The organism is Nitrincola nitratireducens, assembly GCF_000585235.1.
GTDB lineage: Bacteria > Pseudomonadota > Gammaproteobacteria > Pseudomonadales > Balneatricaceae > Nitrincola > Nitrincola alkalisediminis.
Genome location: NZ_AONB01000011.1, coordinates 1 through 115,343, shown reverse-complemented (window position 1 = coordinate 115,343; position 115,343 = coordinate 1). Strand labels below are relative to the sequence as shown.

The 115,343-nt window shown below is 46.6% G+C and carries 103 protein-coding genes, 2 tRNA genes and 4 pseudogenes (1 of these 109 running past the window's edge); 42 read left to right on the top strand and 67 right to left on the bottom strand.

Annotated features, from left to right (window positions below):
- The 3 genes in view from D791_RS18990 to D791_RS10895 are tightly spaced (at most 51 nt apart) and all read right to left on the bottom strand, a layout consistent with a single transcriptional unit that may run on beyond the window.
- A protein-coding gene (locus D791_RS18990; RefSeq protein WP_337588633.1) for a diguanylate cyclase domain-containing protein crosses the window boundary here: on the bottom strand, positions 1 to 608 show its 5' portion. It extends 265 nt beyond the left edge of the window; the window shows 608 of its 873 coding nt (coding positions 1-608); its start codon is at positions 606 to 608; its stop codon lies beyond the left edge, outside the window.
- Positions 512 to 1,033, bottom strand: coding sequence for a hypothetical protein (locus D791_RS10900; protein WP_036511477.1), 522 nt, complete (start codon positions 1,031 to 1,033; stop codon positions 512 to 514). Before D791_RS10900 ends, D791_RS18990 begins: the two co-directional genes overlap by 97 nt.
- Before the next feature lie 51 nt (positions 1,034 to 1,084).
- Entirely contained in the window at positions 1,085 to 1,897 is an 813-nt protein-coding gene (locus D791_RS10895; RefSeq protein WP_051514430.1) for a hypothetical protein, read from the bottom strand.
- 89 nt (positions 1,898 to 1,986) lie between these two features.
- Between D791_RS10895 and D791_RS10890 the strand changes: the two genes are divergently transcribed.
- The gene (locus tag D791_RS10890) at positions 1,987 to 3,207 is read left to right on the top strand and encodes a methyltransferase (protein WP_036511474.1); all 1,221 of its coding nucleotides are present in this window, start codon (positions 1,987 to 1,989) and stop codon (positions 3,205 to 3,207) included.
- A gap of 22 nt (positions 3,208 to 3,229) precedes the next feature.
- Here D791_RS10890 and D791_RS10885 read toward each other — a convergent pair whose 3' ends face one another.
- Together D791_RS10885 and recQ are read right to left on the bottom strand one after the other, a co-directional pair.
- Positions 3,230 to 3,646: a YqaA family protein gene (locus D791_RS10885; protein WP_089503631.1), complete on the bottom strand. Its 417-nt coding sequence runs from the start codon at positions 3,644 to 3,646 to the stop codon at positions 3,230 to 3,232.
- A gap of 13 nt (positions 3,647 to 3,659) precedes the next feature.
- A complete protein-coding gene (gene recQ / locus D791_RS10880; protein ID WP_036511468.1) occupies positions 3,660 to 5,543 on the bottom strand; it encodes a DNA helicase RecQ in 1,884 nt (627 codons plus the stop codon).
- A 220-nt stretch (positions 5,544 to 5,763) separates the two neighbouring features.
- Here recQ and D791_RS18985 point away from each other — a divergent pair, with 220 nt between their 5' ends.
- Positions 5,764 to 6,396 (top strand): bactofilin family protein, encoded by a 633-nt coding sequence (locus D791_RS18985; protein ID WP_051514429.1) that lies wholly within the window; start codon positions 5,764 to 5,766, stop codon positions 6,394 to 6,396.
- 246 nt (positions 6,397 to 6,642) lie between these two features.
- Positions 6,643 to 7,233 carry a YecA/YgfB family protein gene (locus tag D791_RS10870; protein WP_051514428.1) on the top strand — a complete coding sequence of 197 codons (591 nt, stop codon included), beginning with the start codon at positions 6,643 to 6,645 and terminating at the stop codon, positions 7,231 to 7,233.
- 62 nt (positions 7,234 to 7,295) lie between these two features.
- On the opposite strand, the gene D791_RS10865 is transcribed toward D791_RS10870, so the two are convergent.
- Positions 7,296 to 7,763, bottom strand: a complete 468-nt coding sequence (locus D791_RS10865; RefSeq protein ID WP_036511465.1) for an outer membrane lipoprotein — start codon at positions 7,761 to 7,763, stop codon at positions 7,296 to 7,298.
- A gap of 102 nt (positions 7,764 to 7,865) precedes the next feature.
- A complete protein-coding gene (locus D791_RS10860; RefSeq protein WP_051514427.1) occupies positions 7,866 to 9,686 on the bottom strand; it encodes an ABC transporter ATP-binding protein in 1,821 nt (606 codons plus the stop codon).
- A 91-nt stretch (positions 9,687 to 9,777) separates the two neighbouring features.
- Here D791_RS10860 and aroA point away from each other — a divergent pair.
- Positions 9,778 to 11,066 (top strand): annotated as a pseudogene (gene aroA, locus D791_RS10855) (3-phosphoshikimate 1-carboxyvinyltransferase).
- A gap of 44 nt (positions 11,067 to 11,110) precedes the next feature.
- Here the strand turns inward: aroA and D791_RS10850 are convergent.
- Genes D791_RS10850 through D791_RS10840 form a run of 3 tightly spaced genes read right to left on the bottom strand, consistent with a single transcriptional unit; the run spans position 11,111 to position 13,263 of the window.
- Positions 11,111 to 11,422: a BolA family protein gene (locus D791_RS10850; RefSeq protein WP_036511459.1), complete on the bottom strand. Its 312-nt coding sequence runs from the start codon at positions 11,420 to 11,422 to the stop codon at positions 11,111 to 11,113.
- Positions 11,419 to 12,741 (bottom strand): DUF3422 family protein, encoded by a 1,323-nt coding sequence (locus tag D791_RS10845; protein WP_036511456.1) that lies wholly within the window; start codon positions 12,739 to 12,741, stop codon positions 11,419 to 11,421. Before D791_RS10845 ends, D791_RS10850 begins: the two co-directional genes overlap by 4 nt.
- 18 nt (positions 12,742 to 12,759) lie before the next feature.
- Complete coding sequence (locus D791_RS10840) at positions 12,760 to 13,263, bottom strand: hypothetical protein (protein ID WP_237748610.1); 504 nt, start codon at positions 13,261 to 13,263, stop codon at positions 12,760 to 12,762.
- Between the two features lie 232 nt (positions 13,264 to 13,495).
- Here D791_RS10840 and D791_RS10835 point away from each other — a divergent pair, with 232 nt between their 5' ends.
- Positions 13,496 to 14,155, top strand: coding sequence for a hypothetical protein (locus D791_RS10835; protein WP_036511452.1), 660 nt, complete (start codon positions 13,496 to 13,498; stop codon positions 14,153 to 14,155).
- Positions 14,156 to 14,160: 5 nt separating this feature from the next.
- Here D791_RS10835 and D791_RS10830 read toward each other — a convergent pair whose 3' ends face one another.
- From D791_RS10830 to ycaO, 4 genes are all read right to left on the bottom strand, one after another.
- The gene (locus tag D791_RS10830) at positions 14,161 to 17,586 is read right to left on the bottom strand and encodes an SbcC/MukB-like Walker B domain-containing protein (protein WP_036511450.1); all 3,426 of its coding nucleotides are present in this window, start codon (positions 17,584 to 17,586) and stop codon (positions 14,161 to 14,163) included.
- Positions 17,573 to 18,262: a DUF4194 domain-containing protein gene (locus D791_RS10825; RefSeq protein WP_036511447.1), complete on the bottom strand. Its 690-nt coding sequence runs from the start codon at positions 18,260 to 18,262 to the stop codon at positions 17,573 to 17,575. Before D791_RS10825 ends, D791_RS10830 begins: the two co-directional genes overlap by 14 nt.
- Entirely contained in the window at positions 18,262 to 19,656 is a 1,395-nt protein-coding gene (locus tag D791_RS10820) for a Wadjet anti-phage system protein JetA family protein (protein WP_036511444.1), read from the bottom strand. Before D791_RS10820 ends, D791_RS10825 begins: the two co-directional genes overlap by 1 nt.
- 103 nt (positions 19,657 to 19,759) lie before the next feature.
- On the bottom strand, positions 19,760 to 21,499 hold the full coding sequence (gene ycaO / locus D791_RS10815; protein ID WP_036511441.1) for a 30S ribosomal protein S12 methylthiotransferase accessory factor YcaO: 1,740 nt from the start codon (positions 21,497 to 21,499) through the stop codon (positions 19,760 to 19,762).
- A gap of 316 nt (positions 21,500 to 21,815) precedes the next feature.
- Here ycaO and D791_RS10810 point away from each other — a divergent pair.
- Together D791_RS10810 and D791_RS10805 are read left to right on the top strand one after the other, a co-directional pair.
- Positions 21,816 to 21,891 (top strand) — tRNA-Asn (locus D791_RS10810).
- A gap of 13 nt (positions 21,892 to 21,904) precedes the next feature.
- A tRNA-Pro gene (locus D791_RS10805) sits at positions 21,905 to 21,981 on the top strand.
- A gap of 412 nt (positions 21,982 to 22,393) precedes the next feature.
- On the opposite strand, the gene D791_RS10800 is transcribed toward D791_RS10805, so the two are convergent.
- Positions 22,394 to 23,170, bottom strand: a complete 777-nt coding sequence (locus D791_RS10800) for a DUF3750 domain-containing protein (protein ID WP_036511439.1) — start codon at positions 23,168 to 23,170, stop codon at positions 22,394 to 22,396.
- A 113-nt stretch (positions 23,171 to 23,283) separates the two neighbouring features.
- Here D791_RS10800 and D791_RS10795 point away from each other — a divergent pair, with 113 nt between their 5' ends.
- The 4 genes from D791_RS10795 to D791_RS10780 all read left to right on the top strand — a co-directional run bounded on the left by D791_RS10795 (position 23,284) and on the right by D791_RS10780 (position 27,304).
- A complete protein-coding gene (locus D791_RS10795; RefSeq protein ID WP_051514426.1) occupies positions 23,284 to 25,878 on the top strand; it encodes a bifunctional diguanylate cyclase/phosphodiesterase in 2,595 nt (864 codons plus the stop codon).
- A 102-nt stretch (positions 25,879 to 25,980) separates the two neighbouring features.
- Positions 25,981 to 26,418, top strand: a complete 438-nt coding sequence (locus D791_RS10790; RefSeq protein WP_036511436.1) for an OsmC family protein — start codon at positions 25,981 to 25,983, stop codon at positions 26,416 to 26,418.
- A gap of 17 nt (positions 26,419 to 26,435) precedes the next feature.
- Positions 26,436 to 26,876 (top strand): YeeE/YedE family protein, encoded by a 441-nt coding sequence (locus tag D791_RS10785; RefSeq protein ID WP_036511433.1) that lies wholly within the window; start codon positions 26,436 to 26,438, stop codon positions 26,874 to 26,876.
- A 2-nt stretch (positions 26,877 to 26,878) separates the two neighbouring features.
- Positions 26,879 to 27,304, top strand: a complete 426-nt coding sequence (locus D791_RS10780; RefSeq protein WP_036511430.1) for a DUF6691 family protein — start codon at positions 26,879 to 26,881, stop codon at positions 27,302 to 27,304.
- 103 nt (positions 27,305 to 27,407) lie between these two features.
- Here the strand turns inward: D791_RS10780 and D791_RS10775 are convergent, their stop codons facing one another.
- The gene (locus D791_RS10775; protein WP_051514425.1) at positions 27,408 to 28,748 is read right to left on the bottom strand and encodes a sigma-54 interaction domain-containing protein; all 1,341 of its coding nucleotides are present in this window, start codon (positions 28,746 to 28,748) and stop codon (positions 27,408 to 27,410) included.
- 224 nt (positions 28,749 to 28,972) lie between these two features.
- Between D791_RS10775 and D791_RS10770 the strand changes: the two genes are divergently transcribed.
- The 5 genes and pseudogenes from D791_RS10770 to D791_RS10755 all read left to right on the top strand — a co-directional run bounded on the left by D791_RS10770 (position 28,973) and on the right by D791_RS10755 (position 34,673).
- Complete coding sequence (locus D791_RS10770) at positions 28,973 to 30,556, top strand: cytochrome ubiquinol oxidase subunit I (protein WP_036511427.1); 1,584 nt, start codon at positions 28,973 to 28,975, stop codon at positions 30,554 to 30,556.
- Between the two features lie 20 nt (positions 30,557 to 30,576).
- Positions 30,577 to 31,719: a cytochrome d ubiquinol oxidase subunit II gene (cydB, locus tag D791_RS10765; RefSeq protein WP_036511424.1), complete on the top strand. Its 1,143-nt coding sequence runs from the start codon at positions 30,577 to 30,579 to the stop codon at positions 31,717 to 31,719.
- Positions 31,720 to 31,741: 22 nt separating this feature from the next.
- Positions 31,742 to 31,840: a cytochrome bd-I oxidase subunit CydX gene (cydX, locus tag D791_RS19675; protein ID WP_081763831.1), complete on the top strand. Its 99-nt coding sequence runs from the start codon at positions 31,742 to 31,744 to the stop codon at positions 31,838 to 31,840.
- 194 nt (positions 31,841 to 32,034) lie between these two features.
- Positions 32,035 to 32,918, top strand: a pseudogene (locus D791_RS10760) (MBL fold metallo-hydrolase).
- Between the two features lie 48 nt (positions 32,919 to 32,966).
- Complete coding sequence (locus tag D791_RS10755; RefSeq protein ID WP_036511422.1) at positions 32,967 to 34,673, top strand: SulP family inorganic anion transporter; 1,707 nt, start codon at positions 32,967 to 32,969, stop codon at positions 34,671 to 34,673.
- Between the two features lie 126 nt (positions 34,674 to 34,799).
- On the opposite strand, the gene D791_RS21460 is transcribed toward D791_RS10755, so the two are convergent.
- Complete coding sequence (locus D791_RS21460) at positions 34,800 to 34,925, bottom strand: hypothetical protein (protein ID WP_272944835.1); 126 nt, start codon at positions 34,923 to 34,925, stop codon at positions 34,800 to 34,802.
- Between the two features lie 361 nt (positions 34,926 to 35,286).
- Here D791_RS21460 and D791_RS10750 point away from each other — a divergent pair, with 361 nt between their 5' ends.
- Positions 35,287 to 36,348, top strand: a complete 1,062-nt coding sequence (locus tag D791_RS10750) for a sulfate ABC transporter substrate-binding protein (RefSeq protein ID WP_237748609.1) — start codon at positions 35,287 to 35,289, stop codon at positions 36,346 to 36,348.
- Between the two features lie 35 nt (positions 36,349 to 36,383).
- On the opposite strand, the gene D791_RS10745 is transcribed toward D791_RS10750, so the two are convergent.
- The 13 genes from D791_RS10745 to D791_RS10690 all read right to left on the bottom strand — a co-directional run bounded on the left by D791_RS10745 (position 36,384) and on the right by D791_RS10690 (position 50,172).
- A complete protein-coding gene (locus D791_RS10745; RefSeq protein ID WP_237748608.1) occupies positions 36,384 to 37,184 on the bottom strand; it encodes an alpha/beta hydrolase in 801 nt (266 codons plus the stop codon).
- A gap of 34 nt (positions 37,185 to 37,218) precedes the next feature.
- Complete coding sequence (locus tag D791_RS10740; RefSeq protein WP_036511419.1) at positions 37,219 to 37,581, bottom strand: MerR family transcriptional regulator; 363 nt, start codon at positions 37,579 to 37,581, stop codon at positions 37,219 to 37,221.
- Positions 37,553 to 37,864, bottom strand: coding sequence for an integration host factor subunit alpha (ihfA, locus tag D791_RS10735; RefSeq protein WP_036511417.1), 312 nt, complete (start codon positions 37,862 to 37,864; stop codon positions 37,553 to 37,555). The genes D791_RS10740 and ihfA overlap by 29 nt, the downstream gene beginning before the upstream one ends.
- Positions 37,865 to 37,880: 16 nt before the next feature.
- Positions 37,881 to 39,785, bottom strand: coding sequence for a phenylalanine--tRNA ligase subunit beta (pheT, locus tag D791_RS10730; RefSeq protein WP_337588632.1), 1,905 nt, complete (start codon positions 39,783 to 39,785; stop codon positions 37,881 to 37,883).
- A gap of 41 nt (positions 39,786 to 39,826) precedes the next feature.
- Positions 39,827 to 40,258 (bottom strand): YtpR family tRNA-binding protein, encoded by a 432-nt coding sequence (ytpR, locus tag D791_RS21770; protein WP_337588631.1) that lies wholly within the window; start codon positions 40,256 to 40,258, stop codon positions 39,827 to 39,829.
- A gap of 48 nt (positions 40,259 to 40,306) precedes the next feature.
- The gene (pheS, locus tag D791_RS10725) at positions 40,307 to 41,290 is read right to left on the bottom strand and encodes a phenylalanine--tRNA ligase subunit alpha (RefSeq protein ID WP_036511413.1); all 984 of its coding nucleotides are present in this window, start codon (positions 41,288 to 41,290) and stop codon (positions 40,307 to 40,309) included.
- Positions 41,291 to 41,382: 92 nt separating this feature from the next.
- Positions 41,383 to 41,739: a 50S ribosomal protein L20 gene (gene rplT / locus D791_RS10720; RefSeq protein ID WP_036511410.1), complete on the bottom strand. Its 357-nt coding sequence runs from the start codon at positions 41,737 to 41,739 to the stop codon at positions 41,383 to 41,385.
- A gap of 45 nt (positions 41,740 to 41,784) precedes the next feature.
- Entirely contained in the window at positions 41,785 to 41,979 is a 195-nt protein-coding gene (rpmI, locus tag D791_RS10715; RefSeq protein WP_036511408.1) for a 50S ribosomal protein L35, read from the bottom strand.
- Between the two features lie 103 nt (positions 41,980 to 42,082).
- Entirely contained in the window at positions 42,083 to 42,574 is a 492-nt protein-coding gene (gene infC, locus D791_RS10710; RefSeq protein WP_202806860.1) for a translation initiation factor IF-3, read from the bottom strand.
- 68 nt (positions 42,575 to 42,642) lie between these two features.
- A complete protein-coding gene (gene thrS, locus D791_RS10705; protein WP_036511402.1) occupies positions 42,643 to 44,559 on the bottom strand; it encodes a threonine--tRNA ligase in 1,917 nt (638 codons plus the stop codon).
- A gap of 184 nt (positions 44,560 to 44,743) precedes the next feature.
- Positions 44,744 to 45,733 carry a 2-hydroxyacid dehydrogenase gene (locus D791_RS10700; protein ID WP_036511399.1) on the bottom strand — a complete coding sequence of 330 codons (990 nt, stop codon included), beginning with the start codon at positions 45,731 to 45,733 and terminating at the stop codon, positions 44,744 to 44,746.
- Between the two features lie 98 nt (positions 45,734 to 45,831).
- Positions 45,832 to 48,912 carry an efflux RND transporter permease subunit gene (locus D791_RS10695; protein ID WP_036511396.1) on the bottom strand — a complete coding sequence of 1,027 codons (3,081 nt, stop codon included), beginning with the start codon at positions 48,910 to 48,912 and terminating at the stop codon, positions 45,832 to 45,834.
- A 9-nt stretch (positions 48,913 to 48,921) separates the two neighbouring features.
- Positions 48,922 to 50,172 (bottom strand): efflux RND transporter periplasmic adaptor subunit, encoded by a 1,251-nt coding sequence (locus D791_RS10690; protein ID WP_036511392.1) that lies wholly within the window; start codon positions 50,170 to 50,172, stop codon positions 48,922 to 48,924.
- Positions 50,173 to 50,306: 134 nt separating this feature from the next.
- Between D791_RS10690 and D791_RS10685 the strand changes: the two genes are divergently transcribed.
- Positions 50,307 to 50,879, top strand: a complete 573-nt coding sequence (locus D791_RS10685; RefSeq protein WP_036511390.1) for a glutathione S-transferase family protein — start codon at positions 50,307 to 50,309, stop codon at positions 50,877 to 50,879.
- Positions 50,880 to 50,912: 33 nt separating this feature from the next.
- On the opposite strand, the gene D791_RS10680 is transcribed toward D791_RS10685, so the two are convergent.
- Positions 50,913 to 51,395, bottom strand: a complete 483-nt coding sequence (locus D791_RS10680; protein ID WP_036511388.1) for an Lrp/AsnC family transcriptional regulator — start codon at positions 51,393 to 51,395, stop codon at positions 50,913 to 50,915.
- Positions 51,396 to 51,562: 167 nt separating this feature from the next.
- Here D791_RS10680 and leuA point away from each other — a divergent pair, with 167 nt between their 5' ends.
- Positions 51,563 to 53,239: a 2-isopropylmalate synthase gene (gene leuA, locus D791_RS10675; protein WP_036511386.1), complete on the top strand. Its 1,677-nt coding sequence runs from the start codon at positions 51,563 to 51,565 to the stop codon at positions 53,237 to 53,239.
- A gap of 52 nt (positions 53,240 to 53,291) precedes the next feature.
- Here leuA and D791_RS10670 read toward each other — a convergent pair whose 3' ends face one another.
- Positions 53,292 to 54,014 (bottom strand): FadR/GntR family transcriptional regulator, encoded by a 723-nt coding sequence (locus D791_RS10670; protein WP_081763830.1) that lies wholly within the window; start codon positions 54,012 to 54,014, stop codon positions 53,292 to 53,294.
- Positions 54,015 to 54,126: 112 nt separating this feature from the next.
- Here D791_RS10670 and D791_RS10665 point away from each other — a divergent pair, with 112 nt between their 5' ends.
- The 4 genes from D791_RS10665 to D791_RS10655 all read left to right on the top strand — a co-directional run bounded on the left by D791_RS10665 (position 54,127) and on the right by D791_RS10655 (position 56,999).
- Positions 54,127 to 54,915 (top strand): (Fe-S)-binding protein, encoded by a 789-nt coding sequence (locus D791_RS10665; protein ID WP_036511383.1) that lies wholly within the window; start codon positions 54,127 to 54,129, stop codon positions 54,913 to 54,915.
- A gap of 9 nt (positions 54,916 to 54,924) precedes the next feature.
- Complete coding sequence (locus tag D791_RS20970; protein ID WP_237748607.1) at positions 54,925 to 55,791, top strand: LUD domain-containing protein; 867 nt, start codon at positions 54,925 to 54,927, stop codon at positions 55,789 to 55,791.
- Positions 55,792 to 55,871: 80 nt separating this feature from the next.
- On the top strand, positions 55,872 to 56,336 hold the full coding sequence (locus D791_RS20965; RefSeq protein WP_237748606.1) for a lactate utilisation protein LutB domain-containing protein: 465 nt from the start codon (positions 55,872 to 55,874) through the stop codon (positions 56,334 to 56,336).
- Entirely contained in the window at positions 56,337 to 56,999 is a 663-nt protein-coding gene (locus D791_RS10655; protein ID WP_036511380.1) for a LutC/YkgG family protein, read from the top strand. It abuts the gene before it with no gap.
- Between the two features lie 114 nt (positions 57,000 to 57,113).
- On the opposite strand, the gene D791_RS10650 is transcribed toward D791_RS10655, so the two are convergent.
- The 13 genes from D791_RS10650 to D791_RS10600 form a co-directional block, all read right to left on the bottom strand.
- Positions 57,114 to 58,181 (bottom strand): succinylglutamate desuccinylase/aspartoacylase family protein, encoded by a 1,068-nt coding sequence (locus D791_RS10650; RefSeq protein WP_051514424.1) that lies wholly within the window; start codon positions 58,179 to 58,181, stop codon positions 57,114 to 57,116.
- Positions 58,181 to 59,086 carry a 30S ribosomal protein S6--L-glutamate ligase gene (gene rimK / locus D791_RS10645; RefSeq protein WP_036511377.1) on the bottom strand — a complete coding sequence of 302 codons (906 nt, stop codon included), beginning with the start codon at positions 59,084 to 59,086 and terminating at the stop codon, positions 58,181 to 58,183. The genes D791_RS10650 and rimK overlap by 1 nt, the downstream gene beginning before the upstream one ends.
- 204 nt (positions 59,087 to 59,290) lie before the next feature.
- Positions 59,291 to 61,627, bottom strand: coding sequence for a DNA polymerase II (locus D791_RS10640; protein ID WP_036511374.1), 2,337 nt, complete (start codon positions 61,625 to 61,627; stop codon positions 59,291 to 59,293).
- A gap of 2 nt (positions 61,628 to 61,629) precedes the next feature.
- Positions 61,630 to 61,794, bottom strand: coding sequence for a hypothetical protein (locus D791_RS20960; RefSeq protein ID WP_237748605.1), 165 nt, complete (start codon positions 61,792 to 61,794; stop codon positions 61,630 to 61,632).
- A 23-nt stretch (positions 61,795 to 61,817) separates the two neighbouring features.
- Positions 61,818 to 62,627, bottom strand: coding sequence for a diphosphomevalonate decarboxylase (gene mvaD, locus D791_RS10635; protein WP_237748604.1), 810 nt, complete (start codon positions 62,625 to 62,627; stop codon positions 61,818 to 61,820).
- A 9-nt stretch (positions 62,628 to 62,636) separates the two neighbouring features.
- Positions 62,637 to 63,599, bottom strand: coding sequence for a mevalonate kinase family protein (locus tag D791_RS10630; RefSeq protein WP_162149942.1), 963 nt, complete (start codon positions 63,597 to 63,599; stop codon positions 62,637 to 62,639).
- Complete coding sequence (locus tag D791_RS10625; protein WP_036511371.1) at positions 63,571 to 64,563, bottom strand: mevalonate kinase family protein; 993 nt, start codon at positions 64,561 to 64,563, stop codon at positions 63,571 to 63,573. The genes D791_RS10630 and D791_RS10625 overlap by 29 nt, the downstream gene beginning before the upstream one ends.
- Positions 64,564 to 64,588: 25 nt before the next feature.
- Positions 64,589 to 65,755 (bottom strand): hydroxymethylglutaryl-CoA synthase, encoded by a 1,167-nt coding sequence (locus D791_RS10620; protein WP_036511368.1) that lies wholly within the window; start codon positions 65,753 to 65,755, stop codon positions 64,589 to 64,591.
- A 15-nt stretch (positions 65,756 to 65,770) separates the two neighbouring features.
- Entirely contained in the window at positions 65,771 to 66,250 is a 480-nt protein-coding gene (locus D791_RS20955) for an alpha-hydroxy-acid oxidizing protein (RefSeq protein WP_237748603.1), read from the bottom strand.
- Positions 66,247 to 66,801: an alpha-hydroxy-acid oxidizing protein gene (locus D791_RS20950; RefSeq protein ID WP_237748602.1), complete on the bottom strand. Its 555-nt coding sequence runs from the start codon at positions 66,799 to 66,801 to the stop codon at positions 66,247 to 66,249. Before D791_RS20950 ends, D791_RS20955 begins: the two co-directional genes overlap by 4 nt.
- Complete coding sequence (locus D791_RS10610; protein WP_036511365.1) at positions 66,798 to 67,835, bottom strand: hydroxymethylglutaryl-CoA reductase; 1,038 nt, start codon at positions 67,833 to 67,835, stop codon at positions 66,798 to 66,800. The genes D791_RS20950 and D791_RS10610 overlap by 4 nt, the downstream gene beginning before the upstream one ends.
- A gap of 141 nt (positions 67,836 to 67,976) precedes the next feature.
- Positions 67,977 to 69,200 (bottom strand): argininosuccinate synthase, encoded by a 1,224-nt coding sequence (locus D791_RS10605; protein WP_036511363.1) that lies wholly within the window; start codon positions 69,198 to 69,200, stop codon positions 67,977 to 67,979.
- A 108-nt stretch (positions 69,201 to 69,308) separates the two neighbouring features.
- Positions 69,309 to 70,145: a flagellar protein MotY gene (locus tag D791_RS10600; RefSeq protein WP_237748601.1), complete on the bottom strand. Its 837-nt coding sequence runs from the start codon at positions 70,143 to 70,145 to the stop codon at positions 69,309 to 69,311.
- A gap of 180 nt (positions 70,146 to 70,325) precedes the next feature.
- Here D791_RS10600 and rnt point away from each other — a divergent pair, with 180 nt between their 5' ends.
- Positions 70,326 to 70,943, top strand: coding sequence for a ribonuclease T (gene rnt / locus D791_RS10595; RefSeq protein ID WP_036511509.1), 618 nt, complete (start codon positions 70,326 to 70,328; stop codon positions 70,941 to 70,943).
- 64 nt (positions 70,944 to 71,007) lie between these two features.
- Here the strand turns inward: rnt and grxD are convergent, their stop codons facing one another.
- Positions 71,008 to 71,352: a Grx4 family monothiol glutaredoxin gene (gene grxD / locus D791_RS10590; protein WP_036511360.1), complete on the bottom strand. Its 345-nt coding sequence runs from the start codon at positions 71,350 to 71,352 to the stop codon at positions 71,008 to 71,010.
- A gap of 272 nt (positions 71,353 to 71,624) precedes the next feature.
- On the opposite strand from grxD, the gene D791_RS10585 reads away from it, so the two are divergent.
- The 5 genes and pseudogenes from D791_RS10585 (at position 71,625) to D791_RS10565 (ending at position 77,281) form a co-directional block, all read left to right on the top strand.
- Positions 71,625 to 72,818, top strand: coding sequence for an aspartate aminotransferase family protein (locus D791_RS10585; RefSeq protein ID WP_036511357.1), 1,194 nt, complete (start codon positions 71,625 to 71,627; stop codon positions 72,816 to 72,818).
- A 64-nt stretch (positions 72,819 to 72,882) separates the two neighbouring features.
- Positions 72,883 to 73,794, top strand: coding sequence for an ornithine carbamoyltransferase (argF, locus tag D791_RS10580; protein ID WP_036511354.1), 912 nt, complete (start codon positions 72,883 to 72,885; stop codon positions 73,792 to 73,794).
- Positions 73,795 to 73,907: 113 nt separating this feature from the next.
- Positions 73,908 to 74,822, top strand: a complete 915-nt coding sequence (locus D791_RS10575; RefSeq protein ID WP_036511351.1) for a LysR family transcriptional regulator — start codon at positions 73,908 to 73,910, stop codon at positions 74,820 to 74,822.
- A 65-nt stretch (positions 74,823 to 74,887) separates the two neighbouring features.
- Positions 74,888 to 76,236 (top strand): annotated as a pseudogene (locus tag D791_RS10570) (class II 3-deoxy-7-phosphoheptulonate synthase).
- Between the two features lies 1 nt (position 76,237).
- Positions 76,238 to 77,281, top strand: coding sequence for a DUF3549 family protein (locus tag D791_RS10565; RefSeq protein ID WP_036511348.1), 1,044 nt, complete (start codon positions 76,238 to 76,240; stop codon positions 77,279 to 77,281).
- 90 nt (positions 77,282 to 77,371) lie between these two features.
- On the opposite strand, the gene D791_RS10560 is transcribed toward D791_RS10565, so the two are convergent.
- From D791_RS10560 to purU, 4 genes are all read right to left on the bottom strand, one after another.
- Entirely contained in the window at positions 77,372 to 78,172 is an 801-nt protein-coding gene (locus D791_RS10560) for a replication protein P (RefSeq protein ID WP_237748600.1), read from the bottom strand.
- Complete coding sequence (locus D791_RS10555) at positions 78,090 to 78,953, bottom strand: DnaT-like ssDNA-binding domain-containing protein (RefSeq protein WP_036511341.1); 864 nt, start codon at positions 78,951 to 78,953, stop codon at positions 78,090 to 78,092. Before D791_RS10555 ends, D791_RS10560 begins: the two co-directional genes overlap by 83 nt.
- Before the next feature lie 28 nt (positions 78,954 to 78,981).
- Positions 78,982 to 79,395 (bottom strand): CBS domain-containing protein, encoded by a 414-nt coding sequence (locus tag D791_RS10550; RefSeq protein ID WP_036511338.1) that lies wholly within the window; start codon positions 79,393 to 79,395, stop codon positions 78,982 to 78,984.
- A gap of 138 nt (positions 79,396 to 79,533) precedes the next feature.
- Positions 79,534 to 80,388 (bottom strand): formyltetrahydrofolate deformylase, encoded by an 855-nt coding sequence (purU, locus tag D791_RS10545; RefSeq protein ID WP_036511335.1) that lies wholly within the window; start codon positions 80,386 to 80,388, stop codon positions 79,534 to 79,536.
- A 231-nt stretch (positions 80,389 to 80,619) separates the two neighbouring features.
- Here purU and D791_RS10540 point away from each other — a divergent pair, with 231 nt between their 5' ends.
- Genes D791_RS10540 through nfsA form a run of 3 tightly spaced genes read left to right on the top strand, consistent with a single transcriptional unit; the run spans position 80,620 to position 83,802 of the window.
- Entirely contained in the window at positions 80,620 to 82,167 is a 1,548-nt protein-coding gene (locus tag D791_RS10540; protein ID WP_036511331.1) for a thymidine phosphorylase family protein, read from the top strand.
- Complete coding sequence (locus D791_RS10535) at positions 82,164 to 83,051, top strand: ribose-phosphate diphosphokinase (protein ID WP_036511329.1); 888 nt, start codon at positions 82,164 to 82,166, stop codon at positions 83,049 to 83,051. The genes D791_RS10540 and D791_RS10535 overlap by 4 nt, the downstream gene beginning before the upstream one ends.
- A 13-nt stretch (positions 83,052 to 83,064) precedes the next feature.
- The gene (nfsA, locus tag D791_RS10530) at positions 83,065 to 83,802 is read left to right on the top strand and encodes an oxygen-insensitive NADPH nitroreductase (protein ID WP_036511326.1); all 738 of its coding nucleotides are present in this window, start codon (positions 83,065 to 83,067) and stop codon (positions 83,800 to 83,802) included.
- 48 nt (positions 83,803 to 83,850) lie between these two features.
- Here the strand turns inward: nfsA and D791_RS10525 are convergent, their stop codons facing one another.
- Positions 83,851 to 84,300, bottom strand: a complete 450-nt coding sequence (locus D791_RS10525) for a flavodoxin (protein ID WP_036511323.1) — start codon at positions 84,298 to 84,300, stop codon at positions 83,851 to 83,853.
- A 203-nt stretch (positions 84,301 to 84,503) separates the two neighbouring features.
- On the opposite strand from D791_RS10525, the gene D791_RS10520 reads away from it, so the two are divergent.
- On the top strand, positions 84,504 to 85,550 hold the full coding sequence (locus D791_RS10520) for a CobW family GTP-binding protein (protein ID WP_036511322.1): 1,047 nt from the start codon (positions 84,504 to 84,506) through the stop codon (positions 85,548 to 85,550).
- A gap of 6 nt (positions 85,551 to 85,556) precedes the next feature.
- On the opposite strand, the gene D791_RS21455 is transcribed toward D791_RS10520, so the two are convergent.
- The 4 genes from D791_RS21455 to D791_RS10500 form a co-directional block, all read right to left on the bottom strand.
- Entirely contained in the window at positions 85,557 to 87,080 is a 1,524-nt protein-coding gene (locus D791_RS21455; RefSeq protein ID WP_157682322.1) for a diguanylate cyclase, read from the bottom strand.
- Positions 87,047 to 87,592: an ABC transporter substrate-binding protein gene (locus D791_RS21450; RefSeq protein ID WP_157682320.1), complete on the bottom strand. Its 546-nt coding sequence runs from the start codon at positions 87,590 to 87,592 to the stop codon at positions 87,047 to 87,049. Before D791_RS21450 ends, D791_RS21455 begins: the two co-directional genes overlap by 34 nt.
- A gap of 178 nt (positions 87,593 to 87,770) precedes the next feature.
- Positions 87,771 to 87,980: a cold-shock protein gene (locus tag D791_RS10505; protein ID WP_036511316.1), complete on the bottom strand. Its 210-nt coding sequence runs from the start codon at positions 87,978 to 87,980 to the stop codon at positions 87,771 to 87,773.
- Positions 87,981 to 88,514: 534 nt separating this feature from the next.
- The gene (locus tag D791_RS10500) at positions 88,515 to 90,737 is read right to left on the bottom strand and encodes a YgiQ family radical SAM protein (protein ID WP_337588630.1); all 2,223 of its coding nucleotides are present in this window, start codon (positions 90,735 to 90,737) and stop codon (positions 88,515 to 88,517) included.
- A gap of 239 nt (positions 90,738 to 90,976) precedes the next feature.
- Here D791_RS10500 and D791_RS10495 point away from each other — a divergent pair, with 239 nt between their 5' ends.
- The 3 genes and pseudogenes from D791_RS10495 (at position 90,977) to D791_RS10485 (ending at position 95,505) form a co-directional block, all read left to right on the top strand.
- Positions 90,977 to 91,198 (top strand): DUF2061 domain-containing protein, encoded by a 222-nt coding sequence (locus D791_RS10495; protein WP_036511314.1) that lies wholly within the window; start codon positions 90,977 to 90,979, stop codon positions 91,196 to 91,198.
- A 134-nt stretch (positions 91,199 to 91,332) separates the two neighbouring features.
- Positions 91,333 to 92,448: an efflux RND transporter periplasmic adaptor subunit gene (locus D791_RS10490; RefSeq protein ID WP_051514423.1), complete on the top strand. Its 1,116-nt coding sequence runs from the start codon at positions 91,333 to 91,335 to the stop codon at positions 92,446 to 92,448.
- Positions 92,448 to 95,505 (top strand): annotated as a pseudogene (locus tag D791_RS10485) (efflux RND transporter permease subunit). The gene D791_RS10490 and the pseudogene D791_RS10485 overlap by 1 nt, the downstream one beginning before the upstream one ends.
- Here the strand turns inward: D791_RS10485 and D791_RS18980 are convergent.
- Entirely contained in the window at positions 95,502 to 98,267 is a 2,766-nt protein-coding gene (locus D791_RS18980) for an EAL domain-containing protein (protein ID WP_051514422.1), read from the bottom strand. The pseudogene D791_RS10485 and the gene D791_RS18980 sit on opposite strands and share 4 nt — an antisense overlap.
- 70 nt (positions 98,268 to 98,337) lie before the next feature.
- The gene (locus D791_RS10475) at positions 98,338 to 99,264 is read right to left on the bottom strand and encodes a tripartite tricarboxylate transporter substrate-binding protein (protein ID WP_089503627.1); all 927 of its coding nucleotides are present in this window, start codon (positions 99,262 to 99,264) and stop codon (positions 98,338 to 98,340) included.
- A gap of 208 nt (positions 99,265 to 99,472) precedes the next feature.
- Between D791_RS10475 and D791_RS10470 the strand changes: the two genes are divergently transcribed.
- Complete coding sequence (locus tag D791_RS10470; protein WP_036511312.1) at positions 99,473 to 100,306, top strand: ion transporter; 834 nt, start codon at positions 99,473 to 99,475, stop codon at positions 100,304 to 100,306.
- A gap of 48 nt (positions 100,307 to 100,354) precedes the next feature.
- Here the strand turns inward: D791_RS10470 and D791_RS10465 are convergent, their stop codons facing one another.
- From D791_RS10465 to D791_RS10440, 6 genes are all read right to left on the bottom strand, one after another.
- Positions 100,355 to 102,697: a methyl-accepting chemotaxis protein gene (locus D791_RS10465; RefSeq protein WP_036511309.1), complete on the bottom strand. Its 2,343-nt coding sequence runs from the start codon at positions 102,695 to 102,697 to the stop codon at positions 100,355 to 100,357.
- A 225-nt stretch (positions 102,698 to 102,922) separates the two neighbouring features.
- Positions 102,923 to 104,284: a TRAP transporter large permease gene (locus D791_RS10460; RefSeq protein ID WP_237748599.1), complete on the bottom strand. Its 1,362-nt coding sequence runs from the start codon at positions 104,282 to 104,284 to the stop codon at positions 102,923 to 102,925.
- 63 nt (positions 104,285 to 104,347) lie between these two features.
- Positions 104,348 to 104,941, bottom strand: a complete 594-nt coding sequence (locus D791_RS10455; protein WP_036511306.1) for a TRAP transporter small permease subunit — start codon at positions 104,939 to 104,941, stop codon at positions 104,348 to 104,350.
- Positions 104,942 to 104,978: 37 nt separating this feature from the next.
- Positions 104,979 to 106,043 (bottom strand): TRAP transporter substrate-binding protein, encoded by a 1,065-nt coding sequence (locus tag D791_RS10450; protein ID WP_036511303.1) that lies wholly within the window; start codon positions 106,041 to 106,043, stop codon positions 104,979 to 104,981.
- 121 nt (positions 106,044 to 106,164) lie between these two features.
- Positions 106,165 to 106,947 carry a 3-hydroxybutyrate dehydrogenase gene (locus D791_RS10445; RefSeq protein WP_036511300.1) on the bottom strand — a complete coding sequence of 261 codons (783 nt, stop codon included), beginning with the start codon at positions 106,945 to 106,947 and terminating at the stop codon, positions 106,165 to 106,167.
- 118 nt (positions 106,948 to 107,065) lie between these two features.
- A complete protein-coding gene (locus D791_RS10440) occupies positions 107,066 to 109,015 on the bottom strand; it encodes an acetoacetate--CoA ligase (RefSeq protein WP_036511297.1) in 1,950 nt (649 codons plus the stop codon).
- A 206-nt stretch (positions 109,016 to 109,221) separates the two neighbouring features.
- On the opposite strand from D791_RS10440, the gene D791_RS10435 reads away from it, so the two are divergent.
- Entirely contained in the window at positions 109,222 to 110,655 is a 1,434-nt protein-coding gene (locus tag D791_RS10435) for a sigma-54 interaction domain-containing protein (RefSeq protein ID WP_051514421.1), read from the top strand.
- A gap of 14 nt (positions 110,656 to 110,669) precedes the next feature.
- Here D791_RS10435 and D791_RS21445 read toward each other — a convergent pair whose 3' ends face one another.
- The 4 genes from D791_RS21445 to msrA are packed head-to-tail and all read right to left on the bottom strand — an operon-like array spanning position 110,670 to position 111,904.
- Positions 110,670 to 110,756 carry a hypothetical protein gene (locus D791_RS21445; RefSeq protein WP_272944837.1) on the bottom strand — a complete coding sequence of 29 codons (87 nt, stop codon included), beginning with the start codon at positions 110,754 to 110,756 and terminating at the stop codon, positions 110,670 to 110,672.
- Complete coding sequence (locus D791_RS10430) at positions 110,753 to 111,391, bottom strand: RsmE family RNA methyltransferase (protein WP_272944834.1); 639 nt, start codon at positions 111,389 to 111,391, stop codon at positions 110,753 to 110,755. Before D791_RS10430 ends, D791_RS21445 begins: the two co-directional genes overlap by 4 nt.
- 40 nt (positions 111,392 to 111,431) lie before the next feature.
- Entirely contained in the window at positions 111,432 to 111,518 is an 87-nt protein-coding gene (locus D791_RS21440; RefSeq protein ID WP_272944836.1) for a peptide-methionine (S)-S-oxide reductase, read from the bottom strand.
- Positions 111,519 to 111,556: 38 nt separating this feature from the next.
- Complete coding sequence (gene msrA / locus D791_RS10425; protein ID WP_272944833.1) at positions 111,557 to 111,904, bottom strand: peptide-methionine (S)-S-oxide reductase MsrA; 348 nt, start codon at positions 111,902 to 111,904, stop codon at positions 111,557 to 111,559.
- Positions 111,905 to 112,024: 120 nt separating this feature from the next.
- Here msrA and D791_RS10420 point away from each other — a divergent pair, with 120 nt between their 5' ends.
- The 4 genes from D791_RS10420 to D791_RS10405 all read left to right on the top strand — a co-directional run.
- Positions 112,025 to 112,852: a symmetrical bis(5'-nucleosyl)-tetraphosphatase gene (locus tag D791_RS10420; RefSeq protein WP_036511294.1), complete on the top strand. Its 828-nt coding sequence runs from the start codon at positions 112,025 to 112,027 to the stop codon at positions 112,850 to 112,852.
- Positions 112,853 to 112,859: 7 nt separating this feature from the next.
- The gene (gene glpE / locus D791_RS10415; protein WP_036511291.1) at positions 112,860 to 113,177 is read left to right on the top strand and encodes a thiosulfate sulfurtransferase GlpE; all 318 of its coding nucleotides are present in this window, start codon (positions 112,860 to 112,862) and stop codon (positions 113,175 to 113,177) included.
- On the top strand, positions 113,177 to 114,304 hold the full coding sequence (locus D791_RS10410) for a tRNA nucleotidyltransferase/poly(A) polymerase-related protein (RefSeq protein WP_036511288.1): 1,128 nt from the start codon (positions 113,177 to 113,179) through the stop codon (positions 114,302 to 114,304). Before glpE ends, D791_RS10410 begins: the two co-directional genes overlap by 1 nt.
- A gap of 64 nt (positions 114,305 to 114,368) precedes the next feature.
- Positions 114,369 to 115,343, top strand: a 975-nt coding sequence (locus tag D791_RS10405) for a patatin-like phospholipase family protein (protein WP_036511285.1), incomplete at its 3' end; no start/stop codon positions are given.

Here is a 115,343-nt window from a genome sequence, read left to right as displayed (position 1 = left end):
ATGCGGGCCACGATATCCGACTCTCGAACAATTGCTTTCAAGCGTGTAGCGATGATGATTAACAACTCATCTCCCACGTCATGTCCGTAGGTATCGTTAACAGGTTTAAAACCATCCAAATCGATGAATAAAACGCTTAAGCCCGCTCCCATTGCTTGAGACTTTTGCAGTGCGGCTTCCGCAGAGCGTTCCATACCTGATCGGTTCAGCAAACGCGTCAGTGGATCAAAACTCGCTTCTTGTTCAAAAAATGCTGAGGTTTCTTTTTCCTTTTGCAAATCACGCCAAATAATTAATCCTACCAGCAACACACCGCCAGCGGAGGCAATCAATACCAACAACAAGGTCAGTTTAGATTGGCTCGATGCGAGCGCTTCTATTTTGTCCACCGACACTTGTATCTCTAAAGCCCCCATTAATTGGTACTGCTGCCACTGTTTACCGGGTTCCACACCGGCTCCGACTCGTCTATCAATGATATCTTTACGCTGCTCATAGGCATTATGACAACTCACACAGCTTTCTGAATTCGCGCCATCAGCCACCATGTAACGCAAGGTTTTAACACCATCAATTCGCTCAAAGCGCTTGACTGGCTGCCAATCGATAGGCGCTGTAGGGTTATCCTGATCTTGTGTTTTAAGCTGTTCCCAAGCCCAATACTGAAAATCATCAGATAAGCCTGATTTGAGTCTAAATTCCAGAGACTCAACGGAGTATAGCTATAAGAAGCCATATTATTGGCACTGACATCGCGGGCCACTAATTTTAAAAACTCCGAAGGGATGGGGAGTTCAGAAAAATGCATGGGCACTTCAGATAATTGAGTGGAGTACACACTGCGCGCACTGAGCGCGTGACTGGTCACCACTTCTGCAACCCTCGTTGCTTCATGCTCAATAATTCGAGCTTGCGACCAAACCAATATACTGTAGTTGGCGATGCCCACTAACAAAATAATGACGGCCAACAAAACGAGCACAAATGAGGATGTTCCTTTGCAAAACCGCTTTTGTTTAAGATCAGTGATCATGCTGTACTCTTTTTATTGACTAAACGCATCTTCAACTCATGCTTAAATTGATTACCGTTGCTCATGATCAGCCTCATGATGAGGCGCTAACCAGCCAATTTCGATTGCGGTTGCAGCTCCAATCATAGCGTATTCTAGACTGGGCGGTAGCATCAGCCAGCCAGGCGCTAACTGCAGACGACCGCTCATAATCTCGGCTCGTGTCTGCGGGTATAAAGGATACTGTGTTGGATCTGCATAGCCGTCCGGCCAGACGGGGGCCAGGGTATCCATGTCATATTTATCCGTCGCCCCTAAGCTATGCAACAACTCATGGGCTGCCACCAACTGATTGCGACCTAAGTGTTCTTGACCCGCATAGCCGTTCACGACTCCAATCATCCCTTTCTGCAATCCCAGCGAGTGTTGCATAGGCCTAGGATTTTCTGGGGAGTAAAAGCGAATAAAAATGCGTATAGTATCGGACTCTCGCTCACTGTCATCATACTTCCAAGCCCAGTAACGCATGCGTAGCGCCCAAATAACCCCCTCTAAAATACTCGGCTCTTGCGGAATATCCGGTGGAACCGCATGAATTTGGTCAACCAATTGCAGTTGAATGGGGCGCTCTAAAGGCAAGCGATAACGACGGGCTTCCCGATTAAAAAAACGCTCCATCTCATCAAAGGCATCAAGTGTTAAACCATCAATCCAATCTTGCGTTAACTCAGATCCATCGGCATTAATGGGATAAATCCAAGCGATTACGGGTTGCCGCCACCCCTCTTCCCTAACCCTAGAGAACCAAACATTTAACAGAACAATCAATAACAGCGTTAACAACAGCAACGACCGAGCGTAACGCATCATTGCAGGGCGATTCATGGTATATTTCCTTTGTTTTAAGCAAACAAACCCGTTTAATACCTGATGTTATTTTTAGCTAAGCATACTCTTTTTACGCGCAGGACACGATGCAGACATTCCCTCATTCTTTTAAAGGCCTTTTTGAGCACTGGCAAACGCTCGATACATGGCTTGTTGCTCATCGTGAACTCTGGCATCAAGCACCCTTTTACCAACCTCAACCTGACTGGGCGCTTAAGCACCTTGAGTTATCCAGTGCACTGCAAGAATTAACCGATCAGCAATGCACCTTCTTCGAAACCCACCCTATCGAGCTAACACAACACATACAGCATGCCCTGCCATCTCTCGGTGAAGCAATATGGCTGTCACAAACACCTGTATTAGAGGGGCCATCAATGGCTCTACCTGAAGTAAAGGCGAGTGGAATGCCCGGTCGCAAACGACTCCAAGCCGGTGCGTTTACAGGTGCGCTTCTCCCGCTACCCCATTCAATTGTTGACTGGTGCTGCGGTTGCGGCCATCTTGCCAGAACATTGGCGCCGCACGTGTGTCACGTTGTCGGATTGGAGTGGAATCCTACGCTCGTCGAAAAAGGTAACAAGACAGCTAAGAAATATCGTGATGCTGTTGAGTTACGTCACCAAGATGTCATGAGCCCTTCACTGCATTTACCCATTGATGCCCATGTCGTAGCCTTACATGCCTGCGGCGACTTGCACCGCCACTTACTCAGCCATGCTGCTAATATCAAGTCCAAGCGCATCAGCCTATCCCCCTGCTGCTATCACTTAAGTCAACATAAACAATGGCAGCCCCTATCACAACGAGCACGAACAAGCTCGCTCATACCTGTTGAGTTCTCCACACTCCGTTTAGCGGTTCAAGAAACCGTTACAGCCCCCCAACGGGTTACACTTCAACGCCTTCAGATGACCGATTGGAGGCTCGGTTTTGACGAGCTACGACGACACCTTTGGCCGTTGGAACCGATCTCCCCTCTCCCGTCTGCACCTAACCATCTGGTTCAGGGTGATTTTGAGGGATTTTGTCGTTGGGCTTTAGACACAATTCAGCGTCCGCTAACCAATCCGTGTCATTGGAAAACTTGGGAAGAAAGAGGGAAAGCCAGAGCAAAGACTTTACGGCGATACGAACTGCTACGCCATCTTTTTAGGCGTCCACTCGAAATTTGGCTGGTTCTGGATTATGTGCTGTTGCTGGAGGAACAAGGGTATGAGGTTCAATGGGGGACCTTCTGCGAACGACAGCTCACCCCTCGTAATTTACTCATTGATGCACGACTAGGAAAGAGTGAAACTGAGTGATCACTTTGTGACTGGTGACGGCTTAAAGAAACAACCCGGCAATCACACTATAACGCACGGCTTTGCCAATACTGATTGTCAACAAACTCCATCGCCAGTTCACACCTAACCAACCTGCGACAAAGCACAAGGGATCACCTACAATAGGCAACCACGCCAGCAACAAGGCAAACGCGCCATAGCGCTCGATCCAATAGCGCGCACGTTGTTGATTTGGTTTGTCTAATTGTTTTAAGGGATAACGTGTTTTTAACCATGCTCCCATGCCAAATGTCACCATGCTACCCAGCACATTACCCAAGGTCGCGCTCAACAATAACAGTATCAACGATTGCTGACCTTGCGACACCAACCACGCCAGCAAAGCTTCTGAGCCGCCAGGCAAGAGCGTTGCCGAAAGAAACGCGCTTACAAATAGACCAACCAACTCAAAATTCATCGCTACCGCCATCTCACACAGGTCGCATCCATTGACTTGTGGGGGCTGTGCGATGGTCTTCAATCACATCCAAAAATGCCTCGCCGTAAAGTGCAAACTTACGTTCACCTATTCCGCTTAAGCTGCGCATTTGCTGTTCTGTCTGGGGCCTGTAGAGCACCATTTCCATCAAGGTTGCATCGTGGAAAATGACATACGGAGGCACATCTTGCTCTTGCGCCAAACGTTTACGCAATGCACGAAGGTCTTCCCACAAACGCTCTTCAGCAGGGTCTAAGCGACGCATCGCCGGATTGCTGCGTTCTCGACGTGCAGCGGTTCGGTAATCTGTTTTTGCCTTGCCGGAAGGTGTTCGAGGATCTTTTCTAAGCTGCAAGGTTTCTTCACCTTTTAAAACAGCACGGCATTTATCATTTAGGAGCAGCACACCATGCCCTTCGGCATCCACCTTAAGATAGCCTCTAGCCACTAGCTGCCGAAACACCGACCGCCACTGATTACGATCAAGGTCTTTACCAATTCCCCAAGTACTGATTTTATGATGATTGTTTTGTATGACTTTTTCAGTCTCTTGCCCTAACAGGATATCAACAACATGGTTAACGCCAAAGCGCTGACCACTTCGATACACGGCAGATAAGGCTTTGCGAGCCGCATCGGTTCCATCCCAGACGGGCACAGGCTCTAAACAGGTATCGCAGTTTCCACAAGGAGGATGATGTGACTCTCCAAAATAGCTCAAAAGCACTTGACGACGACAGGTGGTAATTTCACACAGTCCCAGCATTGCTTCCAACTTTTGTCTTTCAACCTGTTTGTATCGATCTTCTGCTTGAGAGGCCTCTAGCATTTGCCGCAAAAACAAAACATCCTGAAGACCATACACCATCCAGGCATTAGCAGGGAGACCATCACGTCCAGCCCGGCCTGTTTCTTGGTAATAGGCTTCGATTGACTTAGGAAGATCCAGATGGGCAACAAAGCGAACATTGGGTTTATCGATGCCCATTCCAAAGGCGATCGTTGCCACCATGATGATACTGTCTTCGGTTAGAAATCTGTGTTGATGATGCTGACGCATATCGGCACTGAGCCCTGCATGATATGGCAATGCATTAAAGCCCTTCTCGCACAACCAAGCGGCTGTTTCCTCCACACGCTTTCTGGACATGCAGTAGACAACACCAACATCCTGTTCATGCTCAGAGCGAATAAACGTTAGCAGTTGCTCTCGGGCTCTCTCTTTCTGCCCAATTCGATATCGAATATTGGGTCGATCAAAACCTTGAATGAAATGCTTTGCATTGGACAAGGCCAAACGCGTGACAATCTCAGTTTGCGTCCGTGTATCCGCTGTTGCTGTTAGCGCAATTCTGGGAACATTAGGAAACAACTGGCCTAACTGGCCGAGCTGCATATACTCAGGCCTAAAATCATGCCCCCATTGAGACACACAATGGGCTTCATCTATTGCAAATAACGCGATCTCCATTCTCTGCAATAACGCCAGCGTTCTTGGCTGTAACAAGCGCTCGGGTGCCACATAGAGTAAGTCTAACTCACCCAGTAACAACTGTTGTTCCGTCTGCTGTAACTGCTCAAATGGAATAGAGGAGTTAAGACAGCCCGCTCGTATACCCAACTGAGACAGGGCACTGACTTGATCTTGCATTAGTGCAATAAGCGGCGACACAACAACCCCAGTGCCTGAACGCACCAAGGACGGCAATTGATAACAGAGGGATTTACCACCCCCCGTTGGCATTACAACCAGCACATCACGCCCTTCAAGCAGGGTATTCACGACGTCATCTTGTGGCGGCCTGAATTGACTAAAGCCAAAGACTTCGGCGAGCTGTCGGCGTGCGGAATTAAAAAGTGGGGAGTCATCTGTCATAGGGCGATATTATCCGCGAAGCCGTCGAGATTGTCATCCTAAAGGTCAGGAATCCTTGCATCGATCCTCACACCCTATATTTCATCGTCTACTTTTTGGAAAATTCATACATCCACGCGGATGTCTCTTGTTTATGGATAGCCATTCATATTACAGTTGAAGTCAACGTTGCTAAGGCTCCGACAACTGAAAGAGCGATGATCAATATAGGGATTTGACAATGTATACCAACAAAAGTGAAGCGACCACACCCGCGTCAACCAACCCAAGCCAGACAAACGTACAAAAGCCATCGGCTGACAAACCTACGGCCGTTGCTCAGTCTCAGCCTGCACCGCAGCAGACGCCCCCTCAACCCAGCCCCGCGCAACCGGCTGCAGTCGCCCAAACGGCCTCCTCTCAGCCAGCGGCTCGCGTGGTGGTTAGACACGAGCCCGTTCCACCGACAATCAGACCTGAAAACAACGCCTCTATTGGTTCCAGTATCGAGGTCGAAGGCACCGTCAAGGGTCAGGAAGACTTGTTGATCGAAGGCAGAGTCAAAGGCACAATCGAAATCAAAGATCATTGCGTCACGATTGGTACACAAGGCAATGTGTCTGCCGATGTTTATGCACGTATTATTTATATTGATGGCACGGTGACTGGCAATTTAATCGCGTCGGAAAAAATCATCATTCGCAAGAGTGCTGATATTCAAGGCAGCATTGTCTCCCCACGCATCAGCCTTGAAGACGGTGCGCAGCTCAACGGCTCAATCGATATGAACCCCCAGTCTGAAGTGCTGAACAAAGCCTTTGGTAAAGCGAACTCATCGTCGTCAAACACTTCAACCAGTAAAACAGACGCTTAAGCATCAATACTTCTCCCTGTACCTCACCCCCTATGCGACTCAACACATGTATGGGGTGAGGAGTAAGTTTTAGATGACGACAATAACGACACTTACAACCTGAGCTGTTTTTATTTGAAGGTCATGTCAGACTGAGTGAAAACAGAGCAAGATACTCAATTGATCAGCTGATATACAGATTATAAACGTATCAGATTAACGCATTACAGGTTAGAATAAGCCGTCATGCTAATGGGGATTACACAGATGAGCTCTGCAACAACCGGTTTAATTACTGAAGCTGAACTTGACCAACTCGAAACATTTCTTTTTTCTTCCGCCGTATCTGAAGATGCATTGGATCTTATTGGAACGCACGGACTTTTGTGTGCCATCAATATCAGTCCTGTTAAGATCCCTGAACAAGAATGGCTTGATTTACTGTTCGACACTGAACCACAGTGGGAATCCAATGCTCAAAAAGACCACATTCTTGGCCTGCTACGTAAACTTCATTACACCATTGGTAATGACCTTTACAACGATCAAGAAACACTTCTGCCTTGCGAGTTAACACTCGATTTGGACGATGAAGACGAGGATGAAGATTTAGCCGAACTCACCATTTGGGCTCAGTCTTTCATGGAAGGTGTTTTTCTTCGTGAAGAAGATTGGTTTGGTGATGATGAAGAAACCGTTGCTGGATTGCTTCTACCCATCATGGTTGCCTCCGACTTATTCGAAGACAAAGAAGTGCTTGAAATTCGTCAAGATCGTGCGCTAAGCGAAGAAATGGCTGAGCAAATCCCTGAACTCTTAGTCGACTTATACCTGCATTACCACGCTCCAGAAAAATAGATCGCAGTGGGTGGATGCCTATCATACAAAGAGACAGACATCCACCTAAACGCCTCAACGGCTTAGTAGCTCACACGCATTGTGCTGCCTTGACCTAGGACACGCACACGCTGACCAGGACTAAACTGTTGGTTGTTATCCGCTTCTTGCACCACAGACACTAAACTACCGTTATCTAAACGCACAGTAATTTCATAGCCTTGACGACGACTTGTCGCTTCTTCAATGCGCTGCCCTGCAATACCACCTGCAACCGCACCGATGACTGTAGCAATAGTACTGCCACTGCCACCACCGACATTACTGCCTGCGATACCACCAATCACCGCACCTGTACCTGCACCGACGACACCATCTGTACGTCCTTCGATGATAACAGGCACAATTGTTTCGATCCGTCCCATCTGAACGGATTGCGCTTGACGTGCTTCACCACGGCTATAGCTAGTGCCCGTTAAACTTGATTGAGCGCACCCCGTTAACACTGCACCGCTTAACACTAGGGCGATGATCATTGCTGATCGTTTCATTGCTTTTCTCCTTACCCAACTGAAATGTTGGCTATTATGCCTAATGAATCCATCCTACTAGAATCAAGATGAATGCTAGCTGACCCAACTCCTCTTTTGAAGTCAGCTTCGTTGATACTTACCATACAGACGTGAATAAAGCCCATTTTGTTCCATCAACTGATCATGATTTCCTTCTTCTGCAACCTTTCCATCTTCAAACACAAACACGCGGTCAGCCTGTTTTACTGCACTCAACCGATGTGCCACGATTAGAGTTGTACGCCCTGCTAAAAAGGTTTTCATCGCTTTATGCAGAGCATACTCTGTTTCAGTATCCAGCGCAGAGGTTGCCTCATCCAAAATCACCACTTTAGGATCTGCCAGCACCATTCGAGCAATCGCTAAACGCTGACGCTGACCTCCTGATAAGCGCACCCCTTGTCGTCCAACAAGCGTATCTAAACCATCGGGCAGCTCATGCTCAACAAAATAGTCCAACTGCGCCACCCCTAAGGCTTTCCATAGCCTTTCATCATTATAGCTGCGCCCCATGCATAAATTATCTCGGACGGTACCATTAAACAATGCGGGCTGCTGCAACACGGTCACAACATGCTCACGAACACATTCAAGGCCTATTTCGGTGACAGGCACCCCATTAAACGCGATTTGACCTTGCTGTGGTGTATAGAGTCCCAACAACACTTGTATCAGGGTAGACTTACCCCCACCACTGGCTCCTACCAACGCAATCTTCTCACCCGGTTGAATCCGCAGGCTAATTCCTTTTAAAACCTCCTGACCCGGCACATAACTAAAGTGGATATTGTCTAATTCCACTCCAACACTCACCCCCTCCATAAAAGGGTTCTGATTAGCCGGGTAATGCGGCTCCAAACGCAAATCCAAGAGTTTATTCACTCGCTGCAGTGCCGCTTTTGCCCCAAACCACGAATATTGAATGCTTAACACCTCTTGCACCGGCCCCATCATGAACCACAAATAACCAAACACAGCCATCATTTGTCCAACGGATAGGTCTGAAAAAACAACCATCAGCATGGTGACCGAACGAAATAAATCAAAGCCTATTAAAAACACCATAAAACTGAAACGACTGGCTGCATCAGACTGCCACTCGAAGCGTGAAGAATGATCTCTTACACCTTTTGCTTTATCGATCAAGCGCATTAGATAATGCCGCTCACGATTACTTGCACGAATTTGCGTAATCGCATCGAGGGTTTCGGTTAATGCCCCCTGAAAGACTTCATAGGCTTGGTTTTCCTGTTTTTTGAGATGCTTGACCCGCTTACCAATCAGCATCGTTAGCCAAATGACAAAGGGATTCAGAAAAAGAATAAAGAGTGCAAGCTGCCAGTGCATCCAAAGTAAAATCACCGCTGTTCCAATAATGGACAGGAGTGCAACCAATAACTTGCTAATTGAACCACCCACAAACCGGTCCACTGTTTCCAGATCGGTTATAAAGTGAGAAGCAACGCGACCACTTCCCAGAGTTTCGTACTCAGCCATTGATATTCGATTCAACCGATTTAATAAAGATGCTCGAATACGAAAAATAAGATCCTTTGAAATAATGGTAAATTGACGCGCTTGCCACACGTTCAGGACAATGGACACAACTCTTAACAGAACCGTGATAACAAAGACGGCCATAATGTATAAAACAGGCCCTTGCCAAGCATCGGGAAAGATGCGATCCACTTGCGCAACAATAAACCCAGGCTGCTCCAACAACACCTCATCAACCAATAAAGGCATCAGCAAGGGTAAGGGTACAGAGGCAATAGCCGCCAAAAATGCAATAATATTGGCTCGAATCAACTCTTTTTTGTGCAGTAAGGCAATTTTCCAGATGTAATTCCAATCGTAAGGGGATTGCTCAGGCTGACTCACTAAAAACTCCTTAGACGACATTTATGCTCCAAACCTTTACTGCGACTCGCGCTAAAAACGAATTAATGGTAGTTTATGTTAACTTTAATTCTAATAATTTGATGACTGACCCATGGACAGCTTAACACTCAATCCTCTTGCCTTCGTGAACGGTGAAGTACAACTTCCAGGCTCAAAAAGCCTATCTAACCGATTACTACTCCTCGCTGCACTCGCTGAGGGCGAAACACGTATTACAAACTTGCTTGATAGCGATGATGTCAAACATATGCTGAATGCTCTGGCATTGCTGGGTGTTCAATATGAATTATCGACGGATCGTCGTACGTGCTTGGTTCAAGGTACGGGCGGCCCCTTTAATACAGATCAAGCATTGGACCTTTTTCTTGGCAATGCCGGAACGGCCATGCGTCCATTATGTGCAGCCTTATGCTTAGGGCATGGTGAGTTCACCCTAACGGGCGAACCACGAATGTATGAACGCCCCATTCGCGACTTAGTCGATGCGCTTATCCCACTCGGCGCTGAGGTCACCTACCTCAAAGAGGAAGGCTTTCCCCCTTTAACGCTGCACTCTCGTGGCCTCAAAGGAGGACACGTCAGCATTAGGGGCAATATCTCCAGTCAATTCCTAACGGCGCTTCTTATGTCAGCCCCAATGGCCGAAGAAGACCTCATCATTCAGGTTGACGGAGAATTAGTCTCCAAACCCTATATCGACATCACCCTGCACAGTATGCAACTCTTCGGCGTTATTGTCGAGAATGATAATTATCAGCGTTTTGTCATTAAGGCAGGTCAACGCTACCGCTCCCCCGGCGAAGTCATGGTAGAGGGGGATGCCTCTTCAGCATCTTACTTCTTAGCCGCGGCGGCTATTGCGGGCGGGACGGTTCGAGTCTATGGCGTGGGTTCAGACAGTGTTCAGGGCGACAAAGCATTCGCAGACGTGCTCGCCAAAATGGGTGCCGATGTTACCTATGGCCCAACATGGATCGAAGTCAGCAAAACAGGTCCCCTGCAGGCCGTGGATTTGGATTTAAACGCCATTCCCGATGCCGCGATGACCATTGCGACCACCGCTTTATTTGCCTCAGGCACCACCTGTATCCGCAATGTTTATAATTGGCGCGTTAAAGAAACAGATCGCTTATATGCGATGGCAACTGAATTACGTAAAGTCGGTGCAGAGGTTGTAGAGGGGGATGATTTTATCGAAATTACACCGCCTAAGCAGATCAGGCCTGCCAGCATTGACACCTACGATGACCATCGTATGGCTATGTGCTTTTCTCTAGCGGCGTTCGGTACAGCCCTATCACCATTAACGACCCTGGCTGCACACGCAAAACCTTTCCAGAGTATTTCGATCTGTTTAGATCGATCACCGTCAGCCGATAAGGCAAACGCCTGATTCAAGATCAGGCCGTCAACCTACACGTACATTAGGCCTTAGAGCCTCCCATACAATTTGGCGACAGCGGAACCTGACCTTCTTGAGCGGCCCACTCATCGGGTGTGTATAGATGCATCGCCAGCGCATGAATAGGGTTTTGCATAAGCTCTGCAACCAAGCCATAAATTTTTTGATGGCGGCGCACTTTACTTAAACCTTCAAAGTCAGGACTCACCACAGCCAATTTAAAATGACTCTCACTTGCCGGTCCAGAGTGCATATGGCTTTCATTTTCCAACACGAAACCTTCAACGCTCAGACCGCTCTTAACCAATGTTTCTATTCGCTGCTCAACACTCATGATTCGTTGCCTTGCTTATCTGCTAAATGTATAAAATGATGATGAATTCGACGAATACTAAACCATACCGTAAACAAAACAACGGGAATCATCACACCGATTACTAAAGATTTATCAAACTCTACGCCTGAGTTGTACAAGGCATCCACGAGATACTTCAATAAACCAACAAGATAGTAACTGATGGCAACCACCGAAAAGCCTTCAACCGTATGCTGCATCATCAACTGTACTTGAGAGCGTTTATCCATTGAACTCAAGAGTTCTTGATTCTGATGCTGAATCGACAGCTCGACTCGGGTTCGCATCATATCTGACGCACGATCAACGCGACGCGACAAATCCTCTAATCGGTAACCTACCGACTCACAAGTTTTAACCGCTGGTGTTAAACGACGGGTCATAAACTCACGTATCGTCAAGTGTCCAGACAGTTCATCTTCGCGCAATTCATCAAGCCGTGTCAGCACCAACTGATGGTAAGCACGCGTCGCCGAAAAGCGAAAGGTTGAATGCGCGCGGTAGGCTTCAATGCGTGCTGCCATATGCGTTAATTCAGCTAGAATTTGCTTCTCATCTACTTGTTCATTGTCTGCCAACCTCTGCGTCAACTCTGCAAGCGTTTGATCCATATCCGCAAGTGAAGGCGAAATACTGCGCGCCATCGGCAAAGCTAACAATGACATAAGACGGTAAATTTCAATCTCGATGAGTCTTTGAGTTAAACGCCCCACCTGACTGTCTGACATGTCTCGATTCAAAATGGTAAAACGACCAAAACCATCACTGTGCAAACGAAAGCTACTCCAGACTCGAGCACTCCCCTGCTGAGGACTGCTACCGACAAGACGCATCCCTTCAAACCACGGTCGGATCAATTGCAAGTCTTGCTCGGCTGAATCTGTCATAGGCTCTAAGGCAATATGAAAAGCCCCCACTACCTGCCCCTCTAGAGCTTCAATCCAACCCGTCGGTAATAATGAAAGGCCTGTCTGTGTAAAATCCGGGGCACCTGTTTCTCGATTCAAATTAATAAAGGTGTAAGAGGTAAACTCCATATGCATTTCACGGCGGACACGCAAATCACCACACACCAACTCATAACAACTGTGTTCGTGCTCGGGGACCGCACAGCCTAACAGCTGATGCAACACCTGTAAGTGACGAAACTGAGATTGCTTTTGTTCAGCATTGGCTAACAACGCGATATGCGTGATTCGCGCAGGACAAGGAATCACCTGAAAAGGACGCGAATGCAGTTCTTCGTAAATTTCATCTCTCAGCGGGTGTAAATCCAACTGATCCAGCTGACAACTCATCCATTCATACCTATCAATTTAACGAAAATAATAGCCGACGTTCACCATGAAGCCCGCCGTTCCAAACGGAATCATTTCCAAATTCATCCGATTATACTCAACACCAAAGGCAGGCAGTATCGAAGGCGCCACCCCAAATCGATTGAACGGAATTTTATCGCGGTACTCACCTCGGTAACCATGAATTAAACCCGCTGTCAGCTTGCCATAGGTTTTTAAGTCACCAGAGTCATGAAAATTGTAGCGTCCTCCCGTATAGAGAGAGGTTGTGCGCTGATCAAAGGAGTTGAGGAAACTTGCTCCCCCGATTAACCATTGCACCTCATCACGCCAATCTCGACCCGAAGGCCGCGGGAGCGCATCAACATTCGTTTCAGGAAAATACCACTCAAGGTTAATCAGTTTCTGATGATTATTGTGATCTGGTTCAGGATCATAGTGAGTCGTCCAAACTGAGGTTTGGATGAGGATCTGATCACCCTCCTTAAAAATCCCAGCCGAGACAACTTGACTGCACATCATCCCTGCACACATACATAATGCTATCAATCGCTTAAACACCGTTGAATCCTCTTTAGGTTTCCTATCTTAAGGTCATTATAATGAATTATGTTGCAAAATAATGCCTTTAACGACAGACATCGACTCTGCACCCTAGACTACACATCCAGCCTAGGCTAAGAGCCCTTAAAAAAGAGTCCACTCAACTGATGACATCCATTATACTTTTGCAGGACATCAATGTGGGGATTGTATGCTAATCAGGGTATTGCCAAGTTTAGAAACGCGCAAAGACTGGCTCAGTTTTTTACGAAGGGAAGTCCCCTACTGCCTCGTCGAAACACCAGAGGTGCTGGTTGACTTCCAAAGCACGTTTCTTCAATTAACGCTGTTTAAAGAACCCTCGCTCGACCCTGTTCGCTACACCCTAGGCTCGCGTCAACGCATGGAGCCCGCGTGGCAACTGATTAAAGGCTGCCAATGGCGTTTAAGTTTTTTAATTGAAGGATTGGAAAGCCTAGACTTTAATACACACGTCCGCGATAAACCCTCTTTTAAAATACCAACGGATCTATCTGTACGTAAAAGCTTTACACGTGAACGGCGTTTAATCTCACCATCTCAATCCGGTATCATCACGCCATTAAATGAAGGGGGTGCATGCTGGACACTCAAAAACATTCAAGCTTTGCTGGCCTATGACCAACTACAAGAGTGGACCTGCTTAACCGACCGCTTTGTCAGCCCTAAAGCCGCATTAACGTCTATTACGTTAGAGCCTCAGCGCTGGGGTGTCGATACAGATGCACGGGGAGTGAGATTAAGCTTGGATGGAGAGCCCTACATTCAGTTTAGTCATAGGATTCGGCCCGCCACCAGACGTTTGATGACGAACCAGAACCCACTGATATAAACCGATTAAAGACTCTCGTCCGCTGTCTCCAACGCATCAGCCGCCATGATTTTGTAAGGGTGATCAGACGCTAACAATTCCTTTCCTTTTTCAGTCGGAAATTCAACATCAATATCAACCACTCGCCCATCACGACACACGTTGATGATCGTATCCATGCAAGAACTCAACAATGAATACTTTTCATCGGGTGCAGCAATAATTGTTTGCAGACCTAAGTCCGTCATAAAGCCTAAGGATGTGACCGTATTTTCTGAGTCCAGTTTGTTAAATGCCTCGTCAAACACCGACAAACTCAAGCCCCCAACAGGTTGCCCATCACTGCCTTCTTTCAAACGATAGGTTGCGCCTAACGCAGCAGCCATGGCCACGTAAAACGGCACTTGGTGCTCACCACCAGACCCCGTCTTAATACGTTGGGTTAAGGTAGTTTTACGGTTGCCGTCTAAATCCTTAACCACTAGCTCAAAGTTATAAAAATTCCGGTAATCTTGCAGTAACTCGCTTTCACCTTCATTCTTTAGAACTTCATGGATTTTTGCCAAGGCATCCCGGTGCCCTGTGTCCGTTTCGTGATGAATATCGAACAAAGACCCCACATTGGCTTGATCCATACGTGTATAGGCTTCAACCAGTTCAAGGATATCGCGCAACTCAGGGTTAGGCATCATTTCAAAACTGTACATTTCTTTGTGGAATGGACGATTTTTCAAATGGCTATTAAGTTCACGAATCAAATCCTTAATTTTATTGATCTGATCGTTTAGATGCGCAACGAAATCCGATCTAAACGCAGTTTCCGCCTCTAAGCGTGCACGCTCTGCTTTTTGGGTATACTGCGCCAACTCAGACTCTTGTAAGGTGACAACCGTTTCATTAACGTAACCTTCCAAATCCTCATGACTAGAGTCAGGGCTTATATTATCCAATCCTTGATGGCTTAAGCCGCCAGCGTGATAACGTGCCTTGTATTGTGCAACGGCGTCACGTACTCCATTTTTCTTTTTCTCATGCAGCTGAAGTTCCGTCTGAGCTTTTTTCGCCGCTTCAAAAATAATGCGTTCAAGGTCTGAATCACAGCTATCATCTAGGTAGTCACGTTTTTCTTGGGCAGACTGCGCATCGAACTCGGGTTTCTCCTGACAACGACCACGCGCCATAGCGTGCTCAGTCAGTTCTCGCTCAAGCACTTCAAGCGACGCGTTGTCTTTGATCATCCCAGTTCGTGTTTTTTGCAGCTTATCCATCAAGGCTTTTTGGCGAACTTCTAATGACTTTTGTTGCTCAGCATACTCAGCAATACGTTGCTGAATACCCGAATCATCATGATTGCGAAGATCCGTAATGCCCTGCTGGTAGCCTTCAATTTCAGACGCAAGCTGCTCTCGCTGATTCACAAGATCAAAAACGCGCTCATTCACCTGCAACAAACCAGATGCCATTTGGATTAAGCCATCACGCAGCTTTTCCAGTGACTCATGTTGCTTGCCCAGTGTCGTAAACTCAGCTATCAGCTCATCCACCTGCTTGCCCTGCAAGGCCAACTGATCACCCCGACGCCGAATCCCCATAATCGGGCTCAGCTCATTAATAGAAGTGGTCGAACCTTCGCTCTGTAACATGCAATCATAGGTTAATGCACGTTCATGGCGCAGCAATTCGGTTTCAGTTTCCACAGCCATCACCGCCCCTAAAGCTCGGTTCATATAGGCTTGAGCATGCTCATTGTCACTGTCAACAAACTGAGCCAAGCTTCCGGCTTTCGTTCGCGTCAACCACTCACCAGACTTGGTCGTATTGATAATACGGCAGCCTTTTAAGTGACGCCCTTTGCGACGATAGAGCGTAATCGCTTCCTTGACTCGATCCGGTGCGACCACAAGCGCTTCTCTGCGAGCGCCTAAGAACGACTCAATGGCAATTCGCCACTTATCATCGTTGATATCAACCAACTCACAAATCGGTGTAGAGTCGATGCCATATTCTTTTAACAAGTCGATGAGTTCACGGGTCGCGTGCCGGACAGGCGCTCGCCCCTGCTGCAATTGCTCTACGGCACTTTTTTGACTTTGAATCTGGGTACGCAGCTCATTAATCCGTATCACGGACTCTTCGTAACGCTTGGCAATCGCTTTACGCACGGGGTCAATCTGCGCACGTAGCTGTGTCAGCGCGTTATCCACTTCAACAGGCGCTTCCGGCCATTGGCCTGCCAAGGTGTTTTCGCCTGAGCGCCAGAGTGCAACCGACTGTTCAACAACGGGTCTAAAAGCGTCCGGCAATAGATCCGGGTTGGCGGCAAAACCCACCGTGGTTCGCATCAGGTTGTACACCTGTTGTATCTTTTCTTTCACCACAGAGGCTTCATGCTGTCGAGCCGAAATACGTGATTCGAGTGCACTCACCTTGTGCGCGGAATCGGTGTTATTGAGCTCTGCGCGAGTATTCGCCAAGCGCTGCATCGCTTCATTCAGCTGTTCACTGTTTTTTTCTAAATCCGCTTGTAACAACTGCTCTTGTTCAGTAAAGGTTTCTAGGCGCTCGGCTGCCGCTTCCTTTTTTAAATCGGTGTGCTCAAAGCGTGCTTCATGCACCACCCATTCGTATTCAATGGCATTCTTGAGGTTTCTCGAGATTCCTTTACACATTTCCTGAACCTTTTCGAGCTCAGCAATGCGGTTTGCCACTTCACGTGTTTTTTGCTCCATTGCCCGGTATTCGTCAAGCGACTTTCTGAACGCACCGACATGAACAATATTTTCGTCCAAAACGAATTCTCGAATAAAACGTGTTGGGCTATCGATGGGAACGAACTTCAAGGCGTTTTTAAAGTTCTTGATGAATTTTTCATCATCATTGGGCATTTGCGGATCGTGACTCAGGTGTGTAACCATTTCCCGGATAAAGCGTGTCGCCCGCTTTTCAAGGATCATATCCGGGCACTGCTTTAATAAACTGTCACGAACTTCAGCCCACGGACGCGGCAAACGTCCTGCACCTTGCTTTACTGAAAAATCGTCAAGAGTGACGGAAAAATCAGGGAGGATAAAACGCCCTAAAATGTCCTCTTCCGCATTCGCTGTCGACGCACTAATTGCAATGCCGACACAGCTTTCTTTTGCGGTTTCAGTGTCAAAAAAGCTTAATGCCATATAGGTCAGAGAGTCTTCTCGGGCATTCACTTTTTTACCAAGGTCATCCAAAAAACCTAAGCAATAGGTCCGCAAAGAACGTTCTGACTTTTCACCGGCAGAGGCATTGAAACTCAAGTGGCGCTTATGTCCTCCCATCAGAATGGTTTGAATCGCATCCAGTAACGATGACTTTCCCGAGCCATTCGGACCGACGATCGCCACATTGCCTTTGATGGGAATCTCGATTGCACCTAGAACATACCAATTGACCAGAACGATACGATTAAGCTGTTTCATTGGTGTTCTCTCCGTCTTCTGCTTGAGCCTTTTCTTGGCTTACAGCGCTAGCCTCGTCGGCTTCATCCGCATCTTGCGTTGACGAACGGCTCGACTCAATATCACACAAGGCCTCTAGCTGACCAATATAGTCCTCAACAACCACATGACGAATAGTCGGGTTAATTCGTAGAGGTAGGTTTTTGGGATCGGTTTCGTCCGCTTTTCCTCTTTCAATCACCCCATGGCGGCTAAACAATGAAACAATCTCTTTTAAGCGGGTTTCATTCGGGATTTCTTTCGCCGTTAAGTTACTGTACAGACGCAGCAAAGCATCCGTGGTGGTAATGGCTTTGCCATTTTCAACCTCGAAGTTTTCCAACTTTTGCTCATAGATCTGACGTAAACACAGCAGAAGCAACGACTCATCCAACTTGAGCTTGAGCACCCGCTCTTCTCCCTGAGGAAGCACACCCAAATACGCCTCGTCAGGCTGATACACTAACGTCCAACCAATGGCGGCAAACAAGTTGCGATAGTAGTCGATGTTGGCCGCAATCAGAAAATAGCTATCGCGATGGATAGGGCGATCAGCGTACAAAAACTGGCTGACAAGAAGTAAATTGGCAGCATGAATAAAGTCTTCGGCCTGGTGGTGTTCAGTCCGGGATACGATTTTTTGCAGATCACCTAACATTATGCGTTCCTGTGTATCACAAAACCACGACACTCAACTACATCAGCAACGCAGACATAGGTATCGTCAAATTCAATACGGTATTTTTCAGTGGTTTTACGTGCCTTTTTACCCAACGAAGGCAAATGGCGCACGTAACTGAAACAAATATAATCCTCAACTGATTCAATCGTGAACTCAGTTGCACTCATGCGGGTACGATCAAGAAAATGACGGTCTAGATACTGCTCAATTCGATCAACACGCACCTCACGTCGCTCTTTATACTCTTTAAATAAACGACGCAATTCTAACACACGGGGATCTATCTCACTTTGAGTAATCACACGTGGTTTCGCTTCCACTCGCTTACGTATCGGCGAACGAATACTCATGGGTGAAATAAACCCAGTTTCGTCCAAGGTGGTCAGCGTTGGAATCTCGTCATCTTTCTTTTTCGCCAGCTCAGCAATCAAACGCGACAAGCGAGCTGCCATTCCCGGCGTGGTTTTATCCATGTAACGAACCGTATCCGCCACACGTTTTTCCAACTGGTAACGGAAGTCATCAATCGCGGCTAAACGCTGATCCACTGACTCAAAAATACGAATAATTCGATTAATGTGCTGATGCACTAGCGCTTCCGCCGCATCAAAATCCAACTCATACTGAAGTTGATAGTGCTGCGTCAGTTGCTCTAACTTTAATAAATCAAATTGCAAATCACGGAGCATCGATAAAATCTGGCGACGGTACCGGAAGGGGTTGTTTCGCGTCTTGAGCGTTTTGTAGTCTGAAACCAAAATATGCTCAACAAATCGATCAAAAAACCCCCTCACTATATCCTGCGGGTTATTGATTTCCGATAGGGAGATTTTGATTTCACGAAGCCCCAGCAGCATATCCGTTAAATGCGCACTAAAATCAGCGGCCGTTTGCGATGCCTCTGACAGAGTAATGCCTCGTCCCACAGGATCATTGACGGCAGCTTCTAACGAGCTAAGCACGTTCAGTACCGCACCACCATAGCTTCGCTTTTCAAGCTTAGCGATTGACACCAATGACCGGAGCAAATACGAAACAGACGGCGACAAAAGAACATAGGTTCGATACACCTTTTGCTCTTCCTCCAGCCAACCACACTGCACCAAGCGCCGATAGATACGATTAGTATAGTCCACACTTGAACGTGGAGGGTCTCCGTCCTCGTCGGCTTCAGTGACCCAACGACGGACCCCAAGCCGAACAACGGCGTTTTCGATGGTAGAGCGCACCAGATCCTTGGCAATGAAAGGATCGATAAGATCCTCATCAAAGAATAAATCGGCCAATTCAAGAAGAACCGCTTGATAGACTTGGCGGTTCTGTCCCGATAAAGGCAGAAAAATATCATCCGGTAGTTTATTGAAGAGCATGCGTTTCCCTGATCTCTCACCCGATATGCATTACACTGCATGAACAATCTTGAGCGCAGATTCTAGCGGAAATAGAGACATCTTCCCAACTTTTATGCGCAGATTAATTGATCCGCTGGCTTTGCTTAACTTGATGTAAGCGTTCGTAGGCTTTTAACAATTGCTGATGGCGACTAAACGTACTGAGACTTTCATCATGAATGCCCATATCATCAAACACCTGCACGCCGTCCATCATAGAACGCACGTGAGACAAGAGCTCTGTACCATAAATACGCTCAATCACAGGCACAAAGTCATCAACCTTACGAGACTCATCAAGCGTTAGTGCCAATAACTGATGCAGGCAACGGTACTTCATCAGCACTTTTTCGGGCAAGCCACCAAAATTCAGCAGCCAATCGGACAATTCCAATGCCAGCTCTTGCTCACCTAAGGCTAAGGCTAAGCGCAACTTAAGCTCACCAACACGTAACCAAGACCAAACGGTATCTGGATTCGGCAAGAGACCGATAAGCTCTGCAACCGGGTGCTGCTCATCAAAGCCGCCCTCATCCAAGGCCTCAAGAAGATCCGCATAGGCTTCGTTATCAAGGTCAGGCAACGCCAATATTGCCGCCCTAAGCGGAGCCGCCGCATTATTATTGCGCCAAATCAACTCATCAACCGGATAGATTTCGGACATCCCAGGAACAATGATTCGGCAGGTGTACACGCCCAAGTGCTCATAATCCGCAATATAGATATCCATATCCACGCGATGAATTTTAAAACAAAGCTCTTCAAATTCGGCTTGTGTATTGCCTTCGATATTCCATCTTGCGAAGGGATAATCCGTGGTGGAGGACATTAAATCCCACGCCACGACCCCACTCGAATCAATAAAATGTGTTTCAAGATTATGCGGATCTGCCGCTTCTTCAATATCCAGCGTTGGTTCTGGGAAATCATGCAACTCATCCAACTCACGGCCTTGAAGCAACTCAGTTAGCGTGCGCTCCAGTGCGACCGCAAACTTAGGGTGCGCACCAAAGGATGCAAAACAACCACCATCCACCGGATTGATCAAAACAACGTTCACTAACGGAAACTTTCCGCCTAATGATGCATCCCTGACTTCAACAACAAACCCTTTGCTCCGCAGGGTCCTAAGCGCTGCTTTTACTCTCGGGTGCTTGGCTATTTCCGACTCAGGAATGAGCGGTAAACTAATACCCGACGAGATAATCGTATTTTTGATATGACGTTCAAAAATCTCTGACAAAGCCTGAACACGTGCTTCATAGACACTGTTACCAGCAGCCATGCCGTTACTGACGTACAGGTTACCGAGGATGTTAACGGGGAACCAAACAGTTTCACCCGTTCTTTGCTTCACAAACGGCAAAGCGCAGATCCCGCGATGAGCATTGCCTGAGTTGAGATCGATGAGGGCCCCAGGTGATATTTCATTGTGCAGATCGTAGTGATTACGTGTGGCCTCATCAAGCAACCCTTCTGGCCAAACCGTTGATTTCACCGGAAACCAGCGCTCTTGAGGGTAATGAACAAAGGCTCTTTCAGCAAACTTTGAGCCTAAGTAATAATCGGCCCAAAAGAAGTTGCAACTTAAGCGCTCAAAAAACTCCCCTAGCGCGCTGGCCAAAGCGGCCTCACGCGTTGCGCCCTTACCATTCGTAAACAGCATCGTACACACACGATCACGAATATGAACAGACCAAACATGCGGAACGGGATTCAACCAGCGAACTTCTTCAATATCGAAGCCTAGCGCCTTCAAACCAGCACTCATTCGTTCGATGGTTTCTTCCAGCGGCGCATCTTTTCCTAAAATCTGTGTCATGGGTTACTCCTGCCCTATTCGCTGGATGCATCTTTCAGCGGAGGACTCAACATCTCTTTAATTGTTCAAAGATTATACGTGAATACGATCCCACCTTACACTCCTTGAGACGGACCCAATACGGCTAAATGCATATCATTTGCGGCAACACCTAGATTGACAAAATCAAAAATCCATATAGGGCGAACAATATCGGTTGCTTTTTAATCAATTATTTTCAACAACCTACCCAAAACTAAAAAAATGATCATTTTTAAAAAATAGTGTTGACGACCTCCGTCTGGATCATTAATATTTGCGGCCTGAGTTGAGCAGTTCCCTGATAGCTCAGTCGGTAGAGCAGTAGACTGTTAATCTATTGGTCGCAGGTTCGAGTCCTGCTCGGGGAGCCAACTCAATGTTTTTCGGAGTGTAGCGCAGTTTGGTAGCGCATCTGGTTTGGGACCAGAGGGTCGGGGGTTCGAATCCCTCCACTCCGACCATCTTGATTTATCCTCGATATATAGTCTGCTTAGTTCTTATTTTTCATTGTATAGGCTCTAAACCGTCTAACTCTAAACTGTATAACTAGACAGACCTAAACACATAGCACTTAAATCCTGCTGAATGCCACACAGCCTTTTAAAGAGGCCATCATAAGCCTAATAAACTCAAGGGTATAATGCCTTTTGATAGCTGGATTCAACAAAGAATACCCAGCCAATCATTTTCCCTCTCTAACTATATAAAACCACGCTTGAATTTTTCGTGATTTACAATATTGCTGCCGACATCCGCCTCATCCCAAATTTGCAACTCCCACGGGAAGTAAAAATTACTCTTGTTTTTGAAATACACATGCAAGCCACGATAACCCCCCTCCCTATCGCGCAAATACCAGTTTTTCAAACCCTATCAACGCCCAGCCTCCACTGGCATACCCAAGCGCCCCACCCCAGGTAAATTAAGTGCAATTGGCCAAAAATCGATTCCCGCGCTCAAGCCAAGCAAATTAACCTCCAAACCTTCCTCAGGTGCTGCAATTAAACCCAGCAAGCCCGACATAGAGACTTGAACGCCCGTACCACTCGGTGCCGTTGCGATGAAACGTCCTTCAGGTAAGTAATCTTTTCCAATCGCCGTCGAAGGTAAATTTAAGCGCAACTCAGGCACTTCTCGTCCTAAATAGGCAATAAACGTATTGCTGTTCGGCCCCGGCCAAAGACGATATTCCCCCCTATGCGGATACACCTCTGCAGCTTGGTACAGCCGCTCAATCAACTGATCAACCTCATCAGTACCTCGTATATCCCGCAGCAAAACAGGATAGCTGCCATACCAATAGCCATCGGCAATTCCTCTTGCAACACGAACAGCATCCCCTCCACGCCCGCGCACGACATTAAAACCTATGACCTCAAGGCGCGTAAAATAGTCTTGGTTTTGTGGCTTGACCGCAATCCACGTATGCACACCCAAAGCACCCCGCCAACGAAACGCACGCGCCGCGTACACCTGAATAATCGCTTCGGACGTAGCTGCAGGATCTGGCGCAATGCCCGCACTGTCACGACGTGCTGTTTGCCAATCTTTCGCACGCTCATCATTGGCATTGTGCGAGACAAGCGCACACCCGACAGGGACAATAAAAATTAACACGATCCACAGTACCACCCTAAGAAGTCGTTTCATTTGTGATATCCTTGCACAGTTTTATAATTGAGAACATTAAGGCTGATTGCATCATCAAATCGACTCAACTTGGATCAGAATAACAAGAGTCAAGCGATTGAGCAGCAACCAACATGGATAGGCAGACCAAGTCAATTGTGATTAAAGACAGATCCACGGGTACCCCATACAGCGTTATTGTCGTTTTTATTGTTACGGCAATCGTTTCGATGCTGATCATCTGGCAGGTTGAATCGCGCAACCAAGACTCAAGACGAAGCGATCTTGCCCTCCATGCACACAATCATGCCAGTTTACTTGAAACGCTTCTAAACCAATCATTATCTGCCAACTATGCCCTCGCTTCTTTAGTGAGAGCAGGTGACGGAGAGGTTCAACATTTTTCTGCAATTGCTGCAAAGTTACACCAACACTATCCGATTGTGTCCCATTTTACACTTTCACCCAATGGCATTGTCTCAGAGGTCTATCCCCTTGAAGGTAATGAGGTGTCATTGGGCTTTAACCAATTAGAAGACTCTATTCAAAACGCAGAAGCTCTACTCGCTAAAGAAAGTGGACTCATGACCTTAGCAGGCCCCGTTGCATTGGTTCAAGGAGGAACGGGTGTCATCGGCCGTTTACCCGTTTTTATGGATCACAATCAAGAGGAAAGATTCTGGGGTTTTACAAATGTCACACTTCGCCTTGAAGAACTGCTACGAATAGCAAACCTCGACACTCTATCTAATCAGAACATGGCATATGCTCTCTGGAAGCTCTCCAAGGATGGAGCCCCATCACAACTGATCAGCAGTAACTCCGAACGCATAAGGTCTGACTCAGTCGATGTTATCATTAATGTCCCAAATGGTGCTTGGCTTTTAAAGGTTGCTCCGATTCACCTAATCTTTGAAAGTGGGGCATTAGCACTTAAGTTACTTTTAGGCTTATTTATCAGCTCATTAGCCGCTCTTCAAACCTGGTTGATTATAAGTCTACGCCATGATCGCGCTTTTCTCGAAGATCGTGTTACAGAGCGAACAAATGAAATTTATCAAGCCGAATCCCAGCTAAGAGCTACGCTTGATGCTATTCCTGATCTATTATTTGAAGTCGATATTAAAGGCACAATACATCTTTTCCATTCGCCTAAGAAGGAGCTGCTTTTAGCAAAGCCAGAAGACTTTATCGGACACACATTCGATGATTTTTTGCCGGATGAAGCAAGGGTAATCTGCTATAGTGCACTTAATGAGGCGAATGAAAAGGGCTTTTCTAGCGGTAAATGCTATTCACTTGAAATAGACAATCAATGCCATTGGTTTGAATTATCCGTTTCTAAAAAAGCGGCCTCACCTGACAACTTACCTAGATTCATTTTAATATCAAGAGACATAACGGAACGTAAAACAAACGCATCCAGTATCGAGCGCTTAGCCTTTTACGACCCTTTAACGGGCTTACCCAATCGACGCTTGCTACTTGATCGACTACAACAAGCTCTTGCATGGAATGAACGTCATGAGACCAAAGGCGCTTTACTCTTTATTGACCTTGATAACTTTAAAGTTATCAATGACTCACTTGGGCATGCCGTTGGTGATCTTTTATTGGAAAAAGTCGCCATTCGCCTGAACGCGGCTATACGCAAGGTTGACACGGCAGCTCGCATCGGCGGCGATGAGTTTGTGATTTTATTGTCGGATTTACCAGAAGATACCCATCTTACAGCACTTCATGCCGAACGAGTCGCTTCCAAAATAGCGCAACTGCTACGTAACCCCTTTACACTGCTGGATAATGAATACGTCGTTACCTCAAGTATTGGTATTACCCTCTTCACGTCAGGCCAAGCCTCATTAGATGAAGTGTTACAGCGAGCTGATTTGGCTATGTACCAGGCTAAAAATGCCGGTAAAAATACTATTTGTTTCTTTGACCCAGCGCTGCAAGAACAAATCGACCACAACTTGGAGCTATCAAGAGGACTGAGGCTCGCGTTAGATTACAATCAGTTTTTCTTAGAGTTTCAACCCCAGGTTAACCGAGAAGGTGCTCTTGTGGGTGCGGAAGCACTGATTCGCTGGTGTCACCCTGAGCTGGGTCTTATCCCTCCCAATCGTTTTATCCCTGTTGCTGAAGAGACAGGCTTGATCATTCCAATCGGCGACTGGGTACTAAAAAATGCATGTAAGCAATTGCACATCTGGAAATCCCACAGCAAAGCCAAGCACCTAACTCTATCCATTAATGTCAGTTCGCGCCAATTTTCCCAATCGAATTTTGTTGAACAGATCAAAGCGTGCCTGAATCAATACGAAATTGATCCAAAATGCCTTGAACTTGAACTCACAGAGAGCATGCTAGTGAAAGACCAAAACGATGTGATCACTAAGATGCTCGAACTCAGCAAACTCGGTATTCAAATTTCGTTGGATGATTTTGGCACAGGCTACTCTTCACTGACCTATCTCAAACGTATGCCGATTAAACAGCTCAAAATTGACCAATCCTTTGTCAAAGACATTAACATGGATTTAGACAGTGCAAATCTATGCGATGCGATTATTTCACTTGGCCACAGTCTATCGCTGGAGGTCATCGCCGAAGGCGTTGAAACCCTAGATCAATTTGAGTACCTCGCTCAACGTAACTGCGACCTGTTTCAAGGGTATTATTTTGGAAAACCAAGCTCAGCAGACCAACTTCTTAAGCTGATTTTTTAAGCTTTACTAGTCTATATTGCAAAGACTTTTTACGGATATGTCTTTTAATATCAGTCTCAAACCTATATATTAGGCAAAGTTAATAAAGAATTGAGGCATAAAATGAGTCAAACTAAAACCATCAATGTTGAAGCTAGTTTAGATCAAGGATTTACGGTACGAGGCGCCATTGGCGAACACTCGTTAGTGATAGATCAACCCGTCTCTGCGAAAGGAGCTGGCTTAGGCCCTACCCCTTTGGAAATGTTCTTGTTTTCACTTGCGGGTTGCATTGGCACCATTGGACGGATTGCCGCTTTTCAAAAAAAGATCAATCTAAAAGGCATGCATATCACAGTCGAAGGTGACTACAACCCAGCTGGGTTACTTGGCAAACCAACGGATGATCGAATGGGCTTTCAGGAGATTCGAATTCGTGCCGTCATTGATGCCGACATGTCGGATGCGGAAAAAGAGGCCTTTCTTGATGAAGTATGCCACCGCTGCCCTTTGCATGACAATACTCGACTTGAAACCCAAGTCGTCCACTCAATCGCGTAATCAGGTCAAGTAGACGGATGGAAATTATTAACTTTACCCCCATCTCCTCATTAATTGGAGGTGGACTCATTGGTCTTGCGGCTGCTTTGTTACTCGTCGCTAAAGGGCGTATCGCCGGTATTTCGGGTATTGCAGGCGGTATCATTTACCCTGAAAGCAAAGGAGATATGGCGTGGCGAATTGCCTTTGTTGCAGGGCTAATTTTAGGCGGACTCATCTATCAGTGGAGCAACATTGGCGTCGGGGTTGAGCATATCCAAGCCATGGCAAGCACTCCCACGTTAATTGTTGCAGGACTTCTGGTCGGTATTGGCACACAAATTGGAACGGGCTGCACCAGCGGCCATGGGATTTGCGGTTTAGCACGACGCAGCCCAAGATCACTGGTGGCGACTCTAAGTTTCATGGGCAGCGCGTTAGTGACCGTGTTTATTGTCCGGCATCTAGTAGGAGGTTAATTATGGCTGCTTTACCTTGGATTGCGGCATTGCTAGCCGGGACACTTTTTGGCTTAGGACTGTCAGTCGCACAAATGATTGATCCTGCTAAAGTCATTAACTTCCTGGATCTTTTTGGCACTTGGGACCCGTCTTTGGCGCTTGTTATGTTCGGCGGCCTAGTGGTGAATGCCATCATGACGCCCTTGATTCTTAAACGTAAACGCCCGATATTGGCCGAACACTTTCGTCTGCCCACAAAGATTGAAATTGATGCAAGACTCATCATCGGTGGCATTATTTTTGGGATAGGTTGGGGGTTGGCGGGCTACTGCCCAGGCCCGATTATCACCTCGATAAGCTTTATCAATATGGATATTTTAACGGTATTACTTGCCTTTATTGTTGGGACAGCGGCCACTCGCTGGGTGCTTAACAAAATGAATTAATGCTTTTTTATCTTGTCACTTGTTACGGTTAACCCTACAAATATTTGTAGTAATTTAGACCTTACTCTCCAAGTTAAGCGCGCAACGCTGCCAGCGTTGCGCGTTACTTCAAACGGCTCAATTTGCGATACAAGGTCCTCTCACTGATACCCAGCTGATCCGCCAACTGCTTGTTATCCCCCTTAAAGACCTTCACCAAATGATTCAAATAGCGTTGTTCAAACACATCCAAGGGTAAAATATGCTCAATGCTATCTTGACTGTTAAAAACTGACACTTGCACGTCTTCTTCCATTACCAGACACTCTTTTGGCAAGTGCTGAAGATCAATGCGTCCATCGTCGGCCAACAAGACTCCTCGCTCAAGTATATTGCGCAATTCCCGAATATTCCCCGGAAACGCGTAGCGCTTAAGGACAGATAAAGCAGATTCTGTGATTTGCACAGAATCACCACCCGCAATTCGCTTCAAAAGCACATCAATGAGCAGAGGCAAATCCTCAGGACGCTCACGCAATGAAGGCAAATCGATAGGAAACGCAGATATACGATAATAAAGATCTTGACGAAAGAGACCTTCTTCAACTTGCCGTTTGAGATTGCGGTGAGTTGCACAGACTAAACGAAAATCAGCATGCATAGGCTCAATTCCACCCACTGTTCGATAGGTACCGGTTTCAATTAGCCGCAACAATTTCACTTGCTGAGGAAGCGGTATCTCACCGATTTCATCTAAAAAAAGTGTCCCCCCTCGTGCAGCCTCGATCAGACCTTTTTTACGACCAACAGCGCCGGTAAATGCCCCCCGCTCATGCCCAAACAGTTCGCTTTCGAACAGGGACTCTGTCAAGCCAGAACACTCCACCGTCACAAAAGGGCCACGGCTTCGCAAACTCGCATCATGCAATGCCCGAGCCGCCAACTCTTTTCCCGTTCCAGACTCGCCGAGCAACAAGACAGTGATTGTAGAAGGAGCCGCACGCCTTAGCATCTCCAACATCCGGCTAAATGCAGCCGAACGCCCCACCATTCCCGCCCCTTCTCCGGGTGTCGCTCTCGCCTCCTTTACCAAATGCATGATTTCCAGATAACAAATCACGTCATTTTCGGAATTGCGAACGGGCGTCAGTTCAACATCAACATGTTCCTGCCCTTGGTCGGTGTTGTGCAAATGAAGCACGCGTTGTTTCTGCCCCGTTTCCTGGCAACGTTTTAGTGGGCAGGATTCACCCGCTTGATCGCAAGGCACACTGTAACCATGCGACACTTGATAGCAGGTTTTATCCGCCCCTTGTATCTCACCATAAATGGCTTGATAGGCTTGGTTATACGCCAGAATACGATAATCCAGCGACAAAAGAGTTGCAGGCTCCTTAATCACATCCAATATCGAACTCATTTCAGCTAGAGACGTTGCCGTTAAATCCAAGCCTTTGACTGCCATACTCAAAACACCTAACTGTCATTTTTGGCAGTCATTGTCGTACAAGTGTGACAATTTGTCACTTATTCTGGCATATCAATCCGACTAAAATAACGAAACACTGCCTTAAATGGCATGTATTTCAAAAAGAAATAAGCTTATTACTGTTTTTAAAGAATATGGCACGCTTTCTGCCTAAGACTCTTTTGAGTCATCAATCTTAGCTTACCCTTGAGGACACTTGCATGATTACTGAAGAGGTCGTTGACCTTTCGCGTCTGCAATTTGCATTAACCGCGATGTACCACTTTTTGTTCGTTCCACTCACCATAGGCCTCGCCTTTATGCTGGCCATAATGGAGTCCGTCTATGTGATGACGGGTAAACAAATCTATAAGGACATGACCAAATTTTGGGGAAAACTATTCGGTATTAATTTTGCGCTCGGCGTAACCACCGGACTTACAATGGAGTTCCAATTCGGCACCAACTGGTCTTATTACTCTCACTATGTTGGCGATGTGTTTGGTGCAGCGCTTGCTATAGAAGGTTTGATGGCCTTCTTTCTGGAGTCCACATTTGTGGGCCTCTTTTTCTTTGGCTGGGATCGACTTAGCAAAGTGAAGCATCTAATGGTGACTTGGCTTGTCGCCTTGGGATCAAACTTCTCGGCACTCTGGATTTTGGTCGCTAATGGCTGGATGCAGCACCCAGTCGGCGCTGAGTTTAATTACGAAACCATGCGAATGGAAATGACCAGCTTTATGGATCTTGTCATGAACCCGGTTGCACAAGTTAAATTCGTACACACGGTTTCAGCTGGCTATGTAACCGCCGCTATATTTGTCTTATCCATCAGCGCCTACTTTATGCTCAGAGGACGAGATCTCGCCTTTGCACGTCGCTCTTTTGCCATTGCCAGCGCCTTTGGATTGGCCGCCTCACTATCGGTCATCCTACTTGGCGATGAATCTGGCTACGAACTCGGGGATGTACAAAAAACCAAACTAGCCGCCATTGAAGCAGAATGGGAAACACATCCAGCTCCTGCATCGTTCACACTGTTTGGGATTCCTAACAGCGAAACGATGACCACAGATTATGCAATCAAGATCCCCTACGCACTGGGACTGATTGCAACCCGCTCAACAACCGAGGAGGTTAAGGGCATCAAAGATCTGATCGATGAGCATGAAATCCGCATTCGCAATGGCATGAAAGCCTATGAACTGTTACAAACCTTACGGTCAGGCCAAACAGATGCGTTTACTCGCGCTGAATTTGACCGCTATAAGCAGGATTTAGGCTATGGCTTACTCTTGAAGCGATACACTGAGAAGGTCATTGATGCAACCGATGCGCAGATCCAACAAGCGGCTAGAGACACCATCCCACCTGTTGGACCTTTGTTCTGGGCATTCCGCATCATGGTAGCTGCAGGCTTTTGGATGCTACTTCTATTTGCTGTGTGTTTTTACTACACCGCAAAACGCACTGCTTGGCAGAAGCCATGGTTACTGAAAGCAGCACTCTTCACACTTCCTGTTCCTTGGATTGCCTCTGAAGCAGGGTGGTTTGTAGCCGAATTTGGCCGTCAACCTTGGGCCGTCGGTGAAATTCTACCGACGTTTACCGCCGTATCTGTCCTAACCGCCAATCAGATCTTGTCGAGCCTAATCTTATTTCTCGTGTTTTATACCGTCTTAGCCATCATCGAGATTTATTTGATGCAACGGTTCATTCGGATTGGACCCAGCAGCTTACATACTGGTCGCTATCATTTTGAGCAAGCGGGCGCCACTTCTTCAAGCACAAGGGTCCGAGCTTAACACTCGAAGGAGCAACATACATGATTTTTGATTATGAAACCTTAAAGCTTGCCTGGTGGATACTCATAGGTGTCTTACTCATCGGCTTTGCGATCACAGATGGCTTCGATATGGGGGCATGCGCCCTACTCCCCTTGGTTGCAAAAACCGATGATGAACGCCGAGTCGTTATCAACACCATGGCTCCGCATTGGGATGGTAACCAAGTGTGGTTTATCACAGCTGGGGGAGCTCTTTTCGCAGCATGGCCTTTGGTGTATGCCGCGGCCTTCTCTGGGCTTTACTGGGCCATGATGCTGGTGCTTTTTGCTCTCTTTATGCGCCCTGTAGGCTTTGACTATCGCTCAAAAATGGATGATCCACGCTGGCGAAATGCATGGGACTGGGCGCTCGTCGTCGGTGGAGCCGTCCCTGCCCTTGTATTCGGCATTGCATTTGGAAATCTGCTGCAAGGCGTTCCTTTCCAATACGATGAATTGTTACGCCCATCCTATCATGGCAGCTTTTTTTCGCTGTTGAATCCATTTGCGTTGCTGTGCGGCATCATCAGCTTAACCATGCTAGCCTTGCATGGCGCAACCTGGATACAAATGCGCACTCAGGATAAGGTCGAAGAAAGAGCAAGATCCCTAGCAAAACGCCTAGCCGTTTTACTGGTGGCTACTTTTGCAATCGCGGGTATTTGGCTGGCTTGGAGCATTGAAGGCTACATGATCATCAGCCTGCCTGAAAAAGGCGGAGCTGCCAACCCCTTACTCAAGGAAGCCATCAAAGCCTCTGGCGCATGGTTGCACAACTATGCGGTACAACCTGCGACACTTATTGCCCCCATTTTGGCGTTTGTGGGTGCTATCGCTGCAGGTATCTTCAGCCATGTCCGCTATACAGGCCTTAGCTTTATTAGCAGTGCAACCGCTGTAACGGGTGTTATTTTAACGGCCGGATTCTCAATGTTTCCTTTCGTTATGCCTTCTAGCCTTATCCCAAGCCACAGTCTAACACTCTGGGATGCGGCCTCCAGCGCCGGAACACTGATGGTCATGACATGGGCTGCGATTATCTTTGTCCCCATCATACTGGGCTATACATTTTGGTGTTATCGCGCTATGTGGCAAAAAATTGGGGTTAGATTCATTAAAGAGAACCCTCACTCCCTCTATTAAATTGACACATGAGGTGTTAACTATGTGGTATTTCGCGTGGATATTGGGCGTTCTACTCGCCTGTGCATTCGGCATCATCAATGTAATGTGGTTAGAAGCCGAAGAAATCGATAAGGATTAACTCGTCCATCTCAAGGCAGGCATCACAAGATCCCTGCCTTTTTTATCTTCATTCACATCCTACAGCTTCATTTATTTTAATATTAGACTTCATTAATATCTTTTATTGGCAAAATAGACACAAAAGGAATAAGCTTATAACAAACATAGAGATCAAGCAGACTCTATCCGTTACCCAATTTGAAGAGGTGCATGATGAGCTTAACAGATGTAACACAAAAACCGATTGTCACCACGTTCTTTGATGAACCCACCAATACCTTCAGCTACGTTGTAAAAGACCCAAACTCTAATGCCTGTGCCATTATCGACTCCGTACTCGACTTCGATTATGCATCGGGTCGTACAGATGTCCGCTCGGCAGATGCCATTATTGAACACATACGCCATGAAGCTTAAACGTTGAGTGGATTTTGGAAACACACGTTCATGCCGACCACCTATCAGCAGCGCCTTATCTGCATGAGCATCTAGGCGGTAAAACGGGCATAGGGGGTAAAATCGTCGACGTGCAAACGATCTTTGGCAAAGCCTTTAATGCCGGAACCGAATTTGCTCGCGATGGCAGTCAATTCGACCAACTTTTTGAGGAAGGTGACCGATTTACTATTGGCAAAATAGAAGGCTATGTACTGCATACTCCAGGCCATACGCCTGCCTGCTTAACCTATGTCATTGGTGATAGTGCCTTTGTTGGGGATACACTTTTCATGCCTGATTACGGAACAGCACGCTGCGATTTTCCGGGTGGAGATGCACGTACTTTGTTTCGTTCGATCCAAAAGGTTTTAAGCCTTCCCCAAGACACTCGTTTATTTTTATGTCATGACTACAAGGCACCTGGACGTGATCACTATGAACATGAAACCACTGTAGCCGCTCAACTCGCAGCGAACATTCATGTTCATCAGGGGGTTTCTGAAGACGAGTTCGTCACCATGCGGACCACTCGCGATGCACAACTTGAGATGCCAAGACTTATATTACCTTCGGTACAGGTCAATATGCGTGGAGGCAAAATGCCGCCAGCAGAAGACAACGGGCAAACTTACTTAAAAATACCGATTAATCTTTTCTAATTTGCAGGAGTTTTTTTCTATCCCTGATCGTCACACTAGGATGACACCATGAACCTTAAACGCTTTTTTCCCATTACTGAATGGCTGCCTCAGTATCGGCTGGACACCCTAAATCAAGACATATTGGCAGCCGTTATTGTGACGATCATGCTCATTCCTCAATCACTGGCCTATGCCATGCTAGCAGGCCTACCCCCAGAGGTAGGCCTCTATGCCAGCATTGCTCCTTTGATTTTATACGCTGTATTTGGCAGCAGCCGAACACTGGCCGTCGGCCCCGTTGCTGTCATTTCGCTGATGACTGCTGTTGCAGCCGGGCAATTAGCACAGCAAGGCACACCCGAATACATAGGCGCGGTCTTAATCCTCACACTGCTTTCAGGTCTGATGCTAACACTCATGGGACTTCTTAGACTTGGATTTTTAGCCAACTTTTTGAGTCACCCCGTTATTTCTGGGTTTATCACAGCCTCAGGCATTATTATTGCAGCCAGTCAGCTAAAGCACTTATTTGGCGTTCAGATTTCAGGCCATCATCTACCCGAAATACTGATGTCACTCATACACGAAATCCAGCACACCAATACCCCCACGCTGTTACTCGGTCTGGGTAGTTTGCTCTTTTTGTATGCCACCCGAGTAGGACTTCAATCGCTTCTCGTTAAAATAGGACTGAGTGATTACCTCGCTGGCATGCTCAGTAAAACAGCGCCCATTTTAGCGGTGGTGATCACAACTGGGATCACCTTTCATTACCGTTTGGATCTACAGGGGGTTGCTGTTGTTGGCCAAATTCCATCCGGACTTCCATCACTGAGCTTGCCCTCAATTGACCTAGAAATGTGGCAGTCACTTTGGATGGGAGCACTGTTGATCAGTTTAGTTGGATTTGTCGAGTCAGTATCCGTTGGACAAACCTTAGCGGCAAAGCGACGTCAACGAATTGATCCGGACCAAGAGCTAATTGGATTAGGAGCGTCAAACCTAGGAGCCGCGATCAGCTCAGGAATGCCTGTCACGGGTGGTTTTTCACGCTCCGTGGTTAACTTCGATGCGGGTGCCCAAACACCTGCAGCGGGGGCATTTACCGCCTTGGGAATTATTTTTGCGACCCTTTGGTTAACACCGCTGATTGCCTATCTACCCTTGGCGACGTTAGCAGCGACGATTATTGTTGCTGTTTTGTCCTTAGTCGATTTCAAAGCGATTTTTCACACCTACCATTACTCAGGCAGCGACTTTTCCGCTATGCTCGCCACCATCCTTGTCACCTTGGGAGCTGGCGTTGAAGCGGGGATTATTGTCGGCGTTTTACTCTCAATTCTCATTCATTTATACCGTACCAGCCGCCCTCATAGCGCGATTATTGGTCGCGTGACTGGAACAGAACACTTCAGAAACATTGATCGTCATAGTGTCGAAACCAACCCTGACATCGCAATTCTAAGAGTCGATGAAAGCCTGTATTTTGCCAATGCTCGCTACCTTGAGGATAGGGTTGCGGCACTGGTTAAGCATCAATCGGAACTCAAGCATCTGGTTTTAGCCTGCCAAGCAATTAACTATATTGATGCCTCTGCTTTAGAGAGCTTAGAAACGATTAATGAGCGACTCAAGGAAGCTGATATTTGCTTACACTTTGCTGAAATTAAAGGCCCCGTCATGGACAGGTTAAACAATGTTAACTTTTTTGATCATATTAGCGGCCGAGTTTTCTTAAGCACATTTGATGCATGGAAATACCTCACCCCATAAGTTCGCCATCAACGACCTAAACTCAAAATCCTAGCCATGCTCAACTCTACAAAAAAAAGCCCACAAGATGAGATGTGGGCGCTGCAAAATGGGTGAGATAACAAGAGCTGAAGCAAACAGGTTAGATCATGTCAGTAACACACTGATTTGAACAATCAGAGGTAAAATAGCGACCAAGAACCCACCTACAATTAACGTAATTGAGGGGTAGAGTCCAAGTGTTTCATAGGCTTCTTGAGTGATGTTAGCCATCGCCTCTCTCCTTTAAATAATGAGTACTTACTTATATACTGCATAATAGATGCCAAGTTTTTACTCGAACAATAAAACTTATAATCAATTGATTTATATATACATTTCTAAAAATAGCTTTTATTTTTAAAAAATTGAGCAAAGGCCTTAAGCTTTCCATGACACAAATGACATAGCATTTACAAAATTTGTCATCGAATGTCATACAGTGCAATCCACACTCTTCTAACCTGCGCGATAATCTGTATAAAAACCATCCTTTATATTCAAAAAAGAAATTAACATTTAACTTTTAATTCTTTTTAAATATAAAAACAATGCCGTATGCTTGCCACTGTCTGCAATCAAGGAAATTACGGCAATGAACTCTATTCAAAAACACGGGTTGATTCGGCTGCTCATCAGCCTGACAATTTTTTTCTCGACAACACTCCTGGCAAAAGATCTTGAAATTCTGAACGTGTCCTACGATCCAACACGAGAGTTCTATCAAGACTTTAATCATGCATTTAAAGAACACTGGGAAGCCGAGCACGGACAGACCGTCAATATCCGTATGTCTCACGGAGGGTCGGGACGTCAGGCACTATCCGTCATGCAAGGCTTGGCTGCAGATATCGTGACCTTAGCTCTCGCCTACGACATTGATATGATTGCTGAACGAACGTCTCGCATAGAAACAGATTGGCAGGACAAGCTCCCCCTTGCTTCATCACCTTATACCTCAACGATTGTTTTTCTAGTCAGACAGGGTAACCCTAAGAACATTCAGGATTGGTCTGATCTCGTGCGCGAAGATGTGGCGGTGATTTCACCTAATCCGAAAACATCGGGTGGCGCACGCTGGAATTATTTAGCAGCTTGGGGATTTGCCTATATTGATGCGCTGCAGGGCTTAGACAAAATATCCAGTGCTGACGCATCCGAACAGGCCGAAGCGCACGCAAAAGCACAAAGCTTTGTGCAACAGCTATTCCGAAATGTTACAGTCATGGATACAGGTGCTAGAGCATCCAGCAATAGCTTTATTGAGCGTGGTATGGGCGATGTATTAATTGCATGGGAAAACGAAGCACTCATGGCGCTCAAGGCTTTTGAAAGCCATGGCTTTGAACTGATCGTACCTTCCGTATCCATTCAGGCAGAACCCCCAGTTGCTGCGGTGACGGCCAATAATGAACGGAAAGGGAATCATCAGGTCGTTAACGAATACTTAAACTACCTTTACTCACCGGTTGGGCAATCTATTGCTGCAAAATACTTTTTTCGTCCACAGCACCCAGAGCATGCAGATGAAAACGATTTGGCAGCCTTCCAAACCATCACACTCTTTAGACTCGATGATATTTTCGGCAACTGGAAAGAAGTGCAAAACACACATTTCAGTAATGGCGGTATTTTTGACCAAATCACTCGACGCTAATACACATCTAAGGCGAGTCGGCTAGGACTCGCCTTTCAATTCATCTTGTAAAATCTGAGTAAGGCAATGGCGTGTGACATCGGGATGTTCGAGTGGGAACATATGCCTCCTGGCACATGATAGCAGTCAAATCCCCTCTTCTTAAGTTTAGCGATACGGGCATCCGTCATTAGATCGCTGTCTTCACCTCGTATAATCGCAACAGGCACCTGGATCTTCCTATGACTGCGGCTCAAGTGGTCTGCAAGATGGCGAAATATCTCGATTTCAACCTTCGGTTCGAACCTAAGGCGTATACCTCCCTTTGGATCTGGCTCAGTACCCGACACAACATAATCTTTTAACGCTTGAGGATGAAAATTCTTAAAAAGACGCTTTTGACCAAAATAGGCCTCAGCAGACGCCACATCCGGCCAATGACTGCGACGCCCTCGTGTAATGCCTGCGGGTGTCACCTTATCAATAAACCCTAAGCGTTTAGCGAGTTTTAAGCCCAGACTATCCCAGCCCATCATTAAAGGAGGATCGAGTAACACCACCCGCGTAAAGCGATGAGGTGCTTTTAGTGCGGCCATATACGTCACAACTGAACCCAAGGAATGACCAACACCAATGACCGGTTGATCACCAAAGGTTTCATGTAGGTGCAACAACAACTCATCCACGAGGTTTTGCCAATTATGATTCACTGGAAAATCTGGATGATGGCCTAATTTATCAAGTACGTGAATATCCCAATCCGAACGCATCGGATCGAGGAGTACGCGATACGAGCCTCCGGGGAAACCATTTGCATGAGCAAAATGAAGAGGGGGACGCTTCAAAATCGAATTCATAGCAGTCTCAACCTTGAGTCGATGAAAAGATCACCTATTTATGCGATTTAAGAATTTTGAGAATATCATCCAACTCATTAATGGTTTGACGAATGAGCTGCTGATAGCGTGCTGAGTCATCACCAGCGACTTCACCCGTTAACCACTGACGAGCGCCCGTGATGGTAAAACCCTGTTCATACAACAAACTGCGTATTTGGCGGATAAGCAATAAATCCTGACGTTGGTAATAACGACGGTTATTGCGCTTTATGGGCTGTATCTGCTTAAACTCCTGCTCCCAATAACGCAATACATGTGGCTTGAGGTCGCAGAGTTCTGCGGCCTCGCCAATGGTAAAATAGCGTTTACTCGGGATAGGGTCCAGATCAGGACTCTTCTCTCCGTGCTCCTGCATAGGTATCCACACGCTCCTTTAATTTCTGACCTGGACGGAACGTCACTACCCGCCGTGCAGAGATCGGGACCTCCTCTCCTGTTTTTGGATTACGGCCGGGTCGCTGACGCTTATCCCGTAAGTCAAAATTTCCGAAGCCAGAGAGCTTAACTTGCTCATTTGACGCCAGACATTCACGGATTTCATTAAAAAAAGATTCGACCATCTCTTTTGCTTCGCGCTTATTGAGACCCAGTTCTTCAAATAACCTTTCGGCCATTTCAGCTTTTGTCAAAGAGCCCATGACGTTCACCCTGTCTTTAATCTCTTAACGAGGCTCCGCATTCTTGACTGAGTGCAGAGACAACGGCATTAACACTGTTGTTTATTTCTTCATCAGTAAGAGTGCGCGAAGGATGCTGCCAGGTCAAGCCCAAAGCAAGACTTTTTCTTCCTGCTTCAATACCTTGGCCCTGATACATGTCAAAAAGTCGCATATTTTTAAGAAATTCACCAGCTGTTTTCGCAACAATCGCTTTAACCGTTGAAAAGCTGACTGCTTGATCAACAACAAGAGATAAATCACGTCGCATTTCAGGGAACTTCGATAAAGCCACATAACGCGACAAACGCCCGCTCAAAGCGGCATCTAAGTCTATTTCGAATAAAAATGCAGCAGAGGATACATCAAGCTCATGCACCAACTGTGGATGAAGTGCGCCGATATACCCAACCACTTGCCCCTGAAGCTCAATCGCCGCTGTTTGGCCTGGATGCAATGCCGGATGCTGAGATGCTACAAATGAGAACTGTGCACCCTGCCCGCCTAATCCCAGCAAAGATTCAACATCGCCTTTTAAATCAAAAAAGTCGACCTTGTCTTTACCTGCTGTCCATCCTTCCGCGTCACGATTACCAACAATCACCCCAGCCACCACATTCTGCTGCGTTAAGCCGGCGTCTGATGAAATAAACCTTTGACCTGTCTCAAACAAACGGATCCGCGTTTGCTGACGGTTTTGATTATAGAGTACAGCTTTCATCAAGCCGGGCCATAGGGTTGTGCGCATCACCGCCATTTCAGCCGAAATAGGATTTGCCAACGCCAAAGGCTCATGCTCAGGATCGAACTGCTTGGCAAGCCCTATTTCAATAAAGCTATAGGTAATGGCTTCTTGGTATCCGCGGCTGATTAAGTGTTGACGCAAGCGACTCACGGCTACTTTCGCTTCAGGAATCGGTGGCAAAGGCAACTGCGCCATCGGCGTTCTGACAGGTAGGTTATCGTAGCCATACACGCGCGCGATTTCTTCGATCAAGTCCACTTCGAGCGTAATATCAAAGCGGTACGAAGGAACGCTGACACTCCACTCACGCTCGACATCGGATGTTAACGTCATGCCCAAGCGCGCTAGAATATCTTCAATCACATCAGCAGGCATTGCCATCGCTAACATTGCGTCCACCCGGTCATGTCGCAGGCGAACCACTGGCTGTAGCGGCAAGTGCTCAACAGACACAGCTTCGATCACAGGACCTGGCTGGCCGCCAACGATATCGAGCAGCAATTGCGTTGCACGCTCAATTGCTCTCACCTGCTGCTGCCAGTCTACCCCACGCTCAAAGCGGTGAGAGGAGTCGGTATGCAGCCCGTAATTACGCGCCCGTCCCACGATTGACAAAGGTTGAAAAAATGCACTTTCCAAGAAAATATCCGTGGTGGTTTCTGTAACACTGCTCGACTCACCGCCCATGATACCGGCAATTGCAAGTGCACCTTTATCATCCGCAATCACTAAGGTATCGTCATTGAGAGTGGCATCAGAACCATCCAGCAACCGAATTGTTTCGCCTTGCTCTGCTTTTTTAACCAGAATACGCCCTTCCAACTTACTCAAGTCAAAGGCATGCATAGGCTGCCCTAACTCTAACAAGACATAGTTGGTAACATCGACCACAGGGTCAATACAGCGAATGCCAGAACGGGCTAACTTGGACGCCATCCAAGCGGGAGTCGTGGCTTGCGGATTAATCCCACGCAACACTCGCCCTACATAACGAGGACAGTCCTCTGGCGACACCAGCTCAACTGGAAAGACTTCATTTGATTGTGCAGGAATCGCGGGGATGTCTAGCGTCTTAACGGGCAACTGATTTAACACACCGACTTCGCGTGCCATCCCCACAAGGCTTAAACAGTCACCACGGTTTGGCGTTAAATCCACATCAATGATCTGATCGTCCAGATTTAAGTAATCTCTTAAATTCAGCCTAAAGGGGCATCCTCTGGCAACTCCATGATACCTGCGTGATCGTCTGAAAGACCCAGCTCATCCTCGGCACATAGCATTCCGAAAGATTCAACTTGACGCAATTTAGCCGCTTTGATTTTGAAATCACCCGGCAGGCAGGCACCTACACGTGCCAAGGCTGTTTTAAGCCCAGCTCGTGCATTGGCTGCACCACAGACGATCTGGAAAGTGTCTGTACCGTCCGACACTTGGCAGACTTGCAACTTGTCAGCATTCGGATGTGGCTGGGCATCAATAATTTGCGCAACAACCACGCCCGAAAAATCACCAGCCACGCCAATAACATCGTCGACTTCTAAACCAGCCAAACTAAGTTGATCTGAAAGTGCCTGAGTATCCAAACTTGGATTAACCCACTCACGTAACCACTGTTCACTAAATTTCATGCGGATGTCCTGAATAATTCTGTGTAAATGACTAAGGTGTTAGGGTGATCAGCTAAACTGCTTTAAAAAGCGCAGATCGTTTTCAAAAAACAACCTTAGATCATTAACGCCGTAGCGAAGCATCGCTAAACGCTCAACCCCCATTCCAAATGCAAAGCCTGTGTACTCTTCAGGATCAATACCTGAGTATTCGAACACTTTTGGATGCACCATTCCACAGCCTAAGACTTCAAGCCATTTGCCATCGCCACGGTCGATATCCACCTCGATTGAGGGCTCAGTAAACGGGAAATAGGAAGGACGAAATCTCACTTTAACGTCTTCTTCAAAGAACTCGCGTAAAAACTGCTCAAGCGTCCCTTTCAAGTCGGCAAAGCTGATGTTTTTATCGATCAATAAGCCTTCTACCTGATGAAACATGGGTGAATGCGTTTGATCATAATCGCAACGGTAAACACGCCCAGGGCAGATAATCCGAATTGGCGGCGCTTTGCTTTCCATCGTACGCACCTGCACAGGTGAGGTATGGGTACGCAGTAGAGTATGAGCATCAAAATAAAAAGTATCGTGCATTGCACGAGCAGGATGATGCGCTGGAATATTCAAGGCTTCGAAGTTGTGATAATCATCTTCAATTTCCGGCCCTTCGGCTACTGTGTATCCAATGCTTCCGAAGAATGCTTCAATACGCTGCATCGTTTTGGTGACAGGATGAAGACCACCGAGTTCATCGCGACGACCCGGAAGAGTGACATCCAGCGTCTCGGATGCCAATTTAGCACTCAAAGCGGCCGCCTCAAGTGCTGACTTACGAGTATCAAGCGCAAATTGTAAGGCGTCTTTTGCTTCGTTAATTAAGGCACCGGCTGCAGGGCGTTCCTCAGCTGACAATTTACCCAAGCCCTTCAGCAACTGGGTAAGCTCACCTTTCTTACCGAGATACTGAACACGAACATCGTCCAGTGCTTTGACATCGACAGCAGTCTCAACCGCCTGTTTGCCTTGTTCCAGGAGGTTTTTCAGATTTTCCATTTAGGAGTGCTCCAGTTACATAAAAAAAGGGAAGAGCATGCGCCCTTCCCCTATCTGAATCAGTCAGTTACCACCAATAGGCGGGTCTTGGCTTATGCCAATGCTGCTTTAGCTTTCTCAACAACAGCTGCAAACGCAACCTGTTGGTGAACGGCTAAATCAGCCAAGACTTTACGGTCAATTTCAACGTTGGCTTTTTTCAAGCCAGAGATGAAACGGCTGTAAGACAGACCATTGATACGGGCAGCCGCATTGATACGCGCAATCCACAACGCACGGAATTGACGCTTACGTTGACGACGGTCACGGTAAGCATATTGACCGGCTTTGATGACCGCTTGCTTAGCAACACGGAATACACGGCTACGAGCACCGTAGTAACCCTTGGCCAGTTTCAGAATTTTTTTATGACGACGACGCGCCACAACACCACGTTTTACGCGAGGCATAACATTTCCTTCCTAATAAATAGCTATTTCTTAACCAATGAACGCTTAGAGCGTAGGCAACATACGTTTAACTAACTTCACATCAGAAGCATGGACTTGCATCATAGGACGCAATTGACGCTTACGCTTAGTTGACTTTTTGGTCAAAATATGACTTTTATAGGCCTGCTTATGCTTGATACCATTAGCAGTCTTTTTGAAACGCTTTGCCGCACCGCGGACAGTTTTAATCTTAGGCATTAATCTTCTCCACGCATTCGTTTGTTAGTCAGCCAAAACAACATACAACAAAACCCACTTGCTGAAATGATTCATGACAGCCAGCGGGTTTTATGTCATTTGACTATTTCTTTTTCGGAGCCACGACCATGATCATTTGACGGCCTTCCATCTTAGGGCGCTGTTCTACAGTGCCTGCATCAGCCAGATCTTGTTCGATCCGCTCAAGCAACTGCATACCTAGCTCCTGATGGGCCATTTCACGACCACGGAATCTAAGCGTAACCTTAGCCTTGTCTCCGCTTTCAAGGAAACGTATCAGGTTGCGTAGTTTTACCTGATAATCCCCTTCTTCCGTACCCGGACGGAATTTTATTTCCTTGACCTGCATCTGAGTCTGTTTTTTCTTAGCCTCATTTGCTTTTTTCTTCAGTTCGTACTGATGCTTACCATAGTCCATTATTTTACAGACAATGGGGTCAGCTTCAGAAATCTGAACTAGGTCAAGTTCAGCTTCTTGAGCCATCTCAAGCGCTTGATTGATAGCGACTACACCAACCTGCGAACCGTCAGCTCCGATCAAACGAACCTGGGTTGCACGAATATTCTCATTTATGGGTGGCAGCGGACCACGGCTACCACGTTTAGTTTCACGCCTGATAATTCTATCTCCTGACGAATTTTTTATTGTTGGTCAGACTTGTTGCTGATGTCCTGAAGCAAATGCTCAGTCAATTCGGCAAGTGTCAATGTACCAAGATCTGAGCCGGAGCGCGTACGCACTGCAACGGAGCCAGATTCAACCTCTTTGTCACCTACCACAAGAAGGTAAGGAACTTTTTGTAAAGTATGCTCGCGGATTTTAAAGCCGATCTTCTCGTTTCTCAAGTCTAGATTCGATCGAATTCCAGCTTTTTCGAGTGTTTCGTGTACTTTTTTACAAAAATCCGCTTGTTTATCCGTAATATTCAGCACGACCGCTTGTACAGGCGACAACCAAGTTGGCAACGCCCCCGCGTAATGCTCAATCAAAATACCAATAAAGCGCTCAAAAGAACCCAAAATCGCTCTATGAAGCATCACAGGAACTTCACGTTCACCGGCTTCATTGACAAACTGAGCACCAAGACGGCCCGGCATTGAAAAATCAACCTGTATAGTACCACACTGCCACACGCGACCGAGACAATCTTTTAACGAAAACTCAATTTTAGGGCCATAAAAAGCACCTTCACCAGGCAGCTCTTGCCAATCAAGGTTAGCCGTGTTCAAGGCATCAGCCAAGGCTTTTTCGGCTTTATCCCAGCTTTCATCAGAGCCCACGCGCTTTTCAGGGCGAGTCGAGAGCTTGTAAATAATGTCTTTGAAGCCGAAGTCTCGATAAACCTCATGAAGAAACTCAATAAAATCTGCCACCTCTTGCTGAATAGACTGCTCAGAACAAAAGATATGCGCATCGTCTTGAACAAAACCACGAACACGCATAATACCGTGCAGCGCACCGGAAGGCTCATTTCGATGGCACGAGCCAAACTCAGCCAAACGCAAAGGCAAGTCACGGTATGAACGCAAGCCTTGATTGAACACCTGTATATGACACGGGCAGTTCATTGGCTTAATAGCGAAATCTCGGCTCTCTGAATTTGTGGTAAACATTTCCTCATGGAACTTGTCCCAGTGCCCTGACTTTTCCCAAAGCGTGCGTTCCACCACCTGCGGCGTTTTAATCTCTTGATATCCGTGTTCACGCTGCTTTCTGCGCATGTATTGTTCAATTTGTTGATAAATCGTCCAACCATTTGGATGCCAAAACACCATGCCAGGCGCTTCTTCCTGCATATGGAACAAATGTAGAGCTTTACCAAGCTTACGATGATCGCGTTTTTCGGCTTCTTCTAAGCGAAATAGATACTCTTTTAGATCTTTTTTATCGCCCCAAGCTGTGCCGTATATGCGTTGCAGCATTTCATTATTGGAATCACCTCTCCAATAGGCACCTGCAACCTTCATAAGTTTGAATACTTTTATATGGCCCGTGGACGGTACGTGAGGCCCACGACAGAGGTCGATAAAATCACCTTGCTTATAAAAGGATAACGGCTGATCGCTAGGGATATCATTGATGATTTCAACCTTATACGACTCACCCATTTCTTCAAACAGAGCGACTGCCTCTTCCCGGCTCATTAATGAACGCGACACCGCCAGATTCTGCTTTGACAGCTCGTTCATACGCGCTTCAATTTTTTCAAGGTCTTCTGGCGTAAACGAACGCTCATACGCAAAGTCGTAATAAAAACCGTTGTCAATGACGGGGCCAATAGTGACTTGAGCGCCCGGAAATAGATCCTGAACCGCCATCGCCATTAAATGCGCACACGAGTGGCGAATAATATCGACGCCCTCATCGTCACGTGCCGTCACAATTGCCAAGTGCACATCTTCAGTGATGGTATAGCTTGTATCGACGAGTTGACCGTTGATTTTACCGGCTAGAGCCGCTTTTGCTAAACCTGTTCCGATATTTGCAGCGACATCAAAAACAGAAACGGGATGATCAAAGCTACGCGAGCTTCCATCAGGAAGAGTAATTACAGGCATGACAATATCCTTACCTTAGTGGTGGCCCCTACGACAGGCCACATAAGCAATTAAATGCTGGAAAATAAAAGCCGTACAAACCAAGTACAGCGTGTAGAAGTATATCAAACCCCGTCGCATTAACCAACCAAGCCTTCTACTTGAGATGACCCTAACCTATCATCGGAGACTTGGGTTCAACTCATCACGCAACTTGATGACAACAGGCACCCGTCGTATTTAACTCACGTAAATTGCTTAAGGTAATTTCAGCTATTTGGGTCAATGCTTCTTCCGTAAAAAACCCTTGATGTCCCGTAATGAGCACATTTGGAAAAGTCATTAAACGAGACAAGTCATCATCCGTTAATATTTCATCGGAAAGATCCCGAAAAAAGAACTCACTTTCCTGCTCATACACGTCCAAGGCTAAATACCCTATTTGCCCCGATTTAAGTGCTAAAATAGCTGCTCGAGTATCAACCAACCCTCCTCGGCTCGTGTTGACTAGCATCACACCGCGTTTCATGTCGGCAATAGCAGGCCCATTAATTAAGTGATGATTTTCAGGGGTCAAAGGACAATGCAAACTAATAATATCAGCGCGTGAATAAAGCTCATCTAAGCGAACGTAGGTTCCACCGATGGCTAAAAAAGCATCACTTGGATAGGGATCATATCCCAACACTTGGCAACCGAACCCCTTTAGGATGCGTGCAGTCGCAAGCCCTATCTGTCCCGTGCCGATAACCCCTACGGTTTTTTGATGCAGATTAAAGCCCAGCAAGCCATTTAATTGGAAATTACTTTCACGAACCCGGTTATACGCTCGATGCGTATGCCGATTGAGCGTTAATATCAAAGCCAAGGTGTGTTCGGCGACCGCCTCTGGCGAATAACCTGGCACTCGAACCACTTTAATCCCTAGCGCCTTAGCGGAGTCAAGATCAACTTGATTAAATCCAGCGCAGCGTAGCGCAATCCACTTAACGCCGTGACGATGCAGTGCATGTAAGCATGCACTGTCTAATTGGTCGTTAACAAAGGCACACACGGCTTCAGCACCTGCCGCTAAGCGTGCGGTTTGCACATTCAACGGAGCCTCAAGATACTCCAACTCAAAACCAAAGTGTTGATTGGCCTTATCAAAAAAAGTTTTGTCGTAGGCTTGTGCACTAAAAAATTTTACGTTCATCCTAAAGACTCCATATTTAGTCTGCAGACATAAGGTACGCCTGCGCTTCGCTCAAGCATAGCCAGAACCCCCTTACTCATTCTAGCAAAAACAAGCAATTAACGTATGACGACTCGCATTAAGGCCGGAATCACCAACAAAACCAATAGCGTTGCAACCGCTAAGCCGAACATAATTGAAACCGCCATTGGAATCAGAAACTGCGCCTGCACGGAGGTCTCAAAGAGCAACGGCACCAGCCCGACTATAGTTGTGATTGATGTGATTAAAACAGCCCTTAATCTTTGGCAGGACGCCTCGATAATCGCCGTTTCTATATCAAGTCCTTGCTGGCGTAACTCTTGGTAAAAGCTGACCAATATAATTGAGTTATTGACCACTATTCCAGTCAAACCAAAAATGCCAAAGAAGGATAAAAGCGTAAGCTCTAAGCCTAATAACCAGTGTCCTGCCACAGCACCTAAAAGACCAAATGGGATGATCGCCATCACCACCAAGGGCAATAGGTAGCTGGCGAACATCCAAGCCAACACGATGTATATCGCCAGTAAAGCAAACACGAGCCCCATTTGCATGTCAGCCATGGTCTCACGTTGGTCGACTGCTCGCCCTTGAAATGACCAATCAATGCCATAGTCATCCACCAAGCGTGGCATGACCTCATTGGCTAAACGCTCTCGAATCAACCCCGCATTGCCTTGCGCAGAGTCCAACTCCGCTGACACTTGAATGGCAAGTCGCGCATCGGCATGACGCAGCGTTTCAAACCCCGGCTGGTACCGTATTTCAACCAATTGATCCAAAGCGAGCCAATCTAGATTGGGAACTGGGAGATACAGCCGCTCAAGCACGAGCGCGTTGTAGCGCTCGGAGTCAGGCAAGCGCACCCTGACTTCAACTTCATCCAACCCATCTTGGTACAATTGCACCAATGCCCCCTCCAGGAACCCTCTCAACTCAGAAGCTATGTCTCTGGGTGTTAATCCCAAGGACTCCGCCAAAGGGGTTAAGGTCAACAACAGCTGTTCACGCCCGTAAGGCGTATCATCTTCAACTGCATACAAGCCGGGTATTTCCTGCATTTGTGCCGCTAATGTCTCTGCCGCTGCTTTAAGACGCAGAGGGTCGCTTGCGGATAAACGCACATCGATATCTCGACCGGGTGGCCCACCCGTTACCGCCGTTATCGTCAGCATATCCAGTCCTGCTGCTGGCGCCAACTCGGCTTGCCAACGTTGAATGAGTTCTCGATTGCTGATTGAGCGGCTGTCAGGTGAAGTAAGCTCAACTAGCATCGAGGCAAATTGATCCCCTCTTGGAGCCGAACCATCTGAGCTAACCCCCTGCCCTAACCGTGTCACTTTCACCCGAACCACCGCTTGCTCGAGTGATTCAGTCACTCGGTCCAAAGCCGCTTCAACTTCACTCATGTAGGCCTCAACTTTTTGAGGAGGCGTTCCCGATACAAAAGCTACATTGGCTCGTAAGGTCGTGCCATCAGGGCTTGGAAAAAACGTAAACCCAACACGACCACCTGCGAGCAAACCAACAGCCAAAATCAACAACGCCACCGCACTTGTTAAGGTCACCCCTCGAGCCCGAATTGCCGCTGTAACGCTGCGCCGGAAAGGCCCCTCTCGAAATCGATGTAACCCTCGCTCAAAGCGACCTCGAAAACCCTGCTCCTCTTGTTTTAACTGGGCTCTCGAAACAGCCAATCCCTTCGACAGCTGATGGGGTAAAATCAGAAAACTGATGATCAAGGTTGCTAAAATCACACAAATCACAACCAACGGAATCTCGAAGAGAATTTTTCCCATAATGCCACCAATCAGCATTAAGGGAAAAAAAGCCGCCACGGTTGTTAAAGATGATGCAATCACAGGCCCCAACATTCTCTGTGCACCCAGCCGTGCAGACTCCTCGGCAGATTTTCCTTGAGTGCGCAATGTGTAAGCGTGCTCACTGACCACAATGGCATTGTCGACAATAATCCCCAAGGACATAATAAAGCCAAAAAGTGATAGCATATTGATGCTACCCCCCGCGAGATACAACGCGATAAATGCAGTGGTAAATGCAATCGGAATCCCCAATGCAACACGCAAGGCTAAGCGTCCACTTAAAAACAAAAACAAAATGGCTAAGACTAGAATCAGCCCACCGACACCATTTTTAAGCAATAGATGAATCCGCTCGCTGATAAGTTGCCATAACTGATCATAGACTTTGAGTTCCACTCCGCTGGGCAGTTGTGGCTCAGTGAATGCCAACCACTGATTAAACCGTCGAGCAGCTTCTAACGCATCCGTACTTTCCGTTCGCTGCAGCAAGAGTTCGAGGGCAGGCTTGCCCTGATAACGAACGCGCGTTTCACTGTCGCGTGAGCGCCGCTCAATATGGGCAATATCCCCTAACTGAATCCGCCCTTGCTCCGTTGAGTGCGTGATAGGCAAACGAGCAAAACTTGTCTCATCTCTCGCCTGCTCTAAAAATCGTAATTGACGCCCTCCTTGATCACGTCCAAATTGGCCCGCGGGCTGATCGGAGGTGTAACGTGCAATCGTTTCGGCAATTTGGCGCGGCGATTGATTTAACGTCATCAAGGCCGAACTGGGAATTTCAATGGACACAACCTCTTCGGGCAGTCCAATAAAGTCAACTTTTTCAATGCCGATATCCAACAACTCTCGTTCAAACTGGCGCGCTAACCCACGAAGTTCTGACATGGAGCCAGGGCCTGACAAAAGCATCCGAACAATGGGCTCATAGCGAAGGATACGACTGACAATGGGTGTCTCTGCATTGGCTGGCAAATTCCTTTGTTGGCCCACGCGATCCTCAACCTGTGCTAAGGCTTGCGTCATATCCGTTCCGTCACGGAACTCTAAGGTAATCGCTGAAATTCCAAGGCTTGAGGTTGAAGTCATGGACTTTAAACCATCTACACTACGAAGCGATTGCTCTAGAGGAAGCGTTAATCCGGCCTCAACATCCTCAGCACTGGCCCCTGTCCAAACGACTCTGACACTGACAATATCGAGATTGAAGGTCGGAAAGAACTGTGTATTTAACTTTGACAAAGCCCAAATACCCGACATCAGCATCAGCATAATCAATAAAGGACTTGCTAAGGGGTGTCGAATAAATAAACTGATAAATCCCTGCTTAGGTAACATGCTAACTCCCTAGTTACGCTCAAACCGTTCAACTGTCTCAACGGCCAACCCCTGCATCGCCTGAGGGAGACGGTTCGCAAGCACTTGATCCCCCTCTTTGAGAAGGTCCGCAACCACTAAAAATCCTGCCTGGCCTTCTCGTACCCATTCACCTAGAACGTGTACTTTAACCGGATCTAGACGTTGCTCAACCACTCGGTAAACTTGATCACGCCCATACAATGACGCCGCGGGTATCCAGACACGAGGTTCGTTAACAGGAAGGGCCAACCAAGCTTCGACGAATCGCCCAATCGGTAAGTGTTCAGCGTCACCCGTGTCTATTTTAAAGTAGGCTTGCAAGGTGCCTGAGGCATGTGTTTGGGAGTCAAACCGATCCAGTACAAACTGATACTCACGGCCTTCAATCTGAGCCTTAGCCATTAGAGCAACCCCCTCTCGATAGGCCGTTTGAATCAAATTCAACGTACTCAGGGGTAAGGAGGCAACAAACTCAATCCGCTCAGGTACAACGAGCGTGAGCAACGGCGAACTCTGATTAACATACTCACCAGGTGCGACCTGAATCGAAATAATCCTTGAGGTTTCGGGTGCCACCACTTGAGTGGCTTCAAAATTACGCTGGGCTAATTGAAGCTGCCCTTCCGCCTGCTGTAATGAGGCATCAAGCTGTTGTAAGCGCGAGGGGTGTTGCTCTACAGCCAACTCTCGAGTCAATAGCGCCAGACGCTGTTGACGTAAGGCTTGTTCGGCCAATTCAGCCTCACGCTCAGCCACACGATTTCCCTCGACTAAACGCCTGACACGGCTCAATTGCCGCTCAGCTAACATCACCAACTCACGCTCTTGCACCAACGCACGTTGATCGGCTTCATATTGTGCCAAACGCTGCGCACGCTGAGACTTCACATCCTCTAATTCAGCTTGACGCTGACCTAATGCAACCTGTGCATCCAGCGGATTTAATTCCAGCAATACTTGCCCGGCATCAACACGCTCACCGACCTGTACATACACAGCATTCACATCCCCCGCTGTTCGAGCCATCAGGTGTGTCAAAGCTGGCGTTTGTAAACGACCAAACAGCCTCAACTGAGGTGAAGCCTCTGACAATTCAAGTTGAATCGTACTCACGGGCCAACGCCGTTCTTCATTCACAACGGGTGGAGCCTGCGGACGTGTTGACTTTAAATACATAAAACTGATGATGGCTAACACGATCAGCAGAAGGGGTAACCCATAACGGAAAATTCGGTTCATATACCGCCCAGTTCATTAATCTACTCGACAGGAGCAGGATCTAAAGGATACTCTTGGTTCATTTGAAATTAAGGATTTCGCATCTGTCAATTTCACTCGACGAACATTATGAAAGCCTAAATCAGGAAATACCAATGAAACTATACGGATCCTCAACGTCTCCCTTTGTTAGACGCTTAAGAGTCTTCTTATCAGGTCTTGATCATGAGTTCATCAATATCAACATTTATGAGGAAGAAGGCCGTTCAATCCTTAAATCCATTAACCCAGCTTTAAAGATTCCTATGCTGGTTGATGGCGAGAAGGTGATTTTTGATTCGCGTATTATTTTTCAATACCTGAATCAAGCTTATGTGAAGGACGCTTGGACGATCAATGATGACAATAACCTCACTCTAATTAATGCGGCTAACGATTCATACGTTGAGCTTTTTTTACTTGAAAAATCAGGCATAGACACATCTCAAGACGCTCTGTTCTTTAACCTGCAACATGAGCGCATTCAATCAACTCTCGATGTTCTGAACACCAGCGCCAGCCAAGGCAGCTTTGATACTTGGAACTTTGCCTCTATTTCTTTATTTTGTTTAATCGACTGGGCACTGTTTCGGTCGTTAAATACGTTTGATGCCTATCCTCATTTATATACGTTTTATCAAAACAATCTGGATCGTCCTATTGTGAAATCAACCGATCCACGTGACTAAACACGACAAGGTGCCCAGCAAACAGCAGGCCCTTTAGCGCTTTAGATAGTGCAAGGGCACCGCTGTGGTGTCCACGACTTTGCGCATAATAAAAGACGACTTAACTCCTGAAACACCCGTGATCCGCGTGATTTTACCGAGCAAAATATCGTGATAGCTGTCCATGTCCGCAACCGCAACTTTGAGTTGATAATCGGCATCATGACCTGTAATCAGATAGCATTCCATCACTTCAGGAATCTCGGCAATCGCAGTTTCAAAAGCCTCAAAGCGCTCAGGGATATGCTTATCCATACTGATATGCAACAACGCAATTAAATTCAGGCCAACTTTGCGTTCATTGACTCGAATGACCTGACGCTCAATAAATCCATTTTCTTCCAACTGCTTCACCCGTCGAGAGCAAGGAGCGGCCGTTAGTCCAATCCGCTCCGCCAACTCCTGATTCGAAATGGAGGCATCTTTTTGAAGTTCATGCAAAATTTTGATATCAAAGCGATCTATGTCAACACTCATACTCACCTCCATTGCGACTTAGAGCAATAATACTAAAGCAATACTGCAAAAAACCTAAATTTAATTGCGCTCAAACGGGAAAAAGACCCAATTTAGCAAGCCTATTGCGCTGACTTAAGCGTACACTAATATTCAAATCAAGACTCGACTTAATATGGGACTGCAACATGTTTGATCATCGTAAGTATCGCGCTTTCACCCCCATTCGTTTGACAGACCGCACTTGGCCTGACCAGCAGATTACGAAGGCTCCTCTATGGTGTAGTGTAGATCTTCGTGATGGCAATCAAGCATTGATTAACCCAATGAACGTTGAACAAAAAACACGCATGTTCCAATTGTTGGTCAAGCTAGGCTTTAAAGAAATCGAAGTGGGCTTTCCCTCAGCCTCACAGCCCGACTTTGATTTTGTGCGTAAGTTAATTGTTGAGAACCTTATTCCTGACGATGTAACAATTCAGGTCTTGACTCAAGCCAGAGAAGAATTAATCGCGCGTTCCTACGAGTCCTTAGCAGGTGCTAAAAAGGCAATTGTGCACGTGTATAATTCAACGTCGACCGTTCAGCGTGAGCAAGTGTTTGGTATGGATCGCGAGGGCATTAAAGCCATCGCGGTTCAGGGTGCCAAATGGGTCAAAGCCTATTCCGAACAATACCCTGATACCGAATGGGCCTTCCAGTACTCGCCCGAAAGTTTCACGGGAACTGAAATGGAGTATGCAGTAGAAGTCTGTGATGCGGTCATTGCCGAATGGCAACCTGAAACGGGGCGTAAAGTCATTATTAATTTACCTGCAACGGTTGAAATGTCGACGCCGAACGTCTTTGCCGATCAAATTGAGTATTTCTGCCGTCATTTGGCACAACGCCAATCAGTGATCATCAGCTTGCACACTCACAATGACCGTGGCTGTGGCGTTGCCGCCGCCGAGTTAGGCATTATGGCCGGTGCTGATCGTATTGAAGGAACCTTGCTGGGCAATGGTGAGCGTACTGGCAACATGGACATCGTCACTCTGGGCATGAATCTGTATTCTCAGGGCATTGATCCAACCCTCAATTTTTCCAACATTAAAGAAATTATTGAAGTGGTTGAGTACTGCACAGAACTGCCTGTCGCGGCCCGCCACCCTTGGGCTGGCGAGTTGGTTTACACCGCGTTTTCGGGAAGCCACCAAGATGCGATTCGTAAATCGATTCAGTACCATGAAAAGCATCAATTGCCTCATTGGGAAGTCGCCTATCTTCCAATCGATCCACGCGATATTGGTCGTGAATACGAGGCAGTTGTCCGGATCAACAGTCAAAGCGGTAAGGGCGGCGTTGCCTTGGTGCTTGAACGTGACTACGGCATCAGCTTACCTAAGTGGATGCACAGTGAAATCAGCCGTGTTGTGCAAAAAGCCTCGGAAAACACAGGGGCTGAAATCACCTCTTTACAGATTAAGACACTGTTTGAGCAACACTTTAACCGTATACCCTATGGCTGGTCACTCAATGGGTATGATCTGCACACGAACCAGTCGATCGTGGAGGGACGCTTTAATGTCGCCGCTCAATTGCCCGCATTTGAAGGAAAAGGCACAGGTGCTGTGGAAGCATTGGTTCATGCACTTGAACAGCGCTTCAATGTTAAAATTAACGTCACACACTTTGATGAAAGTGCCTTAACCGAGGGGACTGACGCCAAAGCCCAGGCCTGTGTTGCCTTGCAGATTGATGGCATAACCTATTCAGCAGTGACCTCTGCCGATGACACGTCTGCGGCTGCGTTACAGGCTGTACTCAGTGCGTTTGCACGCTCACCGTTCAGCCAAACAGCACTGGAGCAAAAAATAGCCTAAGTGATGAACGATTATCTGACGTGATTTTGTCACTCAGGTAATCGTTCAAGCATTACAGGCCTTTTTCGAGTAAACGGCGAGTGAACAAAATATGTTCACTTGCCTCATTCCGAGCTTGCTCTGGCAAACGTGCTTGAATTGATCGATGAATTTTTTCATGCTGCTGGGCTATACCATCGGGGTAACGGCCATACCGACGTAAAGTAGATGACAGCGTTTCATGAATCACATTAAAGTAACGCGCGTAAAACAACTGGCTGAATGAAATCACAATAAAGTGATGGCTTGCGTTAGCAATCATCATATGAAAAGTTAAGTCTGCCTTTGCTTTAGACAAGGTTGACTCCCCCATGCTGCGCAATCGCATCGCTTCGTATTCCTCCGACAATTTACTGAGCTCGGCATCCGAGGCTCTCAAAGCTGCATAGTAAGCCGCCTCCCCTTCAAGCACAGCTCTGGCCTCTAACACTTGCAACTGTAATTCAACGCCCTGCAGACCCGCCTCACCAGCCAACGAGAAATAAGGCGTCATCACATTATTGACCTGGCTTCTCCCACCTGGGCGCGTTGACACAATCCCTTCAGATTCAAGCAAGACAATCGCTTCCCTGACAGACCCTCTTGCCACCTGTAAATCTTGAGCAAGTTGTCGCTGTGAGGGCAAGGACTGACCTGGAAGAATATTTCCCTGAATCAACTCCCGACGTAAAGCTGACAAAACCTTGGCTACACGAGAGTGGGACGACTCATTTTCGGGGGTTACAGATCGACTCATTTGGTAAGACCAGTTTAAGACTTTTATTTATTTTAGTCGGATCTTTGCCTATCTTGTAGCTATGTGCAGCTGTATTTCAGCTTTTCTTTCTGTCTAGTATCAGGGTTCTGCTGTGTTAGATAATAATAAACAACCTGTTATCGGTCTATTTGTGACTTGCTTAGCTGATTTATATCGGCCAGAAGTCGTCTTCGCATCCATTAAATTACTTGAAGCCGCAGGCTGTCGAGTCGAGGTACCTCAAGGTCAAACCTGTTGCGGTCAACCGGCCTTTAATACAGGAGATTTTTCCAACACGGCGGATATCGCCCGCCTAACCATTACGGCTTTGGAAGGCTATGAATACGTCGTTGGACCCTCTGGGTCCTGCATCGGGATGCTTCATCATTACCCCGAGCTCTTTCAACCCGAGGATCCATGGCATGCCCGAGCACAAGCCCTTAAAGCACGTGCTTTTGAAATTACCTCTTTTTTGGTTGATGTCTTGCAGTTTTCAAACATTAAAAGCCAGTTTAAGGGTCAGGTGACTTATCATGACTCCTGCTCTGGGCTGCGAGAACTCGGCATCAAACAGCAACCACGGGCACTCTTAGCACAAATAGAAGGTGTTGAGTTAACCGAAATGGAAGAGTCTGAAACCTGTTGTGGCTTTGGTGGAACATTTTGCGTCAAATACGCGGATATTTCGAATCGCATGGTTGGCAACAAGACCGAAAATGTTGCGAAGACGGGCGCATCAACATTATTGGGTGGTGATTTGGGTTGTTTACTCAACATGGCCGGAAAACTGCAACGCGAAGGTAAAGACGTTCAGGTACGCCATATCGTTGAAGTCTTAGCGGATGAACTCAGCTATCCAGCCCTTGGCGAGTCAGCGTATCACCTCGGCAAATCGCTTTAGGAGCCCAAAATGCAAATCACTAGCCCTCAATTTAAAGAAAATGCACGTATCGCACTCACGGATGTTGGCCTACAAAAAGCCTTGGGCAACGTCAAAAATGGGTTCCCACAAAAGCGCGCCAATGCAGTAAAACGCCTCCCGGAATTCGATCAACTGCGCGATCAAGGTCGCGACTTAAAAAATCACATTATCGCCAACCTTGATATCTATCTTGAGGAATTTGAAGCCAACGTCATCAAGAATGGTGGCCATGTTCATTGGTGCCGAACCTCTGAGGACGCGCGACAAACCATCTTAAAGATTTGCCAAGACAAAGGGGCCAAAACCGTTACTAAAGGTAAGTCGATGGTCACTGAGGAAATCAACCTCAATGAGTATCTAGAAGCCAACGGCATTACACCTGTTGAAACAGACTTAGGCGAGTATATTTTACAATTACGTGGGGAACACCCAAGCCACATCATTGCACCGGCTATCCATTTAAACTTAGAGGATGTCTCTGAGACGTTTCACGCGCATCACCACAAACCCAAATCCATGGACCCGGCGGTCTTGATGCAAGAAGCCCGTGAAGAACTTCGCGCTCGTTTTGTTGCAGCGGATGTTGGAATTACAGGTGCCAACTTTTTAGTGGCTGAAACAGGCTCTAGCATTATTGTAACAAATGAGGGGAATGGTGATTTAACACAGACTCTTCCCAAAACTCATATTGTTGTCACATCAATTGAGAAAGTGGTGCCCACCCTTGAAGACATGACCCTGTTCTTACGCTTGCTGGCGCGCTCAGCGACAGGGCAAGAATTTACGGTTTACAATACACTTTCAACTGGCCCCAAACGCCAGAAGATCAAGACGGTCCTGAAGACTACCATGTAGTGCTTGTCGATAATGGCCGAAGTGACATGGTTGGAGGCGAGTTACAAGAGATGCTGCGCTGCATCCGATGTGCCGCCTGCATGAACCACTGCCCTGTTTATGGATCTATAGGTGGACACAGTTATGGCTGGGTTTATCCCGGTCCGATGGGATCTGTGCTCACCCCTCAAATGATTGGTATTGAAAAAGCAGCGTTACTCCCCAATGCCTCTACATTTTGCGGTAAATGTGAAAGCGTTTGCCCTGTTCATATTCCGCTGCCAAAACTCATGCGACACTGGCGCAAAAATGAATTCGAACGGCACCTAACCCCTAAAGCAGCACGCTGGGGCATTAAAACCTGGGCATTTTTTGCCAAGCGTCCTACTCTTTACCGGCTGCTAAGTCAGACCTCAAACCGTATGCTGCGTTTACTCGGTGGTAAAAAAGGGCGAATTCATAAACTGCCCGTAGTCAGTGGCTGGACCGACCATAGAGAAATGCCCGCTCCTAGCAGCAAAACATTTATGCAACAGTGGAACGAAAAACAAAAGGCAGGCCACTAAATGAGCAAAGCAGACATTCTTAACACGATACGCCGTGGCCTAGGTCGTGGCCTTCCTTCTGACGCTGAGCGCCAACAAGTCTTGGCACGAATAACGCGTCATGAACGTAATTTAATCCCGATGCGTGGCCAAGGATCAGAGTCTGAGGTTCAGGCACTCTTTATTGAGATGGCGAAAGAGGCTGCCGCCGAGGTGATTGAATTACCCTCACTGCAGGCTCTGCCTGGCGCTGTTCGCGAGTGGTTACAAACGGCTAACATTCCTGACCTTGTCATGGCCAGTGATGAGGAGCTTAAATCCTTAGATTGGACGGAGCTTCACCCCATTGTGCAACATGAACGGGTCGCGTTGGCGGGAGATCTCGCCAGCTTAACACTCGCATTCATGGGGATTGCTGAAACCGGAACGCTAATGCTGTATTCGCGCAAGGAAAGCCCAACCACATTGAACTTTTTGCCCGACAATCATCTCGTTGTGTTAAAACGCCAAGATATTGTTGGAGTGTATGAAGAGGCTTGGGCACGCGTGCGTGCGCTCTCTCCCGGACAGTTACCCAGAACCGTTAATATGATTACCGGGCCATCACGCTCAGCAGACATTGAGCAGCGATTGCAAATGGGCGCACATGGCCCAAGAGCTTTGACAATTTTTTTAATTGGGTGATGTATCCCGTTACCAATAGCATAGGACATTTTGGCGTTTACCCCTCCTCGATTGAGCGAGGGTTTGCGCAACCTGTGCTAAACAGATTCGATCGACCTCAACAGGTCGATCTTTTTATACACTATCCGCAAACGGATGGTCTTCCGCTTCTAAAGATTCGTTAAAGGCATCTAGACGATCTTCAACGAGATCCGTCCGATAAAATTGAGCAATGTTAAACAGAGCGTCGCCTTCATTGACCAAGGGCAACTTTAGTTGACCAATCACTAAACCGCTGACGGGTGACCAGATCTCTTCTTCAGATTCACCAAACGGATCTGAAATAATGGCCAACAGGGTTTTATCTTTTACAACCCTTGCACCTTCGACCACTTGTGCTCTAAAAATTCCACTCTGCGGCGCTCTGACCCAAGTACTTGAACGCGCGACCATCGGTTCTTTCATCTGGCTTTTTTTGCGCGGTGGCGGGAGCATTTCAAGCACTCTCATCACATTCAAGATGCCTTGAACACCTCCACGGATCGAGACTTCATCAAACCTGAGCGCTTCCCCTGCTTCATACAAGAGGATGGGGATATTTTTTTTAGCGGCGGCTTCACGAAGCGATCCATCTCTAAGTGCTGAGTTCAGAATAACGGGCGTCCCAAAGGCATTCGCCAGACGAAGTGTTTCGGGATCATCTAAATTTGCACGAATTTGAGGCAAGTTATAGCGATTGATCGCCCCTGTATGCAGGTCAATCCCATGGGTCGACTGATTCACCACTTCCTGCATAAACTGTCGGGCCGTTCGACTGGCAAGTGATCCCGATTGAGAGCCAGGGAAGCTACGATTTAAATCTCGACGATCAGGCAGGTATCGACTCTGACTGATAAACCCCAGTAAATTCACAATGGGAACAGCAATGAGTGTACCCTTAATGCGCTTTAACGCTGGTAAACGCAATAAGCGTCTAATAATTTCGACGCCATTGATTTCATCACCATGAATCGCAGCACTGACAAACAAAACAGGACCCGCTTGGCGTCCACAAATCACATGGACAGGCATCATGGCCGCGCTATGGGTATAGAGTTTTCCCATTTCCAGATCAACCGTGCGACGCTCACCGGGTAGGATCGTCTCATTTCCTATGGTGATCGCTGTGTTCAGTGCGCGCGTGTCAGTTGATCGGGATTGCATTACCCCTGCCCCTTCGTTTGTGTGCGATTTGGCTTGGCGTTTTTCTCAATGAAATCGATAATTTGATCGGCAATATCCTTACCTGAAGCACGCTCAATCCCTTCTAGCCCCGGTGACGAGTTGACTTCCATCACTAAGGGACCATGTGCAGAACGCAGCAAATCCACACCGCACACATTCAATCCCATCACTTTTGCGGCACGAATGGCTGTTGCACGTTCTTCAGGCGTAATTCGACACAACTCTGCCGTCCCACCGCGATGTAAATTGGAACGAAACTCACCCTCCTTCGCTTGACGCTTCATGGCGGCAACAACCTTACCCCCCACCACAAACGCACGGATATCAGATCCCTTCGCTTCTTTGATAAACTCCTGAACGAGAATGTGTTGTTTTAACCCCATAAAGGCTTGAATAACACTCTCGGCCGCTTGATTGGTTTCGGCCAATACCACGCCCACCCCCTGCGTACCTTCTAACAGCTTTATGACAGCAGGCGCACCGCCCACAATGCTGAGTAAATCATCGATATCATCTGGCGAGTGCGCAAAACTGGTCACAGGCAAGCCGATGCCTTTTCGTGACAAGAGTTGCAAGCTGCGAAGCTTATCGCGCGATCTCGAAATAGCAACAGATTCATTTAGCGGATACACATCCATCATTTCAAACTGGCGCAACACAGCGGTGCCATAAAACGTCACTGATGCACCGATCCTGGGAATCACAGCATCGAAGTCTCTCAATACTTCCCCACGATAGTGTATTTCAGGATTATGCGAAGTAATGTTCATGTAACAACGCAATACATCTACGACCCGAACCTCATGGCCTCGGCTTTTCGCAGCTTCTACCAAGCGACGCGTAGAATAGAGCTTAGCATTACGAGAAAGTATCGCAATTTTCATTCAATTACTCCGGTTCTGACTTCATACAACAGATGCAGATACAGGGTTAAATACGCTGCATCATAAGTCAGTAAATTCTATATATAAACGTGTTACAGATGCGTAACAAGATCAGTCAGGAAAGGATTCAACTGCGGTTGGCAGTGCGTGCATTATAGACTAAATCATTAGAGTTTCCAGCGGGCAATTCAGGATATTCCACTGTCAAAACAAAGCAATTTGCGGCTGAGTCACATCATCAAATGACTCCCCCACAAACGGGAGAATACTATCAGCAACTGGGCGCAGCTGCTTTTCGATGTAATGCTGATAGTCCAGTCGCCCCTCAAAAATTTCAGCGGCTTCAGATCCAATTAGGGTCACAACATAGGCCACCGTATCCCCTTGTCGAAGCGGTTCTGGCCAGCCTTTCTCGCGATAATACTGATTTAACTGCCGTGCAGCTTTAACATGCGGGGGGATATTGCGTTGGTAATGGGATAACGGACGACGCAAACGACGACGATACACCAAGTCATTGTCTAGCTCACCGTTTAAAAGAGCCGCTACTCGTTCCCTGACAAACGCCTGACAAGGCAACCCCTCAAACACTCGTTGAAAAAGTTCGTGTTGAAAGACGCGAGCCAAGGGTGTCCAATCACTTCTAACCTGCTCCAACCCCTTAAACACCAATTCAGCCGTACCATCCCCTTGACGCTTCAATCCAGCATAACGCTTTTTACTGCCCTCTTCGGAATGTCGCATGCGTGGCATCAAAAATCGCTCAAAGTACGTCTCATATTGCAATTCTAGAGCCGATGTTAAACCAAACGCTTGCTGCAGTCGTTGTCGCCACCAGTCATTTAAACACCTAGCCAACTCGGCGCCTTTCTCGTCACACTCCTGAGGCATCACGTCATCACCCAGCCAGACGAACACCGAATCCGTATCACCGTAGATAACCTCATAACCAAAGGACTTCTCTATATAGCTTGCGGTTTCTGTAAGAATTTGGTGTCCTCTAAGCGTTATGGACCCTGAGAGACGCTGATCATAAAAACGGCAGACATCCGAGCCCAATACGCCATAACACGCATTCATTTGAATTTTAATGGCCTGCGACATCGCAGCATTGCCCTGCTGCTTGGCCGCATCTCGTGCTTGCCATAAGCGCTCGATGATGCCCGGTAAAATAGAGTGTTCTTTTGAAAAAACAGCGCCTAAAAAACCGGGCACTGTATCGTCAGTATTGTGCTCGTTACTATCCGCCACGCCCATCGTAAGCCCTAACGGATCGATCTTAAATGTTCGAATAATACTCGGATACAGGCTTTTAAAATCGAGCACCAGCACATGACGGTACAAGCCTGGCTTTGAATCCATGACAAAGCCACCGGGAACTTTTGCACCTCTTTGACCCGAGGCGTATTCGGGTGCTACAAAACCCGCTCGATGTAAAGAAGGCAAATACAGGTTATCAAAGGCTTGTGCCGACCCTCCCACTTTATCAAGACTCAAACCCGTTAAGCGCGTTCGCTCCGTTAAATACTCAATCAGTCCTGTTTTTTCAAATATTTCCGTGACCAAGCGGCAATCTTCCAGGTTGTAACGGGCCAGTGCTTCTTGATCTTCAGCGTAGAGTCGTTGAATCGCTTGACCACGATCATTCACGGACTCGATGTCTTTTCCTCTCCCTAACAAAGCCTGCGCCACATACTCCAGCGAATAGCGCTCAAAGTGCCAAGTTGCGCCCTTGAGCGTATCAATACCATCAAGCACTACTCGACCGTTCAAACGAACATAGTGACGATTCCCCTGCTGTCGACGTTCAATACGCAGTGCTTGCTGATCTCGACCAATCTGCAACGACACGCCCAATGCTCGAGCCCGCGCATCAAGGACACTCAGATCAAAGCCGATAATATTCCAACCGATAATAATGTCAGGATCATATAGATGGATATGCTGCATAAACGAAAGCAGCAGTTGTTTTTCATCTCGACAATAGATAATTGAAGAGTCTGTTTGCGTTTGGCCAACCATGAGCACTTTTTCAAAGTCTAAGCCTTGAAGCGCAACGGATAAAATACGATTGGCCGTTAATGTTGTTTCAATATCCAGAGATAAAATACGAAACTGAGGTTGATAGTCGCAAGCCTTCAAATGCATGCCTTTGGGGGTGTTACACACCTGAGCACCTGAAAAAATAAAACGCTCCATCAAATAACGATCAACCGGACGAATGTCCTCTTCCATTAAGGTGATACCCTGAGCTTGTAAACGCTCCAAGGCTTCTCGGTAGGTTTTTAAATGGGAAAAATACAAGGCTGAAACGGGCCGCTGCAATAGATCTTTTAAAGGCAAATGACGCGCATACCAGCCCGTCAATGACGCTAAAATCTGCTGCACTTTCGCTTGCTGACTTTGCAAGACAAAACACACGGCATGTTCACCTGTGACACGCACAACTTGCGCACCCTCAGGGGTCTGTAACCAATACTCAAGCAGCATTCCTTGCTCAGTATCGCGTTGCTGACGAGTCAGCGGAAATCCCCGAGACACCTCTAGGTCAAACCGAAGGGATGAATCACTTCAATGTCTGGGAAATGAGCGAGCACATCATTCGCTGACGCTTTCTCAAACAGTAGTTTGAGATTAGGCCCAGCATCCATGGTGAAATACACGGGCAAGCCTTGTGCACGCAGTTTCCAAACCGTCTGCATTGCCATTAAGGATTCGGGTTGCCAATAGACTAAGGGGGGCCACGACGCATCATCGTCGCATGCATGGACATAGCATTATGCTCCGCCTTAGCACCTAAACACGCAAAGTCATGCGCTCGTATGGCGTCTTTAATGGCCTGGATATCCATTGCTGCCTGTAACGGCCAACTCTGATACAAATGTGCCGTTTCTAGGGTACGCTGCATGCCACTGCGTGAATCCGTTGCTTTCTCTCGTGCATCGACCTTCACGAGACCAATACACAAGTCTGGCCAGGTTTCGGACATGGGGATTGCATAGCTATCCAGACCGTCCGTCCGCTCACCCATCTGCCATTCAACAAACCCATCATACAAAGATCGACAGGCACTGCCACTTCCTAAACGCGCCAACACCGATAACGGCTGAGCATCAAGGCTTAACTGAAAACTGTCATTCACAGCCAGCGCTAAAGCCGCAAAGCCTGAAGCAGAAGACGCTAAGCCAGCCGCAGTCGGGATTGAGTTACGCGTCTCAACTTTGAAACAGGTCGGCTTAGAGGCTCTAAACAGATCTAAAAAGAGGGATACCCGTTTGCTAAATGCCGAATCCTCGGATAAACACAAACCGTTCAGCCATACCTCGTCTTCAGCATGGTCGATGGGTGTTAAGCGGGTGTGCGTTCCCAAATGAGCCAAGGATACCGATAACGAAGGATTGATCGGGAGGTTAAGCGACTTATCCCGCTTACCCCAATACTTACAGAGAGCTATATTACTCGGAGCAAAATGCTCTTCAGACTTAACTGGATTTACACCCTCGTTTAACCAAGGCTTTACTATTTCATGTGGCGTCATCATTGCTACGTTTTAGCCTCCCATAACCTCTGTGCCTTGATTGGATATTGTCAGAGCGAAGGCTTGTTCACCCACGCTTTGCTGAGTCTGACCTAAGGCAATGACACAGTCACCTAAACCTGACCCTGAAATTTTACACCCCAATACACCCGGCTGCATACGCAGTTGATAGATCATCAACGACAGCGTCTGATCATTGACACCCAGTGCATCCATAAGTCCCTGATAGACGTTCATCAAGCTGCCTAGCCTCGGCCAATCCTGCTCAAGGATCGCTAAACGCGCCTGTTCCGTTGTTTGATTCATCAATTGATAGAGTGAATTCAGTAAATCGGGCTGACTCTGCCATTTTTTTTCAATCAGTCGAATGACGTCTGGAGTTTTCATTTTATAGCCAGCGTAAAATAACGCGATCTCGGGCTGACCAGGAATGCTTTCTAAGAAATATGGTGTATAACGATACGCCACGATACCGCCCTTTAAGCTCGCCGCCAAATCCGTCCCCGAGCCTCGTCCATCTTGAACCGAATGAATAACGTCTAAGCCTCGCTTAAACAGAGCGTCTATCTCTAACTGAGTGCCCGTAAGCCTATTGAGCGCCACCATCATCGCGGCCGTCACCGCAGCTGACGAGCCCAGCCCAACCTGATGTGAGAACTCAGCCCGAATTTTGACATCAAGTCCTTGGGGAAGCTCTGTTGACCATGCTTTTATTGCAGCTAACACAAACCGTAACCGGGCATCGTCTGCCAAGACATCTCGCGATGACTGATACTGCCCCAGTGAAGAATCAATGCTGACCTGATCATCTTCACGCAAACGAACGCCAATGTACACAAAGACATCCACGGCACACGCCAACGCAAGATGACCATGAAGAACCGCATGCTCTCCCATCAGCATTAAACTGCCGGGGGCTGACACACACACTGGAAAATCCTGAAATTCAGAACGGATAGGCGCCTTGATACTCAATGTCCAACTCTCCCCAAATATAATGAGCAGGTAACTCCAGCTGAGCGGGTGTGCCCTCAGGCAACCAAGCCAGCAACAATCCCGCATGAGGCCCACGAACACAACCAGCACCAGCAACTTTGGCGGCTCCGCCTGAACACTCTATCTGACGGACTAAAGACTGTATAGCACTGGGTACTACACCTATACGCTCTAGTAACCGCTGATTTTGCTGTATAAGGGTTGGCACCTCATCCGGTTGTGCCTCAAGAAATGAATCGGTGACCTCAGCAAACGCCTGCCATATACTCGAGTGGGCAAATGACTTACGCACCTGCTCAACACACTCTCCCGTACTGGTTGAAGGCGCACCCGTGTAAATCCAAAAACATCCCGGCGGTAACTGCAGATGATCACACCGGGACACCTCTTGCTGTCGTAAGCAGATAATCCCACCGTAAGACACACTGGCCGCATCGATTAAACTGCCACGGCCATGCTGAAGGCGCTCACAAAATCGCACCTGCTCAACAAAGTCGGCAACATCTGAGGGAGCTGGGGCAAATAAACTTAATAAACAGGCAATGACGGAGGCAGATGAGCCCATGCCCGACCCAACCAATAAATCCGAGGATAAATGCAACGTACCGGAGGCTCTTTCGACATCAGCACCCATCGAAACCGCAATAGTGTACAGCAAGAGTTGTGAAGGATGATCAAGTACTTGCTGAATGGATAATTCGCCGTTAAGAAACAACTCGTAACGCGCATCAAGGCGATGCTTCAATGAGGTTAAATGGTTAATTGCAAAGGGCAAAAATGCAGCGGAGGCATGAGAGATTCGCCCTTCCAAAAAACCGGAGTCATTTGGCAAAAACTGAGCACGTGTGTGACGACGAAGTGCCAAGCTAAGGGCGGGCGCACCATAGACAACAGAGTGCTCACCACTCAGAATTAACTTACCGGGCGCCAATGCTGACATCATGAACTAACGTAATTTAATATGCCGCCTAACAGGCGACATATTCACGCTTATGTTGATGAATCGCAGCTAAGCGAAAGCGACCTAACGTGGCTTTCGGTATCTCAACAGACTCGCCTTGGCGAGGGTCAGGATAACGATACAGGTCTAGATACTGATCATAGTTAAGCTCTTGGCGCTCGGCCAACATATCCATATGGCGCTGGGTATGTAAGCAGGCCTGATAGCCCTCTTGGATAGAGCCACTAAAAAACTCAGCAACGCAGCCAGAGCCATAACTAAAAAACCCAACTTTTTTACCCGCCAGATTTTCTTTAACGTTATCCAGTAGCGAACACAAACCAATATAAATCGATGCGGTATAGCTATTGCCAATAATTTGATTATAGCGAAGCGTAGGTTGTATTTGCGCTTCAATCCCTTCAGCTGACAACTCACATTGATTTGATTTCGCTAGATGCTGATGCGCTTTTTGTGCCATCCGACTAAATGGCAAGTGGTAACAAAAGTAACTAAAATCATTGAAGCCAATTCGACTCACCTCAGAAAAGCTATCCCAGGTTTTCTTCAATGCTTTTAAGTATATTTTTGTCGAGTACTTGCCATCAACCAACGCTGTAGAACGATAATTAGGCCGCCAAAAATCCATAACATCATCGGTGTAATTGCCGACTTCTGCATCAATCGCCATGATACGTGGATTATGGCTAATCAACATGGCAACAGCACCGCAGCCTTGCGTCGCTTCACCGGGGGTATCAAGATCGTAACGTGCGATATCCGACGCGATCACCAACACTTTAGTGGATGGCTGACGTGCCACCAAGGCACACGCCATCTGCAATGCAGCCGTGGCACTGTAGCAAGCCTGTTTTAATTCAACCACTCGACAATTCGCATTCAACCCTAATAAACGGTGCACATAAATACCGGCAGCCTTGGATTGGTCAATACCTGTTTCTGTGGCCAACAATAGAGTTGAAATCGCGTTTGTCCCTATACGCTCGATCAAAGGTAAAGCGGCATTAGCGGCCATCGTCACGATGTCTTCATCGTGCGTTGCCATTGCCATCTTCTCTTGACCGATACCGGTATAGTACTTCTCTGGGTCAGTTTGCTGCTTCGCAGCCAACGTCCTTAAATCAAGATAAAAGTTGGACGTATAAAAACTGATTTCGTCTATACCCACTGACATATCTGCTAAAGTTCCTCAACGCTCTTCAACAATAAGCGCTTTGTTCCTGTACAGTGCTGAAAAATCTGACGTACCGAGCAGAAACATCGCCGTAACAAATTCACGCCGCAGTTTTTCGATTGCAGCTATGACCGCATCCGCTGATTCCATGGCAGGTTGTAATAATGGAGCTGCCACCCCGCAAAGCGAGGCGCCGAGTATAACAGATTTCGCCATATCAATCCCATCTCTTATACCACCACTGGCAATCAAAGTGGCCTGATCCAAAAAAGGCTCGGCCAACTTCAAGGCTAAGGGCGTTGGCAGCCCCCAATCCTGGAATTTCAAACCTAAATCCGTTGCATCGAACTGGCGACGATGGTGTTCAATTCGGCTCCAAGATGTCCCACCGCTGCCAGCGACATCAAAATAACGAACTCCCGCTCCTAGCCCTAAACGAATATCCGCTGGTGATAGCCCAGACCCCACTTCTTTTAAAATAATAGGCAGAGTCAAGCGTTGCTGAAGCGCTGGATAGCCGCTGACAGACCTGCAAAATTCGTATCGCCTTCAGGCTGAACTGCCTCTTGCAGAGGGTTCAAATGCAAATACAGCGCATCGGCCTGCAAAACATCAACCGCACGCATAACGTCTTCATAACCCACGCCACAATTCAACTGCACCGCGCCAATATTCGCAAACAAAGGAACGGAGGGTGCAAATGGGCGAAGCGAAAAGCTCTCTTTTGCAGCCTCAGATGAAAACATCACTCGCTGCGATCCAACCCCCATCGCAACCTGACACGCCTCAGCGGCAAGCGCTAGGTTTTTATTAATGTGCCTAACCAGCTCATGATCCCCTCCTGTCATTGAGGAGATCAGCAAAGGAAAGCTGAGTCTTTTACCTAAAAACTCCACACTGGGATCAATTTCAGCGAGAGACACTTCTGGCAACGCCCGGTGCGTCAAACGAATTCGATCGAAATAAGCACCTTGACGATCCGTCTCCGGGTCCTGCTCAATCACTCGAATATGTTCGATTTTCCGCTCGTTGGTTTGATCGCTCATGAGCGCTCCAATTTAATATGCGCTTCCATCAACTCACCCGGATTGGTTTGCGCGGATAACAAAGACAACTCACCACACAAGACCACAGCACCGCAGATGGCGGCTAAGCGTCTAGCATTTTCTCCAGGCTGTCGATCTGCCTTACAGCCAAGCCGTGTTAAGTTCTCTTCAACAAAATCGATCCCTTTACCATTACCAACACTGCCAACGATCACATTCGGCAAGGTGCATGAGAAATATAAATCACCCTGCCTGACCTCAGCATGAACAATCCCTTGCGATCCCTCGATAATATTGGCAGCGTCTTGCCCTGTTGCCAGATAAAACGCCAGCAGCATATTGGCATAATGTGCATTTGCACTACGAATTCCACCGGCGATTAGAGTGCCAATTAAATTCTTTTTTATGTTCAGATCGACAACTTTTTCAGGCGTGGTATTTAAACGACGCTCACAAATATCGCGCGGAATGAGTATTTCACTGACCACATACTTCCCGCGTCCGAGAATCCCGTTTACGGCTGTCGCTTTTTTGTCAGAGCAATAATTGGCCGAAATAGACGAGTAGCGCAGCTGAGGGTACTCAGCCAGGATCCAAGGTATCAGCTTATCGGCTGCATTCGTCACCATATTGTGTCCAGAGGCATCTCCCGTGGTGAACTCCAGACGCAAATACATCAGGTTACCGACCACTTGGCTGTGCATATCAATAAGCTGCGCAAAACGACTGCTTCTGGCCACCACTGCATTCAACTCAGGCTGACGCTGCTTAATCGATACCAAGGCTTGATGCGCGGCCCAAGCATCCTCTGCCTCAAGCAAGACTGATCGCGTCATTCGCTCATCAATAACATTGGTCCGAATACCTTCAGTGAGCATCGAAACTCGTGCACCACGCCCCACCGAATGCCATAAAGGAATTTCGTAGGTTGCGAGCGGCACACTCACCTTTTCATTTAAGGTTTCACCCGTGATTTTAAGCGGACCTACCCAGCGCATCGGGATAGGGGCTTGAAGTAGCTTGTGAGATTTCATAGGTTACTGAGTCAGAGAAACGACGAATTTTAGCGACCCCTTCGGGCTTATGCAATCATCGACTTAGGGTTAAAGATAGAGGCATTATAACAAAAAGGACCCATAAGGGCCCTTTTAGCGTTTATTTGTATCCTGAGCGAATTAATCCAGCAGGTTCCGACCCTTGCTTGCAGCAATTCGCATGCGCAGCGCGTTCAATTTAATAAACCCTTCTGCATCTTTTTGATTGTAAGAACCCGCATCGTCTTCAAAAGTAGCAATGCTTTCATCAAAAAGACTATCGGCTGAACGACGCCCAACCACTGAGACCGCTCCTTTGTACAATTTAACGCGGACATCGCCGTTGACGTGACGCTGGCTGTAATCGATCATCTGCTGCATCATTTTGCGCTCTTCAGACCACCAAAAACCATTGTAGATCATCTCGGCATAACGTGGCATCAGCGCATCTTTCAAGTGAGCGACTTCGCGATCCAAGGTAATTGATTCTATCGCACGATGTGCTTTCAACATAATGGTGCCACCCGGTGTTTCATAGCATCCGCGTGACTTCATTCCCACAAAGCGGTTTTCAACGATATCCAAGCGCCCAACACCGTTTGCTCCCCCGATTTTATTCAGAGTTTCAAGCACTGTCGCAGGGCTCATGGCTTCGCCATTAATTGCAACGATGTCACCTTTCTCATACGTCAACTCAAGATAGGTTGCTTGATCCGGTGCTTCTTCAGGACTGACGCTCCAACGCCACATATCGTCTTCTGCTTCAGCCCAAGGCTCTTCCAACACACCACCTTCATAGGAAATGTGCAGAAGGTTTGCATCCATAGAGTAAGGTGATTTCTTTTTCTTGTTGCTGAAGTCAACAGGTATGTTTCGCTCTTCGCAGTACTGCATGAGCTTTTCACGAGACGTCAGATCCCACTCACGCCAAGGTGCAATCACTTTCACGCCAGGTTTTAGAGCATAGGCTCCCAACTCAAAGCGCACTTGATCATTACCCTTACCCGTTGCACCATGAGAAATCGCATCAGCACCGGTCTCGTTCGCAATTTCAATTAGACGCTTTGCAATCAATGGACGTGCGATGGATGTGCCCAGCAAATACTCACCTTCATAGATGGTATTGGCACGGAACATTGGAAATACGTAATCACGGACAAACTCTTCACGCAGATCTTCGATGTAAATCTCTTTTACACCCAAGGCTTCGGCTTTTGCACGGGCTGGCTCAACTTCTTCACCTTGCCCTATATCTGCCGTAAAGGTCACCACTTCACAGGCATAGGTGTCTTGTAGCCAACGAACAATTACTGATGTATCCAGGCCGCCAGAGTAGGCTAAAACGACCTTTTTAATATCGGACATATTTAATGTGCTCCAGATCACTGAAACCAGCCACTCACCGCGAGTAGCTGTAAGAAAGACGTTAATACGTATTTTGCAGAGTGTAACAGAAAGACTCCGTTTCTGCCTCTATTCACGCTCAAGTCGAATTGTCACGCGACGATTTCGTGTGCGATTTTCTTCGGTATCATTATCGACAACAGGATAGCGGTCACCATGATAGCGCATAATAATGATGTCTTCAGGCACCCCGCGGCCAACCAGATACTCCGTCACGGCTTCTGCTCTGCGTCTAGACGTATCACGATTTAACAAGCGGCGCCCGACATTATCGGAATGCCCGTCAATAAAAATCTGCTGAACCGAGGGATCGGTTAAGACATACTGAATAATCTGATCCAAGCGCTCGGTGGTGGCATCCGACAATCGAAACTGCTCAGGGGGGAATAAAACAGCGGTTCGAGCAATCTGCCGATAGTTAACAGGCAGCAACTGGGTTAAGCAATCAAGATAATCATCATAGGCAGGGGCAAAATTCACAGACGATATCCCCACTGTGACGGGTTCAGAAGTCTGGAACCACTGTTGTGCACTGAAGGTTGGAAACAAGCCATTATGCAATGCTGCCAGCATTCGAATTGCAGAGTCGCCTTGAACCACAACCTGTCCCTGACTGACGCTCAACTCAGTAATGGCCTGAGGCTGACGCCCAGGTTGCCAATTCGGCATCTCGGCCACAAGTCGCACCGAACCATTTAACTGCTGGCGCTGACTTGGCGTCAATCTAAACACTAGATTTTCGCCAGCCTCCTGCTCGAATACTCCTTCACCAAAAGAAGGAATACGCTGCGTCATCCGACACATAAAGGGGGACATATCAATTTCCCATGCAGCTGTTTCAATGGTCGGCCGAAAGGTAACCGCTTGCACGATGACAGGCAAGATCAACAACGCAAGTAAGGACAATTTACACCAACACTTCATGAACACAATACGGCCTTTCCACATTATCGTTGAGTCTTTATCGGCAAAGACAACAGATTATTTAGATGACGTTTCACTCAATAACACAGACTGATAGAATACCCTTAACACATGAGCATAGAGTAAGGATTTTTTTTGGCACAGTCATCCGATAAAACAAATATGGCCGACCGCTTTCGCGGATACCTGCCCGTCGTTATTGATGTCGAAACGGCAGGATTTAACGCGCAAACTGATGCACTTCTGGAAATCGCAGCCGTTACGCTGATTATGGACGAACAAGGTTACTTGCACATAGACAGCACTTATAGCGCAAATGTAGTGCCTTTTGAAGGTGCAAATATCGAACAATCTGCTTTAGCCTTTACGGGCATTGATCCTTGGGCACCGTCTCGCAATGCCATCAATGAAGCGGATGCCCTTGAAACCCTATTCAAGCCCATTCGCAAAGCTGTGAAATCCAATGGTTGCAAACGAGCCATACTGGTTGGACACAACGCCACATTTGATCACAATTTTTTATTCAAAGCCGCTGAGCGTTGCCAACTTAAACGTAATCCTTTTCATCCTTTCTCCACATTCGACACAGCAACACTGGCAGGGCTTGCATGCGGCCAAACCGTACTTGCCAAAGCCTGCGAAGTAGCTGGAATCGATTTCGATAACAAAAAAGCGCATTCTGCTGTTTACGATACGGAAAAAACAGCCGAGCTGTTTTGCATGATTGTGAATCGCTGGAAAGATATGGGTGGCTGGGATCTTGTACTGGATACACGATAACCGCTTATCCAATCATCAAAAATGGCTGATCGCTCTTACGCAGATCAGCCATACTGAATTCGGCTTAAGACTCAGCGTTTTCAGAAGCGCCTGATGCAGCTGCAGCAGCCTTTACCATTTCAGCCAACTCACCTGTAGCCGCCAATTCGGTAATAATATCGCAACCACCAACTAACTCACCATTGATCCATAGCTGAGGAAAGGTCGGCCAGTTTGCGTACTTTGGTAGCTCACTGCGGATATCTGGATGCTCAAGAATATTGACAAACGCGAATCTTTCTCCGCAAGCCATTAAGGCTTCAGTTGCACGGGATGAAAACCCACACTGAGGAAAGCGAGGCGTCCCTTTCATGTATAAAAGGATAGGATTTGACTCGATCTGCTCTTTGATAACATCAACTACGCTCATTAAAGCACCTATAACACTATGGGGTTGTGAGTAACCATGGTCGATTCAACGCAACCATGCTCGAAAGCAAACTTAAACCAAGCCTACTTAATTCTTGAGTAATACTATCAGATACTCTTGCTTCCTTCTTTAACTATGATGTCAGAATTGCAAGATTCAAGCATCAAAATATGATTTTTTCTCTGGCAATTGCCAAATGATCACTCACACCCTAGAATACATGTCTTTTGGCAGCTAGGGCTGCCTTTTTGCGTTGTAGGGAGAAAAACGAGATGACCATGCAACCCCTTATGAATACGTATAATCGCATGTCAGTAGCCTTTGATTATGGCCAGGGAGCATGGATTTATGACACTGACGGCCACAAATACCTTGATGCACTCTGCGGAATTGCCGTCACAGGGTTGGGCCACGCGCATCCTGCAATTACTAAGGCTATTTCTGAGCAAGCAGGAAAGTTAATTCATTGCTCTAACCTATATTCGATCCCTTTACAGCAAGAGCTGGCAGCAAAGCTCGCGTCTGTATCTGGCATGGATAACGTCTTTTTTGGCAACTCAGGTGCCGAAGCGAATGAAGCAGCAATTAAAATTGCGCGCCGCTACGGACACAATCGCGGCGTCGACAAGCCTACGATCATTGTTATGGAAAACTCCTTTCATGGACGCACACTGGCGACGCTAAGTGCAACAGGCAACCGTGCCATTCAAGCAGGATTTGAGCCTTTAGTCAGCGGATTCGTTCGTGCTCCTTTTAACAATCTCGACGCGATTCGCCAAATTGCTTCAAACAATAACGATGTTGTCGCCATATTGGTTGAACCCATTCAGGGCGAAGGCGGTATTCATGTTCCGTCGAACGAGTATTTAGAGCAACTTCGTGCCATCTGCGACGAAAATGATTGGCTTCTGATGCTAGATGAAGTACAAACAGGCAATGGGCGTACAGGTAAGTACTTTGCTTACCAACATACGTCTATTATGCCTGATGTCGTGACAACGGCTAAAGGATTGGGTAATGGCTTCCCTATCGGAGCTTGCCTAGCACGCGGTGCCGCGGCAGAAGTCTTTGGCCCAGGCAATCATGGCACAACCTATGGCGGAAGCCCCCTTGCTTGTGCTACCGCACTCGCTGTGGTGAACACCATTGTAGAAGATAAACTTTGTGAGCATGCAGCGTCACTCGGGCAGTACATACTCGATGGCTTTCATATCCAGCTCGCAGACGCGCCTTATGTAAAAGAAATTCGCGGCAAAGGCTTGATGATAGGTATCGAGCTCACAGACGCAGGTACCGAGTTAGCCGTACTTGCCAAAGTGAAAGGAATACTGTTAAACATAACAGGTGGCGGACGAGTTGTTCGTTTGTTGCCACCTTTGATCATGAGCCAGAACGAGGCCGACCTCATGATCCATACGGTTTCTAAACTCATTCGTATTTATGCGGGTGATGAGGCTGACGCCTGATTCTCAGAAACCCTCTGATAAAAACTGACCTCTGGAACCGGCAGCTACGCTGCCGGCTTAATTTATGAGTAAAAGACATTTTCTCACCTTACTTGATTTAACGCCTGCTGAACTGAATCAACTGATTGCTCGGGCGATCGAATTAAAACAAATGCGTAACGAAGGCGTGATTTACGAGCCTTTCAAAAACCGTGTTATGGCGATGATTTTTGAAAAAGCGTCTACGCGAACACGCGTATCCTTTGAAACGGGTATGGCTCACTTTGGGGGTCATGCAATGTTTTTATCGCCCCGAGACACCCAGCTAGGACGAGGTGAACCCGTAGAAGACAGTGCACGTGTCATTTCATCGATGGTCGACATCGTAATGATTCGCACCTTTAGCCATGCACTGGTACAAACATTTGCTGAATACTCATCGGTGCCCGTAATCAACGCATTAACGGATGACTTCCATCCATGTCAATTGCTTGCCGATATGCAAACTTTTCATGAGTATCGTGGCAGCATACAAGGCAAAACGGTTGCTTGGGTCGGCGATGGTAACAATATGTGTAACTCATATATTAACGCATCACGCCAATTTGACTTTAAACTCAACATTGCCTGCCCTGAGGGCTTTGAGCCAAATGCCGACCTTGTTGCACAAAATGCCGATCGTATAACGCTATTGGAAGCACCTGAAGAGGCCGTTGACAAGGCTGATTTAGTCGTCACAGATGTTTGGGCCTCAATGGGGCAAGAAAGCGAGCAACGTGAGCGTATTCGTGAATTCAGAGGTTACCAAGTCACTCCGCAACTCATGGATCTTGCAAATAAAGATGCCTTATTTATGCACTGTTTGCCTGCTCACCGCGGTGAAGAAGTCAGTGCCGACATGATGGATGATCAACGTTGCGTGGCCTTCCCAGAAGCCGAAAATAGATTGCATGCCCAGAAAGCGCTTATCGAGTTTTTGCTAAAGGACCTCATCTGATTGACTTAGATGCTAGAGCTTGAAAGGATCTATCGCTATACTTTGTCCGGATAGAGTCAGCATTTGCTTTCTCTATTCGGTGTACAGCTTTCATTCATTCGCCGGAGTCTGGCATGGTAGAATTTCGTCATCTGAAAACACTGGCCGCACTTCGTGATGCGGGTAGCTTAGTCGAAGCCGCTGATCGCATACACCTGACTCAATCAGCCCTGTCTCACCAAATCAAAGACCTCGAAGATCGCCTGAATTGCTCCTTATTTATTCGCAAAACCAAACCTATTTGTTTTACCAGCGCAGGCAAACGCCTACTCGCCCTTGCCGATGAACTGCTACCAATGATCCGAAATGCCGAAAGAGACATTGCTCGACTGGCCGGCGGAGAAACGGGAAGATTGAACATTTGCATTGAATGCCACAGTTGTTTTGACTGGTTAATGCCAACAATTGATCACTTTCGTCACAACTGGCCCGAAGTTGAAATGGATTTATCGACTGGATTTAGCTTTTTACCCTTACCGGCCCTTGCACGTGGGGATCTGGATTTGGTTATTACCTCAGATCCAGAGCCTAAAGCCGGCATTGAGTACATCCCCCTCTTTAGTTACGAGTCTATCCTCGTCATGCACACTAAACACCCGCTTACCCATCAGCGTTGTGTTCAGCCGAGCGATCTAAAATCTGAAACCCTGATTACCTACCCTGTTGATCAATCAAGACTTGATGTATTCACTCGCTTCCTTGATCCGGCGGGCGTTGAACCGAATCATACACGGACATCCGAGTTAACCGTCATGATCATGCAACTTGTGGCCAGTGGCCGCGGCGTTTCAGCTCTTCCTAACTGGGCGGTTGAAGAGTACTTGCAACGTAATTTAGTTGCAGCTAAGCCCTTAGGTGAAAAAGGCCTATGGTGCACGCTTTACGCCGCGATTCGGGAGGAGCAAGTGCAGGCAGAGTTCATGCAAGATTTTTTGAACACTGCAAGAGACATTACCTTCCGGAATTTACCCGGGATAAAAACAGCCTAAGCCTTGTTTATTAGCGCCAAAACCGTAAACTCTAGGCTTTTACAAGCCATATGATAAGAGTATTTATGGAACATTGGAGCCCCAAAAGCTGGCGTACTAAACCCATCGCCCAACAGCCTGTCTACACAAATCAAGCCAGCCTTGCATTAACCGAGACCCAGTTGAGCCAATTACCTCCACTCGTTTTTGCTGGAGAAATTCGCTCACTCACTCAGTCCCTCGGTGAGGTTGCACAAGGCAAAGCCTTTCTATTGCAAGGCGGAGATTGCGCTGAAAGCTTTTTGGAGTTTAATGCCAATAAAATTCGGAACACCTTCCAAGTCTTATTGCAAATGGCAGTGGTGCTGACCTTTGCAGGCAGTTGCCCGGTTGTTAAGATTGGCCGTATTGCTGGTCAATTTGCCAAACCGAGATCAGCAGGCACTGAAACCATCAACGGCATCGAGTTGCCGAGCTATCGTGGTGATATCATCAACGATATCGAATTCACTGCAGCCGCACGTGAGCCTGACCCACAACGCATGATTGCGGCCTACCATCAATCCGCTTCAACACTCAATTTATTGCGTGCATTTGCAACGGGTGGTTATGCTGATCTCCATCAGGTACACCGCTGGAACCAAGGCTTTGTTGAAAAAAGTCCTCAAGGTGAAAAATATCAACACCTTGCCGATCAAATCACACAAACACTGGCGTTTATGGAAGCTGCGGCATCAATGCGCAAAACACACCTCAGCTGCACGAGACTTCACTATACACCTCTCATGAAGCCTTACTGCTGAACTATGAAGAAGCCTTGACGCGTCAAGACAGTTTGACAGGACAATGGTACGACTGCTCAGCACACATGCTCTGGATAGGGGATCGCACTCGTCAAACAGACCATGCTCATGTTGAGTTTTTGAAAGGTGTTCATAACCCTGTCGGTATTAAAATTGGTCCAAGCACTCAAATCGACAGCTTACTCACCTTGCTTGATACGTTAAATCCTAACCGTATACCGGGTCGCATTACACTGATTGCGCGGATGGGAGCCAATGCCATCACAGAACTGTTACCGCCTTTGGTTCGAGCCGTTCAGGCCTCAGGACACCCAGTGGTCTGGAGCTCTGACCCAATGCACGGCAACATTATTAAAGCTTCTAATGGCTATAAAACACGCAGTGTCGATGCCATTTTGACCGAGATGAAAGGCTTCTTCGAAGTTCATAAAGCCGAAGGCACATACGCAGGCGGGGTACATTTTGAAATGACAGGCGACAATGTCACTGAATGCATTGGTGGTGCTTTTCAAATTACTGAAGAAGGCCTCGCTGACCGTTATCACACGCATTGTGATCCAAGACTCAATGCTGATCAGTCGCTGGAACTCGCGTTTCTGATTGCCGATACCTTGAAGCACGCGCGGGGCTGATATGGAAAAGCTGCTTAGCTCCCTTCTCAGCCATAAAGACAATCGTTTACGTCTTTTTGATATGGGCCGCCGTGTCAGCAAGCTATCAACGGATGTATTTACCAAGGTTGAGCAGAATTTAGTGCCCTATCCTATGCCATTTCTCCATCACGCGTGGATAGGCATGCTGATGTGGAATCCCAAAAAGAAGGATGAAAACCTCATCTGGTTTTTGAAGTTCCCGTTAGATGAACAAGGGTTTTTAGTACAGGCTGCCCGCGATGATATCGTGAACCGCTTGCTACAGAATGCGCTAATGCCTGATATCGATAAAGAAGATGCCCTTAAGGACAATCCTTTCTCTTTCACACCCGATGCAGAGAAAATGGCGATCTTTCATGCGCAAGCCGCCTTGATCTTAGGGCAACCCGCCTCCCAGTACTATGAAGACGTTCAGCAGTACCTATCGGCTCAACGCCCGTATGAGTATTGGGAAAACCTGGGGTTGCAAGGCATCGCTGATTTCATCGTCCGATTGGATCAAGGCACGAATGAGCAATCCCTATGCACGAACTTTGGCTCATTACCGACGCCCCTACTGCTGTCCATCTCGCGTTTGCTTGAACACAGCCAGCCAAGCTATCCGCTTCTCAGTACGTTGAGTCAATATTTAAACCAATTACTCGAACACGAGGAGTGTTCGCCCGACATGATTGCGGCCTTGGTCAGAGCCATCTCAAACACAACGCTCACACAGACTCGTGATGAGATGATCATCAACGTTCTCTCAAGCGCTTACGCAACCCACACTGAGGTTTTACTGGCCGTTGCCACTCGAAATCTAACCAGCCTGTATCAACCCGAGATCTTACACGCTTTTTTGGAAAGACTTGCCATTTGCGACGCAGGACAACAAGCCTTTACTCGCATCTTGTCTGACTTAATGTTTTTGCCAGAAATGCGCGCATTAATTCTAAAGGCCTTTAGACACGATGGACTGTCCGACGCATTACGACACGCAATAGGTGCCATGCTTGGACAAAAACGCTCAGCCTCCTCTCACTAGAAGGCCGTCGAACGTCACACTGGATTCAGCGTGACGTTCGAAAAACAGCTTGGGCTTGGAATACCCGTTAGCACCCTATCGGACACTGCATCAGGCGGGTAAATCTAAGGTCAAGCCCAAAGACTTGACTTTAGCAACCGATTGCTCTCGAAAGCGCTCACGCACACGTGAGCCTTTCGGCTTTGTTAAATAGAATAACAGTGTTGCTGCCAACTCGGGTGACACCTCTTGCTCCTTCGCAAAGTCGGCGATAAAAAGTGCTGTTGTTGTATCACGTTTGTCTTCGATCCCTTTGCGTACAGGTATGTGAAGCGACTCACCCTGACGAACACGTCGACAGAGTTGCTCATACGCAAGCTGGAATGCAGGATACACCTGCCCCTCCTCCTCTGTTCGTAAACGAAACCAGCCCACTTCTTGACCCGCAAAGTACACCGCAGGATGAGTCCAATCATAGACACTTGGTTCATGAGCATGGAAGCAGGCTTCCGTATAGGCTTTATAGGCGGAAGGCAAACCAAAATCGCCCTGCAAACTTCGCAGTATATTCAAAAACTCAGAAATAGATGGCATCCAAGCCAGTGTTTCTTTACAGCGATTGACGGCAGCCACAAGCTCTGCCTCGCTATAGCCACTCAAACTTAATGCCCATTCTCGCTTGGCTAAACGTATCTCGTGCTCTGTCTCAAAGCAGCTTTTGAACTTATGACCGTAGATAGCCATAAAGCGAGCAAAAATCATGTTGACATGCGACTTGGTTTTAACCGAAATTAACTCGGACTCTTTGGTTTCTGAGACGGCATCTTGACTACCAGTCGGTATCCTTGATGTCCATGATGGCCGCGGTAACCCGTTTTCGGCTTTCGCGAGTATCTCGTCGGGGGTTTTCATTCACACTACCTGCCAATAATTGATCTGAACGCTTGTCACGCGCCTCTTGAGACTGCTGCTTAACCCATTCACGCTTAACCCAAGCGAGGAACTTTTGATCCCAATTGGTTTCACGCTTATTATCCTTAGCCAACCAATACAGTACAAACTCATCCAAACAGGTCTGAGCAAATTCACTGGGAATCGAATGGCGTGCTAAAAATTCGTGAAATGCAGCCGAAGGCTTCCAGTGCATTGACATGGGTACCATCCGTTGGTTGCGCTCTTCGTGCTGTTCAAAAATGGCCTCCAACTCGTCTTTTTGTCGACGCCAGCCATTCGTCCCCCCAAACGTCGGTGCAGGCCCGCGGGTAACCTTAGGTGCTTCCGGCTTGGCTCTGGGTGGCAAGTGATCATACACGGGCAGGGTATTCTCTGTGCTGACCGAAACAACAGGGGGAGCGGCATGAGCACTCACCTGCTGCGGCTGATGGGTTGTAGAACTGGACCCCATCTTTGCCTTGACTCTAACCGTACCCGAAGTACCGATAGAAAGCACTAACACACCTTGCCGACTCAAACTTTCTGCAATTTGCGTGAGGTACTCAACTTCCCAGAAACTCGCCAAGTCATGCCATTGGCGATTTGAAAACATGACCTCAGTGTAGCCTTTTCCGTCTGGTAAACCATTCAATAGCAATGAGTCCCTCAGCAGCGAAAGCAAAATGGCCTCATCAGCTCCAAAACGCTTCGCTAACGAGGGGTAAAACAAAATCGGTTTTTCTGGAAAAAAGTCACTCATACTGGACTCAACTATTGTGCAGGGGTCATTAGCCATCCTTTGCAAAGTCTTCAACCGCTCTTAAAACATCGCTGCGCGAAATCATCCCGACCAGCTTCCCACTTTTAACAACAGGTAAACAACGACGCCCTTTTGCAATAAAAATATCTGATACGGCAATAATGTCCGCATCATGCGGAACCGTATCAACCTGCGTCGACATATAGTCAGATACATGCCCTCCGCTTCCCATCTCTTCCTCATGATAGGTTTGACTTAAAATCGCACGTAAACAATCCACTTCGGACAAAATACCGACGAGCCCTCCTTCGGCATCGATCACGGGAAATGCAGAAAGCTTGTACTCCCGGAGCGCACTAATGGCATCAAACAAATCGGTTTCGGGGTGGAAGGTCACAAGCTTAGTGGCCATATAATCTTGAGCTTTGACAGATCTTAACATGTCTGATTCCTCCAAACGCTAAACTTAATAGAGAGTGTCACGTATCTCTATCTCACATTAAGTGTAGCGTATTTTTTATGGTTGAGAGGTGTCGGCACATTAAATTCGTAACTCGAATTCGCTTAAGTACTTGAAGACTTAAGCAAATACGACTGTTTTATTGCCATGCACCAACACACGATCCTCAAGATGCCAACGCAAGCCTCTTGCCAGTACTGATTTTTCCACATCACGGCCCAATCTAACCATGTCATCAGGATGATCCCTATGGGAAATACGCGTCACATCTTGGTCAATAATTGGCCCAGCATCCAAATCCTCTGTCACATAATGGCAGGTTGCACCAATTAATTTCACCCCCCGCTCATGTGCTTGATGATATGGCTTAGCCCCGGCAAAAGAAGGCAAGAAACTGTGATGAATGTTAATAATGCGATGCGGGAAGTGCTCGCAAAGTGCAGGGGGCAATATTTGCATGTAACGCGCTAACACGACTACATCCGCTTGGTATTCAGCGATGAGCTGTTCAATTTTATCAAAATGCGGCTGCTTATCCGCTGGATCTACAGGTACATGATGGTACGGAATTCCATGCCACTCTACCATGCTTCGCAGTTTATCGTGGTTTGAAATGACGCAGGGAATTTCGCAAAAGAGTTCTTCACTGTGAAAACGATACAACAGATCAGCCAAGCAATGGGACTCTCGACTGGCCATGAGCACAACGCGCTTTGGTTTAGCGGAGTCGGTAATATCCCACTCCATATTGAATGACTGCGCAATCGGTCTAAAGGCTTCTTTCAATGCCTCTAAAGAGAATGGCAAGGTCGCTGCACAAATTTCAACACGCATAAAAAAGTAATTGCAGCCGGGATCGGTATGCTGGTTCGCATCGGCAATTGAGCCGCCGTGGCTGGATATAAAATTACTGACCATTGAGACAATGCCCACACGGTCGGGACATGACAATACAAGGCGATAACGGCGATCCATGATATACCCTAATCTGCTAAACAAAACGTCGATTTTAACAGGAACTACCTCAGTCTACTAACACTTGATTCCCCTACCGGTGAAGTGTTTTCCTTTTCAGAAACGGATTTAGGATTGAACATCAATGAAATATTCGCTTTACTTAGAATCAAAATCATTTGATTTCATATGACAAAATAAAAACAGTGAGTCATGCAATCACATGATGCATATCTATAAAGGACGCTGTTTATGACCTATGCCCCCGAACGCTTGGCTCCCTTATCTGCCCGCAGATTAGGCATTGATACTCATCACGAGCCAACCATTTACCTAAGGAAAGACAGCCCTGTCTGTCGTTCTGAAGGATTCGATAGCCTACCCAGAGTGTTAGTGACCAGCTCAGGCAGTCAGTCGATTGTTGCATCGCTGAATATGATCACCTCCGATCTACTCAGTGAGAATGAGGTCGGTTTTTCAGAATCCGCTTGGAAACACCTGCAAATCGAGAGCGGAGACCCTATCTGGTTATCACACCCAAAACCGATTCAATCCCTCTCACATGTGAGAGCTAAGGTCTACGGACACACGCTCGATCTTGAACAGTTTGAATGTATCATCAACGATATTGCTGAAGGCTATTACAGCGATGTTCACCTTGCCGCCTTCATTACAGCCTGCGGTGATGATCACTTAAACGATGATGAGATTACCTATTTAACACAAGCGATGGTGAACTCGGGCAGTCGTCTTGATTGGCAATTGCCAGTCGTTTTAGACAAGCATTGCGTCGGTGGCTTACCTGGAAACCGGACCACCCCCATAGTTATCTCAATCCTCACCGCCTGTGGAGTGACCATCCCTAAAACATCGTCACGCGCAATCACTTCACCTGCCGGAACGGCTGATACAATGGAGACTCTAACCGAGGTCAGTCTTTCAATTGAAGACATGCGGGACGTCGTTAAGCGAGTGGGCGGATGCCTTGCATGGGGAGGTTCTGTCAAACTGAGTCCCGCTGATGATATCCTCATTCAGGTTGAACGTGCTTTGGATATTGACAGTGAAGGACAACTCATCGCGTCGGTTTTATCCAAAAAAATTGCCGCAGGTGCAACCCATGTATTGATCGATATCCCTGTAGGCCCAACAGCTAAAGTCCGCAGCCAAATCGCCGCGGAAAAGCTAGCGAATAGCTTTAAAGCCGTTGCAGAGAAGCTCAATTTAACCTTAAAAATCCTATTTACGGATGGCAGCCAACCCGTGGGCAGAGGTATTGGCCCAGCGCTCGAAGCTTACGACATACTGGCCGTTTTACAAAACCAGCCCAACGCCCCTGAAGATCTAAAACAACGCGCTGCAGAGATCGCGGGTGCTATGCTGGAAATGATTCAACCCTTATCGCCTGGTGAAGGTAAGATAAAAGCGCTAGACACCATCGAAACGGGGGCCGCATGGAATAAATTCATGGCCATTTGCAATGCACAAGGGGGAATGAAGACACCACCTGTGGCGTGTTATCGTTATGCACTGATCGCTCACGAGACGGGTGTCGTATCTGGTATTGATAATCGCCAATTGTCTAAAATTGCAAAACTGGCTGGGGCGCCTGCCGATGCGGCAGCTGGGGTAGAACTCCATGCCAAACTAGGCCAAACTGTCCAACCGAACGACCTGTTACTCACCTTGCATGCAGATAGCATTGGCGAACTCAATTATGCTGTTGATTATCTGTTAAACCACCCAGATATCATCCAGTTGTCGCCCCAACCAAACACCCAAAAAGAAGAAAGACCATGAAGACACTTGTGTTTAACCTTGAATCAGATGCCGCACTCGCTGCTCAAATCACCCATGGGTTACAGGCAGAAGCCGGTTCCTTGGAAATGCGGCACTTTCCAGACGGCGAAAGCTATTTAAGAGTACATGACCGCTGCGCTGATCATTCATGTATCGTTTTTTGCAACCTGTTTCACCCTGATGAAAAGATTCTTAGACTGCTATTTTTAGCCGATACTCTAAAGGAGCTTGGCGCTCGCCAACGCATTTTAGTCACCCCGTATTTAGCGTATATGCGTCAAGATAAACGCTTTCACGAAGGTGAATGTGTTAGCTCAAAACCCTTTGCAAAACTCTTATCTCAAGCGTTTGATGGCTTAATTACAATTGATCCGCATCTGCATCGCTATCATTCACTGTCAGATATATACTCCATCAATACTCAAGTTGTGCCAGCCGCACCACTGATCGCAAAGTGGATTACTCAGCACATTAACCAACCAGTTATCATTGGCCCGGATTCAGAAAGTGAGCAATGGGTTTCACAGGTCGCGGAAATGGCTAAAGCGCCCTTCCAAATTTTGGAAAAGGAACGTTTAGGCGATTATCAAGTCAATATTTCAACACCTGAGTTAAGCGCCTACCTTGAGCACACCCCTGTTCTTGTAGATGATATTATTTCCAGTGGGCGTACAATATTGCGAACACTGGAACATCTTGAATCGGCGAACATGAAAAGAGCAACGGCCATTGGTGTCCATGGCATCTTTGCAGGAAATGCCTATGAAGGGCTTTCGAATAAAGCGAATGTGGTCACCACGGATTGTATTCCTCATATCAGCAATCGTATTGAAACGGCAAATGCTTTGTCAAAAGCGATACGCATAATGCAACACTCACTTTAAAACAGGTTTTTGAATGAACGACGTTATCAACTTACTGAACCAGCACCGCTCAATCCGAAAATTTACTGAACAAAGCGTTCCAAGTGAATGGGTTGGCGAAATTGTTAAGGCCGGACAAGCCGCTGCAACCTCTAGCTTTATCCAAGCCTGTACGGTTATTCAAGTCAGCCAAGGGGATGTGCGCAATCAACTCGCTGAATGTTCAGGTAATCAAATCTATGTAGCTCAAGCCCCTATCTTCTTAGTCTTCTGTGCGGATATGCACCGACACAAAGATGCCTGCGAGCAACACCAGCAACACATGCTGAGTGGCTACACAGAACAGTTTTTGACGGCCTCACTGGATTGTGGACTCTTTGCACAAAATTGTGCGGTTGCGGCTGAGTCACTGGGCTTAGGCGTGGTGTATATTGGCGGACTTCGCAATCAAATTGCACGTGTTTCTGAACTTTTGGAACTGCCAGAATTGGTCTACCCAGTCTTTGGAATGTGCTTAGGCTTCCCAGATCAAAACCCCGAGATCAAACCACGACTCCCATTGGAGATTGTCCTAAAGCATGAAAAGTACTCTGTTGATGCTGATGTAAAACACATGCATGAATACGATGCTCAAGTACAGGAATACTATCGAACCCGGACGGGTGGTGGTAAAGAGATGACGTGGACAGAGCAAATATCAGGCATGCTGGTTAAGGAGTCTCGCCCTCACATGCTGCCATTTTTAAATGAAAAAGGGTTTTTACTTAAGTAATACGACACAAGGACGACAAGCCTATGTCGTCCTTATTTCCAAAACGGCTTACGACAAATGCTTGACCCACTCTTTGACCCAATCAAGTGCCACACCTTCGGGATCGGCAGTCTCACATGCATCAATAAATAAAACGTCACCTAAACGTTTGGCTTGTAACTCCTGCAAGAGCTCATCCAGCATACGACCCGCATCAGCAAAGCTATCATATGAGCTGTCTCCCAATGCAATCACCCCATATTTCCGATCAGGCATGAGCGGAAACTCATCTTTTAACGATTGATAGAAAGGGTAAATATTATCAGGCAGCTCGCCCTGCCCAGTTGTCGAGGTACAAACCAACCAGACGGCTTCAAGATCCTGCCGCAGCTCCGCCAAGTCAAAACTCGAAAACACTTCGCTTTCGTGTCCTTGCCCTCTCAAAAACTCAGCACATTCTTCAGCCACTGATGTACTGTTGCCGTATACAGATCCTACTAAACATACAACCTTCGTCATTCACTCTGCCCTCTCAACAATGATACTAGCAATAATAATGGATTCGTACTCGCCATAACACATTAAAAATGCACGGGTATTTGATTAAAAGAGCTAACAAAGGCGAACAATGCTCTCTTCATAGGTGCGTCAAGCCATCTTGCAAAACACCTATCAATGCCTCAGAATTGTTACTTTATAACACTTTAATAGCCTAGGTAATTATGCAAAGAATTACAAAAGTGCCCACCAATATCATCACTGGATTTCTCGGCAGCGGAAAAACAACGGCGATTAATCAACTCATTAAACAAAAACCAAAAGATGAAGTCTGGGCTATTTTAGTCAACGAATTTGGACAAATCGGTATAGACTCCGCATTGATGGCAAATGAAGATAATCTTCATATTAAAGAGCTTGCTGGTGGCTGTGTTTGCTGTACGCTAGGCCCTAGCTTAACGATCACACTGGCCATGCTGTTAAGAAGAGTGAAACCCCATCGACTCATTATCGAACCCACAGGACTTGGTCATCCTGCTGGGATTGTCGATGTGTTAACCGGTGTTTCATTCGAAGAAGCGATCGACTTACGCTCCATTATTTGCGTACTCGACCCTGCCGTCCTTGAACACCCAGGCATCTTGGCCAACCCTATTTTCACCGATCAACTTAACCTTGCTGATATTGTGTTAATTAACCGATGCGATCTGAGTCCAGCCAGCCTTTGCCAAGAAGCCCAACACGCCTGCGAAAACCTCTTCCCACCCAAAGAGTCTGTACTTAGAACACTTTTTGGTGTTTTTCCTTTGAGCTTGCTCGACAACCCACGTCAGTCTTTTGAAAGCATGGAGCCTTACACACGCCATGCAGATACACAAAATGACGCGGTTCACCACGCGTCTAACGGACAACAGACGTCCTTGGCCTTTTCACCTCAGCATGCAGAACCCAAGCCTATGCCCGGAAAGCCGATTCGTAAATCTCATGCGCATGACGGAATACAGACCTATGGTTGGATTTTTGATGCAAAGGACAAATTTGAGTTTGATTCCCTCAAAGCCGAGTTAGACCAAATGACAGATTTAATGAGGTTAAAAGCCGCAATCAACATTGGACACACTTGGGTGAGTTACAACCGCGTTTTCCAAGATGCATCAGTACTTCCACTCGCATGGAGGAAGGATTCCCGATTCGAGATCATCAGCAACACTACACTTGACGCTGATGAAATCGAACAAAGTTTGATCAAACATATTACATCGACCCCATAACCTTCACTAACTGATCATGGCAGGCATTTGACGACGAACACAATTCCTGCCTGCGGCTTTCGCCGCATAGGCCGCTACATCCGCTCTCTTGTAGATACTCGACACCGTCTCCAATGGTTCACACTGGACTACACCAAAGCTTGCTGTCACTGGAATATACACACCTGAGATTTCAAGAGGGTACTCAGAGACATGCTCTCGTAGACGCTCTGCCAAATAATGGGCTTCTTCCAGAGCCGTATCAGGTAAGAGTATTCCGAACTCCTCACCGCCTAAGCGCCCTATCGTATCCATTTCCCGTATTTCATCTTCTAGAAGCTTGACAACTTGACGTAAGACTTCATCACCAATGGAATGGCCGTATCGGTCATTGATCTTTTTAAAGTGATCAATATCCAACACTATTAAGCTCAGAGGTGTTCCATGCCGGCGAAAACGTGCTGTTTCATACTGTAGTTTTTCGAAGAAAATTCGTCTATTTTTAACACCTGTCAGAAAATCCATGCTCGCTAAATTTTTTAATTCAATATACTGTCGATGACGATCAGTGATATCTCGTGTTGAACCATAAATCGTTGCGATAATGCCTGGAGCCGAAAAGAAAAACTTAATGGTCGACTCTACCCAAACCTGACGGCCCAATTTACATTGAATTTCAAACTCGAACAGTTCATCACACTCCGAGCCTGTACGACCGGCTTCGTTAATTTGAGTAATTTCCTGAATTCGCTGCGCTAATTGGCGACGAGTATCGGCATTGATCAAATCTGAAATGGGTTTATTCAACACCTCATCGACTTCAAATCCCGTCAAACGCTCAACAGACGGACTCACATAAGTCATTTTAAAATTTTCATCCATCACCCAAATGACATCATGCATACTGTCGGTAATTAAGCGTAAACGTGACTCCGTATCTTTGCGCACACGAATTTCTGTTTTAAGATTTTGATTCAAACGGTGCTGACGATAAATCATCACCATGAATAAACACAACACCAATAACGTTAATGTTGAGACAAACTTCAACCAATCAGGGATGCGCACAGTGTCCATTTTGGGTGGCACAAACGCGTCTAAATGAAAAGGTCCAGGTAAGAGATTTAATGAATCATAGGTATCCGCAATCATTTGCCATCTGACAGGGTTTGAATGGCCTATTCCGATCAAATCTGGCGATATTAATGTACGGATGTGTTGTGCTTCATAGAGCAAATGCTCACGACTTCGATTGACACCGTAAGTATTTAAAAGAAGGTCAACAATCTCCTCGGGATGCTCTAACGCATACCGCCAACCCTGCAAGCTTGCCTCGACAAATGCTTGAACCATTTGCGGTTGTTGTACATAAAGCGCACGACTCGTAAAAAGGGTATCACCGTAAAAATCAATGCCAGAATCAATCGGATGCAGCACTCTAACAGGGTTACCACTTTGCTGAATAACAAAGGGCTCATCCGTTATACGCACAGCCATTGCAGCCACATCCCCCGTGATCAAGGGCGTAATGCTTGGAACATGCCTAACCAATTGAAAATCATCTGGTCCAAGTCCTTCTTGGCGCAAAAAACATCGATCGATGAAGTCTCAGCACCCAACATAATTCGCTGATTGGTCAGTGCCGCTAACGAGGTAAAATTTGTATCCCGCAATGTGATGAGTGCCATCGCAGAATGTTGAAAAATTGGAGCCAACGCAACAACTTCATATCCAGCAGCATGATCAATGACCAGCTCAGAGCCTGCAATTCCAAAGTCAATACGACGCTCAGCGACAGACTCAACCGTACGCTGCTCGCCCCCCGCTTCAAGGATCTCAACACTGAGACCTGCCGCTTGATAAAAGCCTTTATGCACAGCCGCATAATATCCAGCAAACTGAAACTGATGGCTCGACTTTAATTTCAAACGAACGCGCTCATTTGCACTTAAAGTAGCCGAAGAAATAAAAAACACTAAAAAAGCAATCAGCCATACAAACGGCTTTAGATATTTAGAGTTAAAGCGGGAAGATAAATGGGGTTCATCCATTGAAATCAACAAGCTGGCCTCCATGCTTATTTAACAATCGGTTAATCCTATAACCCAATGTATCGCAAGTCCAGACATTTGAGCGACGAAGACCTGAAAACTTCTCAGGACAATTAAGATTAAACATATAAAAAATCATAAAAAAAGTGGGCGCATAAGCGCCCACTGTCTTCAAACTGCGCAGTGTTATTTAGATAACAGTTACGTTCTCAGCCTGTGGGCCTTTCTGACCCTGAGTTACTTCGAAAGTAACCTGTTGGTTTTCTTGTAATGAACGACGACCTGTGCCGTTGATTGCACGGAAGTGTACAAATACATCCGGACCGTTTTCCTGCTGGATAAAACCGAATCCTTTCTCATCGTTGAACCATTTTACGGTGCCGGTAACTAGCTGTGACATGTGTAGCCTCTTTCTTTTACGTAATTGCCAAATATTGGCATTTTTCCTAAAGACCAGTAAATTCTGATCCGGTTTCTGTTCTAGTGACTGCTTTGCAGTGACTCTGAACGCTGTTTAATTCTATAACCTAAATGTTACAGAATTGAATTCTCTGTTTAAGCATAGACGAAAAAATTTGCTTTTCCAGTAATGAATCGAAAAAAATTGTTAAAAAAGAATTTTGTTTCAGAAAATATTCAGGGAAGGCAGGAATTTTTAACGACTTGCTGGATGCACGTTGGATGTTTAAGAAAAATTTAGCTAAAACGCATGAAACTAGGCGATTGCCTTGAGTGTGTTCAAATTTAGCTTTAATAGTATTTACGTGCATCAAATCTTCTATAACTTAATTCCAGCAACATTGCTGGCCACCCCGGTGAACCATTTCACGGTCGCTCCGTGATTCAACACAGACACCCCCCGGGAAGTGTCTGATAAAGTCACTATACACCGCTTTAGATTAATTACAATCTAAATGTGACGAAAAATTTAAAATCATCGTGGGCGCCGTATTGTTGATTTCCGAGCTTTGGGCGCAGACGCTCCGCCCCCTACTCTCGGTGGCAAACCCGTATGCTGAGTTAAGATTCGCCCCTTCGCTGTTCTTGCCGCACCTGGACTATTTTTTCGGCGATGGCTTCGGTATTCCGATGCAGAGCTGTCTTCCGAGGGGATCAGTTGATGATCAGCTGATCCAATTAAGTCCGCACGACCCATCTGCACTAATGCGTCGCGTAAAAGTGGCCAATTGTCCGGATCATGCCAACGCAAAAATGCCTTATGCAAACGACGCTGCTTTTCACCTTTGGCGGTTTCCACCCGCTCAGCCGATTTTTTGTAGCTCAAGCGGCGCAAGGGGTTTCGTCCCGTGTGATACATGGCAGTCGCTGTAGCCATCGGCGAAGGATAGAAGGCTTGTACCTGATCTGCCTTAAAGCCATTGCTCTTTAACCAAAGTGCTAGATTAACCATATCTTCATCGGTTGTGCCAGGATGCGCGGCAATAAAGTAAGGTATCAAATACTGATCTTTCCCGGCTTCTTTCGAAAAGCGCTCGAACATTTTTTTGAACGCATCAAAGGAGCCGATACCCGGTTTCATCATTTTATCCAGTGGGCCTTGCTCCGTATGCTCAGGCGCGATTTTCAAATATCCACCCACATGATGGGTCACCAACTCACGAACGTACTCAGGATCTTCAACGGCTAAGTCATACCTTAAACCCGATGCAATAAGAATTTTTTTAACCCCTTTTATTTTCCGAGCATCCCGATAGAGTTGAGTTAATGCCGAGTGGTCTGTATTCAGGTTAGAGCAAATCCCCGGATAGACGCAGGATGGTTTACGACAGGCCGCTTCTATTTCTGGACTTTTACAAGCAATGCGGTACATGTTCGCTGTAGGGCCACCCAAATCGGAAATAACACCTGTAAATCCAGGAACCTTATCACGAATCTCTTTAATTTCTTGAATAATAGAGTCTTGAGATCGATTCTGGATAATACGCCCCTCATGTTCAGTAATCGAACAGAAGGTACAACCACCAAAACATCCCCGCATAATATTGACGGAAAAACGAATCATCTTATACGCAGGTATCTCTGCCTTTCCATACATAGGATGTGGAACACGGGCATAGTTCAAACCAAACACAAAATCCATTTCTTCCATGCTAAGCGGGATAGGCGGTGGGTTCAGCCAAACTTCTTGGTCACCATGCAATTGCACCAAGGCTCGTGCATTCCCAGGGTTGGTTTCCAGATGAAGCACCCGACTCGCGTGGGCATATAAAACAGGATCTTGAATGACTTTTTCAAATGACGGCAGACGGATAACCGTTCTTGATCGATCCAGTTTTGGCTTGGGCAATATGTGCAATACTTGCACTGAATCATCGACCTCAGGCGTCGTGCTCGATTTCTCCAACTCACACTGAGGCAAATCTCGGGTATTCACATAAGGATTAATAATTTTATCAATCTTACCGGGACGGTCAATGCGAGTGGAGTCTATCTCCATCCACCCTTCCGGCGTATCTTTACGAACATAGGCCGTCCCTCGAATATCACGTAATTGATCCACCGGTTCACCGGCTTCTAAGCGCTGCGCCACTTCAATTATCGCGCGTTCAGCATTGCCATACAGCAACAAGTCGGCACGCGAATCCAATAAAATTGAGCGCCGAACTTTGTCCTGCCAATAATCGTAATGCGCAATACGGCGCAAGGATGCTTCAATGCCGCCCAGTATCAGGGGCACATCTTTGTAGGCCTCTCGACAGCGCTGACTGTAGACAATACTGGCTCTATCAGGGCGTTTTCCTGCAACATTGCCCGGCGTGTACGCATCATCCGAACGAATTTTTCGATCTGCCGTGTAACGGTTGATCATTGAATCCATATTACCGGCAGCAATGCCAAAAAACAGACGCGGACGTCCCAACACTTTAAACGCGTCAGCACTGTGCCAATCAGGTTGCGCAATAATGCCAACCCTAAATCCTTGCGACTCAAGTAAACGCCCAATGATGGCCATGCCAAATGAAGGATGATCGACGTAAGCGTCCCCCGTCACAATGATCACATCGCATTCAGACCAACCTAACCTGTCCATTTCCTTGCGCGTCATCGGCAAAAACGGTGCGGGGGTGTTTCGATTTGAACTCTGGTTGGGTGTGTTACGTGTGTTGCGATGGATAGGAGGAGCTGAGAGCATCATGTTAGCGGAACTGCCTGAAAGGTTTGTCATGTGACCATTATAGCGATTAGTGGCGCATTCGTCTTGGAAATATGGAACAAGACGATGAAAGCCGCCTCTCTTACAGGTAAATTTTCAATAACTATCGACGACATATAGTTAATTAATTTTAACTAACTAAATCTCTGCACGATAATAGATTCAAGAACAGCGCAAACGCGTGAATCGCCAGCCATTTTCACTGCATTCGGGGCATTACTATGAAAAAGACATTCTCATTTGCCATTTTACACTTTACCGTTGCCTTCGGTGTTGCCTACGCATTAACGGGTGATTTAGTGATCGGTGGAGCCGTTGCTTTAATTGAACCAGCCGTTAACACCCTTGCCTTTCATTTTCATGAGAAAGTGTGGCGTCGAGTCGAACAAAAACAGGTCAAAGTCGATGATCCGTCATCAAAGGGGGATAAATGCATCGCTTAACTGAATGTACGATAGCCACCGGCGTCTTGTCAGCGGATGAAGTGGGATCAAACGACACATCCTTTTCAACTATATTAACGCTCTGCAAATCTTGCTATTCTGACCTGATGATGATTTGGTCGGAATAGCAATGAATGGACTTAAAAGACGCTCAACTCTCCCCTAAACGTCGGGGCTTGGTATCGATTATCGCAGCAGGTCTTGCCTCTCTTTTACTGATTATCTGGATTATGTCTGGCAACACCTATCAATCTGTTGATCCAGACCAGCTTCAAGCCAAGGAGGTTGAGTCAACCGTCTCAAACCTACCTAAAGTTCAGACGCATCAAGTTGCAGCAAAGACCTTTACTCCGACACTGATCTTGCAAGGTACCCTTTCTCCATATTATCAAGCTCAGGTATATGCACGCACCTCTAGTCAAATCCAAGAGCGTCCCGCAACATTAGGGCAATGGATTGAACAAGGAGACGTTCTGGTGCGACTGGATCCAGAAACCAGACGCACGCTAGTCCAGAAAGCAGAAGCTGATGTCCATTTACACCGCTCTGAACTCGAGGCCGGTGAGCGCTTATTTAAGAACAGATTATTATCTGAGCACGAAAAACTACGTTTAAAAGCCACGGCGGCCGCCAGTGAGGCGGCTCTAGCCGATGCAAAACTCGCCCTTGCACACACACAAATAAACGCCCCTATTGCAGGATTTGTAAACTCACTACCGTTCGAAATTGGCGAGTTGGTTCAATCCGGTGATGTGATTGCAACCCTTACAGACACACGTAATCTCAAAGTAAAGGCTTACGTTGCACAGCAAGATGTCGGGCGTATGGGCGTCGGAAACCCTGTAAAGGTCACTCTCTTAGATGGACATACATTCGTTGGTGAAATTACGTTTATCGCGAACCTTGCCGATACGGCCACTCGTAGTTACGCAATCGAAGCCAAAATTAACAACCCCGAAGGCCTTCGCATTGCTGGAGCGAGCGCGACTTTAGAGATTTCCTTACCGGAGGTTTTAGCCCATCGTATTCCGCCTTCCCTATTAAGCCTAGACCCTTCAGGCCAGGTTGGCATTTTAGGCGTGAATAATGAGCAGGTGGTTGTTTTTCACCCTCTCACGCTCATCAGCTTTGATACGGAGTATGCTCGGGTTATCGGCCTGCCGGATACTCTAGAAATCATTACGCTTGGAGCTGGCTTCACGCAACCCGGTGACAAAGTTGAACCCCATTTGCAAGAGAGTCCCCTCTGATGGAGCAGATCATTCGTGCCGCTATCCAGCGTTCAAGGGCCACTCTTTTACTCTTTATATTTATCCTGTTGGGAGGAGTCGCGGCGTACCAAGCGATTCCCAAAGAAGCCAACCCAGATGTTGTCATTCCTATGATGTATGTGTCCATGGCACTTGAGGGCATTAGCCTGATGACAGCGAGCGCCTTCTCGTTCGCCCCATGGAGCAAGAGCTTCGAGCACTGCAGGGGGTACGGAAAATGACCTCAATTGCCAGTGAAGGTCATGCATCGGTTATGCTTGAATTTGACGCAGGCTTTGATCCTCACAAAGCGCTGCAGGACGTTCGACAAAAGGTTGATACAGCTCGCACCAAGCTTCCGTCTGAGGCGGATGAACCAAGGGTGCACGAGATTAATGTTGCCTTGTTTCCTGTCATTTCAATTGCGCTGTCGGGGCCCTTCCAGAAGCTCAATTGATCTATTTAGCGAGACAACTAAAGCTTGCGATTGAAGGAATTCCCGAGGTTCTTGAAGTTGATATTGCCGGTGATCGAGATGATTTATTGGAAATAATTGTGAACCCACAGGTCCTTGATCAGTATCAAATTGATTATTTTCAATTATTTAATTTAGTGTCCAATAATAACCGATTGGTTGCCGCTGGCAGTTTAGACACAGGGTCTGGCCGAATGGCCCTTAAAGTACCCGGCATGATCGAGTCGTTACAAGATATTTTAAGCATGCCCGTCAAGGTAGAAGAGGACCGAGTTGTCACATTTTCAGATATTGCAACCTTAAGGCGCACCTTCAAAGATCCAACTGGCTTTGCACGCATTAATGGTCAGCCCGGTTTAGTCTTAGAAATCAGCAAGCGCTCAGGTGCCAACATCATTGATACCACCGCGCATATTCAATCCGTTATTGAAGAAGCCCGCATGATACTTCCTGACGATGTTGATTTGAGAATCCTCATGGATCAATCCATTGAGGTACGCGACATGCTCAATGACTTATTGAATAATGTCATGACAGCCGTCGTGCTTGTGTTGATCTTAATCATCGCTTCCATGGGGTTTCGTTCAGCATTAATGGTCGGATTAACCATCCCAGGTGCGTTTTTAGCGGGGATACTCTTAATTTGGACGCTAGGGTACACCCTGAACATTATCGTACTCTTTTCATTGATTCTAGTTGCAGGCATGTTGGTCGATGGTGCCATTGTTGTCAGTGAGCAAGCCGATCGTTATCTCAAAGAGGGGCAATCACCCGCAAATGCTTGGCTTAATTCAGCGCACCGCATGAGCTGGCCTATCATCGCATCCACGGCCACCACCCTGTCTGTTTTTGTTCCGCTCCTGTTTTGGCCCGGCGTTGTCGGAGAGTTCATGAAATACCTTCCTGCAACCGTTATACTATGCTTACTCGCCTCACTGGTCATGGCGCTGATCTTTTTGCCCACAATGGGTGCCGTAATGACACGCCCCATCAAAACGTCATCAAGCGATATGGCGTTGCACAACCCCATGAGCCGTCTCTATCGGTGCATACTTGGACGTTTGTTAAAAGCGCCCTTTTTAACCCTATTGGGTATGATGTTGGTCATTACCCTTATTTTTATCACATACAGTCGCTTTAATCATGGCGTGGAGTTTTTTCCAGATATTGAACCAGACTCATTACAATTGCAGATTAGAGCACGGGGAGATTTATCCGTTTACGAGAAAGATATCCTTGTAAAGCAAGTTGAGGATCGACTGATCAACCTAGCGGAAATAGACTCTATTTATGCACGCACCTTTGCCTCCGCCTCCTCTCAACAAGGTGAGGACGTTATTGGCGTCCTCCAGTTCAAATTAATTGAATGGCATCAACGCCGAACCTCTTCCCACATTATTCAATCAATGCGGGATTTAACATCTGATCTGGTTGGCATTGAACTTGATTTTCGCAAACAGGATATGGGACCAGGTCAAGGGAAACCCTTTCAACTAGAGGTAAGTGCAAATGATATCACGTTAATACATAATGCACTTGATACCCTCCGTGCCCGCATGGAAAGCATTGGTGGATTTATCGATATTGAAGACAATCGTTCCCTACCTGGGATTGAATGGCGTATCGAAGTAGATCGAGAAGCCGCCGCTCGACTTGGAGCAGATGTTCTCTCAGTAGGGAATGCCGTGCAACTGGTTAGCCATGGTTTAATGCTCGCTACCTATCGCCCAGAAGACGCGAATGACGACGTTGATATTCGAGTCAGGTTACCTTTGCACTGGCGGTCAATTGACCAATTGACTCGTCTCACCCTGAATACGCTTCGTGGGCAAGTACCTATCTCACACTTCGTTCAAGTGGTTCCTATGCCTAAAACGGGCTCTTTACACCGTGTGAATGGACAAAGAACCTTAACGCTTCAGAGCGACTTGGCTGAAGGCTCGCGTTTAGATGAACGCTTAAATGAGCTCAGACCCTATCTTAACGAGCTGCCCGACGGGGTCTCGATCAACTTGGCAGGTGAAGATGCTGACCAGCAAGAAGCGGCCATATTTTTAATGAGCGCCTTCATCATCGCTATTTTTTTGATGGCGTTTATTCTTGTCATCCAATTCAACAGTCTATTTCAAACCTTCCTTGTCCTCAGCGCGATTCTTCTTTCCACAGCTGGCGTACTATTAGGGTTATTGATTAACGGCCAATCCTTCGGAATCGTAATGGTTGGCATGGGGATTATTGCACTTGCCGGTATCGTGGTGAACAACAATATTATTCTAATTGACACCTTTAATCGTTTACGACGTGAAGGAACCGACCCCTATCAAGCAGCATTGGAAACAGGTTGCTTAAGATTACGCCCGGTTCTTCTAACGTCCATCACGACCGTGCTTGGATTAATGCCGATGGTTTTAGGTGTCAACGTTAATTTGTTAGAACCTAGCCTCGGGATAGGCGCACCTTCAACACAATGGTGGATGCAGTTATCGAGCGCCATTGCTGGTGGATTAACCTTTGCCACACTCTTAACACTATTGCTAACACCCTGTTTACTTTTACTGGGTTGCCGAATCTTTAAAACTTAGCTCAACTGGTTTTCAAACGTCTCAAGCGATGCCATAAACTCCTTTAAGGAAACAGGACGACCAAACAAATAGCCTTGGTAAAGTAAGCAACCATAACTTGCAAGGAGTATTCTTTGATCTTCTTGCTCCACGCCCTCTGCGATAACTGATAAATGCAGACTTTTTGCCAAGGACACAATGGTCGATGCAATATCGGCATCTTGTGTGTCGGTTAACAAATCTCTAACAAAGGTTTTATCAATCTTTAATTGATCCAATGGGAGACGTTTTAGATAGGATAACGAGGAATAGCCTGTGCCAAAATCATCCAACGCAAACGTGACACCGATTGCTTGTAGCGCTCGCATTTTTTCAATGGTGTCATCGATGTCATCTAACAACATACTCTCTGTGATTTCTAACTTCAGCTTGCTGGGATCAGCCCCTGTTTTAGAAATCGTGCTTTTCACTTTTTCAACAAAATCATGTGTCCGAAGCTGATGAGCGCTAATGTTAACAGCCAAGGTCAATCCCTGAGTCAACGTATGAGCAGCCCAACCTGCCAATACTTGGCAGGCTTCCACCAAAACCCAGTCACCCAAGGGAATAATGAGCCCGGTTTCTTCTGCTATAGGAATAAACTCATCTGGTCGAACCATACCTTTCACAGGGTGCATCCAACGCAAAAGGGCTTCAGTACCCACACGTTCACCATGATGGTTAACTTGAACCTGGTAGTACAATAAAAAGTCCTTATTTTGAATACTACTGCGAATATCATTTGCAAATTCAGCATATTCCATTACCTTGGTTTGCATTTCTGGATTGAAAAATCGATAGGTATTCCGTCCTGCCGACTTTGCTTGATACATGGCTAAATCAGCCTGTTTTAGCAGTTCATCAACTCCTTCAGCATCCCCAATAAATAAAGCAACCCCTACGCTTAAAGTACTATGATGTTCAACATTTGCAATAGAGTAGGGTTGACCCAAACTCGTGAGGATTTTCTTACAAAGAAGATCAATGTGATTCGATGCTGATTTTTCATTTTCGCCGACATCTTCCAGCAAAATAATAAACTCATCACCGCCTATCCTTGCGACTGTGTCTGTACGTCGAATACAGGTTTGTAATCGTTCTGAGGTTTTCACCAATAGCTGATCACCTGCATCATGACCCCGCGTATCGTTTAGGGTTTTAAAATCATCTAAATCCAAGTACAAGAGCGCACCATAGGTGTTCGTTCGCACGCTGGACAATACCGCTTTTTTTAAACGATCCATCAGAAGTTGGCGATTTGGCAACTGAGTCAACTGGTCATAAAAAGCCAACTGCCTAATTCGATTCTCCGCAGCTTTACGCTGGGTAACGTCATTCAGGGTCACAACATAATTCAGAACTTTACCCGTTACATCACTCATAACCGCCGTGATACTAATCCACTGTAAATACTCTTCCCCATTCTTTTTTTGATTCCATATTTCACCCTGCCATTTCCCATCAATCAATAGTTTTTTACTCATTTCTTTGTAAAAATGGTCAGTATATTTATTAGACTTAAGCTGACTTAATGACTTACCGATCAACTCATCTGACTGAAATCCTGTTATATCTGTGAAGGCCTGATTATTCCGGAGAATCACTTGATTGCGATCCGTTACCAACATACCTTCACTCGATTCAAAAACAGTTGCAGCAATATTTAAATCTTCAACCATACTCTGCATGGCTTCACTGACTTGATTATATTCGTATACATCTGTGGGCGTGAACTCAACCCCCCTCATTCCTTTTTTTATTGATTCTATATAGCTCATCATGTTATCAATTGCCCGTTTATGGGTAAAATGTAAAATAGAGCCTGCCATAAATAGCAACAATAAGAACCCACCTGATAGTAGTAAAAAAGAGCGCCAGTACTCAACATAAATTGAGTCAAATCGATTTCCAGCGACACCAAGTTCCAGCCATATTGGGGTTATAATTTTATCTAGACTTAGAGTCTCTTTGATAAAAAAAACATCATTGTCATACCAAAGAACATCATCAGATGTTACAGTTTTTCGTGTTAACTTCGAACCATTTACCTGTGGATGACTGTCAAATATTACTGATTTTTTGGTACCTATCCTTAAAACATCTAAATCAGCTCTTGCAATTACATCTTGATGAAAAATTTTATTATTTCCTATTGCAAATCCCGCAAAAATATAACCTTTCAGCTGAATACTTGCTGGATCAAAAACAGGGACTGCCTTTAATAATACAGAAATCTCTTCATGCTCCAATAATGTCCATTTGTTTGTAAACAATATAGGTGAATCTATATTTTCCAATATAGGATCAATTTTATAAAGTGGAATACCAGCATCAAATAAAAGAGATCCAGAATGGTCAACAAGAAAAAATATATCTAAACTTGCACCAATTACCGAGTCTTGAAACATAAAAATCATATCATCCGTGATAGATTCAACGGTCGTGTTTTCACTGATATTAGAATTTGGCATGAAATTTCGGCTTGAAGTGATTGTATGCAAATACACATCAAGAAGATTTATTCGATTCTCGACCATGCTTTCAATAGTGCGCTGACGCTGCAATAAACTCTGCTTAATATCTTCCTCAAATTTAGATTTAGCTGTTTGAACAGAGTATCCCATTGATAAAATTAAGGTTAAAAAACCCAACAATCCAAATATTAGAGTAATTCTAGTTGTAAACTTAAGCTCCCAGCGTTTGCTCGAACCTCGCTCACTTACCTGCTTACCATCATCACTCATCAGTATTGACCCCGACTTCAACAACTCAAATCAACACCCAGACATGATTGTTGCTACTAAAATTTAAGCGCTATTTCGACAGTTCGATTAGCCGTTGGTAGGACTCAACTTGCAGATCAAAAACGCGCTTTAGTTCAACTTCATCCAGAAGCACAACGGGCATGCGTATCACGTTTTCCGTAACATCAATAAAACGAGGATCTTTTACAACCTGTTGCAATGCCCCATACAAAGTCGAGACCACCTCATCAGGAGTATTCGCAGGCACCGAGATTACACGTATTACATCCATGCTAAACGGATACCCCAACTCTCTCAATGACGGAACATCGGGGTAATAGAATAAGCGATCTTCTGGGAGGCCAGCGAGGACGACCATTTCTCCCGTTTCGGTATAGACACCATGAGTCCCTCCACTAAACGCAATTTGAGCCGCTCCAGATACTATTAAAGGGGCCATTCCAGCACCACCTGTCGTCGGAATAAACCGTAAGCTAAGCCCCTCCTTTTTAGCGATGTACTGCATGATAAACCGATCTTGCAAATTTTGAGTCGCATACACAAGCCCTGGATTTTGTCGGGCATAATCCAGAAATTCATGCCAGGTTTTGAAATCCTGAACACCGCCCGTAACAAAAGCGGGTTGATCTAAGGTCACGCCTGCCACATAACGAAAACTATCCAACTGGTATGAAGCAGGTGACACTAAAGGAGCGAAGGTAAAAGGTAAAGATAAACCAAACTGAAACACATACCCCTGATCTTGGTTATTTGCCAACATCGCCGCAGCCACTGCACCACCGGCTCCAGGGTAGTAAATAATGTTCACAGGCTGTCCAATCACTTCTGACATCACCTCCGCTAAAACCTTACCTTGTATATCAGTACTACCACCTTGCTCAAATCCAATCAGCATGGAAAGGGGTCGGGTAGGAAACTCTGCAGCCTGCCCCCACGGGCATAATAAAACCAGTAAAAAAAGTGCTACTCTTTTCATGATGCATGCCCCTGCTTTGCTTAATCGAATACGCCTAGTCGTTCTGTCATGTTTTAATTTTAGGAGCCTACGCCACTTAAGCAAGCTCTGACCACTTAAATCATCCTGTAGATAGACTAAATCTCTCTTTTGAAGGCAGACGCAATCAGCGATAATGGCCATCAATTTTCTCACGCGTTGTACAACCCTGACTGGAGACCTATCTAGAATGAAAATATACTGGTACCGCTTGCGAGACCGGCTTGAATCACTGCGTGCCAACAAGATCTTTGAAACGTTTGTCATTGCTGTCATCATTATTTCAGCGTTGCTGATAGGGGCGAAAACCTATGATGAGAGCACGCGTTTTGAGCAAGTTATGGTTTGGCTTGATCTCGGCATTACCCTCTTTTTTCTGTTTGAACTCATCATTCGCATAGCCGCTGAAAAGCGAACCCTCGATTTTTTCAAAAAAGGTTGGAATATCTTTGATTTTGTAATTGTAACCGCGAGCTTGATTCCGATTGATGATTCCGAGATGGTACTCATCGCTCGTCTACTGCGTATTTTCAGAGTTTTACGTTTGATTTCAATGATTCCTGAACTTCGCATTTTATTAACGGCACTTTTAAAGTCTATCCCTCGGATGGGGTATGTTGCTCTGTTAATGTTTATCATTTTTTACATTTACGCAGCCGTTGGGAGTTTTCTATTTGAAAGCGTTGATGAAAAGCTCTGGGGCAATATTTCACTGGCCATGCTCACGCTATTCCAAGTTGCCACGTTTGAAAGTTGGGCAACAGCTGTTCTGTACCCAACCATGGAACATTATCCCTACAGCTGGATTTACTTCTTAACATTCATATTCTTAAACGCGTTTATTTTTCTGAACATGATGATCGGAATCGTTTTAGACGTCATGCAAAAAGAAAGTGCCGCTGAACAACTGGAGTCTGGTGAAGGTGAAATAGCCGAAATCCACTGGATGCGCGAGCATATGCAAAGTATGTCTGAACAATTAGAGCGTATCGAAGTTCAGCTTCGTGAGCAACGGAAGCCCTAGACATTCAATAAGCGTCCTCGAAAACACTACTCTCGAGGACGCTCTACCCTAACGTACTTTCCAACGGTTAACACTGGTATTCAATTCCGACGACACCACGCTCAACTCCTCACTGGACTTAGCGGTTTCGCCCGCTTTGTCCATCGATACGCGTGAACTCTCAAAACTATCCGATAATACACCAACCAACTCATCTGTCATTTGACTTTGCTGATCTGAAATCGCGACGATGTCCATGTTCGCACGGACAATATCTTGCAAAGAGCTCTGGATGGTTTGCAGCGCACTCTGCGCATCTTTTGCCGTTACTTGCAGCACGTCAAAGCGATCATGCTCTTTCGTCATCAGATTTTTAGTGCTTTCTGCATTATTTAAAAGCTTATTAATGATGACATGTATTTCGGCGGCTGAGTTTTTGGAGCGTTGAGCCAAGTTACGCACTTCATCTGCCACCACCGCAAAGCCTCTACCCTGATCTCCCGCTCTTGCCGCTTCTATCGCAGCATTCAACGCCAAAAGATTCGTTTGCTCCGCCAACTGAGTAATGACCTCTAATACATGGCGTATTTGATCAAAATCCAAGACCAGATTTGAAATGGATTGAGTCGCTTCAGCAACCCCTTGAGCCGCTTGATGTACATCGGATATCACCAATTGAACCGTTGAGGCACTTTGATCAATGGTTGTACTCGCCAAACGCGTCAACTCACTGGCTTGATGTGCTTGCTGATTCACGGACACTGCACTCTGTACCATGCCCTGAACCAACTGTTCCGCTTGCTGATTACGTTCATTCTGTAAATGCAGCTGATTGAACGTTTCTTCTGAGCCAAGGCTTAACTTAACCGAAACTTGACCAAGCGTTTCACTGGCCTGACGACTGAGGGTCACTGACTGAGCAATTTCATCCATCAATTGATTTAAGGCCCCTGATATTTCTCCATATTCATCTTGACCTTTTAATGGGCTCTTATGAGTTAAATCACGGGTTGACTGGATTTTAAGAAGACTGCTATGCAACACGCTTACAGGACGGCTAAATAAACGTGCAGCCAGGAGAGCAAGAATGAGCGCGATTACTAAAACAGCAAGCGTTACGAAAATGACCGATTGCGTAATTTGCTGACGCAATGTACCGACCATTTGCAAAGCTTCATCTTTTTCCATCTCAGTGACGATAATCCACTCGACACCCTGTGCGGGGACAGTTCGATAGCTTCCAATCACCTCTGCGCCGATTGGGTTAATATAATGCTCGACCCCCTCGTTTCCAGATACCGCGCGGGTAATCGCCTGACTTTCAAAACGCACTAAGGTTGCAAGTTGATTTCGGATTGGGATTAACGCTGCCTGAGGGCTTTGCTCCGATGACAGGTTTGCTAGAAATGGGCTTGGATTCTCATCAAACTCACGCTTGCTCGACAATAAGTACTGGTTTTGATTTAAGAGATACGTATCTCCTGTCGCCCCTAACCCCTGCCCAACACGATTGCCTTTATTCGATAGAATTTCATCCAATGAACCTGTCCCTAATCTTACAGCGAATACACCTAGCAGATTGGCTTGGCCATCTTGAACATCGTACACGGGCATTCCAATAAAAGCCGATGGCATTCCACCTGCAGGAATATAAGAATAAAAGTCAGAAAAGATAGGACGACCGCCAACCGGAACCTGAATAGCTTGCCTAAACACATCACTCAACCCCGATAACACAATCATTTCGTGGTTAACATCTAGGGTAAAGTCAGGTAACTTTTTAAGTGAATAGACAATTTCACCTTCAGGGTTTAGATAATACACATCTTCATATCCATAAAAATTTGCAAAATCTAACAGCTCCGGATGAAACTCTCGGTGAGCTAAGGTATAACGTGAGCGGTCAGCGGGTTCAAATACCTGCTCAACCTCATCCCACTTTGTGCCTGACTCAACAAGATAATAATACTGAAGAATGAGTTGCGGCTTGTCTAGAGATTGAACATAGTTATGGGCATCAAAAAGACTTTGCCCCATATTACGTTGTAAATTTGCCAAAAAACCTGATTCTAAATACGCTCGTAAGGCATTTTGCTCATCCAGTATTTCTTCTCTGCTACGCACCACTGCGTTGAGGCGATAGCCGCGATAAGCTGAAGCTAAAGCAGGCAAGGCTCTTTTTGCCTGTACACCTGACGCATACCCTGCCACTTGCTGACTCAAGGTATCAAGATACCCCGTCAAACGCTGCGTTTGGGTATCATTGATAAATGCAAGTTTCAGTTCTGCCTGCTCAACCAATAAGCTCTCACCCGCACGCAAACTCGAAAAGCCAATCATTAAGCTGGCCGCTAACGAGGCAAACAAAGAAACCCCGAGCATGATTAACAAGAGCTTAGTTCTTATACTCATCGGCCTTTCCTATCAACGCATCACTAAATTAGATAGAAACAATGTTTCAAACACTGTTCATATACGACTAAAGTTAGCATGCTCTTGGAGATTTATCCAAGCTGATTTTTCGTTAATGCCAAAAGAATTATTTTGTATCAATTATTTACTGCAATTCTAAAAAAATAAGGCTCAACTAATGTGAGCCTTAGAGAGCAAGATTACGTTGAAGCAATCAAACAGCACCTAACCATATCGAACTCCAGGCAACCAGAGCACTAGATCCTTCCAATAAAAGACCAACGCAACGGCTAACAACTGAATCAAGATAAAAGGAATGACGCCTTTATAGATATCCGTTGTTTTGATACTGGGCGGCACAACGCCTTTTAAGTAGAAGAGTGAGAAGCCCACCGGTGGTGTTAAGAAGGACGTTTGTAACGCCAACGCAAACAACACGACGAACCAAGTCAGATCAAAACCTAATGCCGCCACAACGGGACCCACCAATGGCAGTAAGATCAAGCTGATTTCCAACCAATCTAAGAAGAAGCCTGCTACAAATGCAATCAGTAAGATCACAACCACTATTCCTTCAGGCGACAGCGGAATGGCTTTAAGTAAACCACCTATAAATTCGTCGCCGCCCAGTGAACGCATGACAACAGCAAAGGCGGTCGCCCCTAAGAAAATCCCAAAGACGAAAGCCGTCGTTAAACTGGTTTTAATACTGACATCTTTTAGAACCGCAAGGGTTAAACGCCCATTCATCGCTGCCAATATAGTTGCGCCAAGCGCGCCAACGCCCGCCGCTTCTGTAGGCGTTGCAATACCCAAGAAAATTGAACCCAAAACCGCAAGAATTAAGCCAAGCGAAGGTACCACAGCCAGCAAGGTATCAATGATCATCTTAGCCGTAATAGGTGGCAAATCATCACGTGGTTTTGACAGTGATGGAACAAAAATCGATGCTATCACCACATATGCAATGTACATAAGACCTAGCATCACACCCGGAATTAATGCCCCCATGAACAAATCACCAACGGGCAATGATAACTGATCAGCCATAATAATTAGCATGATACTGGGTGGAATCAAAATTCCGAGTGTGCCAGCCGACGCGACAATACCGCTGGCAAATGCTGGCGAGTATTTTTGTTCTAACATCACAGGAATCGACAGCATGGCTAAGAGCACAACCGAGGCGCCAACGATTCCAGTAGACGCAGCAAGCAGGATGCCAATGCTGATCACAGCAACGCCCAAGCCGCCTCGGAAACGGCCAAACAGATTGACGAAGTTTTTCATGAGTTTTTCTGCAACGCCTGAACGCTCAAGCATCAAACCCATAAAGATAAACATGGGGAGGGCCACCAGCACCCAGTTCGTCATTTGCCCATAAATACGTTGAACCATTACCCCAAAAATACGCCAATCGGTCAGGAAGTAGGTGTCCACATCCCAATATTGGGCAGCTAAAATTGAGCCAACGCTGAATAAAACAGAGATACCAGCCAATATCCAAGCAACCGGGTATCCTGTAAATATCAGTAGGATGAAACTGCAAAGCATTGCAATGACGATAATTTCATTCGCTTCAAACACGGAAAAATCCCCTATACAGCAACATAGAAGCGCTTAGGCGCGCAACGCCCATTACATGACGAATCACTTATGAGTAACTCTGGCTTTAGGAAAGCCTGTCAGAAAAGAAAAAGCTCGAATTAAGCGCGCTAACCCCGCCATAAACATAAGACCAAACGCCAGCAAGATGACCGATTTAATAATCCATCTCATGGGCAGTCCACCAGGGGCCGCTGATACCTCATTGATTCGGTATGAGCGTTCTACAAACGGATAGGCATATGTCAGAATCAGGTAGCAAAAGGGTAGCAACAATATAGAGATTCCAAGGATCTCTATCACTGCTCGTGTCTTAGGTGAGAGGTGTTCAGCCAACACATCCACTCGAACATGCCCATCATGCAGAATACAGTAGGACAATGCCACCATAAATCCGACCGCAAATAAGTGCCATTGCAACTCTTCAAGTGCAATGTAGTTTGTCCCGAGTAAGTAGCGAAGTACAACATTTGCTACCACCAAGATCATAAGAAAAACCCAGATTAGGGAAGAGAAACGTCCAAAAAACTCAACTATGGATTCGAGAATGTCTGAAACCAGAGTCCGAGGGTATTGAACGGCCGCTCGATGAGCGACCGCCTCCTCGACTTTTTCAAGATCAACATTATATTCAGCCATGTGAATATCAACCTTTTACGTCAAAGGAAAATAGAAATTAGTCTTTTTCAATACCCCAATCACGTGGTAGGTAACCCAAATGTTTCCAAGTGCTATGCTCTTTTTGGAAGGCTTTCATTGAGCTGTAGACTTTAGCAAACATAGGGTCTGTTTCTGAGCGACGCGCCATGACTTTATCAGTTGCCTCTTGGAAGGCTTTCAATATTTCTTCATCGTACTGATGCAGCTGCACGCCACGTTCTTCGAAGGTCTTAAGCACCGCACCTTGAAGCGCTTCTGCTTTTGCAAGGGCTAAGGCATTGCCTGCCATACACGCGTTTTCGATCAGTGCCTTGGTTTGATCATTCAATTTAGACCATTCACCTGTATTTACATAGAGGAACTGATTGGTTGATGGCTGATGCCAACCCGGCAAGTAATAGTGCTTGGCCACCTGATAAAAGCCTAACTGCTCATCTACGGTTGGCAGTGAGAACTCAGTTCCATCAAGCACCCCTGTTTCCAGCGCTTGATACAACTCGCCACCTGGCAAGAGTGTCACAGACATACCAAACTCAGCCATGATTTCACCACCGACACCTGCGGCACGGAACTTAAGTCCTTTGAACTTATCAAGAGAGTCCATTTCCTGACGGAACCAGCCTGCGGCTTCCGGACTGATGGTTCCACACAGAATGGGGTACACATTATGCGGAGCAAAGGCCTCTTTTAACAACTCATCGCCACCATGAAAATACATCCAGGCAAGAAACTCTTGAGACTCTAAACCAAAGGGCGTCGCGCCAAACAGCGCCGACACAGGAAGCTGTCCCCACTCGTACCCCATCCATGAGTAACCCGCCGGAATATTGCCATTGCTTACGTTTTCAAACACACCCAATGCTGGAATCAAAGCACCGGGTTCAAAAGTTTGCAGTGTGACGCGACCGCCACTCATATCGGATATCATTTTAGAAACAGCAGGCATAGTGTCGCCAAGTGCTGTCAGGGTAGAAGGGAACCCCATTGGAACTTGCCAACGAACACGATCAAAATCAGCAAAAGTGACAGTAGAAGTGAATAACGTTGTTGCAACAGCAACCGCCATAAGAGACTTTTTCATAATGCAAATACCCGTTTTTTAGTTTTATTAATATAGGATTATCTGGTTTGAAATATTTCAAACTTCGTCAAAGCATCAATACTATTATATATCTAGCTTTTATTTTCCAAACTGCAAGTTTTTAATGTGCTGTCCAACCTCCATCAATAGGTAAAGATGTACCTGTTATTGCTTTTGCCGCATCAGAACATAAAAACACCACTAAACGCCCGATATCATCGGGTGCTACAAAATCAGGGTAAGGTGCTTTTTCTTTAATTAAGCCTTGCTTAGCCTCTTCATAACTGGTGTTGTTCTTTTGGCTAAATGCTTTAAATTGCTGAACCAGCAAGGGCGTGTCGGTCCAACCAGGGCAAATCGCATTGACCGTCACCTGCTTTGCAGCCAACTCCAAAGCGGTAACTTTGGTAAGACCAATCAATCCATGTTTGGCCGCGCAGTAGGCTGCTTTGTTAACTGACGCAACCAAACCATGAACCGAAGCAATATTAATAATCCGTCCCCAGCCTTGCTCAACCATAAACGGGAGCACTTGCTGAGTCGTATGAAACGCACTGGATAGATTCACAGCAATAATTTTATCCCACTGCTCGACAGGAAAGGTTTCGATAGGCGAAGTGTGTTGGATGCCCGCATTGTTTACCAAAATGGAAATAAAGCCCACTTCTTTTTTAACGCGATCAAATAGATCGGTAATTTGGTTTGGATCACTAATATCCGCTTGGAAGTAGCTGACGCCGACTGAAAACTCATCGAGAAATGCTTGTACAAGCACTTGCCCTTCATCTTCAGATGAGAGACCGTGAAGAACAATATCAACCCCTTCTGCCGCCAACTGACGGGCAATTGCAAGGCCAATACCGCTGGTTGATCCAGTGATGAGTGCACGTTTGATATAAGACATGTGTAACCTTTTTTATTTTTATATGTGTAAATTGGTAATACCAATTTACACATATATATTACTGGGTTTTCTAAAATACTGTCAAGAATTAAATCCGTAAAAAACCGACTTAAAACGCTTAGTTTTTCAACTCATCTAAATCTTTAAATAGCGCCAATGCCTCTGGATTGGCCAAAGCATCTTTATTCTTAACTTCCTCTCCCATTACCACTTTTCTTACAGCAAGTTCGACTATTTTCCCACTAATTGTCCTAGGGATATCACTCACCTGCAGTATTTTTTCCGGGACATGCCGTGGAGTGGTATTTAAACGAATCACATTTTTTATTTGCTTAATTAAACTGTCATCAAGCTCAACCCCATCCTTTAGGCGAACAAACAACACCACTCGCACATCATCCTTCCAGGGCTGACCAATACAAAGGCTTTCAAGAACCTCATCCACTTTTTCAACTTGTCGGTATATTTCAGCGGTGCCTATACGCACGCCCCCCGGATTCAAGACTGCATCCGAACGACCGTGAATAATGATGCCTCCACGCTCCGTGACTTCACCATAGTCGCCATGCGCCCAGATGTTTGGAAATTGAGCAAAGTAGGCATCATGAAAACGACGCTGCTCTGGATCTTGCCAAAAACCAATTGGCATGCTTGGAAATGGCTTCGTGCAGACCAACTCACCCTTCTGACCACGCACTGGTTTTGCGTCGTCATCGAACATATCAACCGCCATGCCTAAGCCTCGACACTGCAACTCGCCTGCATAGACTGGTAAAATCGGAGAACCCAAGGCAAAGCAAGAGACAATATCTGTACCGCCCGAAATGGAAGATAACTGCAGATCTTGCTTAATATCGCGGTAAACATACTCAAAGCTTTCGTGCGAAAGAGGAGAGCCTGTTGAAAGGACAGCTTTTAGCGCTGACAAATCAAAATCGTTACGGGGTTTCACGCCGGCTTTTTCCAGTGCCGCTAAATACTTAGCACTCGTACCAAAGACACTGATTTTTTCCTGCTCTGCTATCTGCCAAAGGATGGAAGGCGTCGGTGCAAAGGGAGAACCGTCGAACAGGACCAGCGTACAGCCCGTCGCCAAACCACTGACCATCCAATTCCACATCATCCATCCACAGGTCGTGTAATAGAAAAAGTGGTCATCCCTACGCAGGTCAGTATGTAAGATCAACTCTTTAAGGTGCTGAATCAAGGTTCCACCGACGCTGTGCAGGATACACTTGGGAACACCTGTGGTCCCTGATGAGTACATAACATAGAGCGGATGATTAAAGGCCACCTGCTCAAAGTCTATTGTTTTTACATCATCAAGCACAAAGTCATCCAGTCGGATGGCTTTAGGCACCCCTGACAGATCAGGATTGGCGCTTAGGAAAGGCACGACCACAACGGCTTCAATTGAGGTAATGCTCTCAACAATCCCGTGTATTTTTCCAAGACTGTCAATCGATTTACCGTTGTACAGATACCCATCGGTTGTAAACAACACCTTGGGTTTAACCTGTCCAAATCGATCAATAACACCATTAATACCAAAGTCTGGCGAACAGGATGTCCAAACAGCCCCTATTGAAGTGGTTGCCAGCATCGCAATTAAGGTTTCTGTGATATTGGGCATGAAGCCAGCCACTATATCGTTTTTTACGACACCTTGAGCCTTCAAACCAGCTGCGAGAGCCGCTACCTTCGAATAAAGGTCACGATATGAGATCTCGCTGCGTCGGCCATCCTCACCACAAAAAACAATGGCTGGCGCATCATCACGATAGCGTAGAAGATTTTCAGCAAAATTTAAGCGTGCCTCAGGAAACCAAGTCGCACCTGGCATAAGGTGGCCGTTATCGAGGGTACGACCCCCTTTATGACTGGATAGAATTCCGGCGTAATCCCAGAAAAAATTCCAAAATCTTTCAGAATCATCTGTACTCCACTGCCAAAGTGACTTGTAATCGTCCAAATCCAAACCGAAAGCTTGATTAACTTTAACAATAAAATCAGACATTTGAGTCGAAGCGACTCGTTCAGGCGTAGGCGCCCACAGAGGTTCTTGCATGGTTAACCCTTATTATTATTTTAACCAAATAGATTGAAAACAGTTACGTACTTTAACAACCAATTAAGCACACAACATGCCAACCTTATAAACCATTGATTTAGCTAAAACAAATACAACACCTCGCTCTCAGAGTCTTAAAAAATAGACATAATGTCTTATTTCTGATACAAAAAACGTCTAATAATTAAGACAAGCTATCCATTATGCAAAATATTCGCTTTGATGCTCACGCTATGCGTGCAAAGGTTTTATCCTTCTTACAAACCTCTTTTGATACGTTTTATGAGCACACGATTGCTGTGGATCAAAAAGGAATTCTCACTTGGATTAGCCAAAGCTACTGCGATTTTTTACATCTGGAAACATCGCCAGTTGGCCAACACATTACAGACGTCATACCGAATAGTTACCTGCCTCAAGTCATCGCCACAGGTAAACCCGTTTTCCTCGACTTGCTCTATGTTCGACACCAATGGGTACTGGTAAGCGTCATCCCGCTCCACAACGATTTAGGCCAGGTTGAAGGGGCATTTGGCTTTGTCGCCACTGACCGCCCATCTAGCATGAAACCCTTATTGGCCAAATACAACCGCCTCCAAAGCGAAGTCAGGAATGCAAACCATTACCAAAGTGAACGCACATCGCGCTACCAACTCTCACAAATAGCGGGGCAAAGCGAAGCGTTAAAACACGTCAAACATCAAGTACGCCAAGCGGCACGCTTTGACATCTCCGTACTTTTAACTGGCGAGACAGGCACGGGGAAGGAACTCTTTGCCCATGCCTTACACAACCTATCCGACCGCTCCGAAAGCCCTTTTGTATCGATCAATGTTGCAGCCATTCCCGACACCTTAATTGAGGCCGAATTTTTTGGTGTCGCGCCCGGTGCCTTCACAGGAGCCAAAAAAGAAGGACGTGCTGGAAAGCTGGAACTCGCTCAAGATGGAACCTTATTTTTAGATGAAATTGGTGACATGCCCTTGGTGCTTCAATCAAAACTCTTGCGGGTCTTGCAAGAAAAGGAGTTTGAAAAGATTGGCTCTAACAAAATTCAAAAAACAAATGTCAGAATTGTCGCCGCAACCAGCCGAAACTTACTGAAAATGGTTGAAGACGGCGAATTCAGAGCCGACCTCTACTACCGACTGAGCGGAATGCCGATTCATTTACCCCCTCTACGCGAGCGGCCTGAAGACATTGAGTTTATTGCTGAACGTATTTTAGATGAATGTTGTATACGCCTAAATCTGTCCACTAAAGAACTTGCCACCGACGCCTTAGAGAGATTGAAGCTACATCATTGGCCTGGAAACGTTCGAGAGCTCTACAACCTATTAGAGCGCGCTTGCATTTTAAATGAATCGCACACTTTAATTTGTGCTGATCATATTGAAGCCTTGATGGAATTTCGCCTAGCGCCCATCCCCCCTTCTTTGATCACACAAGACGCCAAAACACCCGAAACTCAGCCCCTATTGAGCTTAAAAGAGCAAGTCCAATTAGCGGAAATCCAAGCCATACGTGAAGCGCTTAACCGAAACAAAGGTAAGCGAGTATTAGCGGCAAAGCAACTCGGTATTTCACGAGCAGCTCTGTATAACAAGATAACGCAGTTCAATATTCAAGATGCTTAGCCGTCACCTTGAACTCAAATCACGGGAAACAAACGTGACAATAAAACAGGCACAGCGGTTTCAACTTTAAGAATACGCTGGCCTAAACTAATGCTGCTCAATCCTGCAGCATTGAGTTTTTCAACCTCATAAGGAATAAACCCTCCTTCTGGCCAATCGCCAACACCGTTGGCAGCCACTCAGAAGCTGGACAGGTCAAGGCTTGATACGGATGTGCAACATAGGCTCTTTTTCCCTCTACCATTGCTGGCAACTCATCTTCGACAAAGGGCTTAAACCGCTTACGAATATGAAGTGTCGGTAAATTGGTATCGCCAGATTGCTCTAAGCCAAGCAACATCTGCTCATACAAGGACGCTTCATTCAGAATAGGCGTGGACCAGTAGCTCTTATCCACCCGATATGAATGAATCAACCAAATATCTTTCACCCCCATGCTGGAGAGCGTTTGCAACACTCTCTTTAACATTTTAGGGCGAGGGAGCGCCAAGATTACGGTAACCGGTAAAGGCAAAGGCGAGCGCTGAGTCAATTCAGTCCAACTAAGCGACACAGACGCCTGATCAATATGCTCAACACTCGCCAACCCTATAGACCCATTTAATAACCCCACTTTGAGAAAATCGCCTCGCGCAACCTGATGGACATCACGAATATGCACAAAACGCCGATCTCGGAGGGTCACCCCCGTAGAAGTAACGGCATCTTTTAATGGATCAATAATAACCAAATTCATAATAATCAAAATACTCTATGCAATCGCAAGCCAAGCGGCATTAGAACGCACAGTGCCCCATTCCTCGTTTGCTTAAATACTGTTGATGATACTCTTCCGCTTTCCAAAAATGGGATGCCGGCGAGATGTCTGTGACGATAGGTTGAGGATACGCAGCGCTTTTACTCAGCTCAAGTCGCTTTGCTCAGCTAAGACGCGCTGCGACTCGTCGTGGTAAAAAATAGCGGAACGATATTGAGTACCGACATCAGGCCCCTGTCGATTTTTCGTCGTCGGATTATGACACTGCCAAAATGTTGTAAGCAAGGCCTCGTAAGCAACCTGCTCCGGGTCAAATTCTACCTGAACCACCTCAGCATGATAGGTTTCGCCTGTACACACCTGCTCGTACGAAGGCGAATCAACATGCCCACCCATATAACCAACCTGTGTTGACAGCACACCCGGTATCTTTGAAAAGGTCAGTTCAACACCCCAAAAACATCCAGCCGCAAAGGTTGCAATAGCCATCATCAACACTCCGTTTACTCATGATTTGAAAAAGTTACTTGAGTTTACGCAAAAACCCACGACTTTGATTAGAATTTTACGCCATAACTGCGTTATGATTCAGATATTAAGAGTAGGAAGACTATGGCAACGTACGCAATTGGCGATGTTCAGGGTTGTTATGATGAACTTCGACAACTTCTGGATTTATTGAACTTCAATGAACAAGATCACCTATGGTTTGCAGGTGATCTGGTTAACCGTGGACGCCAATCACTCGACGTTTTGCGTTTCATTAAAGGGCTTGGTTCACAAGCAACCTGTGTTCTAGGGAACCACGATCTCCATTTACTGGCTCTTCACTTTGGTGCAACGCGTGATAAGCGCAACCAAACACTGCAACCGATACTTAATGCACCTGATCGCACCGAACTGATGGAGTGGTTACGCCGACAGCCTCTGCTCGTCTCAAACGAACACCTCGGCTATGTCATGACCCATGCAGGTATCCCTCATATTTGGTCACTGGAAAAAGCGAAGAAATATGCTCAGGAAGTTGAGCAAGTGCTCAGAAGCAAAGATGCCACTGAATTTTTTCGTCATATGTACGGCAACAAGCCTGATGTATGGAGCAAAAATGTTGATGGCTGGGCCCGACTTCGACTCATCACGAATTACTTTACCCGCATGCGCTTTATTTCGACAAATGGACGGTTGGAGTTTAGCGGCAATGGCACGCCTGATTCAGCTCCACCCGGATTCGCACCTTGGTATCAAGTCCCTAGAGATCAGCCACTTGAACAGCGCCAGCTCTTTGGTCACTGGGCTGCACTGATGGGCAATGTCAATAACGCTGCCGTCGTTGCGCTCGATACTGGCTGTGTTTGGGGAAATAAGCTAACAGCCATGCGTCTAGACGACCATGTTTTCTTTCAACAAGACTGCTCTGCCTATCAAACTCACCAGGCTTAGGAACCATATGAGCTCATTTAAACATCTATCACCGCAAGCCGCTGTTGAACTCATGGAGCAAGGGGCCAACCTTGTCGACATTCGAGACATCCAAAGTTACAACAGCGCCCATATCCCAACCGCCATTCATCTCAACAATGACAATTTGCCACAGTTTTTAGACCAGGCCAGTCGAGAAAAGCCGTTGATTGTCTGCTGCTATCACGGCATTAGCAGCCAATCAGCAGCCGACTACTTAGTCGGACAAGGCTTTTCCGACGTGTATAGTTTAGACGGCGGCTTTGAGGGCTGGAAACAGTTATTCCCCGATGCTTGCGAATCCTGATGCAAATTTGCCTTGTCGGTGGCGCTGTCCGTGATCAACTCTTAGGCATTCAAAGCCAAGATCGTGACTGGGTTGTCGTCGGTGCTACAGAGACCGATATGATCGCTCAAGGCTTTCGTCCTGTTGGACGTGACTTTCCTGTGTTTATTCATCCAAAGACAGGCGAAGAATATGCCTTAGCTCGCACCGAACGTAAATCGGGCCATGGCTATGCTGGGTTCACCTTTTTTGCGTCACCCGATGTGAGCCTAGAGGAAGATCTTGCTCGTCGAGATCTAACAATAAATGCCATGGCTCAACTGGCATCAGGAGAAATCGTTGACCCCTTTTCAGGTCAAAGAGATCTACAGGATAAAGTGCTTCGCCACGTTTCATCGGCATTTTCAGAAGACCCACTGCGTGTACTGAGAGTGGCACGCTTTGCTGCTCAGTTTCACCATCTTGGTTTCCACGTTGCCAGTGATACAATGCTCCTCATGCGAGAGATTAGCGAAAGCGGTGAACTCGGTTTTTTAAGCGCTGAACGCGTCGCGCAAGAATTTGAAAAGGCACTGTGTAGTCCACACCCTCTGATTTTCTTGGAAATACTCAAGCAGTGTAATGCGCTGGATTGTCTTTTTTCAGAATTCTCGCGCTTGAATTTAGAGCGCCTAACTCCCTTTATGCAACGCCTAAAAACAATGAGCCCAGCACCTGAACTCAGCTTCGCTCTGATATGCCAGGCAATTGCCGAGCAGGAAATGCTAGAAAGCACCTCGTTTGTTCAAGACCTCTGCCTTCGCATCAAAATGCCCAATCGCTACCGCGATCTTGCTCGTCAATTTGTCATCTTTTATCCTTTTATCAATGATTTTGTGCAGCTACCCCCTCAACAAACACTGACCACACTCAAAGAACTGAGGCTGCTCAAAGAACCCAACACCCTGCCTGAGTTGATCGCTCTTTACCTGAGTCGGAACACCAATATTAAGCGGGAAGACTTTGAACCACTGCAGCGCTTGCTTCAGCAGATTCGAACACTTTCACCACAGACGTTCATGGCAAAAGGACTCAAGGGTGCCGAACTCGGTAAAGCCATCGAAGCCGCTCAACTCGACATCTGCGCGCGTTACACAGAATACAGCTAGTGCGTTTATACGTTAAAATTTATGCTAGACTATCAATATCTTACTTCAGCCAAAGGCCTTAGGTATGAAGCCTGCATTGATCTTATCAGGCGGTGGCGCGCGAGCTGCCTATCAAGTTGGTGTATTAAAAGCACTGGCTGAAATGCTGCCACCCAACACCAGCAACCCCTTTCCAATCATATGTGGAACATCAGCTGGTGCAATTAATGCACTTTGGCTTGCCTCTCATACCGAAAACTTTGCAGAAGCGGTTCAGGAGCTTGAACAGTTATGGTCACAACTCACCCCTAACGATGTGTTTAAAGCCGATGCTCTTTCCATCTTTAAAGGCCTCATGCACTTAGGCTGCTCGTTGTTTAAGGGAGGTATTAGTGAAACAGCTCCCTTATCCTTATTTGATAACACACCGCTCAAAACCTTATTAAAAAAGAATATTCGCTTTGAGCGCTTGAACGATGCCATTCAGTCAGGAAAACTGGATGCCATTAGCATCACGGCTATGGGGTACCATTCAGGTGAATCGGTCAGTTTTTTCCAAGGGCACTCAGGCCTTAGCAACTGGAAACGCAGCCGTCGCAGTGGTGTTGCCTGTCAATTGAGCCTTGATCACTTAATGGCATCAACTGCATTACCGACCATCTTCCCGGCGGTGCACATTAATCGCGAGTACTTTGGTGATGGAGCTATTCGACAAGGCTCGCCGATCAGCGCCGCTCTGCACCTTGGGGCCAGTAAAATTCTTGTGATCGGCGTCAGTGGCAACAGAAGCCCCAAACACTGGGCGAAGCGCGAAACGCTAAATCACTCCCCCTCCATGGCACAAATTATGGGGCACTTGTTTAATAGCGCATTTATTGATGCCCTTGAAAATGACATTGAGCATATGGAACGCGTCAACCATTTACTTAAGCTGATTCCAGACCAACAACGCGCCTTAACTCAACTGGATTTAAAAGTCATCGAGAGTTTGATTATTTCGCCCTCTCAGGCATTGGATGCAATTGCAGCGAACAAATTACAAGCGTTACCTAAGGGGCTC

Coding starts and splice junctions, on each gene's coding strand:
- D791_RS10900 (WP_036511477.1), bottom strand. CDS start 1,033: ATGATCACTGATCTTAAACAAAAGCGGTTTTGCAAAGGAACATCCTCA.
- D791_RS10895 (WP_051514430.1), bottom strand. CDS start 1,897: ATGAATCGCCCTGCAATGATGCGTTACGCTCGGTCGTTGCTGTTGTTA.
- D791_RS10890 (WP_036511474.1), top strand. CDS start 1,987: ATGCAGACATTCCCTCATTCTTTTAAAGGCCTTTTTGAGCACTGGCAA.
- D791_RS10885 (WP_089503631.1), bottom strand. CDS start 3,646: ATGAATTTTGAGTTGGTTGGTCTATTTGTAAGCGCGTTTCTTTCGGCA.
- recQ (WP_036511468.1), bottom strand. CDS start 5,543: ATGACAGATGACTCCCCACTTTTTAATTCCGCACGCCGACAGCTCGCC.
- D791_RS18985 (WP_051514429.1), top strand. CDS start 5,764: ATGTATACCAACAAAAGTGAAGCGACCACACCCGCGTCAACCAACCCA.
- D791_RS10870 (WP_051514428.1), top strand. CDS start 6,643: ATGAGCTCTGCAACAACCGGTTTAATTACTGAAGCTGAACTTGACCAA.
- D791_RS10865 (WP_036511465.1), bottom strand. CDS start 7,763: ATGAAACGATCAGCAATGATCATCGCCCTAGTGTTAAGCGGTGCAGTG.
- D791_RS10860 (WP_051514427.1), bottom strand. CDS start 9,686: ATGTCGTCTAAGGAGTTTTTAGTGAGTCAGCCTGAGCAATCCCCTTAC.
- D791_RS10850 (WP_036511459.1), bottom strand. CDS start 11,422: ATGAGTGTTGAGCAGCGAATAGAAACATTGGTTAAGAGCGGTCTGAGC.
- D791_RS10845 (WP_036511456.1), bottom strand. CDS start 12,741: ATGAGTTGTCAGCTGGATCAGTTGGATTTACACCCGCTGAGAGATGAA.
- D791_RS10840 (WP_237748610.1), bottom strand. CDS start 13,263: ATGATGTGCAGTCAAGTTGTCTCGGCTGGGATTTTTAAGGAGGGTGAT.
- D791_RS10835 (WP_036511452.1), top strand. CDS start 13,496: ATGCTAATCAGGGTATTGCCAAGTTTAGAAACGCGCAAAGACTGGCTC.
- D791_RS10830 (WP_036511450.1), bottom strand. CDS start 17,586: ATGAAACAGCTTAATCGTATCGTTCTGGTCAATTGGTATGTTCTAGGT.
- D791_RS10825 (WP_036511447.1), bottom strand. CDS start 18,262: ATGTTAGGTGATCTGCAAAAAATCGTATCCCGGACTGAACACCACCAG.
- D791_RS10820 (WP_036511444.1), bottom strand. CDS start 19,656: ATGCTCTTCAATAAACTACCGGATGATATTTTTCTGCCTTTATCGGGA.
- ycaO (WP_036511441.1), bottom strand. CDS start 21,499: ATGACACAGATTTTAGGAAAAGATGCGCCGCTGGAAGAAACCATCGAA.
- D791_RS10800 (WP_036511439.1), bottom strand. CDS start 23,170: ATGAAACGACTTCTTAGGGTGGTACTGTGGATCGTGTTAATTTTTATT.
- D791_RS10795 (WP_051514426.1), top strand. CDS start 23,284: ATGGATAGGCAGACCAAGTCAATTGTGATTAAAGACAGATCCACGGGT.
- D791_RS10790 (WP_036511436.1), top strand. CDS start 25,981: ATGAGTCAAACTAAAACCATCAATGTTGAAGCTAGTTTAGATCAAGGA.
- D791_RS10785 (WP_036511433.1), top strand. CDS start 26,436: ATGGAAATTATTAACTTTACCCCCATCTCCTCATTAATTGGAGGTGGA.
- D791_RS10780 (WP_036511430.1), top strand. CDS start 26,879: ATGGCTGCTTTACCTTGGATTGCGGCATTGCTAGCCGGGACACTTTTT.
- D791_RS10775 (WP_051514425.1), bottom strand. CDS start 28,748: ATGGCAGTCAAAGGCTTGGATTTAACGGCAACGTCTCTAGCTGAAATG.
- D791_RS10770 (WP_036511427.1), top strand. CDS start 28,973: ATGATTACTGAAGAGGTCGTTGACCTTTCGCGTCTGCAATTTGCATTA.
- cydB (WP_036511424.1), top strand. CDS start 30,577: ATGATTTTTGATTATGAAACCTTAAAGCTTGCCTGGTGGATACTCATA.
- cydX (WP_081763831.1), top strand. CDS start 31,742: ATGTGGTATTTCGCGTGGATATTGGGCGTTCTACTCGCCTGTGCATTC.
- D791_RS10755 (WP_036511422.1), top strand. CDS start 32,967: ATGAACCTTAAACGCTTTTTTCCCATTACTGAATGGCTGCCTCAGTAT.
- D791_RS21460 (WP_272944835.1), bottom strand. CDS start 34,925: ATGGCTAACATCACTCAAGAAGCCTATGAAACACTTGGACTCTACCCC.
- D791_RS10750 (WP_237748609.1), top strand. CDS start 35,287: ATGAACTCTATTCAAAAACACGGGTTGATTCGGCTGCTCATCAGCCTG.
- D791_RS10745 (WP_237748608.1), bottom strand. CDS start 37,184: ATGAATTCGATTTTGAAGCGTCCCCCTCTTCATTTTGCTCATGCAAAT.
- D791_RS10740 (WP_036511419.1), bottom strand. CDS start 37,581: ATGCAGGAGCACGGAGAGAAGAGTCCTGATCTGGACCCTATCCCGAGT.
- ihfA (WP_036511417.1), bottom strand. CDS start 37,864: ATGGGCTCTTTGACAAAAGCTGAAATGGCCGAAAGGTTATTTGAAGAA.
- ytpR (WP_337588631.1), bottom strand. CDS start 40,258: ATGAAATTTAGTGAACAGTGGTTACGTGAGTGGGTTAATCCAAGTTTG.
- pheS (WP_036511413.1), bottom strand. CDS start 41,290: ATGGAAAATCTGAAAAACCTCCTGGAACAAGGCAAACAGGCGGTTGAG.
- rplT (WP_036511410.1), bottom strand. CDS start 41,739: ATGCCTCGCGTAAAACGTGGTGTTGTGGCGCGTCGTCGTCATAAAAAA.
- rpmI (WP_036511408.1), bottom strand. CDS start 41,979: ATGCCTAAGATTAAAACTGTCCGCGGTGCGGCAAAGCGTTTCAAAAAG.
- thrS (WP_036511402.1), bottom strand. CDS start 44,559: ATGCCTGTAATTACTCTTCCTGATGGAAGCTCGCGTAGCTTTGATCAT.
- D791_RS10700 (WP_036511399.1), bottom strand. CDS start 45,733: ATGAACGTAAAATTTTTTAGTGCACAAGCCTACGACAAAACTTTTTTT.
- D791_RS10695 (WP_036511396.1), bottom strand. CDS start 48,912: ATGTTACCTAAGCAGGGATTTATCAGTTTATTTATTCGACACCCCTTA.
- D791_RS10690 (WP_036511392.1), bottom strand. CDS start 50,172: ATGAACCGAATTTTCCGTTATGGGTTACCCCTTCTGCTGATCGTGTTA.
- D791_RS10685 (WP_036511390.1), top strand. CDS start 50,307: ATGAAACTATACGGATCCTCAACGTCTCCCTTTGTTAGACGCTTAAGA.
- D791_RS10680 (WP_036511388.1), bottom strand. CDS start 51,395: ATGAGTGTTGACATAGATCGCTTTGATATCAAAATTTTGCATGAACTT.
- leuA (WP_036511386.1), top strand. CDS start 51,563: ATGTTTGATCATCGTAAGTATCGCGCTTTCACCCCCATTCGTTTGACA.
- D791_RS10670 (WP_081763830.1), bottom strand. CDS start 54,014: ATGAGTCGATCTGTAACCCCCGAAAATGAGTCGTCCCACTCTCGTGTA.
- D791_RS20970 (WP_237748607.1), top strand. CDS start 54,925: ATGCAAATCACTAGCCCTCAATTTAAAGAAAATGCACGTATCGCACTC.
- D791_RS20965 (WP_237748606.1), top strand. CDS start 55,872: ATGAACCACTGCCCTGTTTATGGATCTATAGGTGGACACAGTTATGGC.
- D791_RS10655 (WP_036511380.1), top strand. CDS start 56,337: ATGAGCAAAGCAGACATTCTTAACACGATACGCCGTGGCCTAGGTCGT.
- D791_RS10650 (WP_051514424.1), bottom strand. CDS start 58,181: ATGCAATCCCGATCAACTGACACGCGCGCACTGAACACAGCGATCACC.
- rimK (WP_036511377.1), bottom strand. CDS start 59,086: ATGAAAATTGCGATACTTTCTCGTAATGCTAAGCTCTATTCTACGCGT.
- D791_RS20960 (WP_237748605.1), bottom strand. CDS start 61,794: ATGGCAATGCAGACGGTTTGGAAACTGCGTGCACAAGGCTTGCCCGTG.
- mvaD (WP_237748604.1), bottom strand. CDS start 62,627: ATGATGACGCCACATGAAATAGTAAAGCCTTGGTTAAACGAGGGTGTA.
- D791_RS10625 (WP_036511371.1), bottom strand. CDS start 64,563: ATGATGTCAGCATTGGCGCCCGGTAAGTTAATTCTGAGTGGTGAGCAC.
- D791_RS10620 (WP_036511368.1), bottom strand. CDS start 65,755: ATGTCAGTGGGTATAGACGAAATCAGTTTTTATACGTCCAACTTTTAT.
- D791_RS20950 (WP_237748602.1), bottom strand. CDS start 66,801: ATGAGCGATCAAACCAACGAGCGGAAAATCGAACATATTCGAGTGATT.
- D791_RS10610 (WP_036511365.1), bottom strand. CDS start 67,835: ATGAAATCTCACAAGCTACTTCAAGCCCCTATCCCGATGCGCTGGGTA.
- D791_RS10605 (WP_036511363.1), bottom strand. CDS start 69,200: ATGTCCGATATTAAAAAGGTCGTTTTAGCCTACTCTGGCGGCCTGGAT.
- rnt (WP_036511509.1), top strand. CDS start 70,326: ATGGCCGACCGCTTTCGCGGATACCTGCCCGTCGTTATTGATGTCGAA.
- grxD (WP_036511360.1), bottom strand. CDS start 71,352: ATGAGCGTAGTTGATGTTATCAAAGAGCAGATCGAGTCAAATCCTATC.
- D791_RS10585 (WP_036511357.1), top strand. CDS start 71,625: ATGACCATGCAACCCCTTATGAATACGTATAATCGCATGTCAGTAGCC.
- argF (WP_036511354.1), top strand. CDS start 72,883: ATGAGTAAAAGACATTTTCTCACCTTACTTGATTTAACGCCTGCTGAA.
- D791_RS10575 (WP_036511351.1), top strand. CDS start 73,908: ATGGTAGAATTTCGTCATCTGAAAACACTGGCCGCACTTCGTGATGCG.
- D791_RS10565 (WP_036511348.1), top strand. CDS start 76,238: ATGGAAAAGCTGCTTAGCTCCCTTCTCAGCCATAAAGACAATCGTTTA.
- D791_RS10560 (WP_237748600.1), bottom strand. CDS start 78,172: ATGAAAACCCCCGACGAGATACTCGCGAAAGCCGAAAACGGGTTACCG.
- D791_RS10555 (WP_036511341.1), bottom strand. CDS start 78,953: ATGAGTGACTTTTTTCCAGAAAAACCGATTTTGTTTTACCCCTCGTTA.
- D791_RS10550 (WP_036511338.1), bottom strand. CDS start 79,395: ATGTTAAGATCTGTCAAAGCTCAAGATTATATGGCCACTAAGCTTGTG.
- purU (WP_036511335.1), bottom strand. CDS start 80,388: ATGGATCGCCGTTATCGCCTTGTATTGTCATGTCCCGACCGTGTGGGC.
- D791_RS10540 (WP_036511331.1), top strand. CDS start 80,620: ATGACCTATGCCCCCGAACGCTTGGCTCCCTTATCTGCCCGCAGATTA.
- D791_RS10535 (WP_036511329.1), top strand. CDS start 82,164: ATGAAGACACTTGTGTTTAACCTTGAATCAGATGCCGCACTCGCTGCT.
- nfsA (WP_036511326.1), top strand. CDS start 83,065: ATGAACGACGTTATCAACTTACTGAACCAGCACCGCTCAATCCGAAAA.
- D791_RS10525 (WP_036511323.1), bottom strand. CDS start 84,300: ATGACGAAGGTTGTATGTTTAGTAGGATCTGTATACGGCAACAGTACA.
- D791_RS10520 (WP_036511322.1), top strand. CDS start 84,504: ATGCAAAGAATTACAAAAGTGCCCACCAATATCATCACTGGATTTCTC.
- D791_RS10505 (WP_036511316.1), bottom strand. CDS start 87,980: ATGTCACAGCTAGTTACCGGCACCGTAAAATGGTTCAACGATGAGAAA.
- D791_RS10500 (WP_337588630.1), bottom strand. CDS start 90,737: ATGATGCTCTCAGCTCCTCCTATCCATCGCAACACACGTAACACACCC.
- D791_RS10495 (WP_036511314.1), top strand. CDS start 90,977: ATGAAAAAGACATTCTCATTTGCCATTTTACACTTTACCGTTGCCTTC.
- D791_RS10490 (WP_051514423.1), top strand. CDS start 91,333: ATGGACTTAAAAGACGCTCAACTCTCCCCTAAACGTCGGGGCTTGGTA.
- D791_RS18980 (WP_051514422.1), bottom strand. CDS start 98,267: ATGAGTGATGATGGTAAGCAGGTAAGTGAGCGAGGTTCGAGCAAACGC.
- D791_RS10475 (WP_089503627.1), bottom strand. CDS start 99,264: ATGAAAAGAGTAGCACTTTTTTTACTGGTTTTATTATGCCCGTGGGGG.
- D791_RS10470 (WP_036511312.1), top strand. CDS start 99,473: ATGAAAATATACTGGTACCGCTTGCGAGACCGGCTTGAATCACTGCGT.
- D791_RS10465 (WP_036511309.1), bottom strand. CDS start 102,697: ATGAGTATAAGAACTAAGCTCTTGTTAATCATGCTCGGGGTTTCTTTG.
- D791_RS10455 (WP_036511306.1), bottom strand. CDS start 104,941: ATGGCTGAATATAATGTTGATCTTGAAAAAGTCGAGGAGGCGGTCGCT.
- D791_RS10450 (WP_036511303.1), bottom strand. CDS start 106,043: ATGAAAAAGTCTCTTATGGCGGTTGCTGTTGCAACAACGTTATTCACT.
- D791_RS10445 (WP_036511300.1), bottom strand. CDS start 106,947: ATGTCTTATATCAAACGTGCACTCATCACTGGATCAACCAGCGGTATT.
- D791_RS10440 (WP_036511297.1), bottom strand. CDS start 109,015: ATGCAAGAACCTCTGTGGGCGCCTACGCCTGAACGAGTCGCTTCGACT.
- D791_RS10435 (WP_051514421.1), top strand. CDS start 109,222: ATGCAAAATATTCGCTTTGATGCTCACGCTATGCGTGCAAAGGTTTTA.
- D791_RS10430 (WP_272944834.1), bottom strand. CDS start 111,391: ATGAATTTGGTTATTATTGATCCATTAAAAGATGCCGTTACTTCTACG.
- msrA (WP_272944833.1), bottom strand. CDS start 111,904: ATGATGGCTATTGCAACCTTTGCGGCTGGATGTTTTTGGGGTGTTGAA.
- D791_RS10420 (WP_036511294.1), top strand. CDS start 112,025: ATGGCAACGTACGCAATTGGCGATGTTCAGGGTTGTTATGATGAACTT.
- glpE (WP_036511291.1), top strand. CDS start 112,860: ATGAGCTCATTTAAACATCTATCACCGCAAGCCGCTGTTGAACTCATG.
- D791_RS10410 (WP_036511288.1), top strand. CDS start 113,177: ATGCAAATTTGCCTTGTCGGTGGCGCTGTCCGTGATCAACTCTTAGGC.